Below are 114,566 nucleotides of genomic sequence, written 5' to 3'. Positions count from 1 at the left end.
CACGAACTGCCGAAATGATCGGTTTCGAAATGGAGCGCAGCAGGGTGTGAACGGCGCAAGTCAGGTCGGCGCGCTTGTGAATGAGGTCCTGGTTTTCCGGCCGCAGATCCTTGAACTCGCCGGTATCGGCCCCCGCACAGAAGGCACGGCCGTTCCCGGTGAGCACCAGGGCCCTGACACCATCGTCTTCACCCGCCTCCAGCATGGCGTCGCGAAGCGCGACGGTCAGCGCGGTATCCAGTGCGTTGAGCTTGTCCGGCCGGTTCATGCGCAAGACGCGTACCGGACCGTGATCCTCGATTATCAGCACATCGGTTGTCCGATCAGGCATGCATGCGCTCCCTCGTCTTGAGGCCAAATCCCGCTCTGGCGACCATGCTGTTGAGCTGTCGGCCCAGGATTTGCTCGCAGAGCCGCGAGGCGGCCTCCACCCCATCCAGATCAAGCCCGGTGGACACACCCAGTTCCTCGAGGAGGTTGACCAGATCTTCGGTGGCCACGTTTCCGGTATAGCCGCCGCCATATTCGATCTGCGCCGGATGCCCTCCAACGCCGCCGAAGGCGCTGTCGAAATGCGTACAGCCCGCGTCCAGCGCAGCAATGCAGTTGGCGATTCCCGTGCCACGCGTATCGTGGAAATGGGCTACTGGGATGGTTTGCGGGACCTCGGCAAGCAGCCGCTTGAACACCTGCCTGACGCTGGCGGGGGTCGCCGTGCCGATCGTATCGCCGATCGTCACCAGGTCGGCGCCAAGATCGGCAAAACGCGCGACATTCTCTACAACCCGGCCTGGGTCGACATAGCCGTCAAAGGGGCAACCGAAGGCAACCGAGACGACACCCACGAGCCGCACATGGCCGCGCGCGGCTGCCGCCATCTCCGAGACATTCCGCCACTGTGTTTCCCGATCGGTCCGCAGATTGCGCTGGGTATGTCCTTCCGTGGCCGATACCAGCAGGCTCAACTCATTGGCGCCCCTGCCCGCATCAAGATCGCCGAGCGCCCGCTGCACAGCCCGCAGATTGGGGCATGTGGCCTTGTAGTAGACGCCTTCACCGTGGGTGATGCCGGCAAGAACGTCGGAAGCATCGCGAAAGGCCGGAACGCGCTCAGGGTGGCTATAGCTGGTCGCCTCGATGCGCTTGAAGCCGGTGCCGGTAAAGGCGTCGATCAGCGCAATCTTGTCCGGCGTGGCGACGAACTCGGCCTCGTGCTGCAGCCCGTCGCGCGCGAAGCACTCGCACAACACAACATCGGGCTCATTCATGCCGCACCGCCTTCCTGGGCGGGCATGGTGAGTTCAACGATCTGCCGAAGATCAGGCGCCTCGATCAGGCCTTCCAGCGCGGAGAGCAGGCGCTCGGCACGATCCGTGCCAAGAATACCCTGCGTGCAGCCGAGAAACTTGTCGCGCCGGTCGCTCGCCGTCATCGGTGCCTCCGGCGAGCCGGGCGTATGGTCGATGCGCGTGGAGAAGCGCCCACTACGGGTAACAATTTCGACGTCGGTATACCCCACCACCCCCGAGAAAGACCCCTGCCCCGGCATCGGCACGCGACTGACCTTTTCCATCAGCGCGCGAATCTGCGGACGATGCACCGCTTGCTCCGCGAAGGAGTCGAGCGTCACCCGCCCGTCAATCACCGCGGCGGCGGCGCAATATTCGATGCTGAACTTGGCTTCCAGTCCGGTTTGCGGATTCCGATGGATCAGCGCCTTGTCCGCGTCAGGCAAGAAGCCAACATTGATCTCGGTGATGTCGGCGGCCTCGATGCCATGCTTGCCGACCAGTTCGAACACACCAGCCAAGCCACGGTGGTTGCCGTAGCAGCAGGGCCAGCGCTTGACATAGATGCCAGGCTCGAAGATTTCCCAGGGGTTTGCGAATGGCGGGACATCCAGCGTCGAGTGCTCATCCCCATAGGCCGCGATGAGACCGCCGGGGCGATCGAGTATGTCATCGTCACCGGTAAAGCCCTCCCGCGCCAGCCAGGACGCCATATAGCCGGATCGGGCTGCATGCCCTGCCTGGAAAGACTTGGCCATGGTGCCGAAATTGCGGACAAGGCCCGCCGTCTCTGCCGCCGCTACCCCCAGAGCATTGCGCAACTGTCCTTCGCCCAGCGACATCAGGCGACCGGTCATGCAGGCCGCAGAGAATGTGCCGACCGTGGCGGTTATATGCCAGCCGCGCATGTAGTGACCATGTCCGAGTGCTCGACCCAGCTTGCCCGCCACTTCCAGCCCCAGCACGAAGGCCGCGAGAAACGCCCTGCCCGACATCTCCTGCGGGGCGGCAGCGAGGCCAGCAGCACACAAGGGTACGCTGGGATGGCCGCGCAGGCTGGGTAAGCTGTCGTCGAAATCGAGGGCATGGCCGCTGATTGCGTTGACGAATGCCGCATCGGCAGGGGCCGTGCGTAGCACGCTTCCCCATACCACTGTATCGGGTGCAGCCTTGATCGACTGAACATAGCGCCGGGCAATCCGTGCGGGTTGCTCGACCGTGCCGGCAATGGCGCAGCCGATTGTATCGATCACGGCGTCGCGGGCCCGTTGCAACGCCTCCAGCGGAACGGCATCATCGGGTGTCTCGACCACGAACCTGGCTAAATCCACCGTCTGCATGGCGTCATCCTCTACCTCAGTTTCAGATGCTATAAATGCAGCTACCTCGAAATGCAATGCATGGTATACTATTGCACTCTATTTGAGCGAGAGAACCAATCCGGCGGCAAGACCGGATCAAAAATTGTCGATGGCCGGCCCTCCCGACCGGCCTGCAGGAGGAGAATGTTTTGGAACTCAGGCAGCTTCGCTACTTCCTCACCGTGGCTCGCGAAGGCACCTATGGCCGCGCGGCAAATGTTCTGCATGTTGCCCAACCGGCTCTGAGCCGGCAGATCAAGAAGCTCGAGGAAGAACTCGGCGTCGACCTGTTCGTGCGCCATGCACATGGCGTGTCGCTGACGCCCGTGGCGTATACGCTGCAGGCAAAAGCCGAGCACATTCTGGACGAGGTCATCGCCGTGACCCGCATGGCTACGGGCGGCCTCGAGCCGATGACCGGCAGCATGAAGATCGGCGTTTCGCCTGGAACCGCCGAAATCCTGGCCTATCCGCTGTCTCGGCTCGCTGCTCGCCGCTATCCTCAGCTTCGCTGTGAATTCATATCCATGCTGATGCCCGCCAGGGCCGATCTGTTGCGCGATGGCAAAGTCGACGTGGCCGTGATGAATCTGCCCCGCTCGCTGCAGGGTTTGCGGATTCTGCCGCTCATGCGCGAGCCGCTCTGCCTCATTCACCGATCCGATGACGAACGGTTCACGGGTATCGAGTCGCTCAGGCTCGAGGACCTGCGTGGCGTCCCCCTGGTGGTTGGCGGCGCACAATCCTCGGGCATCCGCTCCACCATCGAAGATTCCTTTGCCGCCGCTGGTATTCCATTGGTCGTAGCGGCCGAGGCCAATACGGCAGGCGCCTGCAAGGCGCTGGTCAAGGAAAACGTCGGCCCCACCGTGCATGTCGCCGCCATGGCGCGTTCCGAGCTCCAGCGTAAGGAACTGGCAGCCGTGCCCATTCAGGGCCTGCATTCCACCCGCGTCATCGCCGTATCCGCGGAACGGGAGATTGACCAGGACCTGCGCCAGATGATGGACCTGATCCGCGAATGCTGCAGCGAACTGGTGGATAATCTGCAGTGGCTCGGCGGCAATATGGCGAGGTAAGCCAGTGGCCAGGCCTGTTCAATCCCTGCCGTCGCCCGCTACCGTTGGCGCCTCGGGCAGCTTGAACCGGCTCTCAAGCACCTCCTCGATTTCGCGCCGGCGCAGGAATACCAGCCCGGTGGCAACCAGCAGAATGATGCAGCCGCCGACCAGGGGCAATCGCAGCCCGATAAAGTCGGCCAAATAACCCATGATCAGCGCACCCACTGCCGGCCCGCCACGCAGGATCATCGCGTAGACGCTGAGTACCCGGCCGCGCAAACCGTCCTCGACATTCACCTGTACCAGAGTCTGGGCGCAGATAGCCGACGCCACGAGGAAGAAGCCGGAAACCACCATTGTCGGCAGAGCGACCAGTGTGTGGAACGACAACGAAAAGGCCAGCAGAGACAGCGCCATGCCCAGGCAGCAAAACAGATAGGCTCTGACCAGTCCGACAATGCTCGGCCTGCCGGCGAGCCACAGTCCACCGAACACTGCGCCGATGCCGACCGCAGAGGTGAGGGCTGCCAGATCGCTGGCATCACCCGAGAATATCTCCCCTGCCCAGCCGGGAAGCAGTTCGACAACCGGACGACCCGCCAGGCATGTCACCCCGAGCAGGCCTAGCACGATGCCGATGCCCGGCGTCGATACCGCATGCCGAACGCCCTCGATGGCATCGGCGATGACGGATACTTTCTTGACCGGCGCAATCCGCACGACAGGCGCCAGGCGCACCAGCAACAACGCACCGAGCAGCACCAGAAACGACAGGGCATTTGCCGCGAAGGCCCAACCGACGCCAACAGTGGCAATGACGATGCCGGCTATGGCCGGACCGACGAACCGCGCCAGGTTGAACGTGATGGACTTGATGGCCACGGCGGTCGTGAGGTCAGATCTAGGCACCAGCGCCGACACGAAGGCCAGCCGGAAGGGCTGGACGAAGGCATCGACGGTGCCGAGCATCAGGGTCACGATCAGCAATGTCCAGACCGTCACCTGACCGACGAAGAACAGCAATGCCAGCGCACCGCCGATCAGGAAGCCCAGTATCTGGGCCAGCTTCATCATTTTCAGACGATCCCACCGGTCTGCCGCCACTCCGGCAAAGGGCGCAATCACCACGGCAGGAAAGAGATCCGCAAAAGCTATGAGCCCGAGCCAGGTGGCCGATTGCGTCAGCTCCCAGGTGAACCAGCCTGCCGCGATTCGCTGCATCCAGGTGCCGATGAGCGAGCCGACATTGCCCGCGACATAGACCCCGAAATTGCGATGCGCCAGTGTTTGCAGGATTTTGCCGAACTGGAAACTGGCTGCCATTTGGTCTGATTCTTTCGCCAAACGCCGACAAGCCGGCGCAATGAATTCTACTGTATACCATCACTCCGGACACGCAAGCGCCTGCCGACGAAGGATGTATATCGCGCAGGCTGTTTAGCCGTTGTCGTGGAGGAATTCGCTAGTATACAATTTGGAAGATTCACGAACCATAACCGGAGCAAGAGATGACAATCCGCGGCGCGGCTTACATCGTCGGAGCCTTCGAGCACCCGACTCGCTTTGCTCCCGACAAGTCCCATGCACAGCTTCATGCCGAGGTGGCCGCCGGCGCTATCGCCGATGCGGGGCTGAGCAAGGCAGATATCGACGGCTATTTCTGCTCCGGCGATGCGCCGGGCGGACTGCAGTCATTGCTGAACTACCTCAACCTCGAGGTGCGCCATGTCGACTCGACCGATATCGGCGGGGTCTCGCCGATCGTGCAGGTGGCTCATGCGGCGGAGGCCATCGCGCTGGGCAAGTGCAATGTCGCACTGATCAGCCTTGCCGGCAGGCCGAAGGCCGACGATGTTCGCACCGGCACCACGCCACGCATCCGCCATGTCGCCGCGCCGGATGTGCAATGGGAATACCCCTATGCCATTCCGACAGCCGTGAGCTACGCGCTGGCCGCCCAGCGGCACATGTACGAGTTCGGCACCACCAGTGAGCAACTGGCCTGGATTAAGGTTGCCGCCTCTCATCACGCGCAACACAATCCCAATGCCGTTCTACGCGATGTCGTCACTGTGGAAGACGTCGTCAGTTCGCCCATGGTTGCGGATCCGCTGCACCGCCTGGACTGCTGCGTCATCAGCGATGGCGGTGGCGCCGTCATCGTGGCGCGACCCGAGATTGCCAGAAAGCTCAATCGGCCGCTGGTTCGCGTGCTTGGCGCGGGCGAAACCACCAAGCATCAGGCCGGCGGGAAGATCGATCTCAGCTATACCGGTGCGGTCCGAACCGGACCGGCCGCCTTTGCCGAGGCCGGCGTAGCCGTCACCGACATCAAATATGTGTCGCTCTATGACAGCTTCACCATAACGGTGCTGCTCCAACTGGAAGACCTCGGCTTTTGCGCCAAGGGCAGGGGCGGCGCATTCGTTGCCGATGGCAATCTCATCTCCGGTGTCGGCCGCCTGCCGTTCAACACCGACGGCGGCGGATTATGCAACAACCACCCGGCGAACCGGGGCGGTATCACCAAGATCATCGAGGCCGTGCGGCAACTGCGCGGCGAAGCCCACCCTGCGGTGCAGGTCGCCAATTGCGACCTGGCCCTGGTGCATGGCACGGGCGGCCAGCTCGCTACGCGCCATGGCAGCGGCACCCTCATTCTGGAACGGGAGTAATCGACATGCAGCCAACCGGACGAACCGTTCCCGCGCCGCAGCCGGACGCCGAATCGCAGCCCTTTTGGGACGCCGCGGCGCAAGGGCGTTTCCTCATCAAGCGCTGCACATCCTGTGGCGAAACCCACTGGTTTCCGCGCACAATGTGCCCTTTCTGCTGGAGCGAGAAAACCGAATGGGTCGAGGCGAGTGGTGCCGGTACGATCTATAGCTGGACCGTCATGCGCCGTGCCAAGCCGCCCTATGCAGTGGCCTATGTCGAACTCGCTGAAGGGCCGCGCATGCTGACCAATATCGTGGAATGCGATCTCGACCGGCTGCATATCGGCCAGCAGGTGGAGCTCGTCTTCGGCCAGACCAGCGGCGATGGCACGCCGCCGGTCCCCATGTTTCGTCCCACCGGGGCCTAGAGCTTGCTCTCGAGCTCAGGCAGGATTTCGAAGAGGTCGCCGACCAGTCCGTAGTCGGCGACGTGGAAGATCGGCGCATCGGCATCCTTGTTGATGGCGACGATGTAGCGCGAGTCCTTCATGCCGGCCAGGTGCTGGATGGCCCCGGATATGCCGCAGGCGATGTAGAGATCGGGGGCAACCACCTTGCCGGTCTGCCCAACCTGCAACTCGTTGCCGGCATAACCGGAGGTCGACGGCGGCGCGGGATGCGCCGATAGCGGCACCGAGTTTGGCGGCGATGGGTTCGAGGAACTTGTCGAATGTTTCCTTCGAGCCGAATGCCCGCCCCCCGGAAATGACGATGCGCGCCGATCCCAGATCGGGCCGGTCCGTCTGCGCCAGTTCCTGGCGTTCAAAGGTCGACAATGCCGAGTCTTCGGGGTCGGCACGGCAACTATGGGGGCACTCGCGTCGCCCTGCCCGGCCGGCTCGAATGCGCTCGAGCGTATCGTGATGACCTTGATCGGATCGCTCGACTGGATCGTCTCGATCGCGTTGCCGGCATAGATCGGCCGCACGAACGTATCGGGGGAAACGATCTTGGTCACTTCCGACACCTGCATCACGTCCAGCAAGGCCGCAGCCCTTGGCAGGACGCTCTTGCCGGTGGAACTGGCAACGGCAAGCACCGCCTGAAAATCCTGCGCCAGTTCGGCAATGAGGGCGCCCATTGGCTCGGCGGCCTGCTGGGCCAGATGCGGGGCATCAGCGACGAGAACCCTCTCGATTCCACCAAGGCCGGCGGCCTGTTCGGCCACCGCCTGGCAGTTCGAGCCGGCGACCAGCAGCGTCACCGGCGATTGCATGGCGCGGGCGGCAGTGAGGGCGCGGGCCGTCAGTTCGTTGAGATTGGTATTGTCGTGTTCTGCGATCAGCAGCGTTGCCATTGTCTCTACTCCTGTCTGGCGTTCAGAGAACGCCGGCCTCGTTGCGCAGCCGGTCGAGCAGTTCATCGACCGATGCCACCAGGGTACCTGCCTTGCGCGCCGGTGGTTCGGTCACCGAGAGCACCGTGTGTCGTGGCGAAATATCCACGCCGAGGCTTTCGACCGTGCGGACGTCGATCGGCTTCTTCTTGGCCTTCATGATGTTGGGCAGCGACGCATAGCGCGGCTCGTTGAGCCGCAGGTCGGTGGTGATCACCGCCGGCAATTTCAGCGATACTGTCTGGAGGCCACCATCCACTTCCCTTGTGACGGATACCCGCCCTTCACCGAGTTCGACCCTCGATGCAAAAGTGCCCTGCGCCCAGCCCAGCAGCGCTGCCAGCATCTGGCCGGTCTGGTTGGCATCGTCGTCGATGGCCTGCTTGCCGAGAAACATCAGATCGGCCGCCTCTTCGACGGCGATTGCCTTGAGCAGCTTGGCAACGGCGAGCGGCTCGACACGCGCATCGGTCTGCACATGAATGCCCCTGTCGGCGCCCATGGCCAGACCGTTGCGCAGAGTCTCGTTGGCCTGCGCCGGGCCGATGGAAACCAGCACCACCTCCTCGGCCTTGCCAGCCTCCTTCAGCCGCAGCGCCTCTTCGACGGCAATTTCATCGAACGGATTCATGGCCATCTTGACGTTGGTGAGTTCGACCCCCTGCCCGTCCGGGCGCACGCGCACCCTCACATTCGGATCGACGACGCGTTTGACGGCAACAAGAATCTTCATTTGCAAAACCTCGGATAACAGGCCCGGACCGCTACTTCGGCAGTCCGAGCACACGCTGAGCCAGCACGTTGCGCTGGATGTCGTTTGAGCCCGACGCGATCTGCGACGGGAACATTGCGTAGAACGGAGCAAGGACATCGATATCGGCGCTGCCGAAGGCCTGCCGGCCGACGATTCCCCCCTCCTCACCGGCCGTCTCGATCAACAGCTCCGAGAGCCTCTGAGCGCATTCGCCGGCCCATATCTTGAGCTGCGAGATTTCCGGGCCTGGCATAAGACCATTGCCCACGATGTCCGAGAAGCGCGAATAGGCTGATTTTAGGTCGGTGATATCCAGATAGATCGCGGTGTATTTTTCCCGATAGACCGGGTCCAAGGCCAGCGAACGGGCATCGGCAACCTGCTGCAGCAGCTTGAGCGGACCCTGCACGCGCCGCGGGCTACCATTGTTGAGGCGCTCGAAGCCGAGCAGTGATTTGGCGACCGACCATCCCTTGTCGAGATCGCCAACAAGGTTTTCGGCAGGCACGCGGACTTCGTCGAAGAAGACCCCGCAGAACTCTTCGTGCCCTGCCAGGTTGCCGATGGGGCGGATGGTCACGCCTGATGTCTTCAGGTCGAGCACAAAGAAGCTGATGCCTTCCTGCTTCTTCACGGCCTTGTTGGTGCGCGCCAGCAGGAACATATGCGTCGCGTGGTGCGCCATCGTGGTCCAGATCTTGGACCCGTTGATGATGAAGGTTTCGCCATCCCGCACCGCCTCCGTACGCAGACTTGCGAGGTCGGAGCCGGCATTGGGTTCGGAATAGCCCTGGCACCAGATGTGCTCGTTGGTGACAATCTTGGGCAGGAAGCGGCGCTTCTGCTCGTCCGTGCCGTAGCGCATGAGCATAGGCCCGAACATCACCACGCCCTGATCCGGATTTCGGGCGACTCCGACGCGCTCGCGCTCCTCGATAAAGATCACCTGCTTGGCCGGCGACAGGCCCATTCCACCATGCTCGACAGGCCAGGCAGGGGCTATCCACCCCTTGCGCACCATGCGGTCGAGCCAATCCGCCATTTCGCCGGGTGTTCCGCGCCGGCCCAACCCTCTGAGATGCTGCGGATAGTACGCCTCAAGATAGGCGCGGATGCCGGCCCGGAAAGCATCGTTCGAAAAGCTGTTCCAATCCACGGCCAGCTTTTGCTCGGCCATGAACTCGGCAGGCACCGCCGCGACCATGCCCCGCCCCTCATCCAAACCGCCCTGGCGACGCGCCAGCACTGCGCCATAGCGGGTGCGATGAGCCGGTGCATTGCCATGAAGGGCAGCCAGCGACAGCAGGCGCTTGAGATAGAGGCCGACATCATATTCGTCGGTTACGCCGATGGCGCCATGCAGCTTGATCGCTTCACGGCCGATCAACAGTCCCGCCGAGCTGCAACGAGCCTTGGCCCGGGAAGCTTCCATCTCGATCAGCTCGAGATCATCGGATTCATCGAGCGCGGCGATTGCTTCCGCGAGCACGGAACGGCTCAATTCCTTCTGGATATAGAGATCCACCACACGGTGCTGCAGGGCCTGGAAACTGCCGATGGGCCTGTCGAACTGCACGCGTGTTTTCATGTAGTCCAGGGTGATGGACAGGGCCTGATCCATCGCGCCGAACAGCTCCGCGGCCGTCATCAGCGTTGCTGCTGCCCGCCCTCGGGCCAGCGCCGCCGAAGCTGCAGCGCCTTCAGCCAGCACACTTTCTGCCGATACCGGCACCTCGACGAAAGTGATGGTGCCCGAAAAGGTGCCATCGGCACGGTTTTCGGGTGTGATCGATATGCCAGGCGCCGCAGCGTCGACGAAAACCACCAGGGTCTTAGCGCCGTCGCGAGCGGCAACGATAAACCCATCGGTCGCCAGTGCGGGCAGGATATGCCGTGCAGTGCCGCCAAGCAGCATCGCATTGCCATCACGCGTAATCGCGATATCGGACTCCGCGACCGCATAGATTTTATCGCCCGATGCGATCTGGCTCAGCAGTTCCGTGCCACGGCCGCTCTCCCGACATCCCAGCAGCACCGTTGCCGCATGAACGGCGCAACCCACGACTGGCTCCGGGCTGAGGCCGCGCGCCAGTTCTTCAACGATGACCTGCATCGCTGCAAAGGGCAGCCCGAGCCCACCGGACTCTTCCGGAATGATGGTGCCCAGCCAGCCCTGCTGCGCCATTTCGTGCCACGCGTCGCGGTCAAAGCCGGGTTGGGTTTTCCGCAGGTTGCGCACGCGCCTGAGGCCGCCCTGCTCGTTGAAACGCCGGACACTGTCCCGCAACATCTGGAGCGTTTCGGCATCGACTGCATCGTCGGCTACATAAGCATCAACGGCGGTCATGGTTGGCGGCCCTCCGCGGCGACCAAGCCCAGAGGCAGCTGCGAAACGTCTATGCAGGTGGCGATATTTTCCAGCGCGTCAGCCAACGCCTGCATCTGCAACTGCGGAAAGGCACGGGTCAGCGACAGGAAGCGTCGGCGCAACTGAGCCGCATCGAGCGGGCTCTCCGGGCAACCTACGAAGCCGGCCGGCTCGCCCACCAGCACGCGACCATCGGTGAGCGTCACCCGCATGCGCGTTGACCACCCCTTGAGCGCCGGATCAGCGGTCATGCGGATGCGATCGGCCAGTGCATGCACCCTGGGCGCCCGTATTGCGGCATCGGTCAAGCTTCCGGGATCATCGAGGTCGATGTAGGCCGAGAAGGCGAGCATGAACGGCACGCTGTACTGCGCCAGCGCCATGTCGGCCGGGTGCCGCTCGGCGTGATGGCTGGCAAGCTTGGGAGCCACATCGAGTTCAATTCCAGCGATGTCAGCGGGGCCGAATGCACTGGATGCACGCCAATCCGACAGCATCTGGATGGGCGCCTGGGCAGTGACGTGGCAGGCATAGCGCTTGATGCACAGCGTCTCGATCTCGTAGCGGCTGCCCAACCCGGCATCGAGCAGTTCGGGGCGTGACGTTTCGCAAAAGGTTTCGAGCACGCCACCCGGGCCTTCGATCACCGCGCTCGGCCCCTCATAGCCAGCGGCAGCGAGCCGGGCGGCAATGACCCCGTTCTGCGCGGCCCGTCCCAGATGGAGTCGTTTGACCATGCCGCCATCGCCGGAGGCGGCGAAGCGCAGCAACCCGCCGCTCATCGAGGCGGCAATACCAAGGCAATGGGCCATCTGCCGTGATGAAAGTCCCATAAGGCGGCCCGCGGCCACTGCGGAACCGAAGACACCCGTGATGCCCGGTGCATGAAAGCCCCGCTTCTCGGCCGTGTGAAGCGTCGCCGCGCCGATGCGGAACATCACCTCGATACCGGCGACGATGGCGGCCAGCAACTCCCGCCCGCTGCTCCCAAGCGACTGGGCTACTGCCAGCGCCGGCAGCGCAACAGTCGCTCCGGGATGAACACCGGCCCCAGGCTTACGGAGGGAATCGAGTTCGAAGGCATGAGCGAAAACGCCCGACAGAAGCGCCGCGGTCGCCGCATCCGTGGTGATGTCCATACCCGGTACCGTCACCGCACCAGCAGGTCGTTCAACAGCGCTCACCACAGCTTGCGACCACTCGAACCTGCTACCGAACCATGCGCAGGCAACGGCATCCACAAGGCAATTTCCCGCGGCCGCGACAACATGCGGCGGCAAGTCCCCGAAGGTTAGATTGACCGCATAGTCCGCCAGCGCCTCGGTATAGGCCGGCAGACTCGCCGCCTGTTGTGTTCGAGCCGTCACCATGGTCCTCGTCCTGCTGGCATGGTCGTCCGATCAGGCCGCCTTGGCTTGCTGGGCGAAGCGTGCCGCGCCCGCGCCGGCCAGGCGACCAAAGGTGGCGCCCGACATCAGGCCGGTGCCACTCGCATAGTTCTGGAAGAACAGGCCTCCCACCATCTCGCCGGCGGCATAGAGCCCTTTGACCACGCCGGAATAGGAGTCCTCGACTTCGGCTTCCGGCGTAACCTTGAGGCCGCCGAAGGTGAAGGTAACGCCGGTGGTCACGTGATAGGCGTGGTATGGCGGTGTATCGAGCGCGTTGGCCCAATTGGTCTTGTCGATCTGCAGGCCGGATGTGCCGCGCCCGTCGAGAATGTTGGGATTGAATGGCACATCCGACCGACAGGCGTCGTTGAAGGCTCGCACCGTCTCCAGGAACTGCTTGGGATTGACGCCCTCCAACTGCTCGGCGAGTCCTTCCAGCGTATCGGATTCCGCCTTGGTCACACGCCGGATGCGGTACTCACTACGCAACAAATGTGAGACTTTGGAATCAAACACTTGCCAGGCGAACATGCCAGGCTGCTTTAGGATTTCGCCGCCATATTTGGCATAGGTGTGGCTGTGGAAGTTGGCGCCTTCGTCCACATAGCGCTCGCCCTTGGCGTTGACCATGATGCCGAAGGGATAGTTGTGCTTCTGGAACTGGTCGCCGACCGTCAGGTCGCCCGTTGGCGGCGCATTGACGTCCCATGCCACCGAGTGACAGCCCGACCAGTTGCCATGGGGCTTGGCGCCGATGGCAAGAGCCATCTTGAGTCCCTGCCCCATATTGAACCTTGTGCCGCGAACCTTGGCCATGTCCCAGCCCTGGCCCAGATAGTTGGCGCGCATTTCGGGGTTGGACTCAAAGCCGCCGCAAGCCAGCACGACCGCGCCGGCGCGAATATCCACCGGCTCGCCGCGCAGCCGCGCACCGACGCCGACGACACGACCGCCTTCCTGGATCAGGCTTTGTGCGGGGCAATCGTAGATGATCTCGATGCCACGCCGCTCGGCATTCTTGTAAAGGGCTTCCATCATCGCCGGACCACCGCCGGAAATGTGCAAGGCGAGACCGCCCCAGAACTTGAACTTGCCATCGACCTTGAAGGCCTGGCGCCCCAGCCCAGGCCGAAGCTCCACGCCCTGACGGGCAAACCATTTGGCCGTCTCGAGGCTATTGCGCACCAGGACTTCGCAGAGTTCGGGATCGGTGCGGTACTGGGTCAGCTCGTACATGTCGTCGAAATACTGGTCCGTCGTGTACGTGCCGAAATCGATATTTTCCAGGTTCTCCTCGTCCAGCGCAGCCGACACACCACGCAGGTCGTCAACGCCGTCATAGGCGAAACGGAAAGCGCCGCCGGTGAAGAAGGAATTGCCGCCCCGTTCATCGAGCGGCGCTGCCTCGATGATCAGCACGTTGGCGCCCTGCTCATGAGCGGAAATTGCCGAGCACAAGGCCGCGTTGCCAGCTCCCACAACAAGCACATCTGGACGCTTCGACGACAATTCCTGAACGTTCATCCCTAAATCCTGGATTAATGGTATACCATCGTACTCATGCACCAAAGCCGCGAGCATGGCAAGTTCGTTCGAGCATTTTTCGGGGGAGTTGCGCCAGATGTGGCGGCGCGCCCACACAGAATAAGGCGCTCGCGGCCCTGTCGCGGCTCAAGACCCATATCCCGTCGCACGGATGACGAGGTCCAACGTGTCGTTGCTCATCAAGGTATACCAATGTATTCTTTATTGAGACTCTGGCGAACTACCGGTTCACGCATCGTGCAGATATGAAAGACCTCAATGCCCTCCTACCCTCACGACCTGCAATTTCCGTTCGAGACACCGCCCGTGGGTGCTGCACCCGTTGAAGTAGCCAATGGTCTTTTCTGGTTGCGGCTGCCGCTCCCCGGCCGCCTCGATCACGTCAATGCCTGGCTATGTGATGGACCGGAGGGGCTGGACCGTTATCGACTGCGGCATGAATTCCGCAGAAACCCGGGCGGTGTGGGACCGCACGTTCGAGACTACCCTGGCCTCGCGAGGGGTTGGTGACATCCTCGTTACCCACGGCCATGTGGATCATGTCGGCTATCTGGGAACATTGGCCGAGCGCAGCGGTGCGACGGTCTGGATGTCGCTCGCCGAGTATCTTACGGCCGGCCTGCGGATCACCGAGCCGGAGGAACGCACTGCTGAGCAGGCCAATATCTGGCTGGCCTGGTGTGGCTGCCCGACCGACGAAGGCGAGACCATCATTGCGAACCGTATCGGGGTCCGTTCGAACTTCGTGCCGCTTCCCGTCCAGTACCGCCGGCTGCAAACCGGCGACAGCTTTTTAGCTGGCGGGGCAAGCTGGGAAGTCAGGGCGTTTGGCGGCCATGCGCCCGAGATGATCACCCTGTTCGATCCCGGCAGACATCTGCTGATCGCGGCCGATCAGGTATTGTCGCACATCACGCCGTCCATCACCGTGCATCCCGGCGAGCCTTACGGCGATCCCCTGCAGGAATTCTTCGCCTCCTTCGACGTCCTGGCGCAACTGCCCGCCGACACGCTCGTATTGCCGTCCCATGGCGCCCCCTTCTACGGCCTGCATGAAAGATTGGCACAGCTACGGTCGCACCATGAGGCGCGCCTGGACCAGGTCGAGGCTACTCTCGACACGCCGCAGACAGCCTATGCCGTGGCCCTCATGGTCTTCGCGCGCGCCATGGCAGGCAGCCACGCGCGCCAGGCGCTTTCAGAAACCCTGGCGCACCTCAATTATCTGCAACGTCGCGGCCGCGTGGTCACCAGTCTGGACGACAACGGCGCGGCGCGCTTCGCGCGGACCTGAAGCATATCAGCCGCGAACGACCAGTTGGTCAGTCAACAATCGCGCATCGTCGAGGTCTTCGAGGTTGAGCACTGCATCGACAAGGCGCTGCTGCTGATCCGACGGCATGACGCTGCTGGCGAGTTTCTTGAACTTCTCGACAATATCATCGGCACTGGCAAAGCTCTTTTCGCTGCCCCGCGGCGCCTCACGCTCCTCATGATGCACGCTGCCATCCCTGAGATGAACCTCGACCTTGACCATATGGCGGAAGGTCGAGCCTTTCGCGGTGATTTCCGGATCATGCACGACCTGTACCCGCTTGAGCAGGTCCATGCGCTGGCGATCCGCCACCAATTCATCGGAGAACTGGTTGACGAACACATCGCCTTCCAGCAGCAGCGTCGCCACGCAATATGGCAGGTTGAGCTGCGCCGAAGTTATGCCCTCCGGCCGATATTCCCAGCCCACGTGATCCACGGTGACCTGCGAGCCTCGAACCACGATTTTCTCCAGCTCATCCACCGTAAACGGGCGGCGCTGCTGGATGGCGCGGATGGAATCCAGCGTGGTGTGGTTGCTGCCCACGCAGGAGTAGAACTTGAGCGCGATGCGCATGGTCTCGAACGTTTCCCCCAACCCACTCGTCAGCGCATCCAGGTTGAAACGATCGTCCGATCGCGAAAAGGTCGTGGCAAAGCCGCCATACGGCGCCTCGAACACATCGATGATACCGGTAAAGCCGTTGGCGGCCAGAAGCGCACCATAGAGCCCGCTCTGTGCCGAGCGGCCGGCATGCATGCGCTTGACCATGGCGCCGAACTGCGCCGCCATCAGCCCGGCAGATTGCGTGCCGGCAATGCCTAGGGCATGGACGGTCCTGTCGGCATCGAGGCTCAGTGCGCGGGCTGCTGCGGCGGCCGACGAGAACACGCCCAGCGTCGCACCGGAATGCCAGCCCTGCCCGATATGCTCTTGCCCCATGCAGATGCCGACGCGCGGGCCGACTTCGTAACCCGCCAGCGCTGCCGTGAGGAACTCGCGTCCGGAGAGGTTCCGATGCGCTTCTGCAATGCCAACCAGTCCGGGAAGCGTTACCGCCCCCACATGCATGACACCGACGCGATGCACGTCATCGAGTTCAAAACCCTGGACCTGCGTGCCGTTGATCAAAGCCGCGTGCGGCGTCGAAATCCGCCTGTTGGTCCCCCAGATGGCTGCCGAACTGCTGGTATCGACGGCGCCCAGCGTCTTGTGGAGAATATGCGACCATTCCAGGTTGGCCCCGTAGAGCGCACAACCGAGCGAGTCGAGAATGAGCAGCTTGAGGCGCTCGCGAACCGTTTCGGGAATATCTTCGTAGCGAAGCCCGGAAACGAATTCGGCAACTGCGCGCGTATAGGGGTTGCCCGAGCCGATGTGACCCATGCCGATAGTCTCCTGATCTGTTATTCGAGAACGGTTTTGACGATCTTGGCGTCGAGCGCCTCGTAGTCGTAATAGCCGATGGTCTGGTAGAGCTCGGCCCGCGTCATCATGGCGTCGATGGTCGTTCCGACCTCGCCATCGCGTCTGATAGCCTCATAGACCGACTTGCTGGCGCGCCACGCAGCGCGGGCGGCCGAGACGGGGTAGATGACGAGTTCGTAGCCCAGTTCGTTGAATGTCTGGAGCGAGGTCTGCGGCGTACGCCCGAACTCGGTCATGTTGGCCAGCAGCGGCGCCGCTATTTCGGCGCGCGCCCGACGCATGGCCTCGATCGAATGCAGCGCTTCGACGAAGATCACATCTGCACCGGCCGCAACATAACGGTTGGCACGCCGGATCGCGTCGTCGAAATCCGCGGTGCCCGCATCGGTGCGCGCGCAGATCAGCAGTCCCGAGGACGCCTGCCGCGCAGCGGCGATCTTGCGGCACATATCCTCGACGGGCACGACCGACTTGTCATTGAGATGCCCGCACTTCTTGGGAAATACCTGATCTTCAATCTGAATGCAGGCCGCCCCGGCCTCTTCCAGCTCGCGCACCGCGCGCATGATATTGAGCACCTCGCCGAAACCGGTATCGGCGTCCACGATCAGCGGGAGCCCGGATGCACGGACGACCTCGCGGGCTTTACGCGTCACATCCTCGAGCGTCAGCATGCCCAGGTCAGGCAGGGCCATCGAGGCAGAAACGGCGGCACCCGAAAGATAGAGCGCCTCAAACCCGGCATCGCGCGCCAGCTGCGCGCTCATGCCATCGGCCGCTCCGGGAACAGCCACGCTCTGCTTGCGCGCGATCAGTTGGCGCAGGACGGCGGCACGATCGGCACGGCCCTGCGCCGCACCATCCAGCCAATCGGTGGACATACTATTCTCCGTAGGTCAGGCGCGAACCAGCGCCATGGTTTCGGCAAGGGCACCCGGTTCGTCGAAACGGTAGAGCGTAGCCAGCAGCCTTTCGGCCTTTTCGGCGCCCAGCCGCGGCTCGACCAGTGACATGAACTTGGCGTGGACCTGCTCCGGGCTCATCGGGTTCTGCGGATGGCCCAGAAAGAGCTTGGTCTCGGACTGCAGATGCGTGCCATCTTCCAGCCAGACATCGAGATAGGCCTCGAATTGCGGCTGCTCGCGCTGCGGCAATAGCTCCACATTGGGCAGGATGGCCTGCACGGCCGGGTCGCGCAGCATATGCTCGGTGAAATCGGTCCCGACCATAGAATAGCCCTCGAGCGCTGCCGCGATGCAGAAAGCGACCGAGAATTTGCATTCGAGCGGCGATTGCGGGTTGGTCTTGCCCGCGCTGAACGGCGCATTGTAGTGCACTTTCGAAGTCACGCGCTTGACCTTGCGGCCCTTGACCTGGGCCGTCAGCTTGTGCGCCGCGGCGATGGAGGCATGCGTCGCGCGACAGCAGGCGAAGGGCTTGTAGCCATTGTTCAGCAGCTCCCAGCCATCATCGAAGTCGATATTCGGAATTTCGGCGCGATTATCCTGGATGAGCGCAGCCAGCATGCCCTTTTCGCGCTCGAACAGCCCCTTGGCCGCCGTGAAACCATTGGCCGCCAGATCAGCCGCCAGGATGCCGTTCCACGCTGCGCGGCCGGCATGATAGGGCTTTGAATCGCTGCCGAACGAGGCGACGAATCCTGACGCCGATGTGGCCGCGGCGCCGAGCGCATTGGCCGACTGCTCCTCGTCCAGCCCCTGCATGGCGGCGCTGGCCGCCGCAGCGCCCACGACGCCATGAACACCCGTGGGATGAAACCCGCACTGCTGCAGGTTACGCCCCACGCCCCTTATGCCGCCCGTCCCCAGATGCGCCATCACCTCGAAACCGGTGATGAAGCCGGACAGCGCCGCCTTCTCGTCGAGCCCCCGCTCGCCGGCAACCGCCAGGGCCGCCGACCAGACCGGCGCCCCGATATGTCCCGAGCCGCCGATATGGGTGTCGTCATAATCCTGGCAATGCGCCATCGTGCCGTTGACCAATGCCGCCATGGCCGCATTGGTGGTGCCGGCGCCGAATATTTGCGCCTTCCCCGGCACGCCCCATGCCTCGGCAACGGCCCGCGTGGCCTTGGCTGCCGGCTCGTCGAACGAACCGATGGTGACGCCGACGAAATCGACCAGCGCCCCCTTCGCCGCCGCGATGATTTCGGGCGGATAGTCCCGGCCGGGAGCCGCGGCGACGAATTTCGCCAGCTTTTCACCGCGATGACCTTCCCCAACCCCTTCGGTTCGGGCCACTTCTACTGCCGCCATCGTTCTGCTCCTCCGTAGTTCTGTTCCGCCGTCAGGCGAGTTCGACATGTCCGAAATCGAGCACGACCTCGTTGTCGCGGGCTGGCACAAGGCAGCGGAAATGGGCCGTATCGCCGCGCTGCCATATCTGGATCTGAAGTGTGTCGCCGGGATAGACCGGCCTGGAAAACCGTGCGCTCATCGCCACAAGCCGCGCCGGTTCGTAGTCGCATAGGGCGCGCAGCAGCGCATGTCCGGCAATGCCATAGGTGCAGAGGCCGTGCAGGATCGGGCGCGGAAAGCCGTTCGATCGGGCATGCTCCGGATCGGCGTGCAGCGGGTTGTAGTCCCCGCTCAAGCGGTAGATCAGCCCCTGCTGCGGCAGAGTGGGCATGTCCACGACCATGTCCGGCGGCGAGCCTGGAACCTCGTGGGCCGGCGCCGACGACGTCGAGGGACCGCCGAAACCACCATCGCCACGTTGCATGCTGGTCGATAGAATCTCGAAGATCAGAGCGTCATCCTGCTCTGAGAACACCCGCCGCCGTGTCGTCACAAGCGCGGCCTTGCCCTCGCCCTTGTCGACCACTTCATCGACACTGTTTTCGCTGCGGAAGCTGCCTTCGACCGGGATAGGGCGGTGCAGCCGGAAGCTAATACCGGCGTGAACGCTCTTGCCGCTGGAACCGACATTGGCCTTCCTGATCCAGGCATGGGGCGCTGCGATCAGGGTTGCCATGGTTGGAACGGCCAGCAGGTTCTTCTCGTAGACGAAACGAAGCTGGCGCTCGTCGGTGGGATCCGCCCCCAGTCCGATTCCCAGGGCGTAGAGCATCGTATCCCGCTTGGTCAGCGCCATCTCGGTCTGTGGAATGCGATAGGCCTTGAGCGCCTCGTAATCGAGCGGCATCGACTACCCCCTGCCCTTGAGCGCGATGAGGGCATCCGCGGCAAGAATGGTGCCGCCATTTACGAAAATTGGATTGATATCAATGCTCTCTATGGCTTCCCTATAGTCGCTCATGAGCCAGCCCAGCCGCATCACGATATTGGCCAGCGCATCGAGGTCGGCCACCGCCTGCCCCCGATAGCCCTGAAGCAGCTTCACGCCCTTGATCTCGGTGAGCATGTCTTGCGCCGACATTTTGTCGAAGGGGGCAAACCTGTAGACGACGTCGGCCATGACCTCGGCGAAAATACCGCCCAGGCCAAACAGGACGATCGGCCCGAAACAGGCATCGTCGGCCGCTCCGAGCAGCAGTTCGGTTCCCTTGGCCATTTCCTGCACCAGCACCCCGTCGATACGAGCGTCAGGAACATAGGCTCGCGCCGCCGCGATCACCTCCCGCGCCGCCGACCGTACCGCTTCCAGAGTCGTGAGATTGACGCGGATCGCTCCCGCCTCGCTCTTGTGCGGAATATCGGGTGAATTGACCTTCACCACGACCGGGAAAGCCAGGTCCTGCAAACTGAACCTGTCCACCGCGTCGGCCGGGACGAATTCCTGGCGGACAAGCGGGATGCCATATTGGGCCAGCACATCGCGCGACGCCCGCTCGCTGAGGAACGTTTCCCCGTCAGGGAATGACAGCGCGGCACGGCCCACTGGCCTCTGGATCGCCCGAGGGCGAGCGGCCCATTTCTGCTGGCGCATCGAGAAATCGGCCAGCGCCCGCGCGGCAGTCGCTGCCCGGCCGACCGTCAGGAACCACGGCAGACCGGCAGCGTCCAACAGCGCCTTGGCAGGCAGGTGATCCTCCGCGACCGTCGCGACGAGCACCGGCTTGCCGGCCTCGCGCGCAATATCGATGATGGACTGCGCCGCTTCGATACTGCCGGTCGTCTGGCCGGAGCGCACCATCACCATGTCGATATTTTCGTCGGCGAGCACCGCTTCGGCGGCAGCATTGGACAGGCTCTTGCCGTCCTTGGTGTTCTGCCCCGAAATGTCCACCGGATTGCCGGTTCCGGCGAGCGGCGGCAGCATGTCGCGCAATACGGATTTGGTGGTTGCGGAAAATTCGGGCAATTGCAGGCCGGCCTGCATGAAGCGATCCGAGGCAATGACCCCTGCCCCGCCAGAACCGGACACCAGCCCGACGCGGTCGCCGCGCGGCAGCGTTCCGGCGAGAAAGGCCTTGGCCAGGTCGACGAGATCTTCGTAATCGTCAACCTCGACATAGCCGCCTTGACGGAATGCCGCCTGATAGAGCGCGTAGCTGCTGGCCAGGCTGGCCGTGTGCGATGCGGCGGCCTTCTGACCAGCCGCGGTATTGCCTGCCTTCCAGACGAGGATCGGCTTGTTGCGCTCGAGCGCCTTGCGCCCCAGCTCCAGCAGGCGCCGACCATCCGAAACGCCCTCGATAAAGGCGGTGACCACCTTCACGTCGTCGCAGTCGAGGAAATAGTCGATGAAATCGAGAACGTTGAGGTCGACGCTGTTGCCGACCGAGGCGATATAGTTGAACCCGGTCCCGGCGCGGCTGGCATTGCGCACCAGCGTAAAGCCATAGCCGCCGCTCTGCGTGGCCATGGCCACAGGTCCGACGGAATAGTCCTTCACGCCGAAGCCCTGCCCGAAACCATTATGAACCCTCTTTGGAATATTGAGCACGCCCATGCAATTGGGACCGACGGCGCGAATTCCGGTTTCCTTGATGGCGGCGATCAGTTCGGCCTCGATGGCCTTGCCCTCGTCCCCGGCCTCGCGGAAGCCCGAGGAGAGGATGACCGCAAAAGGAATGCCTCTGGCGCCGGCTTGCCGGATCACGTCGGGCACCAGGCGCGCCGCGATCGCGATCAGCACGACATCACAACCGGATGGTATATCCGCCAGCGTGGGATAGCACTTGCGGCCAAGCACCGTCTCTCGGTTCGGATTGACCGGAAATACCTCGCCTTCATAGCCATAGGTGGTGAGATAGTGCATCGGCTGGCCGCCGACGGCCCGGCTCGACTCTGTCGCGCCAACCACCGCGATGGCGCGCGGATCGAACAGCCGCGACAGATCGACGGCACGCGTCTCGTTACCCATGGTTTCCGCGGCAACCTGGTTCATGGCGCGACTCACGGCAGATACGACGTGAACACGTCACGCGTGCGATCGAGCGGCATGAAAGCCGGCTCGAAGACGGGCATGACGTGCTGGGCAATGGCCTGCGGGGTCCAGCCTTCGGCGGTATGCGCATGCCGGATCGGGCGCATCTGGTTGAACAGGAACAGTTCGTTGTCACGTGTATAGAAGACCTGCCCGGTCACATGGCTGGCGGCGTCACTGGCCAGGTAGACCACAATGGGAGCGTTCTTTTCCGGCGCGATCGTCCGCCGGTTGGCGGCGCGCTGCTTCTGCTCTTCGGTTTCGGTCGGAATGGACTCGGTCATGCGGGTGAAGGCCGAGGGCGCCACCACATTGGAGCGCACGTTGAAACGCTTCATGTCCAGCGCGATGGCCTTTGACAGCCCTTGCAGGCCGATCTTGGCTGCGCCGTAATTGGCCTGCCCGACGCCGCCAATGAGGCCCGACGTGGAGCTGATATGGACGAAAGCGCCCGATTCCTGCTTGCGGAAATGCGCTGCGGCCGCCCTGCTGACATAGAAGCTGCCCGTGAGGATGACGCCGACCGACAAATCCCAGTCGGCCTTTTCCATCTTGTGAAAGATGGTGTCGCGCAGGATCGCCGCATTGTTGACCACGCAGTCGATGCGGCCGAACGCGTCGATTGCGGTCTGAACCATGCGATGCGCGCCGTCCCAGTCGGAGACGCTGTCGGCATTTGCGACGGCCTCGCCGCCTTCGGCGCGAATCTCGGCTGCGGCCTGTTCGGCGACGCTTTCATTCGCGCCCGTTCCGCCGACTTCGACACCCAGGTCGTTGACCACGACCTTGGCGCCCTGCCGCGCCATCATGCGAGCGATTTCCTTGCCGATGCCGCGCCCGGCCCCCGTCACCAGGACAACCTTTCCCTCGACGATCTTGTCCGGAAGCTCCATCGGCACTCTCCCCTTAGCGCGGCACAAAACACCAACGCGCCTGCCACTCACGTTAGAATTCCGTTGTATACCATTACGAAGAGACGTGACAAGCCCTGCACGGCCACCCGTGCTTTGATGGCGCGGGTGGCTGGTCAACAAGCGGCAATGGCATGAAGACAGGAGTTAGTTGGCTTCGGTCTCACGCTGGCGAGCAGCACTGACCTTGAGGCGCGCGGCAAAAGCGGCCTTGATATGATTGCCCGCGGCACGTCCCGCCGCGGCCACGTCGCGTTCGGCAATTGCCTGGGCCAGCTTCCGGTGTTCTTCCACCACGGCGACCTGGCGATCCGGATCGATCAGCGAAGAACCGCGCCGATCGGCCGCCACGACATCGTCCAGCCCCATGCTGAACTTGGCGAGATAGCGATTATGGCCCGCGCGCCGGATCAGTTCGTGGAACGCCCTGTTGTGTTCATACATCTTGTCGCGGTCCCCGACGAGGCCCGACTCCAGCTCGCAATGCCGCATGATGGCGCTGAGTTCCGGGCCTGAGCCGTTCTGCGCGGCCTGCTCGGCAAGAGCACTTTCCAACACCTCACGGGCCAGGAAAAGCTCCTTGAGCGCGTCCTCGTCGATCGTCGCCACGACTAGGCCGCGGCGTGCCCGATAGGATAGCAGGCCTTCCGCCTCGAGGCGCTGCAGCCCCTCGCGGGCCGGCGTGCGGCTGATCTTGAGCCAGTCGGCAATGCGGTATTCCGACACTCGATCGCCGGGAGAAAGTTCGCCACTCTCGATCGCCTGGCGCACGGCATCGTAGGCGCGTTGCGCCAGCGGCATGCCGTCGGCCTGGGTACGTTTTATGACGGGTTGTCGCGCCATTGGAGGTCCCTCGAAACGGTGTCATCGGAAGCGGTCGCGCCGCAATACGGGGCAAGCGGTAGCATGGACTGGGGCCAGTCGGAAGTGCGGTAACGGTCACCGGTCGCTCGCTGTACGGCAAAAAACGTGGAAATCCGGCTCGCCCGGTAGGTCACGGAGTGCAATGGAACACCCGTTTCGCCTTTACGTTCTCCGTATGGTATACTATTGAATTCCGTTATGACGATTGGAGATATCTGATGGCAGTGAGCGACGAGGGCATGGCGGACGACCGCGAGAGCATGGATTTCGATGTGGTCATCGTCGGCGCCGGCCCCGCTGGCCTGGCTGCTGCAATCCGGCTCAAGCAGCTCGATGCCGACCTGTCCGTGGTCGTACTCGAAAAGGGCGCGGCCGTGGGTGCCCACATCCTGTCCGGAGCCGTAATCGATCCTTCCAGTCTCGATGAACTCCTGCCCGGCTGGCGGGACGGCGACCTGCCCCTGATGACCGAGGTTACCAGCGACAGGTTCGACATCCTCAGCCGCAACGGTCGCCTGCCCGTTCCCAACATCCTGATGCCGCCGCTGATGAGCAATCACGGCAACCTCATCGTCTCGCTGGGTGATCTCTGCCGCTGGCTGGGTGAGAAAGCCGAGGCGCTGGGTGTCGAAATCTATCCCGGCTTTGCCGCCAGCGAAGTCATCTATGACCGGAATGGCGCGGTAAGCGGCGTCGCTACGGGCGATATGGGGATTTCCCGCGACGGCACACCCGGCCCCGGCTTTGCCCGCGGCATGAAGCTGCTCGGCAAATATGTGCTGATGGCCGAGGGTGTTCGCGGATCGCTTTCCGAGCGCATCATCGAGCGGTTCGAGCTGCGAAAAGGCCGCGACGCGCCAAAATACGGCCTGGGCATCAAGGAGCTCTGGGAGGTAAAGCCCGAGCAGCACCGCCAGGGCCTGGTGCACCATTCCTTCGGCTGGCCGCTTGGTGCGGGCACTGGTGGCGGATCGTTCCTCTATCACCTGCCCGATAACCTGGTGGCGGTGGGGCTGGTCGTGCACCTCAACTACTCCAATCCCTACCTTTCGCCGTTCGAGGAGTTTCAGCGCTTCAAGACGCACAAGGCGATTGCGCCGATTTTTGCGGGCGGCAAGCGGATCGGCTATGGCGCCAGGGCGATCAGTGAAGGCGGCTGGCAATCGGTGCCGCGCCTGAGTTTTCCGGGCGGCCTGCTGCTGGGTTGTGCGGCGGGGCTCGTCAACGTTCCACGCATCAAGGGTTTTCACAATGCATCCCGCTCGGGCATGCTGGCCGCCGAACATGTCGCGGCAGCCATTGCCGCCGGTCGTGCCGGCGACGAAATCAGCGCTTTTGAGGATAGCTGGCGCGACAGCGCCATCGGTCAGGATCTCTGGCGGGTCCGCAACGTCAAGCCGCTCTGGTCGCGGTTCGGGACCTATCTCGGCATTGCGCTGGGTGGGCTGGATATGTGGTGCAACACCCTGTTCAAATGGTCGCCCTTCGGCACCGTCGGACACAGCGGCCCCGACCACGCGGCGCTCGATCCGGCGGCGCGACACCAGCCGATCCAATATGACAAACCGGACGGCGTACTGACCTTCGACCGGCTGTCCTCGGTTTTCCTGTCCAACACAAACCACGAGGAAGACCAGCCGATCCACCTGAAGGTGCTCGATCCGGCATTGCAGCAGCAGAGCGAACTGGAGGTCTTTCAAGGCCCATCGGCCCGCTATTGCCCGGCAGCAGTCTATGAATGGCAGACCGAAGCCGATGGCAATCCGCGCTTCGTCATCAACGCGCAGAACTGCGTCCACTGCAAGACCTGCGACATCAAGGATCCCAACCAGAATATCCGCTGGGTGCCGCCGCAGGGCGGCGAAGGTCCGGTCTATCCGCGCATGTAGTCGTCGCGCAGCGCCGGCGGCCAACCACAGGAGTTCCGAATGCAGGGTCTGGCAGCTTTGGACGGCATCAGGATCGTTTGCTTCGGCATGGGCGCGGCCGCGCCATTCGCCACCGCGTCCCTCGCCGATTTCGGCGCCGAGGTCATCAAGGTGGAACCACCCACCGGCGATTGGTCGCGCACGACTCCCGGGCTCGGCACGCGCGAGTTCAACCGCAACAAACAAGGCATCGCCATCAACCTGAAGTCGAGCGACGGTCTCGCGCTGGCGCGCAAGCTGATCGCGCGTGCCGATGTGGTGATGGAAAGCTTCCGGCCTGGCGTGATGGACCGACTGGGACTGGGATATGCGACGCTGAAGCAGGCCCATCCACGCCTGGTCTATTGCTCGGTGAGCGCCTATGGCCAGGATGGTCCATGGAAGGACAAGCCGGGCGTCGACGGCATCATCCAGGCGGTATCGGGCATCATGAGCGTGTTCGGCAGCGAAGATGAGGATGCCGAGCCGATCAAGACGCCCTTCCCCCTGGCTGATATGGCGGCAGGCTTTCTTGCGGCACAGGGCATCCTGCTGGCCTTGTTGGCGCGCGAAAAACACGGCATGGGCCAGCACGTCGATGTCAGCCTGCTCGAGGCTGCTCTCGTGATCCAGAAATCGTCGATGACCCGCTATCTTCAGTCCGGGGTACTCCCCCGCCGCACCGGCAGCCGCGCGCCCTATGCCACGCCCAACGAGGCCTATCGGACCAGCGACGGCCATATCATGCTGGCCGCCTATAGCCCCACCCGCTGGAGTGCCTTCTGCCGCAACGTCCTCGGCCTGCCCGAACTGGAAACCGATCCGCGCTTCGTCGACCGCAAAGTCCGCCAGGGTAACCAGAAGGCCCTGAAACATATCATTGAAGAGGTGCTCTCACGACGCACCAGCGCGGAATGGCTCCAATTGTGTGAAGCCAATGACCTGATCTGCGGTCCGATCAACACTTATGACCAGGTCGTTGCCCACGCGCAGGTCAGGGCGCGCAATGCCATCGAGACGGTGTCGTTTCCCGATGGTGAAACAATGCGCACGCTTGCCGCAACGCCCAAGCTCAGCGTCACGCCCGGCAAAGTGACATCGCCCTACCCGGCCGAGATCGGGCAGCACACGCGCCAGGTCCTCGCCGAGCTCGGCCTTGCGCCCGCCGAAATCGACCGACTGCGCGATAAAGGCGCCATCGGCGCCGCTTGATTGAGTTATGGTATACTGTTGGATATGGCTTGTTTTTCCATGTTTTACGCTGCTTTATGATGGACACGGAGAATTTGCCGAGTCACAGTGTACTTCGGTGTTCTCTTTGAACAAGCACCGGATTGCTTCTGGGAGGAAGAAATGTTCGGATCGAAACGTACACTTGGCAGGCAATTTCCGGCCCGCTCCACGCTTTCCGCTCTGGCCGTCGCGGCGGGAGCAGCCCTCACCTTCATCGCGGCGTCACCTGCCCTGGCGCAGGCCGACCTGGATTTTGCCGGAGAAGAGATCGAGCTGATGGTCCCCTATGGGCCTGGCGGCGGCTCGAACACGCATAATCGCCTGTTTGTGCTGGGTTTGCAGCAGACGCTGCCCGGCCAGCCGACCATAGTGGTCCGCAATGTCGAGGGTGGCGGCTCCATCACCGGAACCAACGAATTCGCTGCGCGCGCCGAACCCGATGGCCGCGCCTTCATCGGCGTCGGCTCGAGCACCATCCTCAACCAGATCCTGCGCGACCCGTCGGTTCGCTATGACCTCGGCGAATTCATACCATTCCTCTCGTCACCGGGCGGGTCCATCGTCTATGCGCGCAGCGACTTCGCCGGCGGGCTGACCGACGACCCGATCGAGAACATCCGCAAGGCCATCGAAAATCCGCCCACCATTGCCAGCCAGACGATCACGTCGTCCGATATCGGCATGCTGCTCAGCTATGATCTGCTGGGGATCAAGCCCAAGGTCGTGTTCGGCATCGGCCTGGGCGAGTCGCGGGCCGGCCTGGAGCGCGGCGAATTCCAGATGCGGCACGATACCATGTTCTCCTATGGCGACGCCGTGGCGCCGTTGGTGGAGGAAGGCTCGGCCAAGCTGCTCTTCACTATGGGCTATGAAGAAAACGGCGAGATGGTGCGCGACCCCATGGTTCCCGACGTGCCGCATTTCCTCGAAGTCTACGAGGCAATCTATGGCGAGCCCCTGTCCGGCATCGAATATGACGTCTGGAAATCCCTGTTCAACGTCCGTGTCATGGCAGGCAAGGTGCTGATGCTGCCGGCCGGAACTCCCCGGAAATCGTCGAGATTTACGCCCAGGCGACGCGTGACGCGCTCGAACTGCCGGTGATGCAGGACGGTCCTGCCCAGCTCATCATCGGCGACTATCCGCAGGTGACCGGCGCCGAGGCGACCAGCCGGATCATGGAGGGTGCGCTGAGCCTTACGCCCGAACACCTCGAATGGCTCAAGGCCTGGGCCGCTGAAACGCACGGCGCGACCTTCTAGACGCTCCGCCCCGTTCTTGCCGCCCGGTCCCGACCGGGCGGCATCGCCATGCCCGACCAATTCCACTCGCGCCTGTCTTCAAAGGACCGATCCATGACCAATATGCCCATCTACGAAGCGCTCGCGCAGGCCTTCAGTGCGGAAGGCGTCGATACGCATTTTACGCTCATGGGCGATGGCAACATGCACTGGGCCACGGCCATGAAGAACATTCCGGGCATGACCACGGTCCACGCTCGGCACGAACATTGCGCCTGCGCGATGGCGATGGGCTATACCAGCGCTACCGGCAAGGTCGGCGTCGCCTCCGTTACCTGCGGCCCCGGCTTCACCCAGATCATGACGGCACTGGCATCGGCGTCGCGGGGCGGCGTACCGATGGTGGTCTTTGCCGGCGAAACGCCGCTCAAGGCAAAATGGTATGGGCAGTTCATCGACCAGCAGCCGCTCGCGGCAGCCTGCGGCGCCCATTACATCACCGCGCATAGCCCAGAGCGCATGTATCAATATGTCCGCGAGGCATTCTACGTCGCGCGCCACGAGCGCAAGCCTGTCGTCATCGGCGTGCCCTATGACCTGCAGAAGCAGCCCCTGCCAAATATCGGCGCCTACAAGCCCTCGTCCACGGTCCTGCCGCAGACGGCGCCCATTCCACCAAATCCGGAACAACTGGCCCATGTCATCGAGCGCCTGGCCCAGGCGAAAGCCCCGATTATCCTTGCCGGGCGCGGCGTCATATGGTCCGGAGCAAGGGCCGAAGTGGAGGCGCTGGCCGAAGCCAGTGGTGCCCTCCTGTCCACCACGCTGCTGGGCCGCGGAATGTATGACCACAATCCGTTCTCGATCGGAGTTTGCGGAGGCTTCGCGCGCGGCATCGCGCGGGAGGCCTTTGGCCAGTCCGACCTGGTCCTGGCCATCGGGGCGAGCCTCACCTACCACACGATGGATGGCGGTCGCATCATTCCGGAAACCACCGAAGTCATCCAGATCGATCCAAATCCGATCGGATTGCGGGATGGCCTCGAAGCGGCAGACATCTACGTGAAAGCCGACGCCAAATTGACGACGATGGCGCTCCTCGCTGCGCTCGAGAAGCGCGGCACCACGGCCGCCAGTATCCGCAGTGCGGATCTGGCGCGACGTATCAGGGAAGAGCCGGCGGATAGCATCCAATACGACATCGCGCCCGGAACCCTTGATCCGCGCGCCGTTTTCGCCGAGCTGGAAACCGTCATTCCCAGCGACTACGACATGGTGAGCGGCTCGGGCCACCAATCCTATTTCCATACGGTCATGCGCGGTGGCGAGCCCACGCGCTATCACGCGATGCGCGATTTCGGCGCCATCGGCAATGCCATCTCCTATGCCGTGGGCATCGCCGCCGTCCGCAAGACAGGCAAGGTCGTGCTGTTCGAGGGCGACGGCAGCCTGCTCATGCATATCCAGGAACTCGAAACCCTCAAGCGCCACGGCATCAAGATGCTCATCGTCTGCAGCAATGACGGGGCCTACGGCGCCGAGATCCACAAGCTGCGGGAAGACGGTATCGACGATTCAGGCGCCATCTTTGGCCGACCAGACTTCGCCGAAATCGCCCGCGGCTTCGGGCTGCGCGGCGAGAATGTCACGACGCTCGGCCGGTTCAGGGATTTGCTGGACGAGTTCGAACGCGGCGACAGCACCATGGTGTGGAATGTCCACATGTCCGATCTGGTGGTCAATCCGCGCATGCGCCAGAACGTGAAGGCCGGCCACGGCGCCCGCTAGTCGGGCACCTGCATGGATAAACGGTGCGCTGTAGCCGTGCCCGTGAGCTGCTAAGCTCATGGCAACACGATTCCAGCCATCGAGACACTCATGCAGCCATCCCGCGATATTGCCCGCCTGATCGAGATCATGGCCGCCCTGCGCAATCCGGTCGGCGGCTGCCCCTGGGATCTGGAGCAGGATTTCTCGACCATAAGGCACTATACGATCGAGGAAGCCTACGAAGTCGCCGATGCCATCGAGCGGCAGGATTTTGCCGATCTGCGCGAGGAACTGGGCGATCTGCTGCTGCAACCGATCTATCACGCACAAATGGCCAGCGAGGCCGGCCATTTCGATATCGGCGACGTGATATATGCCATCACCGACAAGCTGATCCGCCGCCACCCGCATGTATTCGGCGACACGGAGGCCGGCAATTCGGCTGCATCCGAGCAGCGCTGGGAAGCCATAAAGGCCCAGGAGCGCGCCGCCAAGGCGGCCCGCAAGGGCGATACGGCCCCGTCCATTCTCGATGACGTGCCCAACGTTCTCCCGGCCCTCGCCCGTGCCGAAAAGCTCACCAAACGCGCCGCCAAGGTTGGTTTCGACTGGCCCGACTTCGCTTCGGTCAAGGCCAAGGTCGATGAGGAACTTGCGGAAGTCGCAGAGGCCCAGGCATCCGGCGACGCCGCTGCGGTGCGCGAGGAAATCGGCGATCTGCTCTTCGCCGTCGCCAACCTGGCCCGCCATGCCGGCATCGACGCCGAAGCCGCCTTGCGCGACGCCAATTACAAGTTCACCCGCCGCTTCCATCATGTCGAAGCGCGTTGCCGCGAAGATGGTATCGATCCAAAGGATGCCGGTCTGGAGCGCCTTGATGGTTACTGGAACGAAATCCGCGCAGCCGACAAGACCTAGGCGTCCGAACTCTCGATCCGGCCATTGAACCGCTCGAGAAACGCCGCTCTGTGTCGCGGCTCGACCCGCACGACGAAGCCCGACCCCTGTTCGGTCGGCTCGTCGCGGGAGACGATTTCGGTATGCGAATGCAGCCAGCCGATGTCAGACCCCGCCGCATGCGGCACATGCACGTGATAGGTCCGGCTCTTCTCGCCCAGCGCCTTTTCGATGGCCAGCTTGAGCGCATCGAGCCCCTGCCCGGTCAGTGCCGAGGCCGGCACGACATCGGCCACCTTGCCCGCCGGCACCACGCCCACCAGGGCATCTCCGCCGATCAGGTCGACCTTGTTCCAGACCTCGATAACAGGCGTCGTCTCGGGTGAAACCCCGAGTTCGGCCAGCACCTTGAGCACATCATGGGCCTGCCCCACATGATCTGGGTTGGCGATATCGCGCGCATGCAGGATCACGTCGGCATCGAGCACTTCCTCCAGCGTAGCGCGGAACGCCGCCACCAGATCCGTCGGCAGGTCGGCAACAAAACCCACCGTGTCGCTCAACATCACCTCGCGCCCATGCGGCAGGGCCAGCTTGCGCACCGTCGTATCCAGCGTCGCGAACAACAAATCCCGGGCGAACACCCCTGCCCCGGTCAAGACATTGAACAGGCTCGATTTTCCGGCATTGGTATAACCGACCAGTGCCACGATCGGCGTGCCGTCCCGCTGTTGGCGCTGCTGCGCACGGGTCTTCTTGACCTTTTCCAGCCGGTCTTCGAGCAGCACGATGCGGTCGGTGATCTGCCGCCGGTCGCTTTCGATCTGCGTTTCACCCGGACCACCCATGAAACCGGTGCCGCCACTGCCACGCTGGCGCTCCAGGTGGGTCCAGGAACGGACCAGCCGTCCCTTCTGGTAGTTGAGATGGGCCAGCTCCACCTGCAACACGCCTTCGCGTGTCGCGGCGCGTTCGCCGAAAATCTCGAGGATCAACGCCGTCCGGTCGAGCACCTTGGCGCCGGTTTCGGTTTCGAGATTGCGCTGCTGGATGGCGGTCAGCGCCGCATCGACCAGCAGCAGGTCGATCTTGTCCGCCTTGACCCGTGCCGCCAATGTCTCGGTATGGCCGCCCCCGATAAAGGTCGCCGGCTTGATCTCGCGAACCCTGAAGACCTCGGAGAACACCACGTCGAGATGGATGGCCCCGGCCAGTCCTTCGAACTCCGCCTTGCGCGCCTCGATCGAATGCCGGGATGCCTGCCCCCGCACATCGGGCACGACGAGGCCCGCACGTGTCGGCTGCGCACGCTGGTCGATAAACGCCTGCGGGCCGCCCCGCTGGACGGCCTCGTCGTCAAATTCGGTCATTGCGGCCTTCTAGCGCGGTCAGTCGCTGTCGTTGTTCTGCTCGGGGTCGAACAACTGGATCGGCGCACCCGGCATGATGGTGGAGATCGCGTGCTTGTAAACCAGTTGTGACTGCGCATCGCGGCGCAGCAGCAGACAGAAATTATCGAACCAGGTGATCACGCCCTGCAGTTTCACGCCGTTCACGAGAAAGATCGTGACCGGTACTTTCTGCTTGCGAACGTGGTTGAGAAAGGAATCCTGGAGATTTTGTTGTTTTTCGTTCGCCATAGAGGCCTCTTTTTCGCGGCATTGCTTGTCGCTGTTGTCGTTGCAACTACCTGCCAGTCCGGCTTTGGAACTGCCGCCCAGTTCCTGCCGTCATCAACTCATCACACATCAAACACTATGGCACAGATCATTTTTAATGCCTACCGCACCCATTGCCTGCTGCGCGAGAATTTTCAAAGCATTTTCAGAGACCCAGCGATTTGATCTTCCGGTGCAACGCGCTGCGCTCCATGCCGACGAACTCGGCCGTCTTGGAGATATTGCCGCCAAACCGCTCGATCTGCGCCAGCAGGTATTGCCGCTCGAACACCTCGCGGGCATCGCGCAACGGCAGGCTCATCAGATGCGCCGAGGCATCCGTGTCGCCCACCGTGGGCAGCACTTCGCCGATATCCGACGGCAGCATGGCCGCCGTGATCACGCCGTCCTCAGGCTGCTGGTCCTTCATCAGGATCAGCAGACGTTCGATGGAATTGCGCAATTGCCGCGCATTGCCCGGCCATTCCTGTGCCTGCAGCACGGCGATGGCGTCGTCTCCGACAGTCATGCGCTGCAGATTGTGCATGCGGCACACCTGCTCGATGAACACGGCAACCAGCGGCGGCACGTCCTCGCGCCTTTCCTTGAGCGGCGTCAGCGGCAGCGGCACGATCGACAGCCGGTGGAACAGGTCCGAACGGAATTCGCCGGCCTCGATCTGCGCCGCCACATTCTGCGAACTGGACGAGATGATGCGCACATCGATCGGCACGGCCTGCGTGCCGCCGACGCGGTTGAAGCGGTTTTCCACCAGCGTCCGCAGCAAAGCCGCCTGCGTTGCCGCCGGCAGCGTCGTCACCTCGGAGAGATAGAGCGTGCCGCCATGCGCCTTTTCCAGCGCCCCGACTTCCACCTTGAGGATGCCGGTCTTCTCCCGCGCCTCTCGCCCGAACAGCACCACCGGCACTTCCTCGGGCGCATAGAGCGAGGCGTTGATCTCGACGAACGGCGACTCGGCGCGCGGGCTGCGTTGATGGATCAGCCGGGCCACCAGCCCCTTCCCGGCTCCGGACGGGCCGGAGATGAAGATGCGCGAATTGGTCGGCGCCGATTTCTCGATAATGCCCCGAACCTGCTGCAGGGCCGGCGAGGTGCCCACCATATCGGCGCTCTTGGCGGCGGACCGCTCCTTGAGTTCGGCTACTTCGCTGCGCAGCCGCGTCGCTTCCATCGCCCGCTGGGTGATGTGCAGCAGCCGGTCGATCTTGAAGGGCTTTTCGATATAGTCGTAGGCACCGCGGCGAATGGCCGACACGGCCGTTTCCACATTGCCATGGCCCGAGATCATCACGACAGGCATGTCCGGATGCTGGCTCTGGAACACGTCGAGCAATTGCAGCCCGTCGAGCCGCGAGCCCTGCATCCAGATATCGAGAAAGACCAGGCTCGGCCGCCGCCGGGCGATCTCGTTGAGGCCGCTATCGGCATCATGGGCCTGCCGTGTTTCAAAACCCTCGTCTTCGAGGATGCCGGCGATCAGGTCGCGGATGTCGTCTTCGTCGTCAATGATGAGAATATCGAGTGCCATTACTTGTGAACCACCGCTGAAATGAGCGGTTCCTCCTGTTGGGCAGATGCGGATTCCGAGTGGCTCGAACCGTCCGCCGCTGAAGATTTGGTAGGTGACTGCAAGGGAAGCGTGAAGGTCACGCAGGCGCCGATCCGGCCGGTCGGATCAGGTTCGGCATCGATCAGCTCGACGATGCCGCCATGCTGTTCGATGATCTTGGCGACGATGGCGAGGCCCAGGCCGGTGCCCTTCTCGCGTGTCGTCATATAGGGCTCCAGCAGGCGCTGGCGGTTGTCCTTCGGCCAACCCTTGCCATTGTCGGAAACGGCGACGCGCGCATGGTTGCCTTCCACCTGCGCCTCGACCGTGATCGTCGGCTTCCAGTCGGAAGACATATCAACAGATTCAAATGCTTCCACTGCATTCTTGATCAGATTAGTGAGCGATTGGGCGATGAGGCGATTATCGAACCAGGCGTAGATGGCATCTTCCGGCAGGATGGTATTGATGGTGATTTCCGGCAGCCGCACACTTTCGAGGAACACCGCCTGCCGCACGGTATCGCTGAGATCGGCAACCTCGGGCGCTGCCTCGGGCATCCGGGCAAAAGCCGAGAATTCATCGACCATCCGCCCGATATCGCCCACCTGGCGGACGATGGTGTTGATGCATTTGTCGAAGACCTCGCGGTCACCCTCTAGCTTGCTGCCATAGCGGCGGCGCAGCCGTTCGGCCGAGAGCTGGATCGGCGTCAGTGGGTTCTTGATCTCATGGGCGATGCGCCGCGCCACATCGGCCCAGGCGCTGGTGCGCTGCGCCGATTCGAGGTCGGTAATGTCGTCGAAGGTCAGCACGTAACCCTTGGATTCGGTGATGGAGCCTTCCCGCGTGAGCTGCACCTGATAGGTGCGCCGGTCGGTTTCGTTACCGAGCTGAATCTGGTCGCGCACCTGCCCGCGCCGGGCCGAGCGGGCCCGCTCCAGCGTCGGCGCCAACAGCGGCATGACCTTTTCGATAGGCTCGCCCATCAGATCGATTTCGTTGCGGTCGAGCATTTCGCAGGCCCGGGCATTGACCAGGGTCACCGCCCCGAACGGATCGAGCCCGATAATGCCGGCCGACACCCCCTCCACCACCGCCTCGGTGAATTGCCGCCGCTTCTCGTTCATCTCGCTCGCGGTCAGCAGCGCCTCGCGCTGGCTCTTGAGCTGCTCGGTCATGCGGTTGAAGCCGTTGCTGAGGTCGCGCAGGTCGCCCCTGCCCTCCTGCACCGGCACCTGCACGTTGAGATCGCCGTTACTGACCCGGTTGGATGCGATCATCAGGTTACGGATCGGGTCGACGAAGCGATTGGCCAGCGCGATGCCGATCCACAGCGCCGCCAGCAGCAGCACCACGGCGAGACCGACATACATGATGGTGAAGGTGATCTGGAACACCAGCCGGTTGGACGCATATTCTCGGTATTCGGTGATGTTCTCGTCGGTGAGCTGCATATATTCGAGCACCTCGGCCTCCACGGGCCGGGCGACGAACAGATAGGTATCGTCGTAACCGCGCAGCTTTATGACGGAGCCGACAAGGTTGATCCGCCCCGGCGCGATGGCCGCCGGTATGCCTTCCACCAGTCCCTCGGTGATGCCCTCGGGCAATTGCGGATAGGCGCCCTGCACCGCGATCTGCGCCCGCATCAGCGTATCGCCCTGCGCATTGACCAGCGACGTGAAGGGCAGCGACCGCGTCACGGCCAGGGCCGTCAGGATGCGCTGGAAGCGCTCCTGGTCCTCGTCGAAGGTTGCATGCGCCTGTTCCAGTTCCTCGGCCACCCAGATCACGTCATCGCGCAGCACCTGCGCATGTTCGAGCATGTAGGAACGCGCCACCAGCCGGGAGCTCTCCACCATGGCTCTGGTACGCTCGGAGAACCACTGGTCCAACCCCTGATTGAGGGCAATGGTGGCCACGACAGCCACGATGAAGGCGGGGATGGCGGCGACCAGCGCGAACATGGTCACCATGCGGATCTGCATGCCGGCGCCGGCCTGGCCCTGCATCCGCGCCTGGATCAGCAGCACCGCCTCGGTCACGACAAGCGCGATCACCAGCAGGACCAGGATGCCGGTGACGATCCAGATCACGGTCCAGACGGTCGTCGACGGCTCGATATTGGTCGTGCCCGACAGAATCAGGAACGATAGCGACGACATCAGCACCGAGGCGAAAACCACGATGAAGCCGAGAATGCGCAGCGAGCGATTGTTGCGCGCAGACGCAAATGGCGACCTGGCCGGTTTGGCCATTTCGCCGACGACACCCTGCCGGGCCCCCTCGCTCGTCGTCGTCACATCACTCATAAATGCCCGGAAGCACTCCGTATCCGCCGCAAAGAGGCAGAGTCTGACCCAATTCGCCCGACCCTTCAAGACAATTGTTGCCAAAATGTGACACTGATGACCGGCGCACCTAAAGGCGCGTCAAATCGCTCCTGTGGAGCGATTTGAGGTCGTCACGCCCGAAGAGCTACGCTCGCAGGGCCCAGATGCGCCACACCCCCGATCTCCCGCACCTTGTTTGCCCACTGGACAACCCCATGCCGCCGGGCAGAGATCGCTCCCCAGCGCCCCGCTCATTCCGAGTCTCCCGTTGTCCGCCCCCGCTCCAGCTCGTGTCGAAACCGCCAGTCTCATGGGCATGGCCCTGGGCGTTGCGGCCTATTCGCTCTTCGCCGTCCATGACGCGATGATCAAGGGGGTGATAACCGCCCTGCCCGCCCCGCAGATCCTGTTCGTGCGCGGCGTGGTCGTCATCGCCCTCTGCCTGATCATCGGTCGCCACCGCGTGGTGATTGACCTCTGGCGCTCGAAGAATCGCACGCTGATCCTCGGCCGCGGCCTGATGACCCTGGCTGCCTGGGTCATGTATTACAGTGCCGGCCGGGAGCTGCAGTTGGCCGAGATGACCACGCTCTATTATGTTGCGCCGGCGCTCACGACCGTTCTCGCGGTGATCTTTCTTAAGGAGCAACTGACGCTGGCCCGCATCGGCGGCGCGTCCATCGGCTTCTTCGGCATCGTCGTGGCCGCCAACCCGAGCGGCTTCACCATTGGCTGGCCGGTGGTCATGGTGCTGGGTGCGGCGCTGTTCTGGGCCGTCGCCATGATCCTGATGCGCACCATTTCCAAAAGCGACAATACGCTGGTGCAGGTCTTCGCGCAGAACCTCATCCATGTGCTTGTCATGGCGGTTGTGGCGCTGCCCTTCTGGCAGGGCATGGGCCTGCGCGAGATCGCTCTATGCGTGGCCGCCGGCCTTGTCGGTGGCCTGGCCCAGTTCATCCTGGTGGAAGCGGCGCGGTCGGTGCCGGCCAGCGTGCTCGGCACCGTCGAATATGGCGCGCTGATCTGGAGCTTCATCTTCGGCTATCTGTTCTGGGCCGAAATGCCCGCCACGACCGTCTATGTCGGCGCCTTCCTCGTCGTCGCCGCCGGACTGACGCTCGCCCTGAGCGAGCATCGCAACCGCCGCGAGATCATCGACGCGCCGTAGAGCCTACCCGTTCCGCCGGCTGTGCTTGACGATCTCTATGCTGTGCGTGCGGATTTTCTTGCGCAGCGTATTGCGGTTGAGCCCCAGCAGGTCCGCTGCCTTGATCTGGTTGCCGCCGCAGGCATTGAGCGCCATGGCGATCAGCGGCGCTTCCACCCGGTCGATGACCCGCTGGTAGAGGCCGGCGGGCGGCAGGTTGGGCTCATATTCGCGCAGCAACTGCCCAACATGGGTTTCCACCGCCATCGACACGTCCATCGGTCCACTGGCGCCCGCTGCGCTGGGCCGCTCGGCAATATTGAGCTCGTTCTGCACGATCTCGGCCGAAATCGATTCGTCGGCATAAAGCGCCGACAGCCGCCGCACCAGGTTTTCCAACTCGCGCACATTGCCCGGCCAGGAATAGTTCTGCATCAGCTTGATGGCTTCGGGCGAAATCGTCTTGGCCGGCTCCCCGTCGCGCTGCGCCGCCTTGAGGAAATGCGCCGCCAGGTCCCCCACGTCATCGACGCGCTCGCGCAGCGGCGGCAGGCGGATCGGCACGACATTGAGCCGGTAGTAGAGGTCCTCGCGAAACAGCCCCTGCCGGATCATTTGGCTGAGGTCGCGATGCGTGGCGGCGACGATGCGCACATTGGTCTTGATCGAGGACCGCCCCCCGACCATTGTATATTCGCCCTCCTGCAGCACGCGCAGCAGTCGCGTCTGGGCATCCATCGGCATGTCGCCGATTTCGTCGAGGAACAGCGTACCGCCTTCGGCCTGCTCGAACCGGCCGGACGACCGCGTATTGGCGCCGGTAAAGGCCCCCTTCTCGTGGCCGAACAGTTCGGCTTCGATCAGGTCGCGCGGAATGGCGGCCATGTTGATGGCCACGAATGGCCCGTTACGACGCTTGCCGAAGTCATGCAGCGCCCGCGCCACCAATTCCTTGCCGGTGCCGCTCTCCCCGGTAATCGTCACCGTAAGGTCGGTCTGCATCAATCGCGCCAAGGCGCGGTAGATGTCCTGCATGGCGGTCGAGCGCCCCACCAGCGGCATGGTTTCGCCGGGATCTTCCGCCCGGCGGTCGGCCGTGCTCGGCTTCTTGGCGTCGGCCAGCGCCCGCGCCACCACCGACAACACTTCGGTAATGTCGAACGGCTTGGGCAGATATTCATAGGCACCCACTTCTGAAGCACGGATGGCGGTCATGAACGTGTTCTGCGCGCTCATCACGATCATCGGCAGGTCGGGGCGCAGCTTCTTGATCTTGGGCATCACCTCGAAGGCATTGCCGTCAGGCATGGCCACATCGGTGATCAGGATATCGCCCTCGCCACGGCTCACCCAGTTCCACATGGTGGAGATATTGCCGGTCGGACGGACCTCGTAACCGGCACGCGTCAGCGCCTGGTTGAGCACCATGCGGATCGCGGCGTCGTCGTCGGCGAGCAGGACCACATGGCTCATCGTGCCGCTTCCTCTTCGTTGATTATCTGGAATGCCGCGCTTGCGACGGGAAGAAGCACCCTGAATCGGGTGCGCCCCGGCCGGCTGTCGCAGTCGATGACCCCGCCATGATCGCTCACGATCTTGGCCACCAGCGCCAGACCGAGGCCCGAGCCATTGGTCTTGGTGGTGACGAACGGATCGAACAGGAAAGGCAGGATATCCGGCGGCACACCGGGGCCATTATCCTCGATGACGATCTCCAGCGGCAGCGAGATGCGCTCGGACACCCCGCTCACGCTGATCCGGATGCCCGGCCGGAAGGCCGTCGAGAACCTGATTTCTGGTTTCTGTGTCCGTTCAACGGATTCCGCGGCATTCTTCACCAGATTGAGGAAGATCTGGATCAACTGGTCCCGGTTGCCGAAGACCGGCGGCAGCGACGGATCATATTCCTCGGAAAAAGCGATGCCCCGTGCCACGCCATTGCGCGCCAGCAGCTTCACCCGGTCCAGCACCACGTGGATATTGATCGGCTCGCGCTCCATCGGGCGCTCGTCGCCGAATACCTCCACCCGGTCGATCAGCCCGACAATGCGGTCGGTTTCCTCGCGGATCAGCCTTGCCAGTGGAATTTCGTCGCTGCTGACTGTCTGCTCCAGCAACTGCGCCGCGCCACGAATACCCGACAACGGATTCTTGATTTCATGCGCCAGCATCGAGGCAAGCCCCGTCACTGAGCGCGCAGCGCCACGCGACACCATCTGCCGGTCGATCTTGTCGGCCATGGTGCGCTCCTGGATCAGCAGCGCCACCCGTCCGTCGCTGTCCGACAACGGGCTGGCAAACACGTCCGCGATACGTTCATCGCCAAAGCGCGACGACCCGATCCGCACGCGATACTCGGTCATCGGCGCCCGCCGGGTCGCCACCGTTTCGACCAGCCCGATAATGGGCGACCCGAACGCGATCAGGTCATCCAGTCGCTGCCGCGTCAGCACGCTCAGCGAAGCGCCGAAAAACGCCTCGGCGGCATAGTTGACGAAGGTGATCTGGCGATCCTCGCCACAGACGATGATCGGCTGCGGCAGCGCCTGCAGCACCGCAGTCGATGGCACGGGAGTGGCGGCAGGCGGTGTAGCCTCGATGGCGCTCATGCAGCAGCCCTCTGCTCGCCGGAGAAGATGGCAGCGATCCGCCGCAGCACATCGGCCGGCACGTCATTGTTGAGAAAGGCGTTGCGATCCGGCTTGTCGAGCACGATACCCGCCGCCTCGGTGTACCAGTCGAGATGCTTGCGCGCCGCCCGCAACCCAACGGCCGTGCCGTATTCGACCAGCATGTCCTCGTAATGCTCCGCCACCAGCGCCGCCAGCTCGTCGCCCTCCGGCGCCGCCGGACCAACCTGACCCGCCAGCCCCGCGCCGATCTGCGCCACGGCCCATGGCCGCCCTTGCGCGCCGCGTCCGAGCATCACCGCCGCCGCACCGGACTGTTGCAGCGCTTCGCGCGCCGACGCCAGATCGATAACGTCGCCATTGACCACGACGGGCACATCGACTGCGTCCACCACCGCCTGCACCAGTTCCCAGCGGGCAGAACCCTTGTAGAACTGCTGCCGCGTACGGCCATGCACCGTGATCATCTGCACGCCGGCATCCACGGCCCGCCGCGCCATGTCAGGCGCGTTGAGGCTGTCATCGTCCCAGCCCAGCCGCATCTTCACCGTCACCGGCAGCGGCGTCGCGCTCACTACGGCGTCGATCAGTGTCATGGCATGGTCCGGCACACGCATCAGCGCCGATCCGGCATAGCCATTGGTCACCCTCTTGGCCGGGCAACCGAAATTGATGTCGATGATGTCGGCGCCCGCCTCATGGGCGATCTTCGCCCCGCGCGTCATCCATTCGGCCTCGCAACCGGCCAGTTGCACCATATGCGGCAGCGTGCCCGGCCGGCCGAGCTTGCGCGCCATGTCCTGGTTGCCCACCGCCAGCGCATTGCTGGCAATCATCTCGGACACCACCATGCCGGCGCCGAAGCGCTCGGCGAGTTTGCGGAACGGCCGATCGGTAATTCCGGCCATGGGTGCCAGGAAAGCATTATTGCGAACCGCGTGGTTCCCGATGCTCAACTTGCAGGCATCCTCAGACACAAACTGCCCCAGAAATGGTCATTTTCAAATGAATGCCTGCACAATAGTCAAAATAGCTGGCAGCGCAACACCTTAAATAGTGTTCACCCCGGTGCGGCAGCCCTGCACTTGCCGCATGCCCTAGCGGGCGCTAGACCACGGGCATGTGACGGTTTCAAGTCCAGGTTGCCCGGTTTCCATGCGTCAGAAGTCCATTGCCGTCATCGTCGTCGCCGCCGGGAAGGGCGAACGCGCCAGCGCCGATGGCTCTCCCGACCCCAAGCAATATCGTTCGCTGGGCGACACGCCGCTCCTGGCCCGCACCATCGGGGCATTTCTCGACCTGCCCTATATCACCAATGTGCTCACCGTGATTCACGCCGATCACGCCAGCCGCTATACGGCACTTGGCCTCGCCGATCACCGCCTGCTACCACCGGTTATCGGTGGTGCTTCGCGGCAGGCCTCGGTGCTGGAAGGGCTCAAGGCCCTCGCCCCGCTTCGTCCCGACCTGGTGCTGATCCAGGACGCCGCCCGCCCCTTCGCCACACCGCAGGTCATCGGCGACGTCATCGCCGTCCTCGACCAGTATGACGGCGCCCTGCCCGCTTTGCCCGTGACCGACACCATCAAGCGCTCGCTCGACGGCCGCCAGGTCGCCGCCACCGAGGATCGCAGCCAGCTCGCCGCCGCGCAGACGCCGCAGGGCTTCCGCTTCGGCCAGATTTTCTCCGCCCATATGCGCGCCGCAACGCTGCCCCGCCAGTTCACCGACGATGCCGAGATCGCCGAATGGGCCGGTTTGCGCGTCGCCATGGTCATGGGCGACCGCGACAATATCAAGATTACCCATCCCGAAGACTTCGCCCAGGCGGAGCGCATCCTGTCCGGAGACGCCATCATGGAAACCCGCATCGGCTCGGGCTTCGATTTCCATCAGTTCGAACCGGGTGATGCCGTATGGCTGGGCGGCGTCCGCATTCCCCACCATGCCAGGCTCAAGGGCCATTCGGATGCGGACGTGGCCCTGCATGCGCTGACCGACGCCATTCTCGGCGCCATCGGCGAGGGCGATATCGGCGTCCACTTCCCACCCTCCGACATGCAGTGGCACGGCGCGGCCTCCACCATCTTCCTCAAGCATGCCGGCGATCTCGTGGCCAGGGCCGGCGGCCGCATAGTCAATCTCGACGTGACAATCGTCTGTGAAGCGCCGAAGATCGCCAGTCATGTTCCGGCGATGCAACGGGTCATCGGCGAGACACTGGGCATCGCGCCGACACGGATCGCCGTCAAGGCGACGACAAGCGAGAAGCTCGGCTTCATCGGGCGGGAGGAAGGTATGGTGGCAATGGCCAGCGCGAGCGTAGAAATGCCGAGGGTCGATTGATGGCAAAAAAGACCGAGACCCCGGCGCCCAATCCGGGCAAGCAGATCATCGATATCCTGGCAGCCAAGAACCAGACCATCGTCACCGCCGAAAGCTGCACCGGCGGCATGGTCGCCGCCGCACTGACAGACATTCCCGGCGCCTCAGCCGCGCTCTATGGCGGCTATGTTACCTATGCCAATACCGCCAAGTCCCGCATGATCCATGTCCAGGCCCGGCTGATCCGCGATTATGGCGCAGTCAGTAACCAGGTCGCTCGCGCCATGGCCGACGGCGCCCGCAACACCGCCCGCGCCGACTATGCCGTCTCGGTAACCGGCATTGCCGGCCCCGACGGCGGCAGCGAGAAAAAAGCCGGTCGGCCTGGTCTATGTCGCGGTTTCCTCGGAACTCGCCACCGTCGTCATCGAAAACCGTTTCGGTGACCTGGGCCGCGACGAAATCCGCAAAGCCAGCGTCAACGCCGCGCTGGAACTGGTCCTGCACGTACTGACCAGCGACAAGGGCTAGCCCCCGCCCGCACCTTCTGTGGCTCCCGTCACCCCACCCTCGATCCCTCCCCATCAAGGGGAGGGAGGCGCATGGGCGACGTCAGTGGTCCAATACCACATCGTCCACCGGCCAGGCTTCCCTCCCCCTTGTGGGGAGGGAATGAGGGTGGGGGTAAGCCACAAGCACCAGTTCCAGGTAGAGGAGTAAAGCCCTACTCCCCGTATCGCCGATCGGCCTCATCCGCAAAGGCCTGGATGATCTCATCCTGCTTGGCCGCAAAAGCCGGCTCGGCCACTGCCGCGATGAAGGGATTGGAAATCTTGAAGTCGATCTCGAAACGCACCCGCGTCCCCATGCCCTCGGGCTCGAAGCTCCAGACACTGTCGAGATAGGCAAAAGGCCCATCCACGGCCTTGGCGGCGATGGTCAGTGCATGATGGTCCAGCGTCACCCGGCTGGTATAGGCCTGCGTGATCGGCCCGAAATAGAGCGTCATCTTCGCCAGCCGCACATCCGCATCCCCCGCCGCCGGATCCTTGCGAACATCCATCGCCTTGCAGTTGGGAATGAAGCGCGGATAGTCCCCGAGATCGGCCACGATCTCGAACATGCGCTGCGGCAGATGCGGCACATGCCGCTCGAAGAAACGCTTCATCAATGCCCCAGCTTCGCCATCCGCGCCGCCTTGAGCCGCGCGAAATCCTCGCCGGCATGGTGCGACGAGCGGGTCAGCGGGCTGGACGATACCAGCGCAAATCCCTTGGCCGTCGCCACCGTGGCATAGGACTTGAACTCGTCCGGCGTGACGAACCGCTGCAAGGGATAATGCTTCTTGGTCGGCTGCAGATATTGCCCGATGGTCAGGAAATCGACATCGGCCGAGCGCAGGTCGTCCATGAGCTGCAGCACTTCGTTGCGCTCCTCGCCCAGCCCCACCATGATCCCCGACTTGGTGAACATGGTCGGATCAAGTTCCTTGACCTTCTGCAGCAGCCGGATCGAGTGGAAATAGCGGGCGCCCGGGCGCACCTTCAGATATTTCGACGGCACCGTTTCGAGATTGTGGTTGAATACGTCAGGCTTGGCCGCCACCACGATTTCCAGCGCACCTTCCTTGCGCAAGAAGTCCGGCGTCAGGATTTCGATGGTCGTCCGGGGATTGCGCGCACGGATCGCCAGGATCACGTCGGCAAAATGCTGCGCCCCGCCATCGGCCAGGTCGTCGCGATCCACCGAGGTGATGACGACATGCTCGAGCCCGAGCTTCTCGACAGCCTTGGCGACATTCTCCGGCTCGTTGACGTCGAGCGGCCCCGGCAGGCCGGTGCGCACATTGCAGAAGGCGCAGGCGCGGGTGCAGATCTCGCCCATGATCATCATGGTCGCATGCTTCTTGGACCAGCATTCCCCGATATTGGGGCAACCGGCTTCCTCGCAGACGGTGACGAGATTGTTCTCGCGCACGATCTGCTGGGTTTCCTTGTAGACCGGGGAGCCCGGCGCCTTGACGCGAATCCAGTCCGGCTTGCGCAAAACCACGCTGTCCGGCCGGTTGGCCTTTTCAGGGTGACGCGGCTTGAGCGCGGAATTGTCGATCAGAGTGACCACGGAAGTGGAGTCCTTATGCAATCAGTCGTGCAATGATCACGACGATGATGGCGCCGACCGTCGAAGTCACGATCTGGCGCACCAGATCGTTGCGGATACCCAGGTCGATCCGCAGCGCCGTGAACAGATACCCTCCCACGAACGAACCGATCACACCGCTGATGAGGTAAGTGATCAGCCCGCCGCCTCCGACGATAAGGCTGGCGAGGAAACCCGCCACGATGCCGATTCCGAGAAACACCAGGATCGCGCGATTATTGTTGCCACCCATGGTGAAGCCTCCACCCGTACTTTGCCGTTCCGGTAATGCCATTCTTGTGCCCTCGCAAACTCTCGACGGGATATTGCGTCTCGTCGAGCGCCCTTCAAGCCCCTGCTTCAGCGCGCGATCACCCGCGCCACCGCAATGACGACAATCGCTCCGATAGTCGCCGTGATAATCTGGCTCACCAGCGCATTGCCGATGGGCAGCGAAATATTGGCCGCCGACAGCAGCCAGCCGCCCACAAAGGCGCCGATGACGCCGACAATCAGGTTGCGCAGCAATCCACCGCCACCCAGCACCAGCCCGGCCAACCATCCGGCCACCAGCCCAATGCCGAGAAAGATCAGCAGTTCAGTCGTTCCGACACTCATTGCAGCACCTCCGCAATCTCAACCCAGTCGCCGCCGCGCGAAGCCGACAGAATCGTCGCCTGCACCAGCGCCAGGGAATGCAGGTTATCCTCACCCGAGCTGAAACGGGCAGGAATCGCACCGGTCTCGATCACCTTGGCGATAGCGGCCAGTGTCCCCGTCCGGTCGGCGAATTCGATACTGTCGAGCGGAAAGGCCACCGCCTCCCCGTCGCGCTCGCGCAGGCTGAGCTTGTCCGGCCCCGCCTTGCCCATGAAATGGTCGCGCGAACTCCAGATGATCTCGCCTTCCGAACAATCCATCGTCCATTCGCCCGACCACGGCGTCACCGGGCCGGAACTCATCCAACTGCCGCGATAGGACACGATCGTGCCCTTCTCGAATTCCAGCGTCGCCACCCCGATCGGATGATGCCCGAACGGGCTGGCTGCCGGATTCCAGGTGCGGCACGACACCCGCTTGGGATTGTCGTTCAACACCATGCGCATCAGGTCGAAATGGTGGATCGACATATCGGCCAGCAGCGGATCGGGCATATCCCAATACCGGTAGCCCTGGCTCGGCGCATGCCGGCGGAAGTCGATGGACACCAGGTTTACCGGCCCGAATTTCTGTGCCCCGATCAACTCAGCCGCCGCAATCGGCGCCGGTTGGAAGCGGTAATTCTGGCTGACCATCAGCACGCGGCCATTGGCCTTGGCCAGGTCCACCAGTTCCTTGCCCTGCGCGATGGTTGTGGCAAACGGCTTTTCCACGATCACGTTGAAACCCAGCTCGAGGCAGCGCTTGACCACCGGATAATGCGCCTCGGTGCGCAGCGTGCAGATCGCGAGGTCGGCTTCCACGCCCTGCGCCGCCTCATCGAGGCTCAGGAAGCACCGCTTCTCCTCGATGCCGAGTTCATCCTGCACCCGTTTGATGGCCTCGGGATTGCTGTCCACATAGCCCACCATGTGAATGCTGGGAACTTTGGGGATAACTTCCTTCGTCCAACTGAATCCCCAATGTCCCAGGCCGATCTGGATCGCCTTGACCATGTGGATAACTCCTTTACTTCCGTGGCACGCCCTCGTGGTTCGACAAGCTCACCATGAGGGCTACTCGGAATTTCAGTAGACCTCATCCTGAGCCTGTCGAAGGACGAGGTCGAAGCACCAGCCTCAGATATTCAGCGCCCGCCCATAAGCGTCCAGCACGCTTTCCTTCATCGTCTCGCTCAGCGTCGGATGCGGGAAAATGGTGTGGATCAGTTCTTCCTCGGTGGTCTCGAGATTCATGGCGATCACGAAACCCTGGATCAGCTCGGTCACCTCGGCGCCCACCATATGCGCGCCCAGCAATTCGCCGGTCTTGGCATCGAAAATGGTCTTCACCAGCCCATCGGGCTCGCCCAGGGCAATCGCCTTGCCATTGCCCACGAACGGGAACCGCCCGACCTTGATTTCGCGCCCCGCTTCCTTGGCCTTGGCCTCGGTCAGCCCCACGCTCGCCACTTGCGGCTCGCAATAGGTGCAGCCCGGCACCTTGGTCTTGTCCAGCCCGTGCACCTTCATGCCGGCAATCTTCTCGACGGTGATGACTGCCTCATGCTCGGCCTTGTGCGCCAGCATGGGCGGCCCGGCCACGTCGCCAATGGCCCAGATGCCGTCCACATTGGTCTTGCCATAGCCATCGATGACAATGGCCCCGCGCTCGGTCTTCACGCCGAGCGTTTCCAGCCCGAGATTTTCGATATTGCACTGCACGCCCACGGCCGAGATCAGCTTCTCGCCGGAAATCTGCTGCTTGCTGCCATCCTTGAGCTCGACGTGAGCCGTAACCCCGTCCTTACCCTTTTCGACCTTGGCCACCTTGGCATCGGTCAGAATCTTGATGCCGCGCTTTTTCCAGCCGCTTGCGCGCCAGTGCGGCAATCTCGGCATCCTCCACCGGCATGATCTGCGGCAGCAGCTCGATGATCGTCACTTCGGCGCCCATCGAGCGATAGAACGAGGCAAATTCGACGCCAATGGCGCCCGATCCCATCACCACCAGGCTCTTGGGCATGGCAGTCGGCTTCATCGCCTCGAAATAGGTCCAGATCTTGTCGCCATCCGGCTCGATACCCGGCAGCACGCGCGGCCGCGCCCCAGTGGCGATGATGATGTGCTTGGCCTTGTAGGTCCCCTCGCCCAGCGCATTCTTGGGCGGCGGCACCTGCGGCTGCTGGATGGCCTTCTTGGTCGGAGCAACCTTGACCTCACCCGGCTTTGATATGACCGCCTCGCCCCAGATGGTGTCGACCTTGTTCTTCTTCATGAGGAACTGGACGCCATTGTTCATCTGCGCCGCAATGGCGCGCGAGCGCTTCACCACGCCGTCGATATCCACGCCGAACTTTTCGGCGGTCAGGCCATAGTCCTTGGCATGGGTCATATGGCCGTAGATTTCGGCCGAGCGCAGCAGCGCCTTGGTCGGAATACAACCCCAGTTGGAGCAGATGCCCGCCATATGTTCGCGCTCGATAATGCCCACCTTCATGCCGAGCTGCGCGCCCCGGATGGCGGCAACATAGCCGCCGGGGCCGGCGCCGATGACGAGAAGGTCGTATTGGTCAGCCATTTTGGGCCTCCAGTAAGTCTGTTGTCCCGGCCTAGAGGCCGAGCATGGATTTGACGACCGGCACGAGCCCCTCGCCGATCGCGCGTGTATTGGCCGCGTCGAGATGGATGCCGTCGCGCGGGTCGGGTTGCGCGACCGTGGAAGCATCGAAGAAGCCGGTATTCCATTCCTGCGCCCGGCGCGCATAGTGCTGCGCCAACTCGCCCGCCTGCGTCAGGGCATGCTCGAGCCCACCGAAATGGCCCATCATGTCGCCATTGTCGGTGGCGCAGACCAGCGGCGGCGCCACCAGCAGGATTTCCGGCACCGGCTCTTCGAGCATCGCAAAATGCCCACGCGTGATCTGCACCAGCCGGCGCATGCCATAGGACGCCGTCAGCGCATTGCCGTTGACTGCGGGCTTCAGGTCATTGGTACCCAGCATGATGATGACCAGGTCGAGCGGTGCGTGGCTGGCCAGCAGCGTCGGCAGGATACGCGCACCATTGCGGTCGGCATCGGCGGTCCAGTCGTCGAAGGCCGTGGTCCGTCCCCCAGCCCCTCGGCAATCACCCGCCCCTTGCCGCCCAGCCCCTGCTCGAGCACGCTCGGCCAGCGATCCTCATAGGCGTGCCGCGGCCCGCCGGGCTGCGGATTGGACCCGAAGGTGAGGCTGTCGCCATAGGCCAGGATGGTTTTCATGGCGCGATGCCTCCTAGGCCAGCATCATGACCGGATTTTCGATCAGCCCCTTGAACACGCCGAGCACTTCCGCCCCCAGCGCGCCATCGACGGCGCGGTGATCGCAGGACAGCGTGCAGGTCATGAACTGGCCGATCTTGATCTCGCCCTTGTCGGCATAGACGCGTTCCTCGCCCACGCCCACGGCCAGGATCGTGCCGTGCGGCGGGTTGATGACGGCGCCGAATTCCTTGATGCCGAACATGCCCAGATTGGACACCGACGAGGCCCCGCCCTGATATTCATGCGGCGCCAGCTTCTTGCCGCGCGCGCGCGTCGCCAGGTCCTTCACCTCTTCGGAGATTTCCCGCAACGTCTTGGTATCGCAGCTCTTGACCACGGGCGTAAACAATCCGCCCGGCACCGCAACAGCAACCGCCACATCCGAGCGCTTATGGTAGAGGATCGAATCCACTGCCCAGGTCGCATTCGCGGCTGGCACGCGCTGTAGCGCTACAGCCCACGCCTTCATCACAAAGTCATTGACCGACAGCTTGTATTCCGGCTTGCCATCCTTGCTCTTGGGCGCGGCGGCATTGATCTGCTCGCGCGCCGCCAGCAGCGCATCGATCTTGCAATCCAGCGTCAGGTAGAAATGCGGTACCGTCTGCTTGCTCTCGGTCAGCCGCGCCGCGACAACCTTGCGCATGCCATCATTCGGCACCAGCTCGTAGCTGCCTTCAGGGTAAAGCGCCAAGACCTGCGCCTTGGTCATGCCCCCAGCCATCGCCGCACCGCCGCTTGCCGAAGCAGGAGCCGACGCAGCCGCCTTGAGCGGTACCTTGCCCGTTTTGGCCGCTTCCACATCCGACTTCACCACACGCCCTTTGGGGCCGGAGCCTGATATAGTCGACACGTCGATCCCGGCTTCCTTGGCCAGCCGCCGCGCCAGCGGCGAGGCAAACACCTTGCCGCCTTCGGACTTGGTCGGAGCGGGGGCAGCAGCGGGTTGCGCAGCCGGCGCCGGAGCAGCGGCAGGCTTGGCTTCCTCGGCCTTCGCTTCAGCTTTGGGTGCTTCCGCCTTCGGCGCTTCAGAGGCAGGTGCCGCCTTGGGCGCCGCCACCGCGTCGGCGCTTTCGCCTTCCTGCAGCAGCACGGCGATCACCGCGTTGACCTTCACGCCCTCGGTGCCCTCGGCGACCATGATCTTGCCGATCTTGCCCTCGTCCACGGCCTCGACTTCCATCGTGGCCTTGTCGGTTTCGATCTCGGCAATCACGTCACCCGAGGAGACGCTGTCGCCTTCCTTGACGTGCCACTTGGCAAGCTTGCCCTCTTCCATCGTCGGAGAGAGCGCCGGCATGGTGATATCGATTGGCATCCGCTTCTCTCCGCTTAGCTATGCAAGCGGCAATAGAACCGCCCGTTGTCTTGAACCCAAGCCTCAGATTTGCTCAAGGCTGCAGCGACTAATTGATCCGTACTATTCTCGACGCAAACGCGCTGCTCTTCTTGGCTGCCGGTGCAGCCCAAGACGTCCTCAACATACGAAGGCGGCACAATTACCACTACCGTCTTGTCCAGCCCCACATGCTCAAATCGAAAGTTGAAAGCCTCGTCAACGATCACCATTGCCTCAGCTCCGATACGTCACGGCATTGACCGCCGCGATCACTTCATCGACGTTCGGCAGCGCCAGCTTTTCGAGGTTGGCGGCGTAGGGCATCGGCACGTCCTTGCCGGTAACGCGCATGACAGGGGCATCGAGATAGTCGAACGCCTGCTCCATCACCCGCGCCGACAGTTCAGAGCCGATGCCGCCCTGCGGCCAGCCCTCTTCCACCGTCACCAGCCGCCCGGTCTTCTTGACCGATTCGACGACGGTATCGCTGTCCAGCGGCCGCAAAGTGCGCAGGTCGATCAGCTCCACATCGACCCCGGCCGCCACCAGCTTCTCGGTAGCCTGCGTCGCATAACGCATCCCCATCGAGAACGAGACCACGGTCACGTCGGCACCCTTGCGGGCAATACGCGCCTTGCCGATCGGCAGCAGGAAGTCATCGACCTTGGGCACCAGTCCTGTCGAGCCATAGAGAATTTCGTTTTCGAGGAAGACCACCGGGTTAGGCGAACGGATGGCCGCCTTCAGCAGCCCCTTGGCGTCGGCGGCGCTATAGGGCGCAATCACCGTCAGGCCTGGCACATGGCTGTACCAGGCCGAATAATCCTGGCTGTGCTGGGCGCCCACCCGCGCGGCGGGACCATTGGGGCCACGGAACACCATCGGCGCCTTCACCTGCCCGCCTGACATATAGAGCTGCTTGGCCGCCGAGTTGATGATCTGGTCGATGGCCTGCATGGCGAAGTTCCAGGTCATGAATTCCACGATCGGCTTGAGCCCCGCAAAAGCAGCGCCAACAGCCAGCCCGGCAAAACCATGCTCGGTGATCGGCGTGTCGATGATGCGCTCGGGACCGAATTCCTGCAGCAGGTTCTGGGTAATCTTGTAGGCGCCCTGATACTCGGCCACCTCCTCGCCCATCACGAACACATCCTTGTCGCGGCGCAACTCCTCGGCCATGGCCTCGTTCAGCGCCTGACGCACGGTCATTTCGACCATTTCGACGCCTTCCGGCAGGTCCGGGTCGCTTTGGGCCTCGAATTTCGGTGCGGCCGGTACGGCAGCAGCGGACGGCGCGGCTTCCGCGGCCTTTTCAGCCGGGACGACGGGCGCTTCGGCCGGTTCCGGCACCGTCTTGGCGGCCGGTGCGGCCTCGGCGGTTTCACCCTCAGCCAGCACCAGCGCGATGGGCGTATTGACCTTCACGCCTTCCGTGCCTTCCTCGACCAGCAATTCCTTGACCACGCCCTCATCCACCGACTCGACTTCCATCGTCGCCTTGTCGGTTTCGATTTCGGCCAGCACATCGCCGGATTTGACGGTGTCGCCGACTTTCACCAGCCACTTGGACAGCTTGCCCTCTTCCATGGTGGGCGACAGCGCGGGCATCAGGATTTGGGGCATATCAGCTCTCCAGGATAAGGGCGCCGGGCATGGTGGCCACACGGCTTGTATCGGTATTACGGGCGAATTGCGCGGGTATGACGCGCGGATCGTTGATCAGCCGCGGTTCGGCCGATGCAGTGGCCACGGCCGGCGTCTGGCTGTTAACCCAGCCGCTCAGGATCAGGCCGAGCAGCAGGAAGACGATGAAAGCGATCACCGCCCGCTTGTAGATAATCAGAGGCTGCGCCGCCGCCGGTCCCGCCTTTGCTTCGAGTTGGGAAAATTTCCACCAGCCCAGCGGCATGAACCCTGCCAGCTTCTCGCTGGCCGGCGCCGCCCGCACGATGGCGACAGCCTGGATGACCGCCACGACCAGCGTGAGCACTGCAAAAAGCACGATGACGCCGAGCAGAGCGCTCATGGCTCGCCTCAGGCGCTGATAGTGATGTCGGTCCAGAGTTCGGACGCATCCGGCTCCGGATCGTTGGTGGCGAAATCGGCCGCTTCGGTGACGATGGCGCGAATATCGTTCTCGATCTTCTTGAGTTCGTCCTCGGTCTGGAAACCACCCTCGATCAGCCGCGCCTTGACCTGCTCGATCGGGTCGCGTTCCTGCCGGTACTTGGTCACTTCATCCTTGGTGCGATATTTCGCCGGGTCGGACATCGAGTGGCCCCGATAGCGATAGGTCAGCATTTCGAGGATGAACGGGCCCTTGCCCGAACGGGCATGCTCGATGGCGCGACGGGCCGCGTCATAGACCATGCGCACATCCATGCCGTCGACCTGCTCGCCCGGAATATCGAAGCTGAGACCGCGCTGGGAGAAATCGGTGGTCGCCGCGGCCCGCTCGATCGAGGTGCCCATGGCGTATTTGTTATTCTCGATGATGAAGACGACAGGCAGCTTCCACAGCTTGGCCATGTTGAAGCTCTCATAGACCTGGCCCTGATTGGCCGCGCCGTCGCCGAAATAGGCGATGCTCACCGACCCGTCACCCCGATATTTCGCGGCAAAGGCCAGCCCTGCCCCCAGCGAAACCTGCGCCCCGACAATGCCGTTGCCGCCATAGAATTTGTGCTCGTTGCTGAACATGTGCATCGAGCCGCCCTTGCCTTTGGAAAGGCCGCCCTGGCGCCCGGTCAGTTCGGCCATCACGCCCTTGGGGTCGAGCCCCATGACCAGCATGTGCCCGTGGTCGCGATAGCCGGTGATCTGGGCGTCCTTGCCCTTTTCCGAAGCCATGGTGACGCCGGTCACCACCGCTTCCTGGCCAATATAGAGGTGGCAGAAACCGCCGATCAGCCCCATGCCATACATCTGGCCGGCCTTTTCCTCGAAACGCCGGATCAGCAGCATTTCGCGATAGGCTTCGAGGTCCTGTTCCCCAGTGAATTCAGGTACGTTGGATTGCGTCTTGGCCTTGCTGGCCACAGGCTTACGCGCCATGAGGGAACGCTCCGCATCGAAATGGATTTGCCGCCTGGCCCGATCTGGCCACACTTGCGCATCATAGTGCAAGCAATGCGCAGAAAGCAATGCTCAGCAATGGCCGCGGATTGCAGCTAAAGCGTTGAATCCGCTTCGATAAGTCGCATTAACTCATCTGTGGCTAATTCTTCGAATTTACCGGAAAGTGGTTCACCCGAAACCGGATCGACCATGACGAGAATATCGTCTGCATTGGCCATATTCAGCAGGGTACGGGCCCGCTCAGTGATGATATCGGGGTCGAGCCGGCGCGTATCCATCAGCGTTGCCCGGTGCCTGTAAGCATCGATCTCGGCCTGCAAGGCCGCCGATTTCGCCTTGAGCTGGTCGATATCGAGCAGGATTTGCGCCCGGTTGTCGATGCCGAACTGCCCGCCAATGGCCGAAAAACCGAGATAGCCCTGAAATCCGAGCAACGCCACGGTCAGTGCCAACGGGCGCCAGAGTGCAGGATGTTTGAGACGGGTGGGCATGGGCTAACCGGAATTGAACCCGGTCATTATGCCTGACAAGGGTTTAACGGGGGGTTGCCATATCCGGCCATGCCGTCACACCGGCACGTAATCGATCTCCAGAAACCGCTCCACCTCCGGCACCCAGCGGTCCCTTACGAAAGCCACATGGTCCGGATGGTCGTTATATCCCGCATAGGCCGCCTGGTCGGCAAATTCCATGGAGAAGCCGAACGCATAGTCGTTCTTGGGACTGACCTGCCGCAACTGTTCGAACTTCTCGACACCCGGAATGGCGGCCAGCACGAGGGCATCGCGCAGGAACGCCCCCTCCTCCACCGAGCCTGCTGCATGCCTCAGCGAAAACACCACGGTATGGCGGATCATCCTTCCGCTCCGATGGCTTCGGTCGCCGCGATGGCCGCCATGTTGACGATACCGCGGCTGGTGGTCGATGGCGCCAGGATATGCGCCGGCGATTTCGGTCCCATCAGGATCGGGCCGACCGACAGCGCATTGTTCATCTCCTTGAGCAGCGTCATGGAGAGGTTCGCCGCGTCGAGATTGGGGAAGATCAGCAGGTTCGCTTCCCCGCCCAGCAGGCTGTCGGGAATATAGCGTTCGCGCAGCCCCTGGTTCAGCGCCAGGTCGCCCTGCATTTCCCCTTCCACGATCAGGTCCGGCGCCACGAGTTTGAGCTTGTCATAGGCGGCGCGCATCTTGAACGCGCTGTCCCCTTCGCGTGAGCCGAAATTGGAATAGCTCAGTAGCGCCACCTTGGCTTCGATATTGAAGCGTTTGAGGTGGTTGCGCGCCTGCAGCGCAATACCGACGATCTCGTCCGCCGTCGGGTCCTGGTTCATATAGGTATCGGCCAGGAAGAACGCGCCGCGCGGCATGATCAGCATGGAGAGGGCCGAAACATCGGCCACCCCGTCCTGCAAGCCGATGATCGAGCGGATGTCGCGGACATGCTTGATGAAACGCCCCTGCAACCCGCAGATCAGCGCATCGGCCTCGCCCCGCTTCACCGCCAGGGCGCCGATGACGGTCGTATTGGTGCGCACCACCTGCCGTGCCGTATCCGGCGTTACGCCGTCACGGCCGACCAGTGAATGGAACAGGCTCACATAGTCGCGATAGCGCGGATCGTCCTCGGGGTTGATGACCTCGAAATCCACGCCCGGCCGCAAATTGAGCCCGAAACGCTCGATGCGCGATTCGATGACGGCCGGCCGGCCGATCAGGATGGGGCGCGCAACGCTCTCTTCGAGCAGCACCTGCGTGGCCCGTAGCACGCGCTCATCCTCGCCATCGGCAAAGGCAATGCGCTTCTGCAGTCCCTGCGCCCGGTCGAAGATCGGCTTCATCACCAGCCCCGAGCGGAACACGAAGCGGTTGAGACTGTCCATATAGGCGTCCCAGTCGGTGATCGGGTTCTTGGCAACGCCCGAATCCATGGCCGCCCGCGCCACGGCCGGCGCAATGCGCAGCATCAGCCGCTGGTCGAACGGATTGGGAATGATGTGGTCCGGCCCGAACACGGCCGGCGCGCCCGACGACGACACTTCCAGCGCCGGCTCATGCGCCAGCTTGGCAATAGCCCGCACTGCCGCGAGCTTCATTTCCTCGTTGATAACGGTCGCACCGACATCGAGCGCCCCGCGGAAGATGAACGGGAAGCACAGGACATTGTTGACCTGGTTGGGATAGTCCGAGCGCCCGGTGCAGACCATGGCGTCTGCCCTGGTCTCCTTGGCCAGTTCCGGGGTGATTTCGGGGTTTGGATTGGCCAACGCCAGGATCAGCGGCTTGGGCGCCATCTTCACCAGCATGTCCGGCCTGAGCGCACCCGCCGCCGAAAGCCCGAGGAACACGTCGGCACCCTCGATCACCTCGGCCAGTGTCGTCGCTTCGCTGGTGCGGCGGAACTGCCCGCGCCACTTGTCATTGACGTCGTTGCGCTTGTGGGTGACCAGGCCATCCTTGTCGGCGACCCAGATATTCTCGTATTTCGCGCCCAGCGCCACCAGCACGTTGAGGCAGGCAATGGCCGCCGCCCCTGCCCCCGAAGCGCAGATCTTGACGTCCTCGATTTTCTTGCCCTTCAGCTCCAGCCCGTTGAGCACCGCCGCGCCGACGATGATGGCCGTGCCATGCTGGTCGTCGTGGAACACCGGGATCGGCATGCGCTCGCGCAGCGCCTCCTCGATCTCGAAACAGTCCGGCGCGCGGATATCTTCCAGGTTGATGCCGCCAAAGGTCGGCCATAGCGGCGCCACTGCATCGATGAACTTCTGCGGATCGAGCTCGTCGATCTCGAGATCGAACACATCGATCCCGGCGAATTTCTTGAACAGGACCGCCTTGCCTTCCATGACAGGCTTGCTGGCCAGCGCCCCGATATTGCCCAGGCCCAGCACGGCCGTGCCGTTGGAAATGACGGCCACGAGGTTCTGCCGCGAGGTATATTTCGCCACCGTCTCGGGCTGCGCGGCAATTTCCTCGCAGGGCGCCGCGACACCGGGCGAATAGGCCAGCGCCAGGTCGCGCTGGTTGCCCAGCGGCTTGGTCGGCTGGATTTCGAGTTTGCCGGGCTTGGGAAATTCGTGGAAGTGGAGCGCGGCTTCGCGCAGGGCGTTCCGCTGGTCGTTGGGGTCGGTCGTCACGCGTAGTCCTCCTCGCCCGCCTTGCGTGATGGCGGGCATAGTATGGGACTGCTTGGTGCCACCAATCGTCGGCGATGAAAAGGGACTAAGTCCGCGCAGGGCCGCAACGAAAGCCAAAATTTGCGTCAGGCCGCACTGGCAACGATACTCTCGATGCGGCTGCGCGGCGTCGCCGTGGCATGGAGGGCCGTCGCCAGCTCGCGGAAGGCGCCGATCTTGAGTGCCGGGGCAAAGATATAGCCCTGCGCCTGCACCACGCCCCGCGCCCGCAGATAGAGCGCCTGCTCCTCGGTCTCGACCCCTTCGGCCACAATTTCGCAGTCGAGATCCTTGGCCAGGGCGATCAACCCATCGAGCACCGGAACCTGCGTCGTGCCGGGCTTGACCATGTCGACGAAGATGCGGTCGATCTTGATCACATCGACGCCGAGCGTGCCCAGATAGGCCAGGTTCGAATGGCCCGTGCCGGCATCGTCCATTGCCAGGCGCGAACCCAAGGCATGCAGGCCCGCAATGACACTGTTGGCCACCGCCGAATTGCCCAGCGGATGCCGCTCGGTGATTTCGAACACCAGTTGCCGGAAGTCGATCGGCGAATTGCCGAAAATGGCCTGCACATCCTCGACAATGCTGTCGTCGCGGAAATGGCCCTCGAACAGGTTGATGGAGATTTTCAGCTCCGGCATCATCTGGCTCAGGTCGCTCAGGTCGAACTTGACCTGCTGCATCAGCGACAGCGTCATAGGAATGGCCAGCCCCGTCACCTCGGCATAGTCGATAAACGCGCCCGGCGGCACCACCTGCCCGTTCTTCTTCTCCCAGCGACACAGTACTTCGCAGCCCATCAGCTCGCCGGTGCGCAGATTGATGACCGGTTGGTAATAGGGCTTGATCTCGCCGCGTGCGATGGCCCGCTCCAGGTCGAAAGCCGGCACGCGCGAGCGCCGCACATAGCCCAGCGACAGCAGCAGCACTACGGCGCTCATCATGCAGGCAATCACCGTGAACACCATGTCGAGATCGGCATAGCTCGCCCGCGCCATCACGAAGGGCACGGCATATTCCACCTTGAGCGGCAATTCGCCGGCAAAGCCCTGCGCATAGATGAATTCGGCGCTCGAAGACCTGCGATCAAAGGCGCTGGAATCGCCCACGGTCAGCACCGGCGTGCCGTTGGTCAGCAGCACCCGCATCATCGCGGCGCTGGCCAGTCCCTGCGCCAGCCCGTCCGAGGTCTGCCCCATCAGCGGCACGAAGGCCGATACCCGCCGCGTCTGGCCAAAGGTCTGGGTGATCTTGAGCGCCGGCATATCCAGCCCTCCAAGCTGCACCAGCGTAATGGACTCTGTCCGTCCCGGCACCGGCAGGCTTTCCGACAATGGCGAATAGGCGACATTGCGGCCGAAGGCGTCGCAATACTGCACGCCGTCCAAATTCTCGACCAGCACCTGCTTCAAATTGAGACTGGATTCGATTTCGCGCTGCACATTGGCCACGAAGGTCGGCGTACACAGCGAAGGGCTCTCCGCCAGAATGCGCCGCAGCGCGGCAATAGTGTCGTTCACACCAATTTCAATTTGTGAAGTAACGCCACTAACGTACTGCTTTGTTTGGGCTTTCTCTCGTACGCGGACATAGCTGTCCAGCAGGTAATCCACCGCCACGATGGGAACGAACGCCAGCAGCGCTCCGATCAGCGTCAGGATATGAGAGTATCTGGACTTCAAGATTCTGAATCCGAAAACACCAGTCGACTGCCAATCGGTACCAACCAGCCTTTAACGGATCATTAACGCTGATTAACCGATCGCAAACCATGGGAGCGCGCGATGAACCAGGCTTGGCCGACGACACCCTTCGCCCATCTCTCGCCCGAACACGACTATGTGGTGGTTCAGGCTTTCCGCGATTTCGACGGCACCGAGCATCCGGTGGGTGAAAACTGGACCTTCATCGGCTCCAGCTTCCTGCCCTATGACGACGGCCTCTCGCTCTTTGCCATGATAAACGGCCAGCGCCGGCAGGTCCGGATGCAATGGCGCGACGAGGAGCAAGGCCCGATCATCGACAATCTCGGCGCCTACCTGCAGCCAAAGAAATAGGCGGCCCCTGATGGGACCGCCTATGGAGCTTTCAAAGACCTCATGGTGAGCCTGTCGAACCACGAGGTCGAGCGAGTGGAGCTATCACCCTACTGCACGTTGAGCCTGATGCTCAGCTCGCGCAACTGCTTGGCCGAAGCCTGGCTCGGCGCGCCCATCAGCAGGTCTTCGGCCTGCTGGTTCATCGGGAAAGCCGTGATTTCGCGCAAATTCTGCACGCCGCACAGCAGCATGACGATGCGGTCCACGCCGAAGGCCGCGCCGCCATGCGGCGGAGCGCCATACTGGAAGGCGCGGTAGAGACCGCCGAACTGTTCCTCGACCTCGTCGCGGCTCTTGCCGGTCAGCTCGAACGCCTTGACCATGGTCTCGGGCAACTGGTTACGGATCGACCCGGAGGCGATTTCGTAGCCATTGCACACGGCGTCATACTGATACGCCTTGATGGTCAGCGGGTCCTGACTGTTGAGCGCCTCGATCCCGCCCTGCGGCATCGAGAAGGGGTTATGCGCGAAATCCAGGCGCTTTTCTTCCTCGCTCCATTCATAGAACGGGAAGTCGACGATCCAGCACAGCGCAAACTGCTCGGTATCGACCACACCCAGATCCGTACCCGCCTTGGTGCGGGCATCGCCGGCAAAGCGATAGAACTTCTCCGGCCGCCCGCAGACGAAGAATACGGCGTCGCCGTCCTCCAGCCCCAACTGCGCCTTGAGCGCGGCCGTGCGTTCCTCGCCGATATTCTTGGCAATGGGGCCAGAGCCCTGCCCGTCCTTGAAGAAGATATAGCCCAGCCCCGGCTGGCCCTCGCCCTGCGCCCAGGCATTCATGCGGTCGCAGAACGCCCGGCCGATTGGTTCGGCCCCGGCCTTGTTCTTGGCCGGAATCGCCCAGACTTCCACCTTGGGATCGACTTCGATCTGGCCGGCAAACACCTTGAAGCCCGAACCTGCGAAATGCTCGGTCACGGCCTGCATTTCGATCGGGTTGCGCAGGTCCGGCTTGTCCGAACCATATTTGCGGATCGCCGTATCATAGGGAATGCGCGGCCAGTCCTTGGTCACGCGCTTGCCCTCGGCAAACTGCTCGAAAATGTCGGTGATGACAGGCGTCATCGTGTCCCACACGTCTTCCTGGGTGACGAAGCTCATCTCCAGGTCGAGCTGGTAGAACTCGCCCGGCAGCCGGTCGGCGCGCGGATCCTCGTCGCGGAAGCATGGCGCGATCTGGAAATAGCGGTCGAACCCCGCCACCATCAGCAACTGCTTGTACTGCTGAGGCGCCTGCGGCAACGCAAAGAACTTGCCGGGATGAATACGGGAAGGCACCAGAAAGTCGCGCGCCCCTTCCGGCGACGATGCCGTCAGGATCGGCGTCGAATATTCGGCAAAGCCCTGCTCGGCCATGCCAGCCCGCATTGCTGCGATCACCTTGGTGCGCTTGACAAGGTTGGCATGCAGCTTTTCGCGCCGCAGGTCGAGGAAGCGGTAACGCAGACGGATGTCTTCGGGATATTCCGCATCGCCGAACACCGGCAGCGGCAATTCCTTGGCCGCCGACAGCACTTCGATCTCGCGGATGAACACTTCAATCGTGCCCGTCGGCAGGTTCGGGTTCACTGCCGCGGCATCACGCAGCTTCACTTCGCCATCGATGCGGATCACCCATTCCGAGCGCACCTTTTCGGCGGCAGCGAAAGCGGGAGAATCAGGGTCGATGACGGCCTGCGTCACCCCGTAATGGTCGCGCAGGTCGATAAACAAGAGGCCCCCATGGTCGCGGATGCGATGCACCCAGCCGCTCAGGCGCACGGTCTGGCCGGCTTCCTTGGCGGTGAGGGCCCCGCAAGTATGCGAGCGGTAGCGATGTGAGGTCATGTCGAAACTCTGGGAAAAGGCCTGAATCTTGGGCGGGAAAAGCGCATGGGAGCCCCCGCTTGTCAAGGTGAACGCGGCCTCGAACATGCAGGGCAGCCGCCCGCGCGCTAACCCTGCCGCAATACTCAACAAATCCGGTATGGAGTGGACCTGCCGCACCTGCTAGGAACAATATTGACGAATTTGAGACGGACGCCGGTATGGACCTCATAGTTTCCACAGATGTGCTCGCCGCTTTCTGCGAGCGCGCTGGCAAGTTTGATTTTGTGACGGTTGATACCGAGTTCCTGCGCGAAACGACCTATTGGCCGAAACTCTGCCTTATCCAGGCCGCGACCGATGACGAGGCGGTGCTGATCGATCCGCTGGCGCCCGATCTCGACCTGTCGAGCTTCTTCGAGCTTTTGGCCAATCCCAACATCACCAAGGTCTTCCACGCCGCCAGGCAGGATATCGAAATCTTCGTCAAGCTGACCGGCAAGGTCCCGGTCAATCTCTTCGATACCCAGATCGCCGCCAGCGTCTGCGGCTTCGGCGATAGCGTATCCTACGACAATCTCGTCCGCTCCATCACCAATGTCGAACTCGACAAATCCTCTCGCTTCACCGACTGGTCGGCCCGCCCCCTGAGCGAAAAGCAGCGCCTCTATGCCGTGGCCGACGTCACCCATCTGCGCGACATCTATCGTGAACTCCGCAAACAGGTCGACGCCACCAAGCGCTGGGACTGGGTCGAGGATGAACTGGGCGTGCTGCGCAGCATCGACACCTATGTGGTCCAGCCGGAACAGGCCTGGGAACGCCTCAAGATGAAGATCAACCGCCCGCGCGACCTGGCGGCCCTGAAAAAGCTCGCCGCCTGGCGCGAGAAGCGCGCCCAGGACACCGACCAGCCACGCAGCCGCGTCCTCAAGGACGATGTGCTGTTCGAACTGGCCATGCAGCGCCCGCTCACGCCGGACGCCTTCGAAAAGCTCCGCGCCGTGCCCCGCGGCTTCGGCCGTTCCTCCGCCGCTGCCGAAATCATGGCTCTGCTGAAGGATGTCGAGGCCCTGCCCAAATCCGAGCTGCCCACCATGCCCGAGCGCTATCGCGGCCCGTCGCCCAAAGGCGCCGTCGGCGATCTCATCCGCGTGCTGCTCAAATCGGTCGCCGAACAGCATGGCGTCGCCGCGCGCATCCTGGCCACCTCGGACGATATCGACGCCCTGGTACTCGACGACGAAGCCGATGTCCCCGCCCTCAAGGGCTGGCGCCGCAAGCTCTTCGGCGACAAGGCCCTCGACATCAAGCACGGCCGCATCGGCCTCGTCGCCACCCGCAAGGGCGTGCTGGAATTCGCCGTCAAGGACGCAACGCCGGCCGAGTAAATCGATCGAGAGAGCGGATAGATCGAAGCCCTCATGGTGAGCCCGTCGAACCACGAGGCCGGGCGCGCCAAACGGTCGGTTAAGCCACCCGCACCGCCGAAGTCTTGAACCCTGCCACGCCGGCAAACTGGTCCAGCCGGCCCTGCAGATGCTCGCCATCGAGAAACGCCAGGTCGCGTGGCAGGATCAGCGCCAGCTTGTTGCCGTCAACCTCGAAGCGGATGCGCGGCAGGATGCCAGGCATGGCGGCCGTCATTGGATAGGCCACGCGGAACAAGGCCCCGACCAGCCGCGCCCGCGCAGTCAGCTCCGGCGAACCGAGCCCGACCAGAGGCGCCGCCGTCTTGCTCTTGAGCCCGTCATAACGCACTGCCATGACCTGGGCGATGAACGAGCGCCCCGGATGGTCCACGCCGGTCAGCGAGCCATAGGCCACTGCGTCGACGCTTTGCGGCCCGCGATAATCCGGATGGGCACGCCAGCCGATATCGGCCAGCAGACAGGCCACGATGCGCAGCCGCCGCAGGGCATCGCTCTCCGCAATGCCGGAAACGGCGAGGAATTGCCCGGTAAACTCGACGAGGTCGCTGGCATGGGCCGGCGAGCGTGAGCGCAGCACCGAAAGCTCCTCCGCCCCCTGAATCAGCGGATCGATCTCCTGCTCGCGGCCGTCGAGCAGGCCATAGAGATAGCCCTCGCGTACGCCCAGCGCCGAAAACACCACATTGGCGAACTGACCGGCCTTGAGCACTTCGGCCATGACCGCCGCGCCGAATGGCACCAGCTCGCGCCGCGAGGAACTGACCTTCTCGGCGCCCGGATAGGATTTGAGCGAAGAAGCGCCGGTAATGTCCTGGCAGAACCCGATCATGTCCTCGACCGGCACGACATAGTTCTGCACCATATGCAGCGGATAGCCCCGCACCACCTGATGCAGCTTGGCCAGCGATCGCCAGGTGCCGCCAATCGCCGCGAATGACCCGCCCGCCGCCGCGCCGGGCAGCGCCGATTGCTGCAGACGCGCCCGCACGATCTCGGTCGCCTGCAGCGCCGAGCCATTGCTGTCGTCCTGCAGGCGGATCACGCCGATTTCGAAGGATTCGCCATTGGTATCGGTGCCGCCATTGATATGGGACAGCTCGAGGCTTCCGCCCCCCAGGTCGCCGACAATGCCGGAAAAGCCGGGAATACCGGCCACCGCGCCGAGCGCCGCGAAATGGGCCTCCTGCTCGCCGCTCAGCACCTGCACCTTGCTCTCGATCAATGCCTCTACGGCATCGACGAATTCCTGCCGGTTGGCAGCGTCGCGCACCGCCGAGGTCGCCAGCACATGCACCCGGCCGACGCGCATCATGCGTGCCACCAGGGCGAAGCGTTTGATGGCATTGAGCGCCTGCGCCATATTGGCGTCGGCTAGCCGCCCGGTACGGCCCACGCCGCGCCCCAGCGCACATGCCGATTTTTCATTGTAGAGCGGCGTCAGCGCGCGGGCATGGCGCTCATAGACCACTAGACGCACCGAGTTGGACCCGATATCGAGGACCGCCACAGGCTTGGCGCCCTTGATGCGGCCTTGCGCTGTCGGGTCGGCATCGACGCCCCAGAATTGATTCAAGCCAGGCCCTCTTCGCCTTCGCCACCGGCGCTGCCGCGTCCGGACAGCGACGGATTGGTCATGAAGTAATCATGCGCATTGAAGAGTTCTTCCCCTTCGGCCGGGCGCACGCGATGCGAGCTGCCATCCGGCAGCACTTCCCAGCTCTGCTGATTATCGCGCAGATAGGCAACCAGAATCCGGTCCAGAATCTGTTTATGCACGGTGTTGTTGAGGATCGGCACCATGACTTCCACGCGCCCATCGAGGTTACGGCCCATCAGGTCGGCCGATGAAATATACACCTTGGCGCGCGGGCTCGGCATGGCCTCGCCATTGCCGAAGCAATAGATGCGGCTGTGTTCCAGGAACCGACCAACCACCGATTTCACCCTGATATTGTCGGAGAATCCGGGGATACCCGGCCGCAGGCAGCAAATGCCGCGCACGATGAGATCGACCTTCACCCCGGCCTGGCTGGCGTCGTAAAGCGCGTCGATGATTTCAGGATCGACCAGCGAATTCATCTTGAGCAGCACGCTGGCCGGCTGGCCCTTGCTGGCCAGTTCGATCTCGCGCGCAATATCGTCCAGCAGGCGCTGCCGCAGGTTGACCGGCGAGACCGCGATCGTCTCGAGCTCGGTCGGCCGCGCATAGCCGGTGATGAAATTGAACACCCGCGCCACGTCGCGGGTGATCGCCGGGTCGATGGTGAAGTAGCTGAGGTCGGTATAGATCTTGGCGGTGATCGGATGATAGTTGCCGGTGCCGATATGGCAATAGCTCACCAGCTTGCCCTTTTCGCGCCGCACCACCTGGCTCAGCTTGGCGTGGGTCTTGAGCTCGATGAAGCCGAACACCACCTGCGCCCCGGCCCGTTCCAGGTCGCGCGCCCAGCGGATATTGGCTTCCTCGTCGAACCGCGCCTTGAGCTCCACCAGGCACGTCACCGACTTGCCGGCCTCCGCGGCCAGCACCAGCGCCTTGATGATCGGGCTATCGGCCGAGGTGCGATACAGCGTTTGTTTGATAGCCACCACGTCCGGATCACGCGCCGCCTGCATCAGGAACTGCGCCACCACGTCGAAACTCTCGAACGGGTGGTGCACCAGGATGTCCTTGGCGCGGATGGCTGCAAAACTGTCCCCGCTATAGTCGCGGATGCGCTCGGGGAAGCGCGCATGATAGGGCGTGAACTTGAGGTCCGGCCGCTCCAGGTCGCAGACTTTGCGCGCATCGGCCAGGCCCAGGAAACCCTGCACCTCGAATACTTCGCTTTCCGTAACCCCGAGCTGCTCGCTGATCTGCCGCTTGAGCGCGCGCGGCATCGAGCTTTCGATCTCGAACCGGATCACCTGCCCGCGCCGCCGCTGCCGCAGGGCCGTCTCGAATTCCACCACCAGGTCCGCAGCCTCGTCGTCGATTTCGATTTCGCTGTCACGGATGATGCGGAAGGCGCCCGAACCGACCACTTCATGGCCGGGGAACATCTTGTGGAAGAACAGCTTGACCAGCGTATCGATGGTCACCACCTCGCTGCGCCCTTCCGAGACCAGCCCGGTCGGCAGGGTGATGAAGCGGTCGAGATTGCCGGGAATGCGCACCAAAGCCGTCAGCGGCAGGTCATTGTCCGGGCGCTTCAGCTCGAAAGCCAGCGCCAGCCCCAGATTGGGGATGAACGGGAAGGGATGCGCCGGATCCACCGCGATGGGCGTCAGCACGGGGAAGATTTCCTCGCGGAACAGCTTCTGCAGATAATTGACCTGATCGGTGCTGAGATCGTCCGCCTCGTGGATCACCACATTCTGCGTGAACAGTTCCTCGCGCAGATTCTGCCAGTGGTCCTGCTGTTCCAGTTGCAGGTGCTGGGCCAGCGTGGCGATCTCTTCCATCTGCTCGGCCGGCGTCAGCCCGTCGGCGCTCTGCCGTGTCAGCCCCGCCCGCATCTGCCCTTTGAGGCCGGCGACGCGGACCATGTAGAATTCATCGAGATTGTTGGCCGAGATCGACACGAACCGCAGCCGCTCCAGCAGCGGGTGGTTGACGTTGCCCGCCTCTTCCAGCACGCGCATGTTGAATTGCAGCCAGCTCACCTCGCGGTTGACGAAGCGCGCCGGGCTCTTGCGCAGCGCCTCGACATCGGGGACCGAGACTTCGGTATCGGCGAACTCGCTCAGTTCATTCATCGTCTTCGGTATCCCAGTCCTGTTCTTGGCTCGCCCCGCCATGCGCGATCCGGCGGCGGTCGAGCGCATCGGCGGCGATGCTGCGCGTAATGGCCGTACCCTTGGCCAGCGCCAGCCGGTCCATCAGGTCGGCAAGGATCACGACTTCCTCGGCGGAACGCTCCATGCGCGCCACCAGATAGGCGATGATTCTCGGATCGACCTTGATCTGCCGATCCCCGAACAATTTCACGAACATCTGTGACAATTGAATGTCGTCCGTCAGCTCCAGCGCATAGGCGGTCGCCCGCCGCGCCCGCGAACGCACATCATCGGTCGCCAGCGGCCAATTCGCAATGTCTTCCCGCGCCGTCAGCAGGATCGGCCGCTGTTCGCGCATCGACTGGTTGAGCAGGTGGAAAAGCCCCGCCTCGTCATAATCCAGCCGGTCCACATCCTCGACGATGACAGGCACTACGCCCCCTTCGGTCGCCAGCGCTTCGAGGTCGCCCGTGCCGGCATAGCGGGCGCCGCTGCGGTCGGCGAAGATGCGCGCCAGATGCGACTTGCCCGATTTGGCCGGGCCGACCAGCAGGGTCACCGGGTCGGGCCAGTGCGGAAAGGCCATGATGCGCCCATGCGCCAGTTCATTGCCCTCGCCCACCAGGAAATCGGCCGCATCATGGGAGGGCGTATGACCCAGTTCCAGCGTCAGCTGGCCCTTGGGCTCTTCAGGGCTTGCTGGCAGTGCCATCAGGCCCACCGTTTCGGCCGAGATACAGCGTGCTTTCCTTGTATTTGCGCACGCCATAGCGCACCAGCACCGAGGCGATCGCCGCCATCGGCACCGCCAGCAGCAGGCCGACAAAGCCGAACAGCGCACCCAGCCCCAGCAGCGCGAACATCATCCAGACCGGGTTGATGTTGATCGAGGAGCCCACCAGCTTGGGATAGAGGATATTGCCTTCGATGAACTGCCAGAACAGGAAGATGCCGGCAACAGCCGCAACCATCCACACATCGCCCGAATACTGGACGATGGCGATGCCCACCGATAGCCCGAACCCGACGGCGAAGCCGACAAAGGGAATGAAGCTCAGCAGCCCGCCGATCAGCCCCACGGCAAGGCCGAAATTGAGCCCGAACAGGCTGAGCGCCGTCGCGTAGAAGGCCGCATCGAGCAGCAGCACGCCACCCTGCCCCCGGATAACCCCGGCCATCGACTTGTCAATGTCGCGCAGGATGGTGTTGATTTCGCCCTTGTGCTCCTGCGGCAGCAGGCCTTCGATCCCGCGCACCATGCCTTCCCAGTCCAGCAGCAGGTAAAACGCCACCACCGGGGTCAGCACGGTAAAGCCGATCACCGCCGCACCGGTCATGCCGATATTCACCAGCTCGCCCGGCAGCGTGGTGATGAAGCCCAATGCCTGCCGCGCCAGGTCGTTGATGCTGGCCTGCACCTGCGCGGCGCGCTCCGGCCCGAGCCATTCGTTGATTTCCGGCGACCAACGGGCAAACAGCGCCTGCAGGTCGGCCACGAGCGCAGGCGCGCCTCGCAGCAATTCGATGATCTGCTGGCCGATCAGCGGCACGAACATCAGGAACACGCTGAGCACGATGGTAATGACGCTCAGCAGCACCACGGTCGTGGCCCAACCGCGATTGAAGCGCCAGCGCTGGAGCTGGTTGACCAGAGGGTTCAGCAGATAGGCCAATGCGGCCCCGACCACGAATGGCAGCAGGATGCCGCGGAACAGCCACAGCGTAAGCACCAGCACGACAAGAAAACCGACCCAGATCAGCACTTGATTTCGTAGTGTCATGATGCCGGGCGGCCCTTGCGTCGGTTGGGTTGAGAAGCTATCAGGCCGTCTAGCTTCCGGCTCCGGCGTTGGCAACCGCCTTGGTCTTCCGGTAACGGCTTTACGCACGCTTTCCCCACTACGGTCCGAGGCCTATGTCCGATCCGCAAAACCTGCCATCAAACGGTCTCTCATACAAGCAGGCGGGCGTCGATATCGATGCCGGCAATGCGCTGGTGGAAGCCATCAAGCCCGCCATCCGCTCCACGCGCCGGCCCGGCGCCGATGGCGAGATTGGCGGCTTCGGCGGCTTGTTCGATCTCAAGGCGGCCGGTTTCACCGATCCGGTCCTCGTCGCCGCCAATGACGGCGTCGGCACCAAGCTCAAGATCGCCATCGACACGGGCAATCACGGCACCATCGGGCAGGACCTGGTGGCCATGTGCGTCAACGACATCATCGTGCAGGGCGCCGAGCCGCTGTTCTTCCTCGACTACTTCGCCACCGGCAAGCTCGATGTCGCCCAGGGCACCGCCATCGTCTCGGGCATTGCCGAAGGCTGCCGCATTGCCGGCTGCGCCCTCATCGGCGGGGAAACCGCCGAAATGCCCGGCATGTATCACGGCAACGACTATGACCTGGCCGGCTTCGCCGTCGGCGCCGCCGAGCGTGGCGCCCTCCTGCCCCGCCCCGATATCGCCGAAGGCGATATCCTGGTCGCCATTGCCTCCTCCGGCGTTCATTCCAACGGCTATTCGCTGGTCCGCAAGATCGTCGACCTCAGTGGCATCGACTGGTACATGAACGCGCCTTTCGCGCCCGGCCAGTCCCCTGTCCGAAGCCCTGCTCACCCCAACCCGCATCTATGTGAAGCCCCTCCTCGCCGCCCTCAAGGCCGGCATCGGCATCAAGGCCCTGGCCCATATCACCGGCGGCGGCTTCATCGATAACATCCCCCGCGTCCTGCCCGATCACCTCGCCGCCCATGTCGATCTCAATGCGGTCACGGTTCCAAAAGTCTTCGGCTGGCTCAGCCATGTCGGCGGCATGAGCGAGCGCGAAATGCTGCGCACCTTCAATTGCGGCGTCGGCATGCTGGTTGCCGTAGCACCGGACGACGCGCAAAAGCTGGTCGACCACCTCGCCGCCTCAGGCGAAACCGCCGCAGTGGTCGGCAAGCTCACGGCCCGTACGGGCGAGCCCGTCACCTTCGACGGCAAGCTGGCGCTGTGAGCCGCAAGAAGGTCGCCATCCTGATTTCGGGCCGCGGCTCGAACATGTCGGCGCTGATCGAGGCGGCCAGGGCACCCGACTATCCTGCCGAGATCGTCGGCGTGCTCTCCAACCGCGCCGCCGCCCCCGGCCTCGCCATTGCCGCCGCCGACGGGATCGCCACGGCCTCCCTCGCCCAGAGCAAATTCCCCAGCCGGGACATGTTCGAAGACGTCATGACCCAGATCCTCGAAAGCTGGGATGTGGACATCGTCTGCCTCGCCGGCTTCATGCGCATCCTGGGCGATGACTTCGTCAATCGCTGGGCCGGCAGGATGATCAACATCCACCCCTCCCTGCTGCCGCTCTACAAGGGCCTCCACACCCACGAGCGCGCGCTGGCCGATGGCGCCACCATCCATGGCTGCACCGTCCATTTCGTCACGCCCGGCCTCGACGAAGGCGCCCCCATCCTTCAGGCCGAAGTCCCGGTCCTGTCAGGTGACACGCCCGAAACCCTCGCCGCCCGCATCCTGATCGAAGAACACCGCATCTACCCCCAGGCCCTGCGACTGCTGGCATCGGGACAGCTATCCGCCTAGCCTCGCGCACCATCACGCTACGACCACCGCGCGGATTCCTCCCCCTATCAGGGGGAGGCTAGGAGGGGGTATCCAACAAAACGCCCATCACCGAATTTGATCGCCCCCATCGTCAAAATCGGTTCGACCTTTGTTCTCCCCGGGCGTAGCGTCCGCTTCCAACACGGGGAATCGCCATGGCTTTGCGCGACTGGTTCTGGATCATCCTGCTGGGCGCCATCTGGGGCTGCTCGTTCATCTTTAATGCCGTGCTGATCCGCGAGATCGGCCCGCTCTGGGTCACCAGCTTCCGCGTCGGCATTGGCGCCCTGGGCTGCTGGCTGGTCATGTTCGCTTTGCGCAAGCCTGTGCCGCGCGATCCCGCTCTGTGGCTGCAACTGGGCCTGCTGGGTGTCGTGGCCTATGCCATCCCCTTTGCGCTCTTTCCGCTGGCCCAGGCGCATCTGGCCAGCGGCGTTGCCGCCATCATCAACGCCCTGACGCCCATGGTCACGGCCCTCATCTCCCATTTCTGGATCGGTGGCGAAAAGGCCAGCCGCACCAAGTTCACCGGCGTCGCCATCGGCTTCGCCGGCGCAGCCCTGTTGGTGTCTCCCGCGCTGTCCTCAGGCGGCAGTTCTCACCTCTGGGCCGTCGCCGCCTGTCTGGGCGCCACACTGTGCTATGCCCTCACGCTCAACATCACCCGCAGCTACAAGCATGTCGAGCCGACTGCCTTCGCCTCGATTGCGCTGACCGGCGCGGCCATTGTCGCTGCGCCCATCGCTTTCCTCTCCGAGGGCGCGCCCGTCATGACCCGGCCGGAAACCTGGGGCGCGGCCCTCGCCATTGGCCTGCTGTCAACCGCCTTCACCTTCCAGATCATGTACCGCATCCTGCCGCGCGTCGGGGCGACCAACTTCGCCACCACCACCTTCATCGCGCCGATTTCGGCGCTGATCCTCGGCGTCACCATTCTCGGCGAGACCATCCTGCCCATCCAGATCGGCGGCATGCTGGTGATCTTCCTCGGCCTGCTGTTCATCGATGGCCGCATCGGCGCCATCTGGCGCCGCGCCGCCGCCTGATCCGGAGAGCATTCATGCCCCTGCGCTATTGGCTTTTGATCATCCTGCTCGGCGCCGTCTGGGGCTGTTCGTTCCTGTTCAACGCCATCCTGATCCGCGAGATCAGCCCGCTCTGGGTCTCGGCCGGTCGCGTCACCATCGGCGCCGCCATCTGCTGGGTCTATTTCCTGGCCATGCGCAAGACGCTGCCCAGCGACTGGCGCATCTATGCCCAGCTCCTGTTCCTCGGCATCCTCAACTATGCCATTCCCTTTGCGCTCTTCCCCTTCGCCGAACAGACCGTCGCCAGCGGCATTGTCGGCGTCATCAACGGCCTCACCCCCATGAGCACCGTCATCGTCTCCCAGCTCTGGCCGGGCGGCGAAAAGGCTACCTGGAACAAGGTGGCCGGCGTGGCCATCGGTTTTGTCGGCGCCGTCATCCTGGCTTTGCCCTCGCTGGGCGCCGGCGCCTCGGCACAGGTCATCGGCCTTCTCGCCGCCATGGGTGCCACCCTGTGCTACGCCCTCACCCTCAACTATGCCCGCCGCTTCAGGGATATCGACTCCGCCGCCGTCGCCACCTGCTCTCTGACCGGCGCCGCCCTGCTGTCGATCCCGATCGCCCTGCTGTTCAGCGGCATTCCGGTCATCACCCGCGCCGAAACCTGGGGTGCGCTCTTTGCCATCGGCACCTTCTCCACCAGCGTCAGCTTCCTGCTGGTCTATTGGCTCCTGCCCCGCGTCGGCGCCACCAACCTCTCGCTCAACACCTTCATCACGCCCATCTCGGCCATCCTGCTCGGCGTATTGGTGCTGCATGAGCGTTTCGAGGCCGCCCATGTCGCCGGCATCGTGGTGATCTTCATCGGATTGATCTTCATGGATGGACGCCTGGTCCGGCGGAAGCCGGCGACCGCCTAGCTCACAGCGTCATTCCCGCCAAAGCGGGAACCTCTGTTGCATGGGGAACGACAGAACGGCCTGCCCGTTACTCCATCCAGGAGCATCCCATGAACCAGCCCAGACCCGATATCGATCCGCGCCCGCAGCCGGAAATCATTCCGCAGCCTGAGCCTACGCCGCCGCAGCCCGTCAATCCGGTCCCCCCGCATCCACAGGAACTGCCCGATACCCCGCAGCCTGTCGAGGATCCGACTCCGGGCCAACCGGCGCCCGAGCCGGGTCCCGGCACGGATCAACCGCCGACACGGAGTTGATGATGGCAAAGGACCATAAGACCGACAAAGCCAAGGCGCCACCGCCCGATCGGGTCCCCGCAATGCCCGTCGCCCTGCCGACCGGCGATGCCGAGCATCCGCATACATCGCCGCTGCGTCACGGCGAAAGAGAACCCATCGATCCCAATCTGCCGCCCGAACCGGAAAACGACCCCAACCCCTAGGGAATCAATCCCCCGGTAGCCCTCATAGCGAGCCCGTCGAACCACTGACGCGTGGCATAAGGGCCTCCACTCACCCGACCTCATGGTTCGACGAGCTCACCATGAGGTCTTCAGAGCCTTCGCCTATTCGATGCCGAGCTTGCTCTTCATCAGGTCGCTCAGCGCCTGCGGATTGGCCTTGCCGCCCGAGGCCTTCATGGCCTGGCCGACGAACCAGCCGATCATGGTCGGCTTGGCCTTGACCTTCTCGACCTGATCCGGGTTGGCGGCGATGATCTCGTCGACGATCTTTTCGATCGCCCCCATATCGGTCACCTGCTTCATGCCGCGGCGCTCGACGATCTCGGCCGGCTCACCCTCGGGCTCCTCGGCAATGATCACCTGCAGCAGGTCCTTGGCGCCCTTGGACGAAATCGTCCCCGCGGCCACCAGGTCGACAATCCCGGCAATCTGGCTCGGCTTGAGATGGGTTTCCCACACCGCCAGCCCCTGGCTGTTGGCATAGGCCGCCACATCGGCATTGAGCATATTGGCCACGGCCTTGCCGTCGCGCTTGGTTCCCCCGAAAGCAACGCAGCTCTCGTAATAATCCGCCGTCTCGCGATCCAGCGTCAGCACCATGGCGTCATAGGCAGTCACGCCATAGTCGCCCACGAAGCGCGCCTTCTTCTCGTCCGGCAATTCCGGCAGGCCTTCCGCCAGCATGGCGATGAACGCATCGTCGAATTCCAGTGGCAGTAGGTCCGGATCGGGGAAGTAGCGATAGTCATGCGCCTCTTCCTTTGATCGCATCGACCGCGTCTCGCCCAGCTTGGGGTCGAACAGCCGTGTTTCCTGGTCGATGACCCCGCCATCCTCCAGGATATCGATCTGCCGCCGTGCCTCGTATTCGATGGCCTGGCCGGCAAAGCGGATCGAGTTCACATTCTTGATCTCGCAGCGCGTGCCGAATTCGCCGCCCGGCCGCCGTACCGACACGTTCACGTCGGCGCGCATGGAGCCCTGCTCCATATTGCCGTCGCAGGTGCCGAGATAGCGCAGGATGGTGCGCAGCTTGCCCAGATATTCCTTGGCCTCTTCTGAAGACCGCAGGTCCGGCTTGCTGACGATTTCCATCAGCGCCACGCCCGAGCGGTTGAGGTCGACAAAGCTCATATTCGGATGCTGGTCATGGATCGACTTGCCCGCATCCTGCTCCAGATGCAGCCGCTCGATGCCGATCTCGATCTGGCCCTCGGGCATATCGAGCAACACCTTGCCCTCGCCCACGATGGGGTCCTTGAACTGGGATATCTGATAGCCCTGCGGCAGGTCCGGATAGAAATAGTTCTTGCGGTCAAACACGCTGCGCTTGTTGATCGCCGCCTTCAGCCCCAGCCCGGTCCGCACCGCCTGCCGCACGCATTCCTCGTTGATGACAGGCAACATGCCCGGCATGGCCGCATCCACGAAGGAGACGTTGGCATTGGGCGGATTGCCGAACTCCGTCGACGACCCCGAAAACAGCTTGCTCTCTGACGTCACCTGGGCATGCACTTCCATGCCGATGATGACCTCCCAGTCACCGGTCGAGCCGGCGATGAAGCTCTTGGGATTGGGCGTGCGCGTGTCGATAAGGGTCAATTGAACGTCCTGAGAGGCAAGGCGAAAGGTAGTATGTGATTACTGGTGTTGCCTCGGCGTTGCAACAGTCACCGGCTTCCCTTCTCCCCTCGTGGGAGAAGGTGCCCGAAGGGCGGATGAGCGGGCTGCTGCGCCATCCACTCGATCCGAAGCATGGGATGACGCAGCACCGCTCACCCTCGAAAATCCTCTGGACGAGGATTTTCTATCCCTCTCCCACAAGGGGAGAGGGGGGACGAGCCTAGTCCTCGTCCTCGATCTCACCCTCGAACGGGCTCAATCGCTTCTCCAGATGCACGCTCATGAACGGCTCATGCGCCGCCCGTCCATCCGGCCGCAGCGCCAGGATCCGATAGCCCTGCTTTTCGTAGAACCGCACCGCCCGCACATTGTCGGCCGGCGTTTCCAGTTGCACCCTTTCGGCGCCTTCCAGCTCCAGCATGCTCTCCATGCGCCGCAGCAGCGTCGAGCCCAGCCCATGCCCCTGCAATTCCGGCATCACGAAAAGATAGGGAATATAGGCCCGCCGCGCCGAGCGCGAACACCACGCCACCACGATCCCGTCTACCTCGGCCACGATGATCCGGCTCAGCGTTTCCGCCACGGCCTGCGCCAGCCGGCGCTGCTCCGCCTGCTTCATGCCCGGCTGCTCGGTCAGCAGCGGAAAAATCCCGCTTTCCCAGGCGCGATAGGCGATATCGGCCAGTCTGCGGGCATCGACCGGCTCGGCCTTGCGAATGGAAATACCCGCCATGTTTGCCTCCTAGCGGCGCCGCGCCGCGATGATGCCCTTCTCGTAATTGATGTTCCAGTCGATCAGGGTCCGCCACACAAGTTCGGCCTGATCCTCGTCGAGATCAAGGGCCAAACTGCGGTCGCGGATCCTGGAGATCACCGCCTCGATCCGGGCCGGGTCGCGCGCTTCGTGCGGATCGGTCTTGATCTGCGCCATGCGCGTCACATAGCGGTGCCGCTCGGCAAACAGATTCAGCAGCGCCTGGTCGACGCGGTCGATCTCGGCGCGGACGTCGTCCTTGGTTTCACAGGCTTCGGGCGATTTTGGTGCGGTCACAGCGGTCTTCCAGTCAGTTTTGCTGTTGCTGGTTTGCACCGCCCCGGCCGCGATTTCAACCGCCCGCCTTGCGCAATTGGTCTGAGCGGCGCTATCAAACCGGCATGTCTAGTCAGTCTGAAACCGCCTGAAGCCCCGTCCATCGGCGACGGGGCATGAATGAACCAGTCGCCCGCCGCGCGTGATGCCGTCGGGTGGCCATGTTTGTTCGCGGATCTCTGATCCGCCGCCACAGGCAACTGACTTTCCATGGATATTTCACGAAACGAACAGCGGGTGCTCCACGCCCTCGCCCAGGGCGGCCGCATCGCGCTGCTCAAGAACGAAGCCGGCAAGGTGACCGGGATTGAATTCTTCAACCGCGACGGCTGGCTGATGAGCGGCCTGACATTGCCGCTCTTCAAGAAACTCAAGGCCAGAAAGGCCATCCGCTCCCAAGGCGGCCAGCCCTACCGCATCACCCGGCGCGGGTTGGAACTGGTGCGGAGCGAATATGACAACCGCTGATGCCACATCCCCAATCTGTTCCTCCCCCTATCAGGGGGAGGTTAGGAGGGGGTCTCCCACAAGGCTCCACAGCCTTAGTGCCGCGTAACCTCGCTCAGCGCCGCGGCGATATGCTCCCACTCGCTGCCTACGCTGGCCGTGGCGCGGCGTTTTCCCGCGCGGCGATACCAATAGTCGGCATTGCCCATATCGGCCTCGATCCAGTGCATCAGCGCATGCACCCAGTCAAAGGCCTGCACGCCTTCCATGGCCTGCACGATGATATGCGCCTGCTCCCATTCGGGGCCGACGCGCAGCCCGCCCTTCTTGAGCCACCACAGCGCCTGCAAGGGCTTGCTCATGTCCTTGGGGGGCTCGGACCAGTCGAGCGAGGTAAAGATGTCAGCGGCCATCGGTGAAACCCTTGTCGGCCCGGACGCCGCGCGCGGCGACGTCACAACCAATTTCAATTTGTGCATCCGGGCCAAATAAGGCGGAATGGTGCGGGGATCAAGTGGGCGGGGTCAGTGGGGTAAATACCGGGCCGGTGCCTATGGCCCCACCCCACCCTCAATCCCTCCCCATCGAGGGGAGGGAGGCGCCAGCTTAGAGGTCCGTGTTCATCGTCTCCCTCCCCCTTGTGGGGAGGGATCAAGGGTGGGGGTGGGCCACGCGCACCAAACGCGCGAGCCTACCACCACTGCTTCGGTGCAAAATCCCCACCGGCGGCCTTCTCGATCACCCGCCCGGCCGCAAACAGCGTTTCCTCGTCAAACGGCTTGCCGATGAGCTGCAATCCCAGCGGCAGGCCCTTGGCGTCCTTGCCGGCTGGCACGGCAATGCCCGGCAGCCCAGCCATATTGACCGTCACCGTGAACACGTCCTGCATATACATGGCCACCGGATCGGCCGCCAAGGTCTCGTCGCCGATGCCAAAGGCCGTCGACGGCGTTGCCGGGGTCAGGATGGCATCGACGCCGGCATTGAACGCGTCCTCGAAATCCTTCTTGATCAGCGTCCGCACCTTCTGCGCCTTGACGTAATAGGCGTCGAAATAGCCCGCTGAAAGCACATAGGTGCCGATCATGATACGCCGCTTCACCTCGCGGCCGAAACCGGCGGCGCGCGTCAGCTCATACATGTCGGTAATGTCCTTGCCCGACACGCGCAGGCCGTATTTCACCCCGTCATAGCGCGCCAGGTTGGACGATGCCTCGGCCGGCGCCACGATGTAATAGGCCGGCAGCGCATATTTCGTATGCGGCAGCGAGATATCCTTGACGACAGCGCCTTCCGCCTTGAGCCATTCCAGCCCCTGGCTCCACAGCTTCTCGATCTCGCCGGGCATGCCGTCCATGCGATATTCGCGCGGCACGCCGATGGTCAGCCCCTTCACCCCGCGTTCCACCGCCGCGGCGAAATCCGGAACGGCAATGTCGACGCTGGTCGAATCCTTGGGGTCGAAGCCCGACATGGACGTCATCAGCAAAGCCGCATCTTCCACAGTGCGGGCAATCGGCCCCGCCTGGTCGAGCGACGAGGCAAAGGCCACCACGCCCCAGCGCGAACAGCGGCCATAGGTCGGCTTCATGCCCACCGTGCCGGTGAGGGCCGCCGGCTGGCGGATCGAGCCGCCCGTATCGGTCGCCGTCGCCCCGGCGCACAGCCAGGCCGAAACCGCCGCGGCCGAACCGCCCGACGAGCCGCCCGGCACCAGGCCGGCATTGCTGCCTTCGGCGCGGAACGGGCTCACCACCGGCCCGTAATAGCTGGTCTCGTTGGACGAGCCCATGGCGAATTCGTCCATGTTGAGCTTGCCCAGCATCACGGCGCCGTCGCGCCACAGATTGCTGGTCACGGTGGACTCATATTCCGGCTTGAACCCGTCGAGGATGTGGCTGGCCGCCTGCGTATGCACGCCCTTGGTGCCGAACAGGTCCTTGATGCCAACAGGAATGCCTTCCAGCGCCCCGCCCTGCCCCTGCACCAGCTTTTCGTCGCTGGCCTTGGCCATGTCGAGCGCCTGTTCCGGCGTCACCGCCACATAGGCGTTGAGGCTGGGATTGGCCGCTTCGATCGCCTTGAGATAGGCGCCGGTCAGTTCGGTCGCGGTGAAGCTCTTGGCCTTGAGGCCCTTGCTTGCATCGGCCAGGCTCAGTTTGGTCAGGTCAGTCAAAGGGAATCTCGCTCAGATTGTCGCAGCGGTGATAGATCGTCGTCCCCGCAGGATAAAAGCCCTCCGGATCGGGCTCGATTTGGCCGACCAGCCCCAGCGCGGTGTCGGCGCTGGATACCAGCCGGATTGTGTCTTCGCCATCGGGGGCAATGGCGATGGTGTCGGCATAGAGCTCGCCCGGCAGTTCGCAGACCGCGTCCACGAACAGCACCGGCGTATAGGGCCGGCTCTTGATGTCATAGAAATTGCAGTGGAATTCCATGCCCTGGATGCCGTCCTCGAAAGTCAGGCTCAGGAAATCCAGGTCCATAAAGGCATCCACGCCCTGCTTTTCCACCGCCTCGCAGGCCGCCGGATCGGTCACATAGAGCTTGGTCTGGTCAATGACCAGATCCTCCTGCGCCAGAGCAGCACTGACCGTCAGCATCAGGCCCGCGGCGATCAGCATCGTCCTCATGCGCCGACCCCCACCTTGAGCGGCAGCTCGAAAAACGCCGACCATTCGCTGTCGGGATAATCGAGAAACGGCCCACGCGTAACGAAGCCGCTACGGCTATACAGCCGGTGGGCCTCGGCCATGCCGGGCCCGGTGCCGGTTTCCAGCATCAGCGTAGCCAGCCCTTTGTCCCGCGCCAGCGCCACGATGGCCTCCAGCAGCGCCGAACCGATGCGCTTGCCGCGCACTTCAGGGTCGGTGAACATGCGCTTCACCTCGCCCAGTTCAGGCGAATGGACCTTGAGCGCGCCCATGCCCACGGCCTTGCCGTCCTCGTCCCGCGCCACGAACAGTGTCGTGTCGCTACCCGCCATCTGCTCCACCGTCATCTTGAACTGGAATTCCAGCGGCGATAGCGGCAGCAAATGGTCGTTGAGCCGGGCGACGAGGCCGCGCACATCGTCCTGCAAAGGCGTTTCGATGGCGATGCTGACAGCCATCTATTCGATCACCTTGGGCACCATGAAGAAATTGTCCTCGGTCAGCGGCGCATTGCTGACGATCTTTTCCGGATAGCCGCCATCGCTGATCACGTCGTCGCGCCGGCGCAGGCTCATCGGCGTCACCGAGGTCATCGGTTCGACGCCATCCACATTGACTTCGCCGAGCTGCTCGACAAAGCCCAGAATGGCATTGAGCTCATTGCGATAGCCTTCCACCTCGCCCTCTTCAATGCGGATGCGCGCCAGGCGCCCGATGCGCTTCACGGTTGCGGCGTCGACAGACATGGGAAACTCCAGAACAGAACGGCTCGATTTGGGCCGTTATTAGCAATGGCGCGCTCAAAAAGACAATGAAAATGGCTGATGCATCGGATCAGACTTCCAATGCCATCCCCGCTTCCAGCGCCACCAGCCCCGTTCCGTCCAGCCGATCCCGCAAAGCCGGGATCGCCACATCGATCGCCGCCTCGTCTCCCGCCAGCGCCAGCAGCCGCGGCGGCGCATCGTCCAGCACGATGCCGCCGCGCCGCACCAGCCCCGCGCCATCCCCGAACAGCACCATCACGGCCCCATCCGCCCAACGCCCCAGCGCCGGCACCTCACCCGCCACCAGTAAGAGCGGCGGCTCCCCCACCGCATCCACCAGCACGACTCCCGGCCCCGCCGCCCAGGCCTCCACCACCGGCAGTTCCTCGCTCGCATCCAGCAATCGCGGCAGCCTGCGCGGCTTCCACTGCACCGCGTCGATACCTGCCAGCTCCGCCCTGAAGCTTTCGATCACCACATCCGCGCCCGAAACCAGCTCCGCCGCATCGATTCCATCAGGCGCGCCCGCAGCATCCACCACCAGAATCGCCCCGCCGATATAAATGCGGATCGTCGTCCCGCCGAACCAGGTGAGTTTCATCCGCCGCTTTCCTGTCGCCAAACCGGCCCGCACCCTATAGGACGAGCCTAAGCCACAGTAGCCCTCATGGTGAGCTTGTCGAACCACGAGGGCGTGGCACCAATGCGAGTTGGCCGTGACCGAAGACATCCCCAATCCCCTCGCCGCCATCCCGGCCACCGGCCGCATCATGGCGCTCGATCTCGGCACCAAGACCATCGGTGTCGCCATAAGCGACGGCATGCGCTATTCGGCCACCCCGCTCGAAACCATCAAGCGCAGCAAATTCACGCAGGATGCCGAGCGCATCCTGCAGCTCGTCGCCGAAAACCAGATCGCCGCCATCATCCTCGGCCTGCCGCTCAACATGGATGGCTCCGAAGGCCCCCGCGTCCAGTCCACCCGCGCCTTCGCCCGCAACCTGGCGCAGAAGACTGCGCTGCCTATCGCCTTCTGGGACGAACGCCTCTCCACGTCAGCCGTCACCCGCATGATGATCGAGGCCGATCTCCGCCGCGACCGCCGCGCCGAAGTCGTCGACAAGCTCGCCGCCAGCTACATCCTGCAGGGCGCGCTGGACCGGCTACGCCGCTAGCTTGCGCGCCGCGCCTGGCGGCACGCCGAAGAACTGCTTGAAGGCCCGCCCGAACGCCGCCTCGGATTGATAGCCGGCCCGCCGCGCGACCGCCCCGACCGAATCGCGCCCTTCCAGCAACTGCGCCCGCGCCAGATGCAGCCGCCATTGCGCCAGATACTGCGCTGCCGGCTGCCCAACCAGCTCGGTGAAACGCGCCGAAAAGGCCGAGCGCGACATGCCGGCCTCCCCGGCCAGGTCCACGAGGCTCCAGTCCCGCTCCGGCTGCCGGTGCATCAGCGCCAGCGTGCGACCGATCTGGCGGTCGCGTAGCGCGGCCAGCCAGCCCAGATTGGCTTCCGGCGCCCGCGCCAGCCACGCACGGATGGCCTGGATCACCAATATATCGGCCAGCCTGGTCATCACCGTCTCGCCACCGGGCCGCATGGCGCTGGCCTCGCGCGCGATCAGCCCCAGCGTGCTCCGCAGCCAGTCGCCGTCATCGACATCCCAGGCATCGACGCGCAGCACTGGCGGCAACAGCGACACCAGCCGCTTGGCCGCCACGCTGTCGAACTGCACTACGCCCGATGTTGCCCGGGTCACGGCGCCACCCCCACCATGCCGCATGATTTCGTAACGATCGCCGATCTTTTCGACCGGAATGTCGAATAGCGGCTCGGGCGCGGCATCCGGCGCGCTCAGCAACTCGTAGCTTTTGCCATGCGGCAGCAGCACCATGCTGCCCTGTGTCAGCAGCACCGGCTCTTCACCCGCCATCTTCAGCCAGCTCTGCCCTGACGTGACGATGACGAACATCATCGAGTCGACCAGATCAGGCATGACGATGCCCCAGGGCGCCGTCATCTCGGCCCGGCAATAGAGCGTGCCGGTCAGCCGCAGCATATGCAGCACTTCCCCCAGCGGATCGGATAGTGGCGACGGTTGGAAATGGATATCGGTCATGCCGGTTCGCTACCACGTTCATGCTTATCGTCCACCATTATGGACGACCTGCATATTATTGTGGCCATAATGGAATTGATAGTCCAGCTTCATCGCCGCACCTTCGTGTCATAGCAACCCGAAGGAACTTTCCATGACCTCCACCACCACCACCACCCCCGTCCTCGTCATCGGCGCCACCGGCAAGATCGGCAGCCGCGTCATCACCCGCCTTGAGCAGCAGGGCATCCCCGCGCGCGGAGCCTCGCGCCGCAGCAATCCAGCCTTCGATTGGGAAAACCAGTCGACCTGGGCGCCCGCCTTGGCCGGCGCCGAAGTCGCCTTTGTCGCCTTCGTCCCCGATATCGCCGTCCCGGGCGCGCCCGAGACCATTCGCGCCTTCGCCGCCACGGCGCTTGCCGCGGGCATCAAGCGCGTCGTGATGCTGTCCGGGCGCGGCGAAGCCAATGCCCAGCGCAGCGAACAGATCATGGCCGGGTCCGGTCTTGGCACCACCATCGTGCGGGCCAGTTGGTTCAGCCAGAATTTCAGCGAGGGCATCCTGCTTCCGGAAGTGCTGTCCGGCCTCATCGCCCTGCCCGCCGCGCAGTATGGCGAACCTTTCGTCGATGCCGATGATATCGCCGATGTCGCCGTCGCGGCCCTCACCGATATCAGCCATGTCGGCGAGATCTACGAGGTCACCGGCCCGCGCCTGCTGACCTTTGCCGATGCGGCCGCCGCCATTTCCGCCGCCTCCGGTCGCGATGTCGCCTACGCCCCGATCAGCCTCGAGGAATTCCACGCCGCCCTGGAGCCCGAAGTCGGCGCCGACATTGCCGAATTCCTCACACGGCTCTGCGAGGAAGTGTTCGACGGCCGCAACGAGAAGCTGGGCGACGGCGTCCAGCGCGCCCTAGGCCGCCAGCCGCGCGATTTCGCCGACTATTGCGCCGATACGGCCGCCACCGGCGTATGGAGCCAGGCGATATAGCGGCATTGATCCACAAACAATGGCATCCCGGTACCAGCCGGGATGCACGCCCAATTCACATCTTCATGTGATTTCCATCATATAATTTCATATCCAGCGCTTGCCCCTGCCCGCCCCCTCCGCTAGACCGCAGCAAATCTCGTTGGGATCGGAGCGCATGGCCCAAGCTCGCGCCAGCAAAAGCACCTCACCCGCCGCCTCGTCCGGCGATTTTCCCCCGTTCAGCCAGCGCCACCTGCTTTCGATAGCCGATCTCCAGCAGCACGAGATCATCGACCTGCTCGATCGCGCCGAAGCCATGGTCCCGGTCTCCCGCCAGGAGCGCAAGAGCCACCCTACGCTGTCAGGCAAGACGCAGATCAATCTCTTCTTCGAGCCCTCGACCCGCACTCAGGGCTCGTTCGAGATCGCCGGCAAGCGCCTCGGCGCGCTGGTAATGAACATGTCGGTCAAGACCTCTTCGGTCAGCAAGGGCGAAACCCTCGTGGACACCGCCGCCACCCTCAACGCCATGCGCCCCGACGTCATCGTCGTCCGCCACTCGGCCGCCGGCGCGGTGGAACTGCTGAGCCAGAAGGTCGGCTGCTCGGTGATCAATGCCGGCGACGGCGCCCATGAGCATCCCACCCAGGCCCTGCTCGACGCGCTGACCATCCGCAACCACAAGGGCCGCATTTCCGGCCTCACCGTCGCCATTTGTGGCGATATCGCCAATTCCCGCGTCGTGCGCTCCAATCTGCTGCTGCTCGGCGCCCTCAATGTCCGCACCCGCGTCATCGCCCCACGCAATCTGCTCCCCGCAGGCATCGAACACCTCGCCACCGAGGTCTTCACCGACATGCGCGAAGGCCTGAAAGATGCCGACGTCGTCATGATGCTGCGCCTGCAGCATGAGCGCGCCAATGGCCGCATGATCCCCTCGGTCCGCGAATATTATCGCTTCTACGGCCTCGACGCCGAAAAGCTCAGCTTCGCCAAACCCGACGCCATCGTCATGCATCCCGGCCCGATGAATCGCGGCGTCGAAATCGACCCCGCCATTGCCGACGGCCCCGCCTCCGTCATCACCGACCAGGTGGAAATGGGCGTCGCCGTGCGCATGGCCGTGCTCGATGCCCTCCTCCCCGCCGGAGGCCAGCCATGACGCGCCCCCTGCTCATCGAAAACGCCCGCATCATCGACCCCGCCTCCGGCACCGATGCCCAGGGCGCCGTCCTCGTCGAAAACGGCCTCGTCGCCGAAGTCGCCCTCGGCGCCCCCGTCGGCATCCCCGACGGCGCCGAAGTGATCAACGCCAATGGCCTGGTCCTCGCTCCTGGCCTCATCGACATGCGCGTCTTCACCGGCGAACCCGGCAAGGAATACCGCGAAACCCTGCAATCGGCCGGCGAAGCCGCCGCTGCCGGCGGCGTCACCAGCTTCGTCATGATGCCCGACACCTCCCCGGTCGTGGACGACGGCGCCCTGGTGGACTTCCTCATCCGCCGCGCCAAGGCGACCTCCAGGGTCAATGTCCTGCCGTCAGGCGCCATCAGCAAGGGCCTGGCCGGCCAGGAAATCACCGAATTCGGCCTGCTGCAGGAAGCCGGCGCCGTCTGCCTCACCGATGGCCGCCATTCCATCCAGTCCTCTTCCCTGCTCCGCACCGTCATGAGCTATGCCGCCAATTACGGCATGACCGTAATACACCACGTCTCCGACCAGAGCCTCACGGGCGACGGCGTGATGAATGAAGGGCTCTTCGCCACCATTGTCGGCCTCAAGGGCATCCCCCGCGAAGCCGAAACCATCCCCCTCGCCCGCGATCTGCAACTGGCCGCCCTGACCGGCGCCAAATACCACGCCGCGCAGATTTCCTGCGCCGCCTCGGTCGAGCTGATGGTCGCAGCCAAGAAGCGTAACGCCTCGGTTACATCAGGCGTCTCGATCAACAACCTCGCCCTCAACGAAAACGACATCGGCCGCTACCGCACCTTCTTCAAGCTCGGCACGCCTTTGCGCTCCGAGGATGATCGCCAGGCCGTCATCGAGGGCCTGCGCAGCGGCGCCATCGATACTATCCACTCCGATCACGATCCGCAGGATACCGAGGTCAAGCGCCAGCCCTTCGCCGAAGCCTCCGACGGCGCCATCGGGCTGGAAACCCTGCTCGCCGCCGCCCTCCGCCTCCACCATTCCGGCGATGTCGATCTCATGACCATCCTTCGCGCCATGACCAGCCGCCCCGCCGAAATCCTCGGCCTCCCCTCCGGCCGCATCGCCAAGGGCGCCCCGGCCGACCTGATCCTGGTCGATCTCGACTATCCCTGGCAGGTCAGCGAACGCGACCTCCGCTCCCGCTCCCGCAACACCAGCTTCGAAGGCGCTCGCCTCGCCGGCAAGGTCATGCGCACCATCGTCGGCGGCGAAACGGTGTTCGAGCACCGCGACTAGCGCGTCCACCCCCTCCCAACCTCCCCCTGCAGAGGGGGAGGAGTCGCGCAGTGGGGGGCAATATGGTGCCTCACCCCCGATCAGTTCCTCCCCCTGTCAGGGGGAGGTTAGGAGGGGGGTACTCCAATCTATCTGCCCCCGCCCCCTTGCCGCAAACCCCGCTCTGCGCATACTTCTCACTCTAAAGACGAGGGGAACCACCATATGCCAGCCGACCTGATGCCGCTCCTTTATGCCATCGTCCTTGGCTATCTCTGCGGCTCCGTCCCCTTCGGCCTGCTGCTTACGCGCGCCGCCGGCCTGGGCGATATCCGCGCCATCGGCTCGGGCAATATCGGGGCCACCAATGTGCTGCGCACCGGCAATCGCTGGGTCGCCGCCGCCACCCTCGTCCTCGACGCCGCCAAGGCCGCCCTGCCGATTCTCGTCGCTCGCTACTATTGGGGCGAAAACGCCGCCATGGTCGCCGCCATCGGCGCTTTCCTCGGCCACTGCTTCCCGGTCTGGCTCAATTTCAAGGGCGGCAAGGGCGTCTCGGTGATGATCGGCTCGCTCCTGGCCCTGTCCTGGCCCGTCGGCCTCATCTTCTGCGCCGTCTGGCTGATTATCGCCTTCGCCCAGAAAATGAGTTCGCTCGCCGCCCTCACCGCCGCCGCCACCGCGCCGATCTTTGCCTTTGTCGTGGTCAATGAATGGCTGGCCGGCGCCGTCGCGGTCATGGCCATCCTGCTGTTCTTCCAGCACCGCGAAAACATCGCCCGGCTGATGGCCGGCACCGAGCCGAAGATCGGCTCGGAGAACAAGGCCTCCTAGGCTTGGCGCCGCGCCCGGCCGCCACGCTCACCGACGCGCAGCGTCTCGATTGGCTGCGCCTCCTGCGCACCGACAATGTCGGCCCCGCCACCTTCCGCCAACTGCTCAACCGCTTCGGCGCCGCCGATGCTGCCCTCGAAGCCCTGCCGGGTCTGCTCAGGCGTACCGGCAAGCCCCTGCGCATCCCCACCAGATCCGAGGCCGAAGACGAAATCGCCGGCCTCTCCCGCTATGGCGCCCGCCTCGTCGCCAGCGGCGAGCCGGATTATCCGCCGCTCCTCGCCTATATTCCCGCTGCGCCGCCGCTCGTCACCATGGCCGGTGGCCAGAACCTCGATTGGCTCCGCACCGTTGCCATCGTTGGCGCCCGCAACGCCTCCGCCGCCGGCATCAAGATGACGCGCCTCCTTGCCGGCGATCTCGGCGAACGCGGCTATACCGTCGTCTCCGGCCTCGCCCGCGGCATCGACACGGCGGCCCACCGCGCCACGCTCACCACAGGCACTATTGCCGTCCTCGCCGGCGGCTTCGACAAGATCTATCCCGACGAGAACATCCCCCTCGCCCACGACATTCTCGACAATGGCGGGGCTCTCCTCACCGAAATGCCGCTGGGTTGGGAACCCCGCGCTCGCGATTTCCCAAGACGTAACCGATTGGTTTCCGGTCTCTCCCTCGGCGTGGTCGTCGTGGAAGCCGCCAAGCGCAGCGGCTCGCTCATCACCGCACGCCTGGCGCTCGAGCAGAACCGCGACGTCTTCGCCGTCCCCGGCTCCCCGCTCGATCCCCGCGCCGAAGGCGGCAATGCGCTGATCCAGCAAGGCGCCAAGCTCATCACCGGCGCGGCAGATATCATCGAAACCCTCGGCAGCGCCGACCCCGCCCGCAACGCCCTTTTCGACCGCGACTGGGAACCGGACCTCCTCCCCGACACGCCCCCACCCAGCGAAGACGACCGCTCCCGCCTGCTCTCATCCCTCAGCGCCACGCCCATCGACGTCGACGAACTGGTCCGCCAGTCCGGTCTCTCCGCCTCCGCCATGCAGATGCTGCTGCTCGAACTCGACCTCGCCGGCCAGGTCGAATGGTCCAGCGGCCAGCTTGTGGCGCTGAAATACAGCTAGACCCCATCATGACCTCGTCCTTCGACAAGCTCAGGATGAGGTCTGCTTTGAAATCTCTATAGACCTCACGGCCTCCCAGTAGACCTCATGGTGAGCCTGTCGAACCACGAGGTCGTGGCACCTGCTGCCAGCTAGCAGAACACCGGCTCTTCATGCAGTTGCACGCCGAACCGCTCCCGCACAGTCCGCTTCACATGTTCGGCCAAAGCCGCCACATCCTCGGCCACGGCCCCACCATAATTCACCAGCACCAGCGCATGCCGTTCCGACATGCCCACCGGGCCTAGCCGAAAGCCCTTGAGCCCGCTTTTCTCGATCAGCCATCCCGCCGACAGTTTCAACCGCCCATCCGCCTGCGGAAAGGCCGGCGCCATCGGAAATTCCGCCAGCACCGGCTCAGCTTCCGCCACCGAAACGATCGGGTTCTGGAAAAACGAACCGGCATTGGGCGTCACCCGCCAGTCCGGCAGCTTCGAGCCGCGCAGAGCCAGCACCCGGTCCATCACCGCCTTGGGCGTGATCTCGCCATCAAGATCGGAAAGCCCAGCAAAACTCAGCCTGGGCACCCATGGCTGCGGCAAGCGCAGCCGCAGCGACAGCACCACGAACCGCCCCGGCTCACGCTTGAACAGGCTGTCGCGATAAGCAAAGGCGCACTCATCCCGCACAAAGACCCGCTCGCGCCCCTCGACGCAGTCATAGGCCACCAGCGTTTCGAACACATCGGCCACTTCCACGCCATAGGCGCCGATATTCTGCACCGGCGCGGCCCCCACCGTGCCGGGAATGCCGGCCAGGTTCTCCACCCCGCCCAGCCCCTGCGCCACGGTCCAGGTCACCAGCTCATGCCAGTTCTCCCCGGCCGCCACCTCGATCAGCGTGCCGCGCGCGTCGGTCTCGACCACGCGCCGGCCGCGGATCGCCATGACAGCGGTAATGCCGTCGAATTCGGGCGCCAGCACCACATTGCTGCCCCCGCCCAATATGCGTAACCTCAGGCCCTGCGCCGCAGCCGCCGCCAGAACATCGGGCACCATGCCGGGCTCGGTAATGGAGGCGCCCAGGCGCGAACGCGCGCCCAGCGCCAGCGTATTATGCGCCGAAAGATCGAAATCGGGAATCAAGGCAAGGCTCGTATGGGTCATGGCGCGCCTAGACACCATTGTTCGGGGCCGTTCGGCAATGCCTAACGTCAGGGATTGGTCCTAGCGTCCGCCCTCGAGCTTGCGATTGCGCTGCCCGATCCCTCCGGTTCCATAGGGATAGTCCGCCATGTCAGGCTTGCTGACCTCGCTCAGCCGCGCGATCTCGGCCTCGCTCAACACCAGCGAACCCGCGCCCAGATTGTCCGCCAGTTGCTCTTGCGTCCGCGCGCCCAGGATCACCGAGGTCACCGCCGGCTGCGCCGCCACCCAGGCCAGCGCCACCTGCGCCATGCTGGCGCCGCGCGCCTTGGCGATATCCTCTACCGCGCCGATCACTGCCCAGGTCACCGACCTGGCATTGCGCTTGTCAAAGGCCTCCATGCCCCGCTTGGGATTTTCGCCCAGCCGCGTTGCGCCCGTTGGCATCTGGTCGCGTTTGTATTTGCCGCTCAACCAGCCGCCACCCAGCGGCGACCACGGCAAGATGCCCACTCCGGCATCCAGCGCCGCCGGCACGATCTCATGCTCGATATCGCGCACCAGCAGATTATATTGCGGCTGCAGCGTCACTGGCGGCTGGTAGCCATTGGCTTTCGCCAGCCCCACTGCCTTGGTCAACTGCCAGCCAAGGAAATTGGAAAAGCCGTAATAGGCAATCTTGCCGTTACGGATCGAGTCATCGAGAAACCGCAGCGTTTCCTCCAGCGGCGTCAGCGCGTCGAAGGCATGCATCTGGTAGAGGTCGATATGCTCGACACCCAGCCGGCGCAGCGATGCATCCAGCGCTTCCCGAAGGTTCTTGCGCGACAGGCCCAGATGGTTCGGCCCATCCCCCATGGGAAACCGCCCCTTGGTGGTGATGACGAGGTCGCGCAGCTTCTTGCTCTTGAGCCACCGCCCCACGATCTCCTCGGACACGCCGGCACTATAGACATTGGCCGTGTCGATGAAATTGCCGCCCGCCGCCACATAATCGTCCATCAGCCGGAACGAGGTTGCCTCATCCGCTTCCGCACCAAAGGTCATGGTGCCCAGGCAGTAATTGGTGACGACGGCGCCGCTATTGCCGAGCCTGCGATAATCCATGTCGAATTCCTCCAGAAGCGCCCCCGGCGCTCCACGGGCGGCAGCGCACACGGCGCGGGCCGGTCAAACGGGAAGCAATGCAACGAGGGCAAGGCGCAGAACGCGCAAGGCCAATCCTGCACATCTTGTATGGCAGATGCAAGGCCGTGATCGCCGCGAAATTGCCCGCAAATTTTCCTCTCTCTAAGAGAGAGCGGATTGCCGCCACGTTTGCCTGCATTGACACCGCATCGCGCCTTCACCATGTTGCGCCACTTCTTATCGAGCGTTGCGGAACGGGTAATCCATGAAGGTCGTCGTCGTTGAAAGTCCGGCTAAAGCCAAGACAATCAACAAATATCTCGGTTCAGGCTATGAAGTCCTGGCCTCCTTTGGCCATGTGCGCGATCTGCCGGCCAAGGATGGTTCGGTCCGTCCGGACGAGGACTTCGCCATGTCCTGGGAGGTCGATACCGCCTCCCGCAAGCGCCTTGCCGACATCGCCTCGGCCCTCAAGGGCGCCGATGGCCTGATCCTCGCAACCGACCCGGATCGCGAAGGCGAAGCCATTTCCTGGCATGTGCTCGATGTCCTCCGTCAGAAGAAGGCCCTGAAGAAGGATACCCCAGTCCAGCGCGTCGTCTTCAACGCCATCACCAAGGATGCGGTGACGGCGGCCATGGCCAGGCCGCGCGAAATCGACATGCCGCTGGTCGATGCCTATCTGGCCCGCCGCGCACTCGATTATCTCGTCGGCTTCACCCTCTCGCCCATCCTGTGGCGCAAGCTGCCCGGCTCGCGCTCGGCCGGCCGCGTGCAGTCCGTCGCCCTGCGCCTCGTCTCCGATCGCGAAGGCGAGATCGAAAAGTTCAAGCCCGACGAATACTGGTCGGTCGAGGCAAAACTCACCCAATCAGGCAAGAGCTTCCTCGCCCGTCTCTTCTCCGTCGATGGCAAGAAGACCGACAAGCTCGACATCAAGACCGGCGAGAATGCCGCCGAGCTGAAAAAGCTCATCGAAGCCGGCCAGTTCAACGTCTCCTCGGTGGAAAAGAAGCCCACCAAGCGCAATCCCTACGCGCCCTTCACCACCTCCAGCCTGCAGCAGGACGCTTCCTCGCGCCTCGGCCTCTCGCCGTCGCGCACCATGCAGATCGCTCAGCGCCTCTACGAAGACGGCCTCATCACCTATATGCGAACCGACGCCGTGCAGATGGCGCCGGAGGGCATTGCCATGGCCCGTTCGGTGATCGGGAAATATTTCGGCGAGGAATATCTCCCCGAAAAGGCCCGCATCTACCAGACCAAGGCCAAGAACGCCCAGGAAGCGCACGAAGCCATCCGCCCGACGGATATGTTCAAGCGCCCGGAAAACCTCAATCTCGACCCCGACCAGGCCAAGCTCTACGGCCTCATCTGGCGCCGCACGCTCGCATCGCAGATGAAGTCCGCCGAGATTGACCGCACCACCGTCGATATCGCGGTCAACGTCCCCGGCCGATCCGTCGAACTGCGCGCCGTCGGCTCCGTCGTCACCTTCCCCGGCTTCCTCAAGCTCTATGGCGTCGAGGTCAAATCCGACGAGCCGGATGACGAGGATGAAGAAAGCCGCGAGCTGCCGCCGCTTGCCGTGGGCGACAAGCCGAGCCTGCAGCAGGTCGATATCGAGCAGCACTTTACCCAGCCGCCGAGCCGCTATACCGAAGCCAGCCTCATCAAGAAGATGGAAGAGCTGGGTATCGGCCGCCCCTCGACCTATGCCGCGACCCTCACCACCCTCAAGGACCGCGACTATGTCCGGCTCGAGGGCAAGGCGCTGCATCCCGAAGATCGCGGCCGCATCGTCACCGCCTTCCTCGAAAGCTTCTTCACCCGCTATGTCGAATACGGCTTCACCGCCGGCCTCGAAGAGCAGCTCGACGAAATCTCGGCCGGCGACCTCGACTACAAGCAGGTCCTGCGCGATTTCTGGAAGGATTTCACCGCCGCCACCGACGAGATCAAGGATCTCCGCGTTTCCGAAGTGCTCGACGCGCTCAATGAAATGCTGGCCAGCCGCATCTTCCCGCCACGCGAAGACGGTTCTGACCCGCGCCGCTGCCCCACCTGCGGCACCGGCCAGCTCTCGCTTAAGCTCGGCAAGTTCGGCGCCTTCATCGGCTGCTCCAACTACCCCGAATGCAAGCACACGATGCAGCTTTCGGACGCCGCCTCGGGCCAGTCCAGCGAAGCCGCATCCGGCGACGGCATTCTGGGCACCGATCCGGCATCGGGCGAACAGGTCTTCCTCAAATCCGGCCGCTTCGGTCCCTATGTCCAGCTCGGCGAAGGCAGCGAGCCCAAGCGTTCATCCCTGCCCAAGGGCTGGGACTCGGCTGCGCTGACCCTCGAAGGCGCCCTCAAGCTGCTCTCGCTGCCGCGCGAAGTCGGCCTCCACCCCGAAACCGGCCTGCCCATTTCCGCCGGTCTCGGCCGCTATGGCCCCTTCGTCCTGCATGACGGCAAATATGCCAACCTGCCCGACGTCGAAGAAGTCTTCACCGTCGGCCTCAACCGCGCCGTCGATCTCATCGCGCAAAAGGCCGCCGGCGGTTTCCAACGGGCCGGTGCCTCGGCGATCAAAACCTTCGAGCATGACGACGGCCCGATCAAGATCGCCATCGGCCGCTTCGGACCCTATGCCAATCAGGGCAAGGTCTATGCCAATATTCCCAAGGATACCAAGCCCGAGAATGTAACGCTGGAGCAGGCGATTGCATTGATTGCCGCCAAGATCGAAGCTGGGGGCGGTAAAAAGAAGGCGGCGGCGAAAAAGGCCCCAGCCAAGAAGGCAGCAGCGAAGAAGCCCGCCGCAAAAAAGGCCCCGGCCAAAAAAGCCGCCCCGAAAAAGACCGTCAAAGCCGAAGACGTACCCTTCTAACCTAACCGGTCGATACCCTCGGCTCCTGCCCACCCTCCCCCTTGAGGGGAGGGTAGCGGAGCTGGGCCGACAGGCCTTAGCGAAGCTAGGGAGGGGGTGTCGAAACCTCCACAAACACGACGCGCCCTACAGGCAAAGGCCGACGCTCACAGGCCCCCCGAACGAAAAAAGCCCCGGCCAATGGCCGGGGCAGTCGGGTCAGGAAAGATGGGGCGAGCGCCTGGCTTTCAGCGCTCAAGCCCCGGCGGAGCCGTCGTTTCCGGCAGACCCCGCGACCGGCATCATGGCCATATCGCCGGACAAAGCGATGGGCCTTTGGTCGCACCCTCCGGGCGGTAGCGCTCCACGGGATTTCCATTCGCCTTCAATGCTGGCGAACAGATGCTCGGGCGTGCGGCGCGGCGCGGTATAGCTTGCCATGCACCATGGGCAACGAACGGCGGCGCGCGGCCGGGGTCCAGCACATGACAGACAGAGCCGAAGGGCGGGCATGATAACCTCCTGGCTTCGCACCCGGGGGCGGAAGCTGCAATTCAATGATGACGGGACGAGCAGATTTCCGCTCACCCCCAACATGGTCATTAAATTATATTTTTCAATGGCTTGTTTGTCGCAGCCAATGCGAAAGGCTAATCCTTTGGCCGGGCTTGACGCCAGGCGGCGATAATATGCCTAGCCGATCGTCCGCTCGATCATGCTCATCCAGTTCCCCAGCGCGATCTTGCGCACCAGTTCTTCCCCATAGCCCTTGTCCAGCAGCGCTTGCAGCAACTTGGGTACGCCCGTCACGTCGCCGATAACGGCCGGCATCATCGCCCCGTCGAAATCCGATCCCAGCGCCACCCCATCCTCGCCCAGCGCTTCCACCAGCGCATCGACATGGCGCACCATCACCTCGATCTCGGTATCAGCCACGAATTTCCCGTCCGGCCGCAGGAAGCCCGTCGCAAAATTCAGCCCCACAATCCCCTTGCTTTCGGCAATCGCCGCCAGTTGCCAGTCGGTGAGGTTGCGCGCATGCGGGGAAATGGCATGCACATTGGAATGCGTCGCCACCAGCGGATGATTGCTGATGGCGGCCACGTCGCGGAACCCCGCCGCATTGAGATGGCTCAGATCGATCATCACCCCCATGCCATTGCACACGCGCACCAGTTCCTTGCCCGCATCGCTCAGCCCCGGCCCGATATCGGGGTCGGCATTATGGCGGAACGGCACGCCGGTCCCGAAGGCATTGGCCCGGCTCCAGGTGAGGCCGATGGACCGCAATCCGGCGGCATAGAGCAGCTCCAGCGACCGGAACTCGGTATCGATGGCCTCGGCCCCCTCGATATGGAAAATCGCCGCCAAAGTGTCCCGCGCTATCGCCGCACGCAGTTCGCCTGCATTGCGGCACACCGCCAGCGCGTCTGCCCGCTCCAGCCGCAACAGCACCGACGTCATGCCGCTGGTCGACGCCATCGCATCGCTCCAGGCCAGTTCCGGCGGCAGGTTCGGCTCCAGTCCCGGATTGCTCGCCGCAACCTGCCCCGTCTTCAGCGGCGGCGGAAACATCGCGAAAAACCCGCCCGCCATCCCGGCCGCTTTGGCCCGCGGCAGATCGATATGCCCCGTCTTGCTGCCCTCTATAAAAGCCCGTTCCTTGTCCGCCCCCTCTGCCTCCAGCAGGCGCAGCAGCGTGTCATTGTGGCCGTCGAAGAAGGGAATCATATGCGGGCAATCCATGGAATCGTGTGCCGGTCATCTACCCTAGCATCTAACCACGATGTCATTCCGGCGAAGGCCGGAATCCATCCTGAGATGGCGCCGCGCACAGCAACGGTTGAAAGACCTCGGGATGGATCCCGGCCTTCGCCGGGATGACACTGTGGGTGGTGGTGCTTCAGGCGTCCATCCCCATTTGCCGAACCGCCCGCCATCCCCTACATATCGCTCACCTCCAACGAAAATCCCTTATGGCCAAGCCACCCATCAAAAAACCCCGCAACACGTCCGGCCCCCGCCGCGCCACCTCCCCGCGCGCGACCGAACTGCCGACCCGCGAACAATTGCTCGAAGCCCTCGCCCAGCAATCCGACATCAAGGGCAAGCGCGATCTCGCCAAGGTCTTCGGCATTCGCGGCGATATGCGCCGCCCCTTCAAGGCCATGCTGGCCGAGCTGGAGGGCGAAGGCGTCATCACGCGCTCCCGCAAGGCTTTGCGCCGCACCGCCGCCCTGCCCCATGTCGCCGTGCTCGATATCCCCGCCGATGCCGATCCCGACGATCTGCACGCCTATCCGGCCCAGTGGAACGATGAGGAAGGCGACAAGCCCCGCGTGACCGTGCTTGGCGGCCGCGATGCCCGCGTCGTCCCTGCCCCCGGCGACCGCATTCTCGCCCGCATCGATGCCGGCGAAGGCGAAGTCCCCTTCTACACCGCCAAGGCGATGAAAATCCTCGACAAGCCGCGCCGCGGCCAGATCGGCATTGTCAGAATGGACGATGATGGCGCCCGCCTCATCCCGGTCGACCGCAAGCAGAAGGAAATGCGCATCCCCCTCGGGGACCTGCTCGACGCGAAAGACGGCGATCTCGTCGAGGTCGAAGTCAAGCTCTCCGGCCGCCTGATGATCCCGCGCGCCAAGGTCACCTCGGTCATCGGCAATCCCATGTCGGAAGGCGCTGTCAGCCTCATCGCCATCCACAATCTGGAAATCCCCTACAATTTCCCCGCCGCCGTCATCCGCGAGGCCGAGGAAGCGAAGGAAGCCACGCTCAAGGGCCGCGAGGACTGGCGCGACCTGCCCCTGGTCACCATCGACCCGCCCGACGCCAAGGACCATGACGACGCCGTCCATGCTGCGCCCGACGACGATCCGGCCAATCCCGGCGGCCACGTGGTCACCGTCGCCATTGCCGATGTCGCCGCCTATGTCCGCCCGGGCACGGCGCTGGATCGCGAAGCCTATCTGCGCGGCAATTCGGTCTATTTCCCCGACCGGGTCGTCCCCATGCTACCCGAGCGCATTTCCAACGAACTCTGCTCGCTCAAGCAAAACGAGCCCCGCGCCGCTTTGGCCGTGCGCATGGTCATGGGCGCAGATGGCAAAAAGCGCAGCCACAGCTTCCATCGCATCCTCATGCGCTCGGCCGCCAAGTTGAGCTACCAACAGGCCCAAGCCGCCATCGACGGCAAGGCCGACGACCAGACCGCCCCCTTGCTCGACCCTATCCTGCGCCCGCTCTACGCCGCCTATGACGCCATGGCTGCCGCCCGTGACAAGCGCGGCCCGCTCGATCTCGACCTGCCAGAGCGCAAGATCGTTCTCGATGATGCTGGGCTGGTGAAAGACATCCGCATCCCCGAACGCCTCGACGCCCATCGCCTCATCGAGGAAATGATGATCGCCGCCAATGTCGCGGCCGCCGAAACGCTGGAGCAGAAGAAGTCCGCTTTGCTCTATCGCGTCCATGACGAGCCGAGCAGCGAAAAACTCCAGGCCCTGCGCGACTTCCTCGGCTCGCTCGATATCTCGGTCAAGAAATCCGACTCTGTCCGCGCCAGCGACTTCAACGGCATCCTCAGCCAGGCCCGCAAGGCCGGCAATGTCGAGCAGGTCAGCGAAATGGTGCTGCGCAGCCAGGCGCAGGCCGAATATGCCGCCGAGAATTACGGCCATTTCGGCCTCAACCTCGACCGCTATGCCCATTTCACCTCGCCCATCCGCCGCTATGCCGATCTCATCGTCCACCGCGCGCTGATCTCGGCCCTTGGCCTGGGCGATGATGGCCTCAGCGAAAACGAAGCCCTGCGGCTATCCGGCATCGCCCAGCACATTTCGGCCACCGAGCGCCGCGCCATGCTGGCCGAACGCGAAACCGCCGATCGCCTGCTCGCGCAATTCCTCGCCGCCCAGATCGGCGCCCGCTTCGAGGGCCGCATTTCCGGCGTCACCCGCTCCGGCCTTTTCGTCCGCCTGCTCGAAACCGGCGCCGATGGCTTCATTCCCGCCTCCACCCTGGGCGAGGACTATTATCGCTACGTCGAAGACCAGCAGGCCATGATCGGCGACCGCTCGGGCGAGAAATTCGCCCTGGGCGATCGCGTCACCGTCCGCCTGCTCGAAGCCGCTCCGGTGGCCGGCGCCTTGCGCTTCGAGCTCCTGTCCGAAGGCACGCGCGGCAATCCGTCATCTGGTCGGCGCGGCCAGAAGCGCCCATCTAGGTCTTACGGCCCGCGGGGCCGGAAGAAGAGGTAACGGGAATGGGTTCGAAGAGTCTGCCAGAGCGCAGTGTCGGTCAGGCCATGTGGCGGGGCACACTGTGCAAGTGTCCCCATTGCGGCAAGGGCCGCTTGTTCCGCGCCTATCTCAAGGTGGCCGACCAGTGCGAGGTCTGCGGCGAGCAGCTCAACCTGCACCGCGCCGACGACTTCCCGCCCTATATCGCCATCATGATCGTCGGCCACCTGCTGGTCGGCATCATGCTGCATATGGACATGGTCTATCACGTCAATCCGCTGACCTATCTCTACACCATGGTCCCGCTCGGCATCGTCCTGCCCATACTTATGCTCCCCTCCATCAAGGGTGCTATCGTGGGCCTGCAATGGGCCAACCACATGTACGGCTTCGGCACCGGCCAGATCGACTGATCGGATGAACATGTTGAGGGAGGGTGTGACGCACATGACCACCCACCGCGCGTCACCCTCGGGCTTGACCCGAGGGCTCTGTACTTAACAGTCGCTCCGCAAGTGTAGTGCCCTCGGGTCAAGCCCGAGGGCGACGATCCAGGAAATGGACTCCGATCACGCGCCCACTCAACTCCGGCGCTTGACAATCCGGTGCAAATCCGTAGGTTGCGCCCAAATTCAAAGCGCCGCCATTTCGCGGCGCCTTATTGTTTGTCGAGGACACCCCAATGGCCAAAGCCGCTTCCGTCAAGATCAAGCTCGTGTCGACGGCTGATACTGGCTACTACTACGTTACCAAGAAGAATGCCCGCACCCAGACCGAGAAGCTCTCGTACAACAAGTACGATCCGGTTGTGCGCAAGCACGTGGAATTCAAGGAAGCCAAGATCAAGTAATCTGGTCTCAGCACCTGCTGAAAAGCGCGAAAGCCCCGCATTGAAAATGCGGGGCTTTTTGCTGCCCGTTTCACGCGAGCCCAATCTCGATGCTAACAGTGCGTTAACGAATTCGCACCATGTGTGAATGGCGTCAGATCATCAATGCGATGCGGAAGAAGAAGAGTGGCTGGTCCGGAGCGGCATGTCGAAGAGGCCACTCTGTCCGCATCCGGACCAACCGCCCTACGGGACTCAGGAGTTGCGGCGGACCTGAGAGAAGCCGTAGGGAACCCTCAGCGACTGTCCCAAAATGGGTCAATTCGCTGTGTTGAGGGCAACCTACTCATTGCCGGACAAAACTCAAGGAATACCCGCCAAACCCGGCCGGTAAAGCTCTGTTAATTATAACAGATAACCCTAACGCCCCAATTTAAGGGCCGATTGAGTCCGATCACGCAGCGTCGAACACCACGCGGTTCCGCCCCTCGCGCTTGGCGCGGTACAGGGCCACATCGGCTCGCTTGATCAGCGACTCCGGCGTATCGGCATCGCTCTCGTTGAGCGTCACCCCTGCCGATACCGTCACCGATAGCGGCCGCCCGGCATTGACCTCGAAACTCCGCTCGGCAATCGACTGCCGCACCCGCTCGGCCACCAGTTCGGCCTGGCTATAGTCGGTGTCGGGCATCAGCACGACGAATTCCTCGCCGCCAAATCTGCAAGCAAGATCAACGCCCCTGATGTTTCGCTTCAACCGCGTCGCGAACTCCTTGAGCACCGCGTCACCGATATCGTGGCCATAGGTATCGTTGACCGCCTTGAAGTGGTCGATATCCAGGATCATCAGCGCCATGTCGCGGTCCTGGCTCTGCGCCTTGCCCAGCATCACGCCCAGATGCCGGTCGAAATAGCGCCGGTTATAGAGCCCGGTCATGTCGTCGGTCACCGCCAGGGCCATGGTATTATTGACGCTTTGCCGCAGCTCCAGCGCATAGCGATGCCGGCGGATTTGCGTGCGCACCCGTGCCGCCAGCTCATTGCGCTCCACTGGCCGCGAGATGAAGTCGTTGACCCCCAGGTCCAGCGCCCGCACCACCTTCGGCTTGTCGGCATCTTCCGCCAACAGGATGATCGGCAGGTTGCGCGTATGCTCCAGCGTACGGATCTGCGAACACACCCGCAGCGGGTCGAAATCATCGAGGGCCATCGCCACCAGCGCCAATTCGTATTGCGCGCCAGTGACTTGGAACACCGCATCGGCCGGTTGAATCAAGATATCCACGTCATGCTCAGGCGTGAGATAACCTTTGATACGCTCGGCATGTCGCTGATCGGTGTCGACAATGAGAATGGAGCCGCCCGTCGTATTGATCTTATCCATCGCGCGCATCGCGTCTTCGATGGCGATCTGCTGCCCCGTCATGGCGCGGGCGCGCAATTCGTCGGTGAGCGACTTCAGCCGCACCAGGCTCTTGACGCGCGCCATGAGCTGCATGTCGTCGACCGGCTTGGTCAGGAAGTCGTCGGCGCCCACTTCCAGGCCCTTGACCCGGTCGGAAGGCTGGTCGAGCGCCGTGATCATCAGGACGGGAACATGCTGGGTCTTGGGGTTCGCCTTGAGCAGCCGGCAGACCTCGAAGCCATCCATATCGGGCATCATGACATCGAGCAGGACGATGTCGATGTCAGAATTATTAGCGATATCAATGGCTTCCGGGCCAGACGCGGCAGTGACGACCTCGTAATACTCGGCTGCCAGCCGGGCTTCGAGCAGGCGGACATTGGTGGGAATATCGTCGACGATCAGAACGCGTGCTGTCACTGGTATGGCCCCGAAAACCTGCGCCGGCCGCAGGAATCTCCCAGCGGCATCGAGCGGGCCGATCAGGCAGGCAGACAGGCTGGCTCTGCGTGATCAGGCCGGACCAATGTAGCGGGCAATAGTTTCCAGAAAGTGAGGCACGGAGATCGGTTTGCTGATGTAACCCTCGCACCCGCCTTGTAAAATCCGCTCTTCGTCACCCTTCATGGCAAAGGCCGTGACGGCGATGACGGGGATATGGGCCAGGTCATCATCATCCTTGAGCCACTTGGTCACCACGAGCCCCGAAACCTCGGGCAACTGGATATCCATGAGGATCAGGTCGGGATGATGGGCGCGCGCAAGATCGAGCGCCTCCATCCCGTTGCGGGTCTGGATGACGGCATAGCCGCGCGATTCCAGCAGATCGTTGAAGAGCTTCATGTTGAGCTCATTGTCTTCAACGATCATTACAGTCTTTGGCATCGGTCCTTCCTCGCGCCGCTAAGGCGCTGGCGGCGCTTCGCTTTGCCGCCTTGTTGCGCTACCATGCAATCTCTTACAAAACACCCAATGAGGCCGGCAGTGCCGCGTTCCGAGACAGTCGAAACCTCCGTCGCCGCCCTCGCCGATTCCTGTCTCGGCTACCTGGCGGAAAACCCCGAGGAACTGCTGGCTTTCATGCAATTTGCCGGGCTCGACCCCGATTCACTGCGCCGTTCCGTCGGCTCGTCCGCCCTTCAGCGTGGCCTCGTCGACTATTTTGCCTCAAACGAACCGATTCTGCTCGCCCTCTGCGCAAATTCCGGCATGTCGCCCGAACAGTTCATGCGGGTCTGGCATCGGCTCAACCCTTCCGGGTGATGCGTGACCCTCGATTGGCTCTGCCGCGACTGCCTGGCCCATGGCTCGGGCGCCACCGTGCCCGCCCGCTGTCCGGGCTGCGGCTCGCCGCGCCTGCGCAGCCATGAGGAACTGTTCAAGCTCTCCACCGCCCATGTCGATTGCGACGCCTTCTATGCCTCGGTCGAAAAGCGCGATGACCCCAGCCTGCGCGACAAGCCGCTGATCATCGGCGGCGGCACGCGGGGCGTCGTCTCCACCTGCTGCTACATCGCCCGCCAATCCGGCGTTCGCTCGGCCATGCCCATGTTCCAGGCCCGCAAGCTCTGCCCGGACGCTGTCATCATCAAGCCCAACATGGCCAAATATGTCGGCGTTAGCCGCCAGATTCGCCAGTATATGGACGCCCTCACCCCGCTGGTCGAACCACTCTCCATCGACGAAGCCTTTCTCGATCTCTCTGGCACAGAGGCCCTCCACAAGGCCCCGCCCGCCCTCGTCCTGGCCCGCTTCGCCCGCGCCATCGAAACCGAGATCGGCGTTACCATCTCGGTCGGCCTCAGCCACAACAAGTTCCTCGCCAAGGTGGCCTCGGACCTCGACAAGCCCCGCGGCTTCGCCGTCATCGGCAAGGCGGAAACCTTGTCCTTCCTGGCACCCAAGCCCATCAGCCTCATCTATGGCGTCGGCAAGGTCTTCGCCGAAACCCTGCGCAAGGACGGCCTCACGACCATCGGCCAGTTGCAGGACGAGCCCCCGGAAAACCTGATGCGCCGTTATGGGGAAACCGGCGCCCGTCTCGCCCGCCTTTCTCGTGGTGAGGACAGCCGCCGCATCTCCGCCGATGGCGAGATGAAAACCATTTCGTCGGAAACCACATTCAACAGCGATATCAGCGATCTGGAAGCGCTTTCTACCGAACTGCTCAATGTCACGGAACGCCTGTCCGAACGCCTCAAGGCCAAGGGCGTGGTGGGCGACACGGTGACGCTGAAGCTCAAATCGGCAGGTTTCCGCTTGCGCACGCGCGCCCGGCATTTGATGATCCCCACGCAATTGACCAATGTGATCTACGAAACCGGCCGCTCCCTGCTGGAACGCGAAGTCGATGGCACCGCTTTCCGGCTGATTGGAATCGGCGTTTCGGGTATCGATACCGCCGACGGCAGCGATCCGGCCGATTTGCTGGAGCCCGCCATTGCCCGCAAGGCGGCCGCCGAACGGGCCATGGACCGCGTTCGCACCCGCTTCGGCCGCGAGGCCGTGGTGCGCGGCAAGCTCTACCGACAAAAGCCGGCGCCTCTGCCGGCAGAACCAGACGACGACCAGAACGAAGGCAAGACACGATGACCAGTCCGATCGAAAAGCTCCGCGAATACGGCTACGAACTGCCCGCCCCCAAGGCCCCGGTCGCCAGCTACGTTCCGGTGACCCGGACCGGCAATATTCTCTATGTCTCGGGCCAGATTTCCTCCAATGACCAGGGCGTGGTCACCGGCCTGCTCGGCGACACGATGAATGTGGTGCAGGGCGGCAACGCCGCCGAACTGTCCGCTCTCAACGTGCTGTCGCAGATCGTCCATTCCGCCGGCATTCCGCTGGAAGAGGTCAAGCGCATCCTCAAGATCACCGTCCTGGTCGCCTCGACCCCCGATTTCACCGAGCAGCATCTGGTGGCCAACGGTGCCTCCAACCTGCTGGTGGGCGTGCTGGGCGACAAGGGCAAGCATGCCCGCGCTGCCTTCGGTGTCGCTGCCCTGCCCCTGGGCGCGGCGGTGGAGATCGAAGCGGTCGTCGAAGTCTGACCACTACACCAGCGTCACATTCCGGTGCCATTGAAGCACCTCAACCCATGAGGATGGCCACCATGACCGAACCTCTGTTTCCCAATCCCGTTGCCCATCGCGGCCTGCATGACCGCGCCAGCGGCATCATCGAAAACAGTGCAAGTGCCTTCGAGGCCGCGATTCTCGCCGGCTTCGCCATCGAATGCGATGTGCAACTGACCAGCGATGGCGTGCCGGTCATCTTCCACGACGATGACATGAAGCGCCTGCTGGGCAAGGAAGGCGCCGTGGCTGATTGCACCGCCGCCGACATCACCGCCACCAAGCTGCTCGACAGCGCCGCCGGCGACTGCCCGCAGAAATTCAGCGATTTCCTGACCCAGATCGCCGGTCGCGCCCTGCTGCAGATCGAGCTCAAGCACCAGCGTGACACCACCGGCACCCAATTGCTGGCCCGCGCCGTGGCCGAGGCGCTCAAGGCCTATGAGGGCCCGGTGACGGTGGAATCCTTCGATCCGCACCTGCTGACGGCGATTCGCCAGTTCGGCTTCACCGGCCCGCGCGGCATCATCACCTATGACTACAAGCCTGACGGCTGGGACAGCCACCTGACGGAAGCGCAGCGCTATACATTGCGTCACCTGCTGCACTGGCACGAAACCCAGTTCGACTTCATCTCCTGCGCTCAGGATGCGCTGCAATTGCCAGCCATCGCGTTCTGGCGCGCCTTGGGCAAGCCGGTGACCGCCTGGACCGTCCGGAGCCAGACCGAGGCCGACGCCGCCCTGCCCGGCGCCGACCAAATCGTCTTCGAAGGCTTTGCGCCCAAATCCGCGTGATCCGACGCGGCACCAACCTTACAATGGCCGGCGAAAGGTCCTATCTTTAGCCGACCATTCACTCCCGCCGGGATTTCCCTTGGCAGACCAGCCCACACTCCGCGCCGCCATCCATCCCAGCACGGCGAGCATTCCCGCCGCCGTGTGGAACAGTCTTGTGCCTTCGACCGATGGACGCAGCGATAACCCTTTCCTCGACCACGCCTTTTTCCTGGCACTTGAAGAGTCCGGCTGCGCCACCGGCCGCACCGGTTGGCAGCCGCAGCACATCCTGCTGAGTGACGACACCGACCAGCCACTGGGCCTGATGCCGCTCTTCCTCAAGTCGCACTCCATGGGCGAATATGTCTTCGACCACGGCTGGGCCGACGCACTGGAGCGCGCCGGCGGCAGCTATTACCCCAAGCTGCAATGTTCCGTACCCTTCACCCCGGCCACCGCATCCAAGCTGCTGGTGCCATCGGGCGACCCGACGATCCGGGCAGCACTACTCTCGACAGCCCAGCAACTGGCCATTCAGCGCAATGCCTCCTCCGTCCACGCAACCTTCGTGCCCGAAGCCGAAGCCAGTGAAATTGAAAGCGACGGCTGGCTGAAGCGCATGGACACTCAGTTCCATTGGCATAATCAGGGCTTTGCCAGCTTCGACGACTTTCTGAAGACCCTCTCCTCGCGCAAGCGCAAGACCATCCGTCGCGAGCGACGCGATGCGCTGGCCGATGGCCTGACGGTCAAGTGGCTATCCGGCAGCGACCTGCGGGAAGAGCACTGGGATGCGTTCTACGCTTTCTACGAGGACACCGGCGCCCGCAAATGGGGCCGCCCCTACCTCAACCGCGACTTCTTCTCGCGGCTGAACCAGACCATGGCCGACCGCGTGGTTCTGATGCTGGCCTATGACGGGCCGGAAGCCATTGCCGGCGCCATCAACTTCCTCGGCAAGGATCGCATTTTCGGCCGCAACTGGGGCTGCACCCGCGAAGTGCCGTTCCTGCATTTCGAGCTCTGCTACTATCAGGCCATCGACTATGCCATCGCCCACAAGCTGGACGTGGTCGAGGCCGGGGCGCAGGGCGAACACAAGCTGGCACGGGGCTATGCGCCGGCAACCACATATTCCACCCACTGGATAGCTCATCCAGGCCTGCGCGACGCCGTAGCCGACTATCTCGAGCACGAACGGGCTTCTGTCGAGCGGAACCAGGAACTGCTCGAGCAGTTCACCCCCTTCCGCAAGGGCGAGCGAACAGATCGTTGAGCGCTACTTCCCTGCCGCGCTTATCCACTTTATGTAGGAAGTCATGATCTGGGACATTTTTGTATTCGTGCTGCAGGCCGCCCTTGTCTTTATCGTTTCGACGGCCCTGTTCGACGCACTCCACTGGACACTGCATAAATGGGAAGGCTCGAAGATTCCGCTGTTGCGGACCTTTTCGTCCTGGCATTGGGTGCATCACAAGTTCCTCGGCCTCGACATGCAGATCAACCCGGCCTATGCGCGGGCCAATATCTGGTTCCACATCCTGCCCGAATACCTCACCTCGATGGCTGGAACGCTGATCTTCCTGCTGGTCTTTCCCTGGCCGGTAATCGCGGCCGTAGCCGCCCTGCGCACCGTGATGCTGGCCATGACGCTGCGCGAGGAAGGGCTGGACTATAATCACATGTCGATGGATCGCGTCGGCGGCCAGCAGGGCCTGCTCTGGGTGGATAACAACTACCACGCCATGCACCACGTCTATCCGCACAACTTCTTCTCATCCTTTGCCAATGTGTTCGACCTGATTTTCGGCACCGCCTGCCAGATCAAGGGGCGTCGCTTCCTCGTGACCGGCGCCGGCGGCGCCTTTGGTTCGGCCATGGTGGAAAAGCTGACCAGGCTGGGCGGCGTGGTCGAAACCGCCAAGTCCGGCACCGATTTCACGCCCGGCAACTATGCCGCCATGCGCGAAAAGCTGGAACGCGCCGACGTTCTCGTGCTTTCCCACGGCGCCAAGACCGACGATTGCTGGAATGCCAACAATGTCACCTTCCGCGAACTGACCGAGCTCTTCACCGAGATCGGCAAGGCCCGCCTGGCCCCGCCCGAAGTGTGGGCGCTGGGCTCCGAGGTCGAGTTCCATGGCGACATGGGCATGGACGAACTCAAGGCCTATTCCGCCTCCAAGCGCGCCTATGCCCTGCGTGCCCGCGACTATTACCGCTCCGATGCCCTGATCTACCGGCACATCGTGCCGTCATCCTTCACCTCGGCCATGGGTAAGGGCGCCATGAGCGCGGCGACGGCGGTCAGCATTGCACTATTCTTCATCCGCCGCGGCTTCCGCTATGTGCCGGTCACCCTGACCGGGCTGGCCGTGCTCAATTATTTCCGTTTCCGTTTCTTCCAGAAGGAGCAGCCGGACCTTTCCCAGCCGGCGGAGTGACCCATGAGCTACGATCCGTCCAATATCTTCGGCAAGATCCTGCGCGGCGAAATCCCGGCTCACCGGGTCTATGAGGACGAGAGCGCTCTGGTGATGATGGATATCTTCCCCCAGTCGCGCGGCCACACGCTGATCGTACCCAAGTCGCCTTCGCGCAACCTGCTCGACGCCGATCCGGCGGCTTTGGCTGCGGTGATCCCGCTAGTGCAGAAAGTCGCCAAGGCGGTCAAACAGGCTACCGGCGCCGACGGCATCCGCCTCGCCCAGTTCAACGAGGCACCGGCTGGCCAGACGGTGTTCCACCTGCACTTCCACGTCATTCCGGTCTATGAGGGCACTGCCCTCGGCGCCCATGGCGGCGGCAAGGCCGATGACGCCGATCTGGCGGCACTGGCCAAGGATATCGCCGCGGCGCTCTAATGATGCCTGTGGCGGCGGTTTATCGTCAGTACCGCCACAATGACCATGGTTACGATGATCATCAGCAGGGTCATTGCACTCCTCCTCGCTAGGAGAACCCGCAATGCGCCCTGTCGGTTCGATCACAAAGTGTGATCGACGACCAATCCGCTCTTGAGCGTCACGATCCTGTCGGCCCGCCGCGCCAGGTCATGGTTATGCGTGGCGATGAGTGCGGCGGCACCTTCATTCTTGATCAGGTTGGCCAAAGCCGCGAACACCACGTCGCTGGTTTCCGGGTCCAGATTGCCGGTCGGCTCGTCGGCCAGGATCACCTTGGGATGGTTGGCGGCGGCCCGAGCGATGGCGATGCGCTGCTGCTCACCGCCCGACAGTTCCGCCGGCCGATGGCTGGCCCGTGGCGCCACGCCCAGCAGTTCCAGCAGCTCCATCGAGCGTCGATCAGCATCCGCCTGGGACTTGCCCGCGATAAGCTGCGGCATGGTGACATTCTCGAGCGCCGTAAACTCCGGCAGCAGGTGGTGGAACTGATAGACATAGCCCACCGTAGAGCGCCGCAATTGCGTGCGGCCGCGATCGCCGAGCTTGCTGGTCGGAATGCCCATGATGGCGACTTCACCGGATTGTGGGCTTTCGAGCAGACCTGACAGGTGCAGCAGCGTGGATTTGCCGGCGCCCGACGGCGCCACCAGCGCCACCAGCTCGCCGCTGTTGACGGTCAGGTTGGCCGCTTCCAGCACGCGGACAATGCTCTCGCCCTGCCCGTAATGGCGGTGAACGTCGGTCAGAACCAGATGCGGCTTACTCATAACGCAGGGCCTCGACCGGATCGTATTGGGCGGCACGCCAGGCCGGATAGAGCGTGGCAAGGAAGCTCAGGCCCAAAGCCAGGCACACCACCACCGCCACTTCCACCGGATCGGTCTTGGACGGCAGCGAGGACAGGAAGAACACTTCCGGCGGGAAGATGGCCACGCCGAGCGTATTCGACACGAAGGCCCGCAGGGGCTCGGCATTGGCCGCCACGATCAGCCCCAGCACCACGCCGCTCAGCGTACCGATAACGCCAATTGTCGTGCCCGTGATCGAGAAGATACGCATGATGGAGCCACGTGTGGCCCCCATGGTGCGCAGCACGGCAATGTCCGAACTCTTGTCCTTCACCAGCATGATCAGGCTGGAAATGATGTTGAACGCCGCCACGAGGATGATCATCGACAGGATGGTGAACATAACCACCCTTTCCACCTGCAGCGCCGAGAAGAATGTCTCGTTGCGCTGCTGCCAGTCGGTGAGGATCAGCGGGCGCGCCGATGGATCGGCCTGCAGGCGCTGGCGCATCACCGTGATATTGTCGGGATCGTCGATGAAGATTTCCGCGGCCGTCGCCTGGCCGACCGTGTCGTAGTATTGCTCGAGCTGCTCGTTCGTCAGTGGCGGGTCAAGCGGACCGGCCCTGGGCAGTTCCACGCCCGGCTTCAGAACCTCCTCGGTCAGCTTGAAATAGTCCTGCGCCGGCTCGAGCGGCATATACATGAAGAAGCTGTCGAACTCGACCATGCCGAGGTCGAAGATGACATTGACCGGATAGGACTTGATCTGCGGTGTCGAACCGAACGGCGTCATCGCGCCATTGGGATTGATAATCTGCACCTGGTCGCCCAGCGATACGCCCAGCGTCTGCGCCAAGCGATAGCCAATGCCCACGCCACGACTCTCGTCCCACTCGTCCCAGCCGCCCTGTTCGGCGGCGTTGTAGAGCAGCTTGAGCTTCTTGAGATTTTCCTCGTCCATGCCGCGCACGGTCACGCCAGTGGAGCTGCCCTGCCCCGATGCCAGCACCTGGCCTTCGACGAAATAGACCGCGAAGCTCACCCCATCGACCTGTTCCAGTGCCGCCACGGTTTCCTTGTAGTCGGTGAATTCGCGCTCGATCGGGTAGGCTGTGAAATGGCCGTTGAGGCCAAGGATCTTGGTCAGCAGCTCCGCGCGGAACCCGTTCATGACAGACATGACGACGATCAGCGTCGCCACGCCGATGGCGACGCCCACCATGGTGAGGCTGGCAATCACCGAAATGAACGCCTCCTTGCGGCGCGCGCGCAGATAGCGCCCCGCGATCATCCACTCGAAGCGCGAAAAGGCGCGCGTGCCCTTGTTCAGCAGAGGCGGCGCCGTATCGGTCAAATGTCGGTCTTTCGCTGCGGTTCGATAAGGCCCTTGAGCCGCGCCACGGCATCGGCGATCGGCAGCGTCTCGCGCTCGCCGGTCTTGCGATGCTTGATCTCGGCCTCGCCCGCGGCCAGGCCGCGCGGCCCCAGGATGATCTGGTAGGGAATGCCGATCAGGTCCGCCGTGGTGAACTTGGCACCCGCGCCCTGGTCGCGATCGTCATAGAGCATGTCGATGCCTGCCGCTTCCAGCTCGGCACAGAGCTTGTCGCAGGCCGCGTCGCAGGCCGCATCGCCAGCTTTCAGATTAATCAGCACGGCCTCGAACGGCGCCACGCTGACCGGCCAGATAATGCCGGCATCGTCGTGGAACGCCTCGATCAGCGCCGGAACCAGGCGGGTCGGCCCGATACCGTAAGACCCCATATGTACCGTGATTTCCTTCCCGTCGGGACCGGTCACGGTCGCCTTCATGGGTTCGGAATACTTGGTGCCGAAGTAGAAAATATGGCCGACTTCGATGCCGCGCGCCGAAACCCGGAATTCCTCGGGCACGGCGGCTTCATATTCGGCCATGTCGACCATTTCCTCGGTCGCCGCATAGAGCGAGGTCCAATCTTCGAAGATCGGCCTGAGGTCACCACGGAAATCGGTGTCGGGGCCGGGAATGGGTTTGTCCAGCAGGCGCCGGTCGCAGAACACCGCGCTCTCGCCGGTATCGGCCAGCACGATCCATTCATGGCTGAGATCGCCGCCGATGGGGCCGGTATCGGCGCGCATCGGAATGGCCGTCAGGCCCATGCGGGCATAGGTGCGCATATAGGCCACGAACATGCGCTCGTAGGCCTTCACAGCGTCCTCCTGGCTGAGGTCGAAGGAATAGGCATCCTTCATCAGGAATTCTCTGGAGCGCATCGTGCCGAAGCGCGGCCGCACCTCGTCGCGGAACTTCCACTGGATGTGGTAGAGGTTCAGCGGCAGGTCCTTGTAAGACTTCACATAGGCCCGGAAGATGTCGGTGATCATCTCCTCATTGGTCGGGCCATAGAGGAATTCCCGCTCATGCCGGTCCTCGATGCGCAGCATCTCCTTGCCATAGGCATCGTAGCGTCCACTTTCGCGCCACAGGTCGGCCGACTGGATGGTGGGCATGAGCAGTTGGATCGCGCCGGAGCGGTTCTGCTCCTCCTCGATGATCTTCTGCACCTTCATCAGCACCTTGTAGCCGAGCGGCAACCAGGAATAGAGCCCGGAAGCCTGCTGGCGGATCATGCCGGCGCGCAGCATCAGCCGATGCGAAACGATCTCGGCTTCCTTGGGCACGTCGCGCAGCACGGGCAAAAAATAGCGGGACAGGCGCATGTAAACTCCGGGAAAACGTCAATCGACTCGAGGCTTTTGTTGATGCCCACTCAAATCCTACTCGTCCATCCGATGCAAGCATGGAAGCCATGCAGAATCTACGTGACAGGGCGAATTCTTGTTGTTAGGGTCCCTCGCAATAAAACAAAGGCGGCCCAAACCGCCGGACGTCGACAACGTCAAGGGAGGAGCGTTGGCAGCCGCTTTCGTAGCGCGCCTAAGACCAACGTATTGTCGAACAAACTCTTTTCAGCGGGGCCTTTGTGCCCCGCTTTTTTGTTTCGGACACCGAAGGTAAGTTCGAGCGGAGCATTGCGGGAGGTTTCGATGGCTGACGGAGCCTATCTGCGGCGCATGGCGCTGGCCCTGCCCGGAACGACCGAGGCACCACATTTTGATCGCGCGGCGTTCAAGGCCGATCGCATCTTCGTGACGCTGGATGCCGCTGGCCGCACGGCCAATTTCAAGTTCACCCCGGACGAGCAGGAATTCAAATGCCAGCTCGCTCCGGAGGTCTTCAAACCCATCGACAATGGTTGGGGCCGCCAGGGCTGGACCACGGCGACACTATCAGCGGCGAGCCAGGATGATTTGCAGGCGGCGCTGGAAATGGCCTATGCCCATGCCGTGGGCAAGCCGAAGCGCAAGCGCTGAAACTGGTTCAGCGGTTCCAGTAGTGATGCAGGGTCTCGTTGGTAAGGCCCCACAGCAGCAGCGCCGTCAACACCATGGCAATGGCCGTGGCAATCAGCACCCGTCGCAGCAGATGCGGCGCGCTGGGCGCCCCAGGCTCGGTGCCGCTTGTCACCTCGCCAACCTCGATCTGGCTGCGATTGCCGATCGACGCCACGGTGACAAAGGTCAACCACCACATGACGAAGAAGACGGCGATGATGGAGCCGATCTGCATGGCTTTTCCTTTCGCTGCGACCTGAGTTCAATACGCCCGATGTCATCCCCGCGATAGCGGGAATGACCGTTTCCTATTGCCGCAGTCGTCTCGCTCAGACCCGATGCACGAAGACCGAAACGTTCGGCTTGCGCCCCCAATAGGCGTTGACCTCGTTGCGGATCGCCTTGAACAAAGCCGAGTTCAGCACCTCGGTATCGCTGCGGCGCTTGGGCGGCATGGATTTGAGCACGCCTGCAACGGTGTCTTCCACCAGCTCACCCAGTGACTCGTCCTCGGTCTCCGGCAGGCCCTCGATGACGAGATCGGGGCCTGACACGACCTGGCCGCCACCATTGACGCAGAGGCTGACCACGACATGCCCGCCGAAGGACAGGCGGCGGCGGCCTTTGACGCCCGATTCCTCGGGCGTGCACAGCACCAGGCCATCGAGATAGAGCTCGCCGGTGCGCACTTCGGACGGGAAGGCCATCGGCTCGGGGAACAGCCGCACCAGGTCGCCATTGCGCGCTTCGCAGACCGTGGGGATGCCGGAATCACGGCCCAGCTTGGCATGGGCTTCCAGATGCACCGCCTCGCCATGGACAGGCACCAGCACTTCGGGCTTCAGCCAGGAATAAAGCTTGCGCAGCTCGTCGCGACGCGGGTGGCCGGTCACGTGGACCAGGCCGTCATTCTGAGTGATGACCTCAACACCCTTGTCGATCAGCCGGTTCTGAATATCGATGACTTCGCGCTCATTGCCCGGAATGGCCCAGGACGAGAAGATCATGCGATCCCCCGCATTGAGGTCGATCACCGGGTGGTCACCGCGCGCGATCCGCGCGATAGCGGCGCGCGCCTCGCCCTGGCTGCCGGTGCAGATCAGCACGATCTTGTTGCGCGCAATGGTCTTGTAGGCGTCCTGGTCGAGCAGCGGCGGCAAGCCTTCGAGCATGCCGAGTTCCTTGGCAATGCCCATGATCCGGTGCAGCGAGCGTCCCGACATGACCACCTGCCTGCCCGCCTTTTCGGCCGCACGGACAATGGAGACGACGCGCCCGACATTGGAGGCGAAGGTGGTGACGGCCACGCGGTTGGGCGCCTCGGCGATCATGGCGGCCAGATTGGCGGCAACATCGGCTTCGCTGGGGCTTTCACCATCCTTGAGCGCGTTGGTGGAGTCGCAGATCAGCGCCAGCGGGGTCGATCTGTCCTCGCCGATCTTCTGCAGCCGCGCCACATCGGTCGGTGCATTGCTGACCGGCGTCGGATCCAGCTTCCAGTCGCCGGTATGCAGCACGCGACCGATCGGCGTCGTGATCAGCAGGGCGTTGGATTCGGGAATCGAATGCGCGACGTTGATCGCCTCGATGGTGAACGGGCCGACCGAAAACGGCTTGCCCGGGCGCATGATGGTGACATCGACATTCTCGACAATGCCATCCCCTGCCCGCTTGGCCGCCAGCATTGCGGCGGTAAACGGCGTGCAGAAGACCGGCTTTTCAAAACCCGGCCACAGGTCGAGCACGGCGCCGTAATGGTCTTCGTGGCTATGCGTGAGGATCAGGCCCAGCACGTCATCGGCGCGCTCCTCGATAAATTCGGGATTGGCCATGATCAGCTCGATGCCCGGCAGGTCCGGCCCACCGAAGGTCACGCCGCAATCGACCACGATCCACTTGCGCGAGCGTTCCGGCCCGAAGCCGTAGGCGCCCATATTCATGCCGATCTCGCCGACGCCGCCAAGCGGCACGAAGACGAGTTCATCCCTTTGGTTTTTAGCCATGGGTCAGTTCAGTCCTTTCGCGCGCAACCGCCGGAGCGATCTTTGGTCGCCGGTCGCCTGCGCAATTGTTGTGGTCAGCTTCGGGCGCTGGCCGTTGCCCCAAAATGCACGTCACCCGCAGTGATCGCGATGCGACGGTTGTCTTCGGCGCGGACGATCAGTCGCCCCGCGTCGTCGATGGTTTCAAAAATTCCACGCAGCACGTCGCCGTTCTGGTTGACCGCGACCGGTGCGCCAATGCCGGCGGCAGAAGCCCGCCAATGCTTGAGCACATCGCCAATGCCGCGGCCTTCGTTCCACAGGCCGAAGGTTTCGACCCAGGCATCGCCAAGCGCCTCGAACACATCCTCCGCGCTGCGGCTGACACCCAGATCGCCAAGGCTCGTCGCGGGATAAGGCAGGCCCTGCGGCGCGGCAACCACATTGACGCCGAAGCCGATCGCGATGGCATGGCGGCCATCGGGCAGCTTGCTGGCTTCGAGCAAGATGCCGGCCAGCTTGGCGCCATCTGCCAGAACATCATTGGGCCATTTGAGCGCGATGCGGGATTTACCCTCCCACGCGTCGGCCCCATCGATACCGATCTTGACCAACCCGCCGGGCAAGATGGCAGAAAGGGCGCAGTTCAGGGAAACGCCGGCCACAAAGCCCAGCGTCGCCGCCAGAGTAGGATCGGCCTCTGGAACAATCAGCAGTGTCGCGGCCAGGTTGCCATAAGGGCTTTCCCACTGCCGGCCGCGCCGTCCCCTGCCTGCAGTCTGCTGTCGCGCGACAAACCAGATACCGCCGGGATCACCGGCAGTGGCGGCCTCGATGGCCTCGGAATTGGTCGAGCCGATACTATCATACCCCCGCAGCCGGTATCCGGCTGCGCGCGCCATGGGCCCGAGGGCAAAATCCGTCACCTAGAACAGGCTTCCGGCGGCAGTATGGGCAAACGTGGCCAAGGGACTACCGACGGTGAAGTAATAGGTGACGAGCAGGAAACCGCTCACCGCCATGATGATGTTGAGCTCGGCCGGCACGGTCTCAAACCTGGCCACTGGCTCGTCGAAATACATGACCTTGACGATGCGCAGGTAGTAAAAGGCGCTCACTGCCGAAGCCAGCACACCGATGACCGCCAGCACATAGAGCTGCGCATCGATGGCCGCGAGGAAGGCGTGCCACTTGGCGAAGAACCCGGCGAGCGGCGGCATGCCGATCAGCGAGAACATGACAATCGCCATGATGGCTGCAACGAACGGGCGAGCCTGCGCGGCACCGGCCAGATCGCTGATATTCTCGACATAGCCAGCTTCGGTGCGTAGCGAGAGGATGCAGGCGAACAGCCCTATCGTCATGGCCACATAGATGGCCATGTAGATGGCGACGCCTTCAACGCCCACCTGCGTGCCCGACGACAGGCCGACCAGCGCAAAGCCCACATGGCCGATCGAGGAATAGGCGATCAGGCGCTTGATCGATTTCTGGCCGATGGCCGCGAAGGCGCCCAGCACCATCGAGGCGATGGACAGGAAGATGATGATCTGCTGCCAGTCATGAGCGATGCCCTGGAACGTATCCATGACCAGGCGCACCATCAGCGCCATGGCCGCCACCTTGGGCGCCGTGGCGAAGAAGGCTGTCACCGGGGTCGGCGCACCTTCATAAACGTCGGGCGTCCACATATGGAACGGCACGGCGGAGATCTTGAAGGCCACGCCGGCGAGCAGGAACACCACGCCGAAGATCAGGCCGATCGAGCGGCCCTCGCTGGCAATGGCCAGCACGATTTCCTGCAGGTTGGTATGGCCGGTAAAGCCGTAGATCAGCGAGGCGCCATAGAGCAGGATGCCCGAGCTCAGCGCGCCCAGCACGAAATACTTGAGACCCGCCTCGGTCGCCCTGCCGTCGTCGCGCTTGATGGCAGCGAGCACGTAAAGCGCCAGCGACTGCAGCTCGAGCCCGACATAGAGGCTCATCAGGTCATTGGCCGACACCATGGCCAGCATGCCCAGCGTCGCCAGCACGACCAGGATCGCATATTCGTATTTATGCGTGCCATGCTCCTCGGCGCGCGGCAGGGCGAGCAGTAGCGAAAAGGCCGAGCCACCCAGCACCAGCACCTTCATGAAGCGGGCAAAGCTGTCGCCGATGAAGACGCCATTGAACAGCACGCCGTCGGCCGGCGCGAACAGGATCAGCGCAGCCGTGACGAGCAGCAGCAGCACGGCGGCGTAGGAAACCAGGATGGAGCGCTCCTTGTTGATCACCACGCCCATGACCAGCAGGACGAGGGCGCCCGCGGCCAGAAGCATTTCCGGGTAGGCGGGAGCCAGGCTCGCGAAATCGATAACGTCTGAGTTCACGGGACTCTCCTAGTGGGCAGCAGGCTCGGCCGCGGCCGGCTCGGCGGCAGCAACCGGTTCAGCATGGACAAGCGGCGCCTGCGCATCGGCCAGCGCCACGGCCGGATCGAGGCCGACGGCGGCAGCGTAATGCGACACCAGATTATCAACGGCCGCGGCCGTCGTATCGAGGATTGGCGCCGGATAGAAACCGAACACAATGGTCAGCACGATCAGTGGATAGAGGACGACCTTCTCGCGCAGGTCGAGATCGAGAATGCCCTTGAGGCTATCCTTGGTCAGGGCACCGAAAATGATCCGGCGATAGAGCCACAGCGCATAGCCGGCCGAGAAGATCACGCCAAAGGCCGCACCGAAAGCAACCCAGGTATTGACCTGGAACACGCCGATCATGGTCAGGAATTCGCCGACGAAACCCGACGTACCCGGCAGGCCGACATTGGCCATGGTGAAGACCATGAAGGCAAAGGCATAGCGCGGCATGCGCTCGACGAGGCCTCCATAGGCCGCGATATCGCGGGTATGCATGCGGTCATAGATGACACCGACGCAGAGGAAGAGCGCACCCGACACGATGCCGTGCGAAATCATCTGGAACAGCGCGCCCTGGATACCCAGCGCATTGCCGGCAAAGATACCCATGGTCACGAAGCCCATATGGGCAACCGACGAATAGGCGATCAGCTTCTTCATGTCGGTCTGCACCAGGGCGACAAGCGAGGTCACGATGATGGCGGCGACGGAGAGGAAGAAAATGATGTTGGCGAACTGCAGTGACGCATCCGGGAACATCGGCAGGCTGAAGCGCAGGAAGCCATAGCCGCCCAGCTTGAGCAGGATTGCCGCCAGGATCACCGAACCGGCGGTCGGCGCCTGCACGTGCGCTTCCGGCAGCCAGCGGTGGAACGGCCACATCGGCATCTTGACTGCGAGCGAGGCGAAGAACGCCCACCACAGCCAGGGCTGCCAGGACGTGGGGAAGTCATGCGCCAGGAGCTTGACGATATCGGTCGTGCCGGCGTTCCAGAACATGGCCATGATGGCCAGCAGCATCAGCACCGAGCCGGTAAAGGTATAGAAGAAGAACTTGTAGCTGGCCTGGATACGCGCGGAGCCGCCCCAGATGCCGATGATGAGGAACATCGGCAGCAGCGTGCCTTCGAAGAAGACATAGAACATCGCCAGGTCGAGCGTGGTGAACACGCCGATCATCAGCGTTTCCAGCGCTAGGAACACGATCATGTATTCCTTGACCCGCTTGTCGACTTCCCAGCTCGCCAGGATGGTGAAGGGCATAAGCAGCGCCGTCAGCACGACGAACAGCACCGAAATGCCGTCAACGCCCACGCGATAGCCGATGCTGTCGCCGATCCAGGCGTAGTTGACCACGAACTGGAAGCCCGGATCGGACGGATCGAAGCTCTGCCACATGGCCAGCGACAACACAAAGGTGATGACGGTGACGATGAGTGCCATCCAGCGGATGGCATTGAGCGCGGTCTTGGGCGTGAACAGCAGCACCGCCGCGCCCACGAGAGGCAACCAGGTGAGGACTGTAAGGATCGTATTGGAGAAGTTCATCAGATCAGTCCCCCGGCCGCGATGGCCCAGGTCAGCAGCGCCGCGACACCGATCAGCATCGCGAAGGCATAGTGATAGACATAGCCCGACTGGAGCTTGGTGACCCAGGAGGTCACGTTCTGCACCCGGCGGCCAAGGCCTTCGGAAATCTTGTCATCGATCAGCCAGTCATCGAACCCCTTCCAGAAGGCGCGTCCGATCCACAGAGCCGGCCTGACGAAAATCGCGTCATAAAGCTCGTCGAAGTACCACTTGTTCAGCAGGAACTGGTAGAGCCCCGGATTCTGCGCCGCCAGCTTGCCCGGCAGATCCGGCCGGCGGATATACATGACATAGGCCACGACGAAACCGATGATCATGGCGATCGTGGCGCTCCACTTGGTCCAGAGCGGGACATGGTGGGCGGCTTCGATGATCTCGTGATCCACGACGATGGCACCGGCGAAGAAGTGCTCGATATGCTCCACATCGTGGAAGAACATGCCGTAAAACACCGCGCCTGCCAGCACGGCCCCGGCCGCCAGTACATAGAGCGGCACCAGCATCACGTTGGGCGCTTCATGCGCGTGATCATAAGCCGACCCATGATCATGGCCATGGTCGTCCTGCGCCGCATGGTCATCATGGCCATGTGCGGCCGGACGCGGCTCGCCATGGAAGGTCAGGTGGATCAGGCGCCACGAATAGAAGCTCGTGAACAAAGCCGCGACCACCAGCAACCAGAAGGAGAACGCACCGGCATTACCGCCGACGGCATAGGCCGCCTCGATGATCGAGATCCTTGGAGAAGAAGCCGGCAAAGCCCAGGAACTCCGAACCCGGAATGCCGACGCCGGT

General features: G+C 63.3%; 104 protein-coding genes and 5 pseudogenes (2 of these 109 cut by a window edge). 41 read left to right on the top strand and 68 right to left on the bottom strand.

Going from position 1 to position 114,566, the window contains the following annotated elements; genetic code table 11:
- The 3 genes in view from NVV79_RS15120 to NVV79_RS15110 are tightly spaced (each overlapping or abutting the next) and all read right to left on the bottom strand, a layout consistent with a single transcriptional unit that may run on beyond the window.
- On the bottom strand, nt 1-331 hold the beginning of the coding sequence (locus NVV79_RS15120) for an enoyl-CoA hydratase/isomerase family protein (protein WP_303991190.1). The gene continues 425 nt to the left of window position 1, outside the view; the window shows 331 of its 756 coding nt (coding positions 1-331); it begins with the start codon at nt 329-331; its stop codon lies beyond the left edge, outside the window.
- The gene (locus NVV79_RS15115; protein WP_303991188.1) at nt 324-1,268 is read right to left on the bottom strand and encodes a hydroxymethylglutaryl-CoA lyase; all 945 of its coding nucleotides are present in this window, start codon (nt 1,266-1,268) and stop codon (nt 324-326) included. The genes NVV79_RS15120 and NVV79_RS15115 overlap by 8 nt, the downstream gene beginning before the upstream one ends.
- The gene (locus NVV79_RS15110; protein WP_303991186.1) at nt 1,265-2,629 is read right to left on the bottom strand and encodes an MmgE/PrpD family protein; all 1,365 of its coding nucleotides are present in this window, start codon (nt 2,627-2,629) and stop codon (nt 1,265-1,267) included. The genes NVV79_RS15115 and NVV79_RS15110 overlap by 4 nt, the downstream gene beginning before the upstream one ends.
- Before the next feature lie 170 nt (nt 2,630-2,799).
- Here NVV79_RS15110 and NVV79_RS15105 point away from each other — a divergent pair, with 170 nt between their 5' ends.
- Nucleotides 2,800-3,729: a LysR family transcriptional regulator gene (locus tag NVV79_RS15105; RefSeq protein WP_303991184.1), complete on the top strand. Its 930-nt coding sequence runs from the start codon at nt 2,800-2,802 to the stop codon at nt 3,727-3,729.
- 18 nt (nt 3,730-3,747) lie between these two features.
- Here the strand turns inward: NVV79_RS15105 and NVV79_RS15100 are convergent, their stop codons facing one another.
- Nucleotides 3,748-5,034: an MFS transporter gene (locus NVV79_RS15100; protein WP_303991182.1), complete on the bottom strand. Its 1,287-nt coding sequence runs from the start codon at nt 5,032-5,034 to the stop codon at nt 3,748-3,750.
- Between the two features lie 185 nt (nt 5,035-5,219).
- Between NVV79_RS15100 and NVV79_RS15095 the strand changes: the two genes are divergently transcribed.
- Nucleotides 5,220-6,386 carry a thiolase domain-containing protein gene (locus NVV79_RS15095; RefSeq protein WP_303991180.1) on the top strand — a complete coding sequence of 389 codons (1,167 nt, stop codon included), beginning with the start codon at nt 5,220-5,222 and terminating at the stop codon, nt 6,384-6,386.
- Nucleotides 6,387-6,391: 5 nt separating this feature from the next.
- The gene (locus NVV79_RS15090) at nt 6,392-6,796 is read left to right on the top strand and encodes a Zn-ribbon domain-containing OB-fold protein (RefSeq protein ID WP_303991178.1); all 405 of its coding nucleotides are present in this window, start codon (nt 6,392-6,394) and stop codon (nt 6,794-6,796) included.
- Here the strand turns inward: NVV79_RS15090 and NVV79_RS15085 are convergent.
- The 5 genes and pseudogenes from NVV79_RS15085 to tcuA all read right to left on the bottom strand — a co-directional run bounded on the left by NVV79_RS15085 (nt 6,793) and on the right by tcuA (nt 13,801).
- Nucleotides 6,793-7,725: pseudogene (locus tag NVV79_RS15085) on the bottom strand (electron transfer flavoprotein subunit alpha/FixB family protein). The gene NVV79_RS15090 and the pseudogene NVV79_RS15085 sit on opposite strands and share 4 nt — an antisense overlap.
- Before the next feature lie 22 nt (nt 7,726-7,747).
- The gene (locus NVV79_RS15080; protein ID WP_303991176.1) at nt 7,748-8,497 is read right to left on the bottom strand and encodes an electron transfer flavoprotein subunit beta/FixA family protein; all 750 of its coding nucleotides are present in this window, start codon (nt 8,495-8,497) and stop codon (nt 7,748-7,750) included.
- 31 nt (nt 8,498-8,528) lie between these two features.
- Entirely contained in the window at nt 8,529-10,865 is a 2,337-nt protein-coding gene (locus NVV79_RS15075; protein ID WP_303991174.1) for an acyl-CoA dehydrogenase, read from the bottom strand.
- Entirely contained in the window at nt 10,862-12,256 is a 1,395-nt protein-coding gene (locus NVV79_RS15070; protein ID WP_303991173.1) for an MmgE/PrpD family protein, read from the bottom strand. Before NVV79_RS15070 ends, NVV79_RS15075 begins: the two co-directional genes overlap by 4 nt.
- Before the next feature lie 30 nt (nt 12,257-12,286).
- Nucleotides 12,287-13,801: an FAD-dependent tricarballylate dehydrogenase TcuA gene (gene tcuA, locus NVV79_RS15065; protein WP_303991172.1), complete on the bottom strand. Its 1,515-nt coding sequence runs from the start codon at nt 13,799-13,801 to the stop codon at nt 12,287-12,289.
- A 355-nt stretch (nt 13,802-14,156) separates the two neighbouring features.
- Here tcuA and NVV79_RS15060 point away from each other — a divergent pair, with 355 nt between their 5' ends.
- Nucleotides 14,157-15,116 (top strand): MBL fold metallo-hydrolase, encoded by a 960-nt coding sequence (locus NVV79_RS15060; RefSeq protein ID WP_303991171.1) that lies wholly within the window; start codon nt 14,157-14,159, stop codon nt 15,114-15,116.
- 6 nt (nt 15,117-15,122) lie between these two features.
- Here the strand turns inward: NVV79_RS15060 and NVV79_RS15055 are convergent, their stop codons facing one another.
- The 7 genes from NVV79_RS15055 to NVV79_RS15025 all read right to left on the bottom strand — a co-directional run bounded on the left by NVV79_RS15055 (nt 15,123) and on the right by NVV79_RS15025 (nt 23,671).
- Entirely contained in the window at nt 15,123-16,523 is a 1,401-nt protein-coding gene (locus NVV79_RS15055; RefSeq protein WP_303991170.1) for an MmgE/PrpD family protein, read from the bottom strand.
- 20 nt (nt 16,524-16,543) lie between these two features.
- Entirely contained in the window at nt 16,544-17,446 is a 903-nt protein-coding gene (gene prpB / locus NVV79_RS15050) for a methylisocitrate lyase (protein ID WP_303991169.1), read from the bottom strand.
- Nucleotides 17,447-17,461: 15 nt separating this feature from the next.
- Nucleotides 17,462-18,841: an MmgE/PrpD family protein gene (locus NVV79_RS15045; protein ID WP_303991167.1), complete on the bottom strand. Its 1,380-nt coding sequence runs from the start codon at nt 18,839-18,841 to the stop codon at nt 17,462-17,464.
- A 31-nt stretch (nt 18,842-18,872) separates the two neighbouring features.
- Entirely contained in the window at nt 18,873-19,730 is an 858-nt protein-coding gene (locus tag NVV79_RS15040; RefSeq protein ID WP_303991165.1) for a MaoC/PaaZ C-terminal domain-containing protein, read from the bottom strand.
- Between the two features lie 3 nt (nt 19,731-19,733).
- The gene (locus tag NVV79_RS15035; RefSeq protein WP_303991163.1) at nt 19,734-21,878 is read right to left on the bottom strand and encodes an acetate--CoA ligase family protein; all 2,145 of its coding nucleotides are present in this window, start codon (nt 21,876-21,878) and stop codon (nt 19,734-19,736) included.
- 8 nt (nt 21,879-21,886) lie between these two features.
- Nucleotides 21,887-22,810 carry an SDR family oxidoreductase gene (locus NVV79_RS15030; protein WP_303991161.1) on the bottom strand — a complete coding sequence of 308 codons (924 nt, stop codon included), beginning with the start codon at nt 22,808-22,810 and terminating at the stop codon, nt 21,887-21,889.
- A gap of 165 nt (nt 22,811-22,975) precedes the next feature.
- Entirely contained in the window at nt 22,976-23,671 is a 696-nt protein-coding gene (locus NVV79_RS15025) for a GntR family transcriptional regulator (RefSeq protein WP_303991160.1), read from the bottom strand.
- 260 nt (nt 23,672-23,931) lie between these two features.
- Here NVV79_RS15025 and NVV79_RS15020 point away from each other — a divergent pair, with 260 nt between their 5' ends.
- From NVV79_RS15020 to mazG, 6 genes are all read left to right on the top strand, one after another.
- Nucleotides 23,932-25,581 carry an electron transfer flavoprotein-ubiquinone oxidoreductase gene (locus NVV79_RS15020; protein ID WP_303992698.1) on the top strand — a complete coding sequence of 550 codons (1,650 nt, stop codon included), beginning with the start codon at nt 23,932-23,934 and terminating at the stop codon, nt 25,579-25,581.
- A 39-nt stretch (nt 25,582-25,620) separates the two neighbouring features.
- Complete coding sequence (locus NVV79_RS15015; RefSeq protein WP_303991159.1) at nt 25,621-26,811, top strand: CaiB/BaiF CoA-transferase family protein; 1,191 nt, start codon at nt 25,621-25,623, stop codon at nt 26,809-26,811.
- A 141-nt stretch (nt 26,812-26,952) separates the two neighbouring features.
- The gene (locus tag NVV79_RS15010; RefSeq protein WP_303991157.1) at nt 26,953-27,936 is read left to right on the top strand and encodes a tricarboxylate transporter; all 984 of its coding nucleotides are present in this window, start codon (nt 26,953-26,955) and stop codon (nt 27,934-27,936) included.
- A complete protein-coding gene (locus tag NVV79_RS15005) occupies nt 27,936-28,094 on the top strand; it encodes a hypothetical protein (protein ID WP_303991155.1) in 159 nt (52 codons plus the stop codon). Before NVV79_RS15010 ends, NVV79_RS15005 begins: the two co-directional genes overlap by 1 nt.
- A 93-nt stretch (nt 28,095-28,187) precedes the next feature.
- Nucleotides 28,188-29,861, top strand: a complete 1,674-nt coding sequence (locus NVV79_RS15000) for a thiamine pyrophosphate-binding protein (protein WP_303991153.1) — start codon at nt 28,188-28,190, stop codon at nt 29,859-29,861.
- A 90-nt stretch (nt 29,862-29,951) separates the two neighbouring features.
- The gene (gene mazG, locus NVV79_RS14995; RefSeq protein ID WP_303991151.1) at nt 29,952-30,761 is read left to right on the top strand and encodes a nucleoside triphosphate pyrophosphohydrolase; all 810 of its coding nucleotides are present in this window, start codon (nt 29,952-29,954) and stop codon (nt 30,759-30,761) included.
- Here mazG and hflX read toward each other — a convergent pair.
- The 4 genes from hflX to NVV79_RS14975 form a co-directional block, all read right to left on the bottom strand.
- Entirely contained in the window at nt 30,758-32,110 is a 1,353-nt protein-coding gene (hflX, locus tag NVV79_RS14990; protein WP_303991149.1) for a GTPase HflX, read from the bottom strand. The genes mazG and hflX overlap by 4 nt on opposite strands.
- 18 nt (nt 32,111-32,128) lie before the next feature.
- A complete protein-coding gene (gene hfq / locus NVV79_RS14985) occupies nt 32,129-32,380 on the bottom strand; it encodes an RNA chaperone Hfq (RefSeq protein WP_303991147.1) in 252 nt (83 codons plus the stop codon).
- A 184-nt stretch (nt 32,381-32,564) separates the two neighbouring features.
- Nucleotides 32,565-33,947 (bottom strand): sigma-54 dependent transcriptional regulator, encoded by a 1,383-nt coding sequence (locus tag NVV79_RS14980; RefSeq protein ID WP_303991145.1) that lies wholly within the window; start codon nt 33,945-33,947, stop codon nt 32,565-32,567.
- On the bottom strand, nt 33,947-36,283 hold the full coding sequence (locus NVV79_RS14975) for a PAS domain-containing sensor histidine kinase (RefSeq protein ID WP_303991143.1): 2,337 nt from the start codon (nt 36,281-36,283) through the stop codon (nt 33,947-33,949). The genes NVV79_RS14980 and NVV79_RS14975 overlap by 1 nt, the downstream gene beginning before the upstream one ends.
- Before the next feature lie 289 nt (nt 36,284-36,572).
- On the opposite strand from NVV79_RS14975, the gene NVV79_RS14970 reads away from it, so the two are divergent.
- Nucleotides 36,573-37,475: a DMT family transporter gene (locus NVV79_RS14970; RefSeq protein ID WP_303991141.1), complete on the top strand. Its 903-nt coding sequence runs from the start codon at nt 36,573-36,575 to the stop codon at nt 37,473-37,475.
- Nucleotides 37,476-37,478: 3 nt separating this feature from the next.
- Here the strand turns inward: NVV79_RS14970 and ntrC are convergent, their stop codons facing one another.
- From ntrC to dusB, 3 genes are read right to left on the bottom strand one after another with little or no spacing between them, the layout of a single operon-like run.
- Nucleotides 37,479-38,927 carry a nitrogen regulation protein NR(I) gene (ntrC, locus tag NVV79_RS14965; protein WP_303991139.1) on the bottom strand — a complete coding sequence of 483 codons (1,449 nt, stop codon included), beginning with the start codon at nt 38,925-38,927 and terminating at the stop codon, nt 37,479-37,481.
- Complete coding sequence (locus tag NVV79_RS14960; protein ID WP_303991137.1) at nt 38,924-40,063, bottom strand: nitrogen regulation protein NR(II); 1,140 nt, start codon at nt 40,061-40,063, stop codon at nt 38,924-38,926. Before NVV79_RS14960 ends, ntrC begins: the two co-directional genes overlap by 4 nt.
- Nucleotides 40,060-41,040, bottom strand: a complete 981-nt coding sequence (gene dusB / locus NVV79_RS14955; protein ID WP_303991135.1) for a tRNA dihydrouridine synthase DusB — start codon at nt 41,038-41,040, stop codon at nt 40,060-40,062. Before dusB ends, NVV79_RS14960 begins: the two co-directional genes overlap by 4 nt.
- Nucleotides 41,041-41,239: 199 nt before the next feature.
- Here dusB and NVV79_RS14950 point away from each other — a divergent pair, with 199 nt between their 5' ends.
- From NVV79_RS14950 to NVV79_RS22665, 3 genes are read left to right on the top strand one after another with little or no spacing between them, the layout of a single operon-like run.
- Nucleotides 41,240-42,430 (top strand): bifunctional 2-C-methyl-D-erythritol 4-phosphate cytidylyltransferase/2-C-methyl-D-erythritol 2,4-cyclodiphosphate synthase, encoded by a 1,191-nt coding sequence (locus tag NVV79_RS14950; RefSeq protein ID WP_303991133.1) that lies wholly within the window; start codon nt 41,240-41,242, stop codon nt 42,428-42,430.
- A complete protein-coding gene (locus NVV79_RS14945) occupies nt 42,430-42,855 on the top strand; it encodes a CinA family protein (protein WP_369684737.1) in 426 nt (141 codons plus the stop codon). The genes NVV79_RS14950 and NVV79_RS14945 overlap by 1 nt, the downstream gene beginning before the upstream one ends.
- On the top strand, nt 42,794-42,940 hold the full coding sequence (locus NVV79_RS22665) for a hypothetical protein (protein WP_369684746.1): 147 nt from the start codon (nt 42,794-42,796) through the stop codon (nt 42,938-42,940). The genes NVV79_RS14945 and NVV79_RS22665 overlap by 62 nt, the downstream gene beginning before the upstream one ends.
- A 193-nt stretch (nt 42,941-43,133) precedes the next feature.
- Here the strand turns inward: NVV79_RS22665 and NVV79_RS14940 are convergent, their stop codons facing one another.
- The 16 genes and pseudogenes from NVV79_RS14940 to NVV79_RS14865 all read right to left on the bottom strand — a co-directional run bounded on the left by NVV79_RS14940 (nt 43,134) and on the right by NVV79_RS14865 (nt 57,773).
- A complete protein-coding gene (locus NVV79_RS14940) occupies nt 43,134-43,577 on the bottom strand; it encodes a type II toxin-antitoxin system RatA family toxin (RefSeq protein ID WP_303991131.1) in 444 nt (147 codons plus the stop codon).
- Nucleotides 43,577-44,530 carry a lipoyl synthase gene (gene lipA, locus NVV79_RS14935; protein ID WP_303991129.1) on the bottom strand — a complete coding sequence of 318 codons (954 nt, stop codon included), beginning with the start codon at nt 44,528-44,530 and terminating at the stop codon, nt 43,577-43,579. The genes NVV79_RS14940 and lipA overlap by 1 nt, the downstream gene beginning before the upstream one ends.
- Nucleotides 44,531-44,543: 13 nt before the next feature.
- The gene (locus NVV79_RS14930; RefSeq protein ID WP_056230536.1) at nt 44,544-44,801 is read right to left on the bottom strand and encodes a GlsB/YeaQ/YmgE family stress response membrane protein; all 258 of its coding nucleotides are present in this window, start codon (nt 44,799-44,801) and stop codon (nt 44,544-44,546) included.
- A gap of 107 nt (nt 44,802-44,908) precedes the next feature.
- On the bottom strand, nt 44,909-45,166 hold the full coding sequence (locus NVV79_RS14925; protein ID WP_056251535.1) for a GlsB/YeaQ/YmgE family stress response membrane protein: 258 nt from the start codon (nt 45,164-45,166) through the stop codon (nt 44,909-44,911).
- Nucleotides 45,163-46,203: a Gfo/Idh/MocA family protein gene (locus tag NVV79_RS14920; RefSeq protein WP_303991126.1), complete on the bottom strand. Its 1,041-nt coding sequence runs from the start codon at nt 46,201-46,203 to the stop codon at nt 45,163-45,165. The genes NVV79_RS14925 and NVV79_RS14920 overlap by 4 nt, the downstream gene beginning before the upstream one ends.
- A 123-nt stretch (nt 46,204-46,326) precedes the next feature.
- Nucleotides 46,327-47,767 (bottom strand): annotated as a pseudogene (lpdA, locus tag NVV79_RS14915) (dihydrolipoyl dehydrogenase).
- 31 nt (nt 47,768-47,798) lie between these two features.
- A pseudogene (locus tag NVV79_RS14910) lies at nt 47,799-48,448 on the bottom strand (SGNH/GDSL hydrolase family protein).
- Between the two features lie 13 nt (nt 48,449-48,461).
- A complete protein-coding gene (locus tag NVV79_RS14905; RefSeq protein WP_303991123.1) occupies nt 48,462-49,808 on the bottom strand; it encodes a pyruvate dehydrogenase complex dihydrolipoamide acetyltransferase in 1,347 nt (448 codons plus the stop codon).
- Nucleotides 49,809-49,822: 14 nt separating this feature from the next.
- Nucleotides 49,823-50,059: a hypothetical protein gene (locus NVV79_RS14900; RefSeq protein WP_303991121.1), complete on the bottom strand. Its 237-nt coding sequence runs from the start codon at nt 50,057-50,059 to the stop codon at nt 49,823-49,825.
- A 4-nt stretch (nt 50,060-50,063) separates the two neighbouring features.
- On the bottom strand, nt 50,064-51,452 hold the full coding sequence (locus tag NVV79_RS14895; RefSeq protein ID WP_303991119.1) for a pyruvate dehydrogenase complex E1 component subunit beta: 1,389 nt from the start codon (nt 51,450-51,452) through the stop codon (nt 50,064-50,066).
- Between the two features lies 1 nt (nt 51,453).
- Nucleotides 51,454-51,855, bottom strand: coding sequence for a hypothetical protein (locus tag NVV79_RS14890; RefSeq protein ID WP_303991117.1), 402 nt, complete (start codon nt 51,853-51,855; stop codon nt 51,454-51,456).
- Between the two features lie 8 nt (nt 51,856-51,863).
- Nucleotides 51,864-52,883, bottom strand: coding sequence for a pyruvate dehydrogenase (acetyl-transferring) E1 component subunit alpha (gene pdhA, locus NVV79_RS14885; RefSeq protein ID WP_303991115.1), 1,020 nt, complete (start codon nt 52,881-52,883; stop codon nt 51,864-51,866).
- Nucleotides 52,884-52,999: 116 nt separating this feature from the next.
- Complete coding sequence (locus tag NVV79_RS14880) at nt 53,000-53,398, bottom strand: septum formation initiator family protein (RefSeq protein WP_303991113.1); 399 nt, start codon at nt 53,396-53,398, stop codon at nt 53,000-53,002.
- A 75-nt stretch (nt 53,399-53,473) separates the two neighbouring features.
- Nucleotides 53,474-53,764, bottom strand: coding sequence for a Dabb family protein (locus NVV79_RS14875; protein ID WP_303991111.1), 291 nt, complete (start codon nt 53,762-53,764; stop codon nt 53,474-53,476).
- Nucleotides 53,761-56,046 (bottom strand): NADP-dependent malic enzyme, encoded by a 2,286-nt coding sequence (locus tag NVV79_RS14870; protein WP_303991109.1) that lies wholly within the window; start codon nt 56,044-56,046, stop codon nt 53,761-53,763. The genes NVV79_RS14875 and NVV79_RS14870 overlap by 4 nt, the downstream gene beginning before the upstream one ends.
- Nucleotides 56,047-56,171: 125 nt before the next feature.
- Nucleotides 56,172-57,773: an EAL domain-containing protein gene (locus NVV79_RS14865; protein WP_303991107.1), complete on the bottom strand. Its 1,602-nt coding sequence runs from the start codon at nt 57,771-57,773 to the stop codon at nt 56,172-56,174.
- A gap of 102 nt (nt 57,774-57,875) precedes the next feature.
- On the opposite strand from NVV79_RS14865, the gene NVV79_RS14860 reads away from it, so the two are divergent.
- Nucleotides 57,876-58,148: a DUF3601 domain-containing protein gene (locus NVV79_RS14860; protein ID WP_303991105.1), complete on the top strand. Its 273-nt coding sequence runs from the start codon at nt 57,876-57,878 to the stop codon at nt 58,146-58,148.
- A gap of 89 nt (nt 58,149-58,237) precedes the next feature.
- Here NVV79_RS14860 and aspS read toward each other — a convergent pair whose 3' ends face one another.
- Complete coding sequence (gene aspS / locus NVV79_RS14855) at nt 58,238-60,025, bottom strand: aspartate--tRNA ligase (protein WP_303991103.1); 1,788 nt, start codon at nt 60,023-60,025, stop codon at nt 58,238-58,240.
- A 200-nt stretch (nt 60,026-60,225) separates the two neighbouring features.
- Between aspS and rnd the strand changes: the two genes are divergently transcribed.
- Complete coding sequence (rnd, locus tag NVV79_RS14850) at nt 60,226-61,395, top strand: ribonuclease D (RefSeq protein WP_303991101.1); 1,170 nt, start codon at nt 60,226-60,228, stop codon at nt 61,393-61,395.
- A 79-nt stretch (nt 61,396-61,474) separates the two neighbouring features.
- Here the strand turns inward: rnd and NVV79_RS14845 are convergent, their stop codons facing one another.
- From NVV79_RS14845 to NVV79_RS14830, 4 genes are read right to left on the bottom strand one after another with little or no spacing between them, the layout of a single operon-like run.
- The gene (locus tag NVV79_RS14845) at nt 61,475-63,010 is read right to left on the bottom strand and encodes a Ppx/GppA phosphatase family protein (RefSeq protein WP_303991099.1); all 1,536 of its coding nucleotides are present in this window, start codon (nt 63,008-63,010) and stop codon (nt 61,475-61,477) included.
- The gene (locus tag NVV79_RS14840; protein WP_303991097.1) at nt 63,007-65,175 is read right to left on the bottom strand and encodes an RNA degradosome polyphosphate kinase; all 2,169 of its coding nucleotides are present in this window, start codon (nt 65,173-65,175) and stop codon (nt 63,007-63,009) included. Before NVV79_RS14840 ends, NVV79_RS14845 begins: the two co-directional genes overlap by 4 nt.
- On the bottom strand, nt 65,168-65,908 hold the full coding sequence (locus tag NVV79_RS14835; protein WP_303991095.1) for a hypothetical protein: 741 nt from the start codon (nt 65,906-65,908) through the stop codon (nt 65,168-65,170). Before NVV79_RS14835 ends, NVV79_RS14840 begins: the two co-directional genes overlap by 8 nt.
- Nucleotides 65,886-66,977: an AI-2E family transporter gene (locus NVV79_RS14830; protein WP_303991093.1), complete on the bottom strand. Its 1,092-nt coding sequence runs from the start codon at nt 66,975-66,977 to the stop codon at nt 65,886-65,888. The genes NVV79_RS14835 and NVV79_RS14830 overlap by 23 nt, the downstream gene beginning before the upstream one ends.
- Before the next feature lie 134 nt (nt 66,978-67,111).
- Between NVV79_RS14830 and purM the strand changes: the two are divergent.
- From purM to NVV79_RS14800, 6 genes and pseudogenes are all read left to right on the top strand, one after another.
- A pseudogene (gene purM / locus NVV79_RS14825) lies at nt 67,112-68,189 on the top strand (phosphoribosylformylglycinamidine cyclo-ligase).
- A 44-nt stretch (nt 68,190-68,233) separates the two neighbouring features.
- Nucleotides 68,234-68,770: a phosphoribosylglycinamide formyltransferase gene (purN, locus tag NVV79_RS14820; RefSeq protein ID WP_303992695.1), complete on the top strand. Its 537-nt coding sequence runs from the start codon at nt 68,234-68,236 to the stop codon at nt 68,768-68,770.
- Nucleotides 68,771-68,946: 176 nt separating this feature from the next.
- A complete protein-coding gene (locus tag NVV79_RS14815) occupies nt 68,947-69,837 on the top strand; it encodes a DMT family transporter (protein WP_303991091.1) in 891 nt (296 codons plus the stop codon).
- Nucleotides 69,838-69,851: 14 nt separating this feature from the next.
- Nucleotides 69,852-70,739 (top strand): DMT family transporter, encoded by an 888-nt coding sequence (locus NVV79_RS14810; protein ID WP_303991089.1) that lies wholly within the window; start codon nt 69,852-69,854, stop codon nt 70,737-70,739.
- Nucleotides 70,740-70,828: 89 nt separating this feature from the next.
- Nucleotides 70,829-71,035, top strand: a complete 207-nt coding sequence (locus NVV79_RS14805; RefSeq protein WP_303991087.1) for a hypothetical protein — start codon at nt 70,829-70,831, stop codon at nt 71,033-71,035.
- Between the two features lie 2 nt (nt 71,036-71,037).
- Complete coding sequence (locus tag NVV79_RS14800) at nt 71,038-71,220, top strand: hypothetical protein (RefSeq protein ID WP_303991085.1); 183 nt, start codon at nt 71,038-71,040, stop codon at nt 71,218-71,220.
- 123 nt (nt 71,221-71,343) lie between these two features.
- Here the strand turns inward: NVV79_RS14800 and gatB are convergent, their stop codons facing one another.
- The 3 genes from gatB to NVV79_RS14785 form a co-directional block, all read right to left on the bottom strand.
- Entirely contained in the window at nt 71,344-72,843 is a 1,500-nt protein-coding gene (gene gatB, locus NVV79_RS14795; RefSeq protein WP_303991083.1) for an Asp-tRNA(Asn)/Glu-tRNA(Gln) amidotransferase subunit GatB, read from the bottom strand.
- A 241-nt stretch (nt 72,844-73,084) separates the two neighbouring features.
- Nucleotides 73,085-73,597, bottom strand: coding sequence for a GNAT family N-acetyltransferase (locus NVV79_RS14790; RefSeq protein ID WP_303991082.1), 513 nt, complete (start codon nt 73,595-73,597; stop codon nt 73,085-73,087).
- A gap of 9 nt (nt 73,598-73,606) precedes the next feature.
- Nucleotides 73,607-73,915 carry a chorismate mutase gene (locus tag NVV79_RS14785; RefSeq protein ID WP_303991080.1) on the bottom strand — a complete coding sequence of 103 codons (309 nt, stop codon included), beginning with the start codon at nt 73,913-73,915 and terminating at the stop codon, nt 73,607-73,609.
- Between the two features lie 249 nt (nt 73,916-74,164).
- Between NVV79_RS14785 and NVV79_RS14780 the strand changes: the two genes are divergently transcribed.
- On the top strand, nt 74,165-74,422 hold the full coding sequence (locus tag NVV79_RS14780; protein WP_303991079.1) for a YjhX family toxin: 258 nt from the start codon (nt 74,165-74,167) through the stop codon (nt 74,420-74,422).
- A 74-nt stretch (nt 74,423-74,496) separates the two neighbouring features.
- Here the strand turns inward: NVV79_RS14780 and NVV79_RS14775 are convergent, their stop codons facing one another.
- The 6 genes from NVV79_RS14775 to NVV79_RS14750 form a co-directional block, all read right to left on the bottom strand.
- Nucleotides 74,497-74,814, bottom strand: coding sequence for a hypothetical protein (locus NVV79_RS14775; protein WP_303991078.1), 318 nt, complete (start codon nt 74,812-74,814; stop codon nt 74,497-74,499).
- A gap of 278 nt (nt 74,815-75,092) precedes the next feature.
- Entirely contained in the window at nt 75,093-76,577 is a 1,485-nt protein-coding gene (gatA, locus tag NVV79_RS14770) for an Asp-tRNA(Asn)/Glu-tRNA(Gln) amidotransferase subunit GatA (protein WP_303991076.1), read from the bottom strand.
- A complete protein-coding gene (locus NVV79_RS14765) occupies nt 76,570-77,034 on the bottom strand; it encodes a hypothetical protein (protein ID WP_303991075.1) in 465 nt (154 codons plus the stop codon). Before NVV79_RS14765 ends, gatA begins: the two co-directional genes overlap by 8 nt.
- Nucleotides 77,031-77,513: a GNAT family N-acetyltransferase gene (locus tag NVV79_RS14760; protein WP_303991074.1), complete on the bottom strand. Its 483-nt coding sequence runs from the start codon at nt 77,511-77,513 to the stop codon at nt 77,031-77,033. Before NVV79_RS14760 ends, NVV79_RS14765 begins: the two co-directional genes overlap by 4 nt.
- On the bottom strand, nt 77,514-77,801 hold the full coding sequence (gene gatC / locus NVV79_RS14755; RefSeq protein WP_303991073.1) for an Asp-tRNA(Asn)/Glu-tRNA(Gln) amidotransferase subunit GatC: 288 nt from the start codon (nt 77,799-77,801) through the stop codon (nt 77,514-77,516).
- 88 nt (nt 77,802-77,889) lie between these two features.
- Nucleotides 77,890-78,423, bottom strand: a complete 534-nt coding sequence (locus NVV79_RS14750) for a hypothetical protein (RefSeq protein WP_303991071.1) — start codon at nt 78,421-78,423, stop codon at nt 77,890-77,892.
- Between the two features lie 169 nt (nt 78,424-78,592).
- Between NVV79_RS14750 and ruvX the strand changes: the two genes are divergently transcribed.
- The gene (gene ruvX, locus NVV79_RS14745; protein ID WP_303992693.1) at nt 78,593-78,997 is read left to right on the top strand and encodes a Holliday junction resolvase RuvX; all 405 of its coding nucleotides are present in this window, start codon (nt 78,593-78,595) and stop codon (nt 78,995-78,997) included.
- Here ruvX and NVV79_RS14740 read toward each other — a convergent pair.
- Entirely contained in the window at nt 78,986-79,942 is a 957-nt protein-coding gene (locus tag NVV79_RS14740; protein ID WP_303991070.1) for an AraC family transcriptional regulator, read from the bottom strand. The genes ruvX and NVV79_RS14740 overlap by 12 nt on opposite strands.
- Before the next feature lie 133 nt (nt 79,943-80,075).
- On the opposite strand from NVV79_RS14740, the gene NVV79_RS14735 reads away from it, so the two are divergent.
- The 5 genes from NVV79_RS14735 to dprA all read left to right on the top strand — a co-directional run bounded on the left by NVV79_RS14735 (nt 80,076) and on the right by dprA (nt 85,285).
- A complete protein-coding gene (locus tag NVV79_RS14735) occupies nt 80,076-80,915 on the top strand; it encodes an NAD(P)H-binding protein (protein ID WP_303991068.1) in 840 nt (279 codons plus the stop codon).
- 157 nt (nt 80,916-81,072) lie between these two features.
- Nucleotides 81,073-82,059 (top strand): aspartate carbamoyltransferase catalytic subunit, encoded by a 987-nt coding sequence (locus NVV79_RS14730; RefSeq protein ID WP_303991067.1) that lies wholly within the window; start codon nt 81,073-81,075, stop codon nt 82,057-82,059.
- Nucleotides 82,056-83,348, top strand: a complete 1,293-nt coding sequence (gene pyrC, locus NVV79_RS14725; protein WP_303991065.1) for a dihydroorotase — start codon at nt 82,056-82,058, stop codon at nt 83,346-83,348. Before NVV79_RS14730 ends, pyrC begins: the two co-directional genes overlap by 4 nt.
- A 204-nt stretch (nt 83,349-83,552) precedes the next feature.
- The gene (gene plsY / locus NVV79_RS14720) at nt 83,553-84,161 is read left to right on the top strand and encodes a glycerol-3-phosphate 1-O-acyltransferase PlsY (RefSeq protein WP_303991062.1); all 609 of its coding nucleotides are present in this window, start codon (nt 83,553-83,555) and stop codon (nt 84,159-84,161) included.
- Between the two features lie 2 nt (nt 84,162-84,163).
- A complete protein-coding gene (gene dprA / locus NVV79_RS14715) occupies nt 84,164-85,285 on the top strand; it encodes a DNA-processing protein DprA (protein ID WP_303991058.1) in 1,122 nt (373 codons plus the stop codon).
- Nucleotides 85,286-85,416: 131 nt separating this feature from the next.
- Here the strand turns inward: dprA and murB are convergent, their stop codons facing one another.
- Both murB and NVV79_RS14705 read right to left on the bottom strand, forming a co-directional pair.
- Nucleotides 85,417-86,430: a UDP-N-acetylmuramate dehydrogenase gene (murB, locus tag NVV79_RS14710; protein WP_303991054.1), complete on the bottom strand. Its 1,014-nt coding sequence runs from the start codon at nt 86,428-86,430 to the stop codon at nt 85,417-85,419.
- Between the two features lie 60 nt (nt 86,431-86,490).
- Nucleotides 86,491-87,516 carry an aldo/keto reductase gene (locus tag NVV79_RS14705; RefSeq protein ID WP_303991050.1) on the bottom strand — a complete coding sequence of 342 codons (1,026 nt, stop codon included), beginning with the start codon at nt 87,514-87,516 and terminating at the stop codon, nt 86,491-86,493.
- Nucleotides 87,517-87,802: 286 nt separating this feature from the next.
- On the opposite strand from NVV79_RS14705, the gene topA reads away from it, so the two are divergent.
- Entirely contained in the window at nt 87,803-90,415 is a 2,613-nt protein-coding gene (gene topA, locus NVV79_RS14700; RefSeq protein ID WP_303991047.1) for a type I DNA topoisomerase, read from the top strand.
- Nucleotides 90,416-91,087: 672 nt separating this feature from the next.
- Here topA and NVV79_RS14695 read toward each other — a convergent pair.
- On the bottom strand, nt 91,088-92,125 hold the full coding sequence (locus NVV79_RS14695; protein WP_303991044.1) for a dipeptidase: 1,038 nt from the start codon (nt 92,123-92,125) through the stop codon (nt 91,088-91,090).
- 245 nt (nt 92,126-92,370) lie between these two features.
- On the opposite strand from NVV79_RS14695, the gene rnr reads away from it, so the two are divergent.
- From rnr to rpmG, 3 genes are all read left to right on the top strand, one after another.
- The gene (rnr, locus tag NVV79_RS14690; RefSeq protein WP_303991042.1) at nt 92,371-94,656 is read left to right on the top strand and encodes a ribonuclease R; all 2,286 of its coding nucleotides are present in this window, start codon (nt 92,371-92,373) and stop codon (nt 94,654-94,656) included.
- Between the two features lie 5 nt (nt 94,657-94,661).
- The gene (locus NVV79_RS14685; RefSeq protein ID WP_303991039.1) at nt 94,662-95,051 is read left to right on the top strand and encodes a DUF983 domain-containing protein; all 390 of its coding nucleotides are present in this window, start codon (nt 94,662-94,664) and stop codon (nt 95,049-95,051) included.
- Between the two features lie 269 nt (nt 95,052-95,320).
- Nucleotides 95,321-95,488: a 50S ribosomal protein L33 gene (gene rpmG / locus NVV79_RS14680; RefSeq protein ID WP_056233989.1), complete on the top strand. Its 168-nt coding sequence runs from the start codon at nt 95,321-95,323 to the stop codon at nt 95,486-95,488.
- Between the two features lie 433 nt (nt 95,489-95,921).
- Here rpmG and NVV79_RS14675 read toward each other — a convergent pair whose 3' ends face one another.
- Together NVV79_RS14675 and NVV79_RS14670 are read right to left on the bottom strand one after the other, a co-directional pair.
- Nucleotides 95,922-97,292 (bottom strand): PleD family two-component system response regulator, encoded by a 1,371-nt coding sequence (locus NVV79_RS14675; protein ID WP_303991031.1) that lies wholly within the window; start codon nt 97,290-97,292, stop codon nt 95,922-95,924.
- A gap of 93 nt (nt 97,293-97,385) precedes the next feature.
- Nucleotides 97,386-97,757 (bottom strand): response regulator, encoded by a 372-nt coding sequence (locus NVV79_RS14670; protein WP_056233995.1) that lies wholly within the window; start codon nt 97,755-97,757, stop codon nt 97,386-97,388.
- A 99-nt stretch (nt 97,758-97,856) separates the two neighbouring features.
- Between NVV79_RS14670 and NVV79_RS14665 the strand changes: the two genes are divergently transcribed.
- The 7 genes from NVV79_RS14665 (at nt 97,857) to NVV79_RS14635 (ending at nt 103,586) form a co-directional block, all read left to right on the top strand.
- Entirely contained in the window at nt 97,857-98,135 is a 279-nt protein-coding gene (locus NVV79_RS14665; protein WP_303991026.1) for a DUF3572 family protein, read from the top strand.
- Nucleotides 98,136-98,138: 3 nt separating this feature from the next.
- Nucleotides 98,139-99,464: a DNA polymerase IV gene (locus NVV79_RS14660; protein ID WP_303991023.1), complete on the top strand. Its 1,326-nt coding sequence runs from the start codon at nt 98,139-98,141 to the stop codon at nt 99,462-99,464.
- Nucleotides 99,461-99,919, top strand: coding sequence for a RidA family protein (locus NVV79_RS14655; protein ID WP_303991020.1), 459 nt, complete (start codon nt 99,461-99,463; stop codon nt 99,917-99,919). The genes NVV79_RS14660 and NVV79_RS14655 overlap by 4 nt, the downstream gene beginning before the upstream one ends.
- Nucleotides 99,920-99,981: 62 nt before the next feature.
- Nucleotides 99,982-100,740, top strand: coding sequence for a glycerophosphodiester phosphodiesterase family protein (locus NVV79_RS14650; RefSeq protein WP_303991017.1), 759 nt, complete (start codon nt 99,982-99,984; stop codon nt 100,738-100,740).
- Between the two features lie 79 nt (nt 100,741-100,819).
- A complete protein-coding gene (locus tag NVV79_RS14645; RefSeq protein WP_303991015.1) occupies nt 100,820-101,998 on the top strand; it encodes a GNAT family N-acetyltransferase in 1,179 nt (392 codons plus the stop codon).
- A gap of 43 nt (nt 101,999-102,041) precedes the next feature.
- A complete protein-coding gene (locus tag NVV79_RS14640) occupies nt 102,042-103,166 on the top strand; it encodes a hypothetical protein (RefSeq protein WP_303991013.1) in 1,125 nt (374 codons plus the stop codon).
- Between the two features lie 3 nt (nt 103,167-103,169).
- Complete coding sequence (locus NVV79_RS14635) at nt 103,170-103,586, top strand: HIT domain-containing protein (RefSeq protein ID WP_303991010.1); 417 nt, start codon at nt 103,170-103,172, stop codon at nt 103,584-103,586.
- A 122-nt stretch (nt 103,587-103,708) separates the two neighbouring features.
- Here the strand turns inward: NVV79_RS14635 and NVV79_RS14630 are convergent, their stop codons facing one another.
- From NVV79_RS14630 to proS, 3 genes are read right to left on the bottom strand one after another with little or no spacing between them, the layout of a single operon-like run.
- Nucleotides 103,709-104,395 (bottom strand): ABC transporter ATP-binding protein, encoded by a 687-nt coding sequence (locus NVV79_RS14630; protein WP_303991007.1) that lies wholly within the window; start codon nt 104,393-104,395, stop codon nt 103,709-103,711.
- Nucleotides 104,388-105,710, bottom strand: a complete 1,323-nt coding sequence (locus tag NVV79_RS14625) for an ABC transporter permease (RefSeq protein WP_303992691.1) — start codon at nt 105,708-105,710, stop codon at nt 104,388-104,390. The genes NVV79_RS14630 and NVV79_RS14625 overlap by 8 nt, the downstream gene beginning before the upstream one ends.
- Before the next feature lie 59 nt (nt 105,711-105,769).
- Nucleotides 105,770-107,119, bottom strand: coding sequence for a proline--tRNA ligase (proS, locus tag NVV79_RS14620; RefSeq protein WP_303991004.1), 1,350 nt, complete (start codon nt 107,117-107,119; stop codon nt 105,770-105,772).
- Nucleotides 107,120-107,446: 327 nt separating this feature from the next.
- On the opposite strand from proS, the gene NVV79_RS14615 reads away from it, so the two are divergent.
- Nucleotides 107,447-107,773: an MmcQ/YjbR family DNA-binding protein gene (locus NVV79_RS14615; protein WP_303991002.1), complete on the top strand. Its 327-nt coding sequence runs from the start codon at nt 107,447-107,449 to the stop codon at nt 107,771-107,773.
- Between the two features lie 7 nt (nt 107,774-107,780).
- On the opposite strand, the gene NVV79_RS14610 is transcribed toward NVV79_RS14615, so the two are convergent.
- From NVV79_RS14610 to nuoL, 6 genes and pseudogenes are all read right to left on the bottom strand, one after another.
- Entirely contained in the window at nt 107,781-108,029 is a 249-nt protein-coding gene (locus tag NVV79_RS14610) for a DUF1467 family protein (protein WP_303990998.1), read from the bottom strand.
- 94 nt (nt 108,030-108,123) lie between these two features.
- Nucleotides 108,124-109,797, bottom strand: a complete 1,674-nt coding sequence (locus tag NVV79_RS14605) for a ribonuclease J (protein WP_303990995.1) — start codon at nt 109,795-109,797, stop codon at nt 108,124-108,126.
- Between the two features lie 74 nt (nt 109,798-109,871).
- Nucleotides 109,872-110,678: a biotin--[acetyl-CoA-carboxylase] ligase gene (locus NVV79_RS14600; protein WP_303992688.1), complete on the bottom strand. Its 807-nt coding sequence runs from the start codon at nt 110,676-110,678 to the stop codon at nt 109,872-109,874.
- 24 nt (nt 110,679-110,702) lie between these two features.
- Complete coding sequence (gene nuoN, locus NVV79_RS14595) at nt 110,703-112,148, bottom strand: NADH-quinone oxidoreductase subunit NuoN (RefSeq protein WP_303990993.1); 1,446 nt, start codon at nt 112,146-112,148, stop codon at nt 110,703-110,705.
- A 9-nt stretch (nt 112,149-112,157) separates the two neighbouring features.
- Nucleotides 112,158-113,729, bottom strand: a complete 1,572-nt coding sequence (locus NVV79_RS14590) for an NADH-quinone oxidoreductase subunit M (protein WP_303990990.1) — start codon at nt 113,727-113,729, stop codon at nt 112,158-112,160.
- A pseudogene (gene nuoL, locus NVV79_RS14585) lies at nt 113,729-114,566 on the bottom strand (NADH-quinone oxidoreductase subunit L) (it continues 1,212 nt past the right edge of the window). The gene NVV79_RS14590 and the pseudogene nuoL overlap by 1 nt, the downstream one beginning before the upstream one ends.

Origin of the sequence: Devosia ginsengisoli, assembly GCF_024707105.1 — a bacterium.
Taxonomy (GTDB): domain Bacteria; phylum Pseudomonadota; class Alphaproteobacteria; order Rhizobiales; family Devosiaceae; genus Devosia; species Devosia ginsengisoli_A.
This window is presented reverse-complemented; position numbering and strand designations above follow the sequence as displayed.

Excerpts from the sequence above, each read along its gene's own strand:
- NVV79_RS15115 (WP_303991188.1), bottom strand. The coding sequence starts at position 1,268 with ATGAATGAGCCCGATGTTGTGTTGTGCGAGTGCTTCGCGCGCGACGGG.
- NVV79_RS15110 (WP_303991186.1), bottom strand. The coding sequence starts at position 2,629 with ATGCAGACGGTGGATTTAGCCAGGTTCGTGGTCGAGACACCCGATGAT.
- NVV79_RS15100 (WP_303991182.1), bottom strand. The coding sequence starts at position 5,034 with ATGGCAGCCAGTTTCCAGTTCGGCAAAATCCTGCAAACACTGGCGCAT.
- NVV79_RS15095 (WP_303991180.1), top strand. The coding sequence starts at position 5,220 with ATGACAATCCGCGGCGCGGCTTACATCGTCGGAGCCTTCGAGCACCCG.
- NVV79_RS15090 (WP_303991178.1), top strand. The coding sequence starts at position 6,392 with ATGCAGCCAACCGGACGAACCGTTCCCGCGCCGCAGCCGGACGCCGAA.
- NVV79_RS15080 (WP_303991176.1), bottom strand. The coding sequence starts at position 8,497 with ATGAAGATTCTTGTTGCCGTCAAACGCGTCGTCGATCCGAATGTGAGG.
- NVV79_RS15075 (WP_303991174.1), bottom strand. The coding sequence starts at position 10,865 with ATGACCGCCGTTGATGCTTATGTAGCCGACGATGCAGTCGATGCCGAA.
- NVV79_RS15070 (WP_303991173.1), bottom strand. The coding sequence starts at position 12,256 with ATGGTGACGGCTCGAACACAACAGGCGGCGAGTCTGCCGGCCTATACC.
- tcuA (WP_303991172.1), bottom strand. The coding sequence starts at position 13,801 with ATGAACGTTCAGGAATTGTCGTCGAAGCGTCCAGATGTGCTTGTTGTG.
- NVV79_RS15060 (WP_303991171.1), top strand. The coding sequence starts at position 14,157 with ATGGTCTTTTCTGGTTGCGGCTGCCGCTCCCCGGCCGCCTCGATCACG.
- NVV79_RS15055 (WP_303991170.1), bottom strand. The coding sequence starts at position 16,523 with ATGGGTCACATCGGCTCGGGCAACCCCTATACGCGCGCAGTTGCCGAA.
- prpB (WP_303991169.1), bottom strand. The coding sequence starts at position 17,446 with ATGTCCACCGATTGGCTGGATGGTGCGGCGCAGGGCCGTGCCGATCGT.
- NVV79_RS15045 (WP_303991167.1), bottom strand. The coding sequence starts at position 18,841 with ATGGCGGCAGTAGAAGTGGCCCGAACCGAAGGGGTTGGGGAAGGTCAT.
- NVV79_RS15040 (WP_303991165.1), bottom strand. The coding sequence starts at position 19,730 with ATGCCGCTCGATTACGAGGCGCTCAAGGCCTATCGCATTCCACAGACC.
- NVV79_RS15035 (WP_303991163.1), bottom strand. The coding sequence starts at position 21,878 with ATGAACCAGGTTGCCGCGGAAACCATGGGTAACGAGACGCGTGCCGTC.
- NVV79_RS15030 (WP_303991161.1), bottom strand. The coding sequence starts at position 22,810 with ATGGAGCTTCCGGACAAGATCGTCGAGGGAAAGGTTGTCCTGGTGACG.
- NVV79_RS15025 (WP_303991160.1), bottom strand. The coding sequence starts at position 23,671 with ATGGCGCGACAACCCGTCATAAAACGTACCCAGGCCGACGGCATGCCG.
- NVV79_RS15020 (WP_303992698.1), top strand. The coding sequence starts at position 23,932 with ATGGCGGACGACCGCGAGAGCATGGATTTCGATGTGGTCATCGTCGGC.
- NVV79_RS15015 (WP_303991159.1), top strand. The coding sequence starts at position 25,621 with ATGCAGGGTCTGGCAGCTTTGGACGGCATCAGGATCGTTTGCTTCGGC.
- NVV79_RS15010 (WP_303991157.1), top strand. The coding sequence starts at position 26,953 with ATGTTCGGATCGAAACGTACACTTGGCAGGCAATTTCCGGCCCGCTCC.
- NVV79_RS15005 (WP_303991155.1), top strand. The coding sequence starts at position 27,936 with ATGCAGGACGGTCCTGCCCAGCTCATCATCGGCGACTATCCGCAGGTG.
- NVV79_RS15000 (WP_303991153.1), top strand. The coding sequence starts at position 28,188 with ATGACCAATATGCCCATCTACGAAGCGCTCGCGCAGGCCTTCAGTGCG.
- mazG (WP_303991151.1), top strand. The coding sequence starts at position 29,952 with ATGCAGCCATCCCGCGATATTGCCCGCCTGATCGAGATCATGGCCGCC.
- hflX (WP_303991149.1), bottom strand. The coding sequence starts at position 32,110 with ATGACCGAATTTGACGACGAGGCCGTCCAGCGGGGCGGCCCGCAGGCG.
- hfq (WP_303991147.1), bottom strand. The coding sequence starts at position 32,380 with ATGGCGAACGAAAAACAACAAAATCTCCAGGATTCCTTTCTCAACCAC.
- NVV79_RS14980 (WP_303991145.1), bottom strand. The coding sequence starts at position 33,947 with ATGGCACTCGATATTCTCATCATTGACGACGAAGACGACATCCGCGAC.
- NVV79_RS14975 (WP_303991143.1), bottom strand. The coding sequence starts at position 36,283 with ATGAGTGATGTGACGACGACGAGCGAGGGGGCCCGGCAGGGTGTCGTC.
- ntrC (WP_303991139.1), bottom strand. The coding sequence starts at position 38,927 with ATGAGCCATGTGGTCCTGCTCGCCGACGACGACGCCGCGATCCGCATG.
- NVV79_RS14960 (WP_303991137.1), bottom strand. The coding sequence starts at position 40,063 with ATGAGCGCCATCGAGGCTACACCGCCTGCCGCCACTCCCGTGCCATCG.
- NVV79_RS14950 (WP_303991133.1), top strand. The coding sequence starts at position 41,240 with ATGCGTCAGAAGTCCATTGCCGTCATCGTCGTCGCCGCCGGGAAGGGC.
- NVV79_RS14945 (WP_369684737.1), top strand. The coding sequence starts at position 42,430 with ATGGCAAAAAAGACCGAGACCCCGGCGCCCAATCCGGGCAAGCAGATC.
- NVV79_RS14940 (WP_303991131.1), bottom strand. The coding sequence starts at position 43,577 with ATGAAGCGTTTCTTCGAGCGGCATGTGCCGCATCTGCCGCAGCGCATG.
- NVV79_RS14930 (WP_056230536.1), bottom strand. The coding sequence starts at position 44,801 with ATGGGTGGCAACAATAATCGCGCGATCCTGGTGTTTCTCGGAATCGGC.
- NVV79_RS14925 (WP_056251535.1), bottom strand. The coding sequence starts at position 45,166 with ATGAGTGTCGGAACGACTGAACTGCTGATCTTTCTCGGCATTGGGCTG.
- NVV79_RS14920 (WP_303991126.1), bottom strand. The coding sequence starts at position 46,203 with ATGGTCAAGGCGATCCAGATCGGCCTGGGACATTGGGGATTCAGTTGG.
- NVV79_RS14905 (WP_303991123.1), bottom strand. The coding sequence starts at position 49,808 with ATGCCAATCGATATCACCATGCCGGCGCTCTCTCCGACGATGGAAGAG.
- NVV79_RS14900 (WP_303991121.1), bottom strand. The coding sequence starts at position 50,059 with ATGGTGATCGTTGACGAGGCTTTCAACTTTCGATTTGAGCATGTGGGG.
- NVV79_RS14895 (WP_303991119.1), bottom strand. The coding sequence starts at position 51,452 with ATGCCCCAAATCCTGATGCCCGCGCTGTCGCCCACCATGGAAGAGGGC.
- NVV79_RS14890 (WP_303991117.1), bottom strand. The coding sequence starts at position 51,855 with ATGAGCGCTCTGCTCGGCGTCATCGTGCTTTTTGCAGTGCTCACGCTG.
- pdhA (WP_303991115.1), bottom strand. The coding sequence starts at position 52,883 with ATGGCGCGTAAGCCTGTGGCCAGCAAGGCCAAGACGCAATCCAACGTA.
- NVV79_RS14880 (WP_303991113.1), bottom strand. The coding sequence starts at position 53,398 with ATGCCCACCCGTCTCAAACATCCTGCACTCTGGCGCCCGTTGGCACTG.
- NVV79_RS14875 (WP_303991111.1), bottom strand. The coding sequence starts at position 53,764 with ATGATCCGCCATACCGTGGTGTTTTCGCTGAGGCATGCAGCAGGCTCG.
- NVV79_RS14860 (WP_303991105.1), top strand. The coding sequence starts at position 57,876 with ATGAACCAGGCTTGGCCGACGACACCCTTCGCCCATCTCTCGCCCGAA.
- aspS (WP_303991103.1), bottom strand. The coding sequence starts at position 60,025 with ATGACCTCACATCGCTACCGCTCGCATACTTGCGGGGCCCTCACCGCC.
- rnd (WP_303991101.1), top strand. The coding sequence starts at position 60,226 with ATGGACCTCATAGTTTCCACAGATGTGCTCGCCGCTTTCTGCGAGCGC.
- NVV79_RS14840 (WP_303991097.1), bottom strand. The coding sequence starts at position 65,175 with ATGAATGAACTGAGCGAGTTCGCCGATACCGAAGTCTCGGTCCCCGAT.
- NVV79_RS14835 (WP_303991095.1), bottom strand. The coding sequence starts at position 65,908 with ATGGCACTGCCAGCAAGCCCTGAAGAGCCCAAGGGCCAGCTGACGCTG.
- NVV79_RS14830 (WP_303991093.1), bottom strand. The coding sequence starts at position 66,977 with ATGACACTACGAAATCAAGTGCTGATCTGGGTCGGTTTTCTTGTCGTG.
- purN (WP_303992695.1), top strand. The coding sequence starts at position 68,234 with ATGTCGGCGCTGATCGAGGCGGCCAGGGCACCCGACTATCCTGCCGAG.
- NVV79_RS14815 (WP_303991091.1), top strand. The coding sequence starts at position 68,947 with ATGGCTTTGCGCGACTGGTTCTGGATCATCCTGCTGGGCGCCATCTGG.
- NVV79_RS14810 (WP_303991089.1), top strand. The coding sequence starts at position 69,852 with ATGCCCCTGCGCTATTGGCTTTTGATCATCCTGCTCGGCGCCGTCTGG.
- NVV79_RS14805 (WP_303991087.1), top strand. The coding sequence starts at position 70,829 with ATGAACCAGCCCAGACCCGATATCGATCCGCGCCCGCAGCCGGAAATC.
- NVV79_RS14800 (WP_303991085.1), top strand. The coding sequence starts at position 71,038 with ATGGCAAAGGACCATAAGACCGACAAAGCCAAGGCGCCACCGCCCGAT.
- NVV79_RS14790 (WP_303991082.1), bottom strand. The coding sequence starts at position 73,597 with ATGGCGGGTATTTCCATTCGCAAGGCCGAGCCGGTCGATGCCCGCAGA.
- NVV79_RS14780 (WP_303991079.1), top strand. The coding sequence starts at position 74,165 with ATGGATATTTCACGAAACGAACAGCGGGTGCTCCACGCCCTCGCCCAG.
- NVV79_RS14775 (WP_303991078.1), bottom strand. The coding sequence starts at position 74,814 with ATGGCCGCTGACATCTTTACCTCGCTCGACTGGTCCGAGCCCCCCAAG.
- NVV79_RS14765 (WP_303991075.1), bottom strand. The coding sequence starts at position 77,034 with ATGAGGACGATGCTGATCGCCGCGGGCCTGATGCTGACGGTCAGTGCT.
- NVV79_RS14760 (WP_303991074.1), bottom strand. The coding sequence starts at position 77,513 with ATGGCTGTCAGCATCGCCATCGAAACGCCTTTGCAGGACGATGTGCGC.
- gatC (WP_303991073.1), bottom strand. The coding sequence starts at position 77,801 with ATGTCTGTCGACGCCGCAACCGTGAAGCGCATCGGGCGCCTGGCGCGC.
- NVV79_RS14750 (WP_303991071.1), bottom strand. The coding sequence starts at position 78,423 with ATGAAACTCACCTGGTTCGGCGGGACGACGATCCGCATTTATATCGGC.
- ruvX (WP_303992693.1), top strand. The coding sequence starts at position 78,593 with ATGGCGCTCGATCTCGGCACCAAGACCATCGGTGTCGCCATAAGCGAC.
- NVV79_RS14740 (WP_303991070.1), bottom strand. The coding sequence starts at position 79,942 with ATGACCGATATCCATTTCCAACCGTCGCCACTATCCGATCCGCTGGGG.
- NVV79_RS14735 (WP_303991068.1), top strand. The coding sequence starts at position 80,076 with ATGACCTCCACCACCACCACCACCCCCGTCCTCGTCATCGGCGCCACC.
- NVV79_RS14730 (WP_303991067.1), top strand. The coding sequence starts at position 81,073 with ATGGCCCAAGCTCGCGCCAGCAAAAGCACCTCACCCGCCGCCTCGTCC.
- pyrC (WP_303991065.1), top strand. The coding sequence starts at position 82,056 with ATGACGCGCCCCCTGCTCATCGAAAACGCCCGCATCATCGACCCCGCC.
- plsY (WP_303991062.1), top strand. The coding sequence starts at position 83,553 with ATGCCAGCCGACCTGATGCCGCTCCTTTATGCCATCGTCCTTGGCTAT.
- murB (WP_303991054.1), bottom strand. The coding sequence starts at position 86,430 with ATGACCCATACGAGCCTTGCCTTGATTCCCGATTTCGATCTTTCGGCG.
- NVV79_RS14705 (WP_303991050.1), bottom strand. The coding sequence starts at position 87,516 with ATGGATTATCGCAGGCTCGGCAATAGCGGCGCCGTCGTCACCAATTAC.
- topA (WP_303991047.1), top strand. The coding sequence starts at position 87,803 with ATGAAGGTCGTCGTCGTTGAAAGTCCGGCTAAAGCCAAGACAATCAAC.
- NVV79_RS14695 (WP_303991044.1), bottom strand. The coding sequence starts at position 92,125 with ATGATTCCCTTCTTCGACGGCCACAATGACACGCTGCTGCGCCTGCTG.
- rnr (WP_303991042.1), top strand. The coding sequence starts at position 92,371 with ATGGCCAAGCCACCCATCAAAAAACCCCGCAACACGTCCGGCCCCCGC.
- NVV79_RS14685 (WP_303991039.1), top strand. The coding sequence starts at position 94,662 with ATGGGTTCGAAGAGTCTGCCAGAGCGCAGTGTCGGTCAGGCCATGTGG.
- rpmG (WP_056233989.1), top strand. The coding sequence starts at position 95,321 with ATGGCCAAAGCCGCTTCCGTCAAGATCAAGCTCGTGTCGACGGCTGAT.
- NVV79_RS14670 (WP_056233995.1), bottom strand. The coding sequence starts at position 97,757 with ATGCCAAAGACTGTAATGATCGTTGAAGACAATGAGCTCAACATGAAG.
- NVV79_RS14655 (WP_303991020.1), top strand. The coding sequence starts at position 99,461 with ATGACCAGTCCGATCGAAAAGCTCCGCGAATACGGCTACGAACTGCCC.
- NVV79_RS14650 (WP_303991017.1), top strand. The coding sequence starts at position 99,982 with ATGACCGAACCTCTGTTTCCCAATCCCGTTGCCCATCGCGGCCTGCAT.
- NVV79_RS14640 (WP_303991013.1), top strand. The coding sequence starts at position 102,042 with ATGATCTGGGACATTTTTGTATTCGTGCTGCAGGCCGCCCTTGTCTTT.
- NVV79_RS14635 (WP_303991010.1), top strand. The coding sequence starts at position 103,170 with ATGAGCTACGATCCGTCCAATATCTTCGGCAAGATCCTGCGCGGCGAA.
- NVV79_RS14630 (WP_303991007.1), bottom strand. The coding sequence starts at position 104,395 with ATGAGTAAGCCGCATCTGGTTCTGACCGACGTTCACCGCCATTACGGG.
- NVV79_RS14625 (WP_303992691.1), bottom strand. The coding sequence starts at position 105,710 with ATGATCGCGGGGCGCTATCTGCGCGCGCGCCGCAAGGAGGCGTTCATT.
- proS (WP_303991004.1), bottom strand. The coding sequence starts at position 107,119 with ATGCGCCTGTCCCGCTATTTTTTGCCCGTGCTGCGCGACGTGCCCAAG.
- NVV79_RS14615 (WP_303991002.1), top strand. The coding sequence starts at position 107,447 with ATGGCTGACGGAGCCTATCTGCGGCGCATGGCGCTGGCCCTGCCCGGA.
- NVV79_RS14610 (WP_303990998.1), bottom strand. The coding sequence starts at position 108,029 with ATGCAGATCGGCTCCATCATCGCCGTCTTCTTCGTCATGTGGTGGTTG.
- NVV79_RS14605 (WP_303990995.1), bottom strand. The coding sequence starts at position 109,797 with ATGGCTAAAAACCAAAGGGATGAACTCGTCTTCGTGCCGCTTGGCGGC.
- NVV79_RS14600 (WP_303992688.1), bottom strand. The coding sequence starts at position 110,678 with ATGGCGCGCGCAGCCGGATACCGGCTGCGGGGGTATGATAGTATCGGC.
- NVV79_RS14590 (WP_303990990.1), bottom strand. The coding sequence starts at position 113,729 with ATGAACTTCTCCAATACGATCCTTACAGTCCTCACCTGGTTGCCTCTC.